Source organism: Butyrivibrio sp. FC2001 (assembly GCF_000424125.1).
In the GTDB taxonomy this organism is placed as follows: domain Bacteria; phylum Bacillota; class Clostridia; order Lachnospirales; family Lachnospiraceae; genus Butyrivibrio.
In genome coordinates, this window is record NZ_KE384132.1 from 528662 (window position 1) to 644004 (window position 115343).

95 protein-coding genes, 1 tRNA gene, 1 other RNA gene and 1 pseudogene (2 of these 98 running past the window's edge) are annotated in these 115343 nt (G+C 41.7%); 4 read left to right on the top strand and 94 right to left on the bottom strand.

The annotated features are described in order from the left end of the window. The 4 genes in view from G601_RS0115965 to G601_RS0115980 are tightly spaced (at most 54 nt apart) and all read right to left on the bottom strand, a layout consistent with a single transcriptional unit that may run on beyond the window. On the bottom strand, positions 1-610 hold the beginning of the coding sequence (locus G601_RS0115965; RefSeq protein ID WP_026665948.1) for a chitobiase/beta-hexosaminidase C-terminal domain-containing protein. 845 nt of this gene lie to the left of the window's left edge; only the first 610 of its 1455 coding nucleotides appear in the window; its start codon is at positions 608-610; the stop codon falls past the left edge of the window. Between the two features lie 5 nt (positions 611-615). Beyond that, positions 616-1473, bottom strand: coding sequence for a bifunctional methylenetetrahydrofolate dehydrogenase/methenyltetrahydrofolate cyclohydrolase FolD (gene folD / locus G601_RS0115970; RefSeq protein WP_026665949.1), 858 nt, complete (start codon positions 1471-1473; stop codon positions 616-618). 25 nt (positions 1474-1498) lie between these two features. Then, entirely contained in the window at positions 1499-3175 is a 1677-nt protein-coding gene (locus G601_RS0115975; RefSeq protein WP_026490753.1) for a formate--tetrahydrofolate ligase, read from the bottom strand. Positions 3176-3229: 54 nt separating this feature from the next. Beyond that, on the bottom strand, positions 3230-6070 hold the full coding sequence (locus tag G601_RS0115980) for an FtsK/SpoIIIE family DNA translocase (RefSeq protein WP_026665950.1): 2841 nt from the start codon (positions 6068-6070) through the stop codon (positions 3230-3232). A 151-nt stretch (positions 6071-6221) separates the two neighbouring features. On the opposite strand from G601_RS0115980, the gene G601_RS0115985 reads away from it, so the two are divergent. Further along, a complete protein-coding gene (locus tag G601_RS0115985) occupies positions 6222-6800 on the top strand; it encodes a hypothetical protein (protein WP_026490755.1) in 579 nt (192 codons plus the stop codon). A gap of 47 nt (positions 6801-6847) precedes the next feature. On the opposite strand, the gene G601_RS0115990 is transcribed toward G601_RS0115985, so the two are convergent. The 17 genes and pseudogenes from G601_RS0115990 to G601_RS23740 form a co-directional block, all read right to left on the bottom strand. Continuing rightward, positions 6848-7420, bottom strand: a complete 573-nt coding sequence (locus tag G601_RS0115990) for a GNAT family N-acetyltransferase (protein WP_051205940.1) — start codon at positions 7418-7420, stop codon at positions 6848-6850. 2 nt (positions 7421-7422) lie between these two features. After that, complete coding sequence (gene proB, locus G601_RS0115995) at positions 7423-8235, bottom strand: glutamate 5-kinase (RefSeq protein WP_026490757.1); 813 nt, start codon at positions 8233-8235, stop codon at positions 7423-7425. 15 nt (positions 8236-8250) lie between these two features. Next, positions 8251-9078 carry a hypothetical protein gene (locus G601_RS0116000; RefSeq protein WP_026490758.1) on the bottom strand — a complete coding sequence of 276 codons (828 nt, stop codon included), beginning with the start codon at positions 9076-9078 and terminating at the stop codon, positions 8251-8253. A gap of 185 nt (positions 9079-9263) precedes the next feature. Next, positions 9264-9612, bottom strand: a transfer-messenger RNA (tmRNA) gene (ssrA, locus tag G601_RS25830). 244 nt (positions 9613-9856) lie between these two features. Then, positions 9857-10321, bottom strand: a complete 465-nt coding sequence (gene smpB, locus G601_RS0116005) for an SsrA-binding protein SmpB (protein WP_026490759.1) — start codon at positions 10319-10321, stop codon at positions 9857-9859. 552 nt (positions 10322-10873) lie between these two features. After that, a pseudogene (gene rnr, locus G601_RS23730) lies at positions 10874-12841 on the bottom strand (ribonuclease R); the annotation flags it as partial. Between the two features lie 91 nt (positions 12842-12932). After that, positions 12933-13175 (bottom strand): preprotein translocase subunit SecG, encoded by a 243-nt coding sequence (gene secG / locus G601_RS0116015; protein WP_026490760.1) that lies wholly within the window; start codon positions 13173-13175, stop codon positions 12933-12935. An 82-nt stretch (positions 13176-13257) separates the two neighbouring features. Next, positions 13258-14805: a 2,3-bisphosphoglycerate-independent phosphoglycerate mutase gene (gene gpmI / locus G601_RS0116020; protein WP_026490761.1), complete on the bottom strand. Its 1548-nt coding sequence runs from the start codon at positions 14803-14805 to the stop codon at positions 13258-13260. A gap of 130 nt (positions 14806-14935) precedes the next feature. Further along, on the bottom strand, positions 14936-15859 hold the full coding sequence (locus tag G601_RS0116025; RefSeq protein ID WP_026665952.1) for a hypothetical protein: 924 nt from the start codon (positions 15857-15859) through the stop codon (positions 14936-14938). A gap of 109 nt (positions 15860-15968) precedes the next feature. Beyond that, positions 15969-17687, bottom strand: coding sequence for a DEAD/DEAH box helicase (locus tag G601_RS23735; protein ID WP_081673567.1), 1719 nt, complete (start codon positions 17685-17687; stop codon positions 15969-15971). Between the two features lie 168 nt (positions 17688-17855). Then, entirely contained in the window at positions 17856-18392 is a 537-nt protein-coding gene (gene pgsA / locus G601_RS0116035; protein ID WP_026490763.1) for a CDP-diacylglycerol--glycerol-3-phosphate 3-phosphatidyltransferase, read from the bottom strand. After that, positions 18376-19761, bottom strand: a complete 1386-nt coding sequence (rimO, locus tag G601_RS0116040) for a 30S ribosomal protein S12 methylthiotransferase RimO (protein ID WP_026665953.1) — start codon at positions 19759-19761, stop codon at positions 18376-18378. Before rimO ends, pgsA begins: the two co-directional genes overlap by 17 nt. Before the next feature lie 16 nt (positions 19762-19777). After that, positions 19778-20062 (bottom strand): DNA-directed RNA polymerase subunit omega, encoded by a 285-nt coding sequence (gene rpoZ / locus G601_RS0116045; protein WP_026490765.1) that lies wholly within the window; start codon positions 20060-20062, stop codon positions 19778-19780. A gap of 25 nt (positions 20063-20087) precedes the next feature. Then, the gene (gene gmk, locus G601_RS0116050; protein WP_026490766.1) at positions 20088-20711 is read right to left on the bottom strand and encodes a guanylate kinase; all 624 of its coding nucleotides are present in this window, start codon (positions 20709-20711) and stop codon (positions 20088-20090) included. Positions 20712-20726: 15 nt separating this feature from the next. Beyond that, complete coding sequence (locus G601_RS0116055) at positions 20727-21614, bottom strand: YicC/YloC family endoribonuclease (RefSeq protein WP_026490767.1); 888 nt, start codon at positions 21612-21614, stop codon at positions 20727-20729. Positions 21615-21787: 173 nt separating this feature from the next. Further along, a complete protein-coding gene (locus G601_RS0116060) occupies positions 21788-23581 on the bottom strand; it encodes an Rqc2 family fibronectin-binding protein (protein ID WP_026665954.1) in 1794 nt (597 codons plus the stop codon). 12 nt (positions 23582-23593) lie between these two features. Further along, positions 23594-25825, bottom strand: a complete 2232-nt coding sequence (locus tag G601_RS23740) for an LTA synthase family protein (protein ID WP_051205944.1) — start codon at positions 25823-25825, stop codon at positions 23594-23596. Positions 25826-25933: 108 nt separating this feature from the next. On the opposite strand from G601_RS23740, the gene G601_RS0116070 reads away from it, so the two are divergent. Beyond that, positions 25934-26785: a glycerophosphodiester phosphodiesterase family protein gene (locus G601_RS0116070; RefSeq protein WP_026665955.1), complete on the top strand. Its 852-nt coding sequence runs from the start codon at positions 25934-25936 to the stop codon at positions 26783-26785. Positions 26786-26841: 56 nt separating this feature from the next. Here G601_RS0116070 and G601_RS0116075 read toward each other — a convergent pair whose 3' ends face one another. From G601_RS0116075 to G601_RS0116235, 32 genes are all read right to left on the bottom strand, one after another. Further along, entirely contained in the window at positions 26842-27441 is a 600-nt protein-coding gene (locus tag G601_RS0116075; protein ID WP_026665956.1) for an Hpt domain-containing protein, read from the bottom strand. 178 nt (positions 27442-27619) lie between these two features. Next, positions 27620-28339 (bottom strand): hypothetical protein, encoded by a 720-nt coding sequence (locus tag G601_RS0116080; RefSeq protein ID WP_026665957.1) that lies wholly within the window; start codon positions 28337-28339, stop codon positions 27620-27622. Between the two features lie 148 nt (positions 28340-28487). Next, positions 28488-29282 (bottom strand): response regulator, encoded by a 795-nt coding sequence (locus G601_RS0116085; protein ID WP_026665958.1) that lies wholly within the window; start codon positions 29280-29282, stop codon positions 28488-28490. Then, a complete protein-coding gene (locus tag G601_RS25300; protein ID WP_051205946.1) occupies positions 29263-30525 on the bottom strand; it encodes a sensor histidine kinase in 1263 nt (420 codons plus the stop codon). The genes G601_RS0116085 and G601_RS25300 overlap by 20 nt, the downstream gene beginning before the upstream one ends. 231 nt (positions 30526-30756) lie before the next feature. After that, positions 30757-32541 (bottom strand): SpoIIE family protein phosphatase, encoded by a 1785-nt coding sequence (locus G601_RS25305; protein ID WP_051205948.1) that lies wholly within the window; start codon positions 32539-32541, stop codon positions 30757-30759. A gap of 68 nt (positions 32542-32609) precedes the next feature. Next, on the bottom strand, positions 32610-34265 hold the full coding sequence (locus G601_RS0116100) for a putative polysaccharide biosynthesis protein (RefSeq protein WP_026665959.1): 1656 nt from the start codon (positions 34263-34265) through the stop codon (positions 32610-32612). Between the two features lie 5 nt (positions 34266-34270). Next, positions 34271-35716: a glycogen synthase GlgA gene (gene glgA / locus G601_RS0116105; RefSeq protein WP_026490774.1), complete on the bottom strand. Its 1446-nt coding sequence runs from the start codon at positions 35714-35716 to the stop codon at positions 34271-34273. A gap of 48 nt (positions 35717-35764) precedes the next feature. Beyond that, positions 35765-36859, bottom strand: coding sequence for a tryptophan--tRNA ligase (gene trpS, locus G601_RS0116110; protein WP_026490775.1), 1095 nt, complete (start codon positions 36857-36859; stop codon positions 35765-35767). A gap of 68 nt (positions 36860-36927) precedes the next feature. Further along, positions 36928-38097, bottom strand: coding sequence for a cobalt-precorrin-5B (C(1))-methyltransferase (locus G601_RS0116115; RefSeq protein WP_026665960.1), 1170 nt, complete (start codon positions 38095-38097; stop codon positions 36928-36930). 355 nt (positions 38098-38452) lie between these two features. Further along, entirely contained in the window at positions 38453-40009 is a 1557-nt protein-coding gene (gene rho / locus G601_RS0116125) for a transcription termination factor Rho (RefSeq protein ID WP_026665961.1), read from the bottom strand. 226 nt (positions 40010-40235) lie between these two features. Then, complete coding sequence (locus G601_RS0116130; RefSeq protein WP_026490778.1) at positions 40236-40535, bottom strand: hypothetical protein; 300 nt, start codon at positions 40533-40535, stop codon at positions 40236-40238. Between the two features lie 89 nt (positions 40536-40624). Beyond that, the gene (locus tag G601_RS0116135; RefSeq protein ID WP_026665962.1) at positions 40625-41536 is read right to left on the bottom strand and encodes an SPFH domain-containing protein; all 912 of its coding nucleotides are present in this window, start codon (positions 41534-41536) and stop codon (positions 40625-40627) included. Positions 41537-41553: 17 nt separating this feature from the next. Beyond that, complete coding sequence (locus G601_RS0116140) at positions 41554-42006, bottom strand: NfeD family protein (RefSeq protein ID WP_051205951.1); 453 nt, start codon at positions 42004-42006, stop codon at positions 41554-41556. A gap of 47 nt (positions 42007-42053) precedes the next feature. Next, a complete protein-coding gene (locus G601_RS0116145) occupies positions 42054-44672 on the bottom strand; it encodes an extracellular solute-binding protein (protein ID WP_026665964.1) in 2619 nt (872 codons plus the stop codon). A 42-nt stretch (positions 44673-44714) separates the two neighbouring features. Further along, positions 44715-45950, bottom strand: a complete 1236-nt coding sequence (locus tag G601_RS0116150; RefSeq protein WP_026665965.1) for an ABC transporter permease — start codon at positions 45948-45950, stop codon at positions 44715-44717. Further along, complete coding sequence (locus tag G601_RS0116155; protein ID WP_026665966.1) at positions 45947-47785, bottom strand: HlyD family efflux transporter periplasmic adaptor subunit; 1839 nt, start codon at positions 47783-47785, stop codon at positions 45947-45949. Before G601_RS0116155 ends, G601_RS0116150 begins: the two co-directional genes overlap by 4 nt. An 82-nt stretch (positions 47786-47867) precedes the next feature. Next, the gene (locus G601_RS0116160; protein WP_242834437.1) at positions 47868-48821 is read right to left on the bottom strand and encodes a carbohydrate ABC transporter permease; all 954 of its coding nucleotides are present in this window, start codon (positions 48819-48821) and stop codon (positions 47868-47870) included. A gap of 1 nt (position 48822) precedes the next feature. Next, positions 48823-49863, bottom strand: coding sequence for a carbohydrate ABC transporter permease (locus G601_RS0116165; RefSeq protein ID WP_081673569.1), 1041 nt, complete (start codon positions 49861-49863; stop codon positions 48823-48825). A gap of 58 nt (positions 49864-49921) precedes the next feature. Next, the gene (locus G601_RS0116170; RefSeq protein ID WP_026665969.1) at positions 49922-51286 is read right to left on the bottom strand and encodes a PFL family protein; all 1365 of its coding nucleotides are present in this window, start codon (positions 51284-51286) and stop codon (positions 49922-49924) included. 33 nt (positions 51287-51319) lie between these two features. Continuing rightward, complete coding sequence (locus G601_RS0116175) at positions 51320-51592, bottom strand: ACT domain-containing protein (RefSeq protein WP_026490787.1); 273 nt, start codon at positions 51590-51592, stop codon at positions 51320-51322. Positions 51593-51614: 22 nt separating this feature from the next. Next, positions 51615-52412 carry an MBL fold metallo-hydrolase gene (locus tag G601_RS0116180; RefSeq protein ID WP_026665970.1) on the bottom strand — a complete coding sequence of 266 codons (798 nt, stop codon included), beginning with the start codon at positions 52410-52412 and terminating at the stop codon, positions 51615-51617. Positions 52413-52486: 74 nt separating this feature from the next. Then, on the bottom strand, positions 52487-54658 hold the full coding sequence (locus G601_RS0116185; RefSeq protein WP_026665971.1) for a cell division protein FtsA: 2172 nt from the start codon (positions 54656-54658) through the stop codon (positions 52487-52489). Further along, a complete protein-coding gene (coaE, locus tag G601_RS0116190) occupies positions 54658-55254 on the bottom strand; it encodes a dephospho-CoA kinase (protein WP_026665972.1) in 597 nt (198 codons plus the stop codon). The genes G601_RS0116185 and coaE overlap by 1 nt, the downstream gene beginning before the upstream one ends. Beyond that, positions 55255-58005, bottom strand: a complete 2751-nt coding sequence (polA, locus tag G601_RS0116195; RefSeq protein WP_026665973.1) for a DNA polymerase I — start codon at positions 58003-58005, stop codon at positions 55255-55257. 63 nt (positions 58006-58068) lie between these two features. Next, positions 58069-58395 carry a zf-HC2 domain-containing protein gene (locus G601_RS23755; protein WP_051200522.1) on the bottom strand — a complete coding sequence of 109 codons (327 nt, stop codon included), beginning with the start codon at positions 58393-58395 and terminating at the stop codon, positions 58069-58071. Positions 58396-58582: 187 nt separating this feature from the next. After that, entirely contained in the window at positions 58583-60022 is a 1440-nt protein-coding gene (locus tag G601_RS0116205) for a glycoside-pentoside-hexuronide (GPH):cation symporter (RefSeq protein ID WP_026665974.1), read from the bottom strand. A gap of 17 nt (positions 60023-60039) precedes the next feature. Next, complete coding sequence (locus G601_RS0116210; protein WP_026665975.1) at positions 60040-61521, bottom strand: DUF6937 domain-containing protein; 1482 nt, start codon at positions 61519-61521, stop codon at positions 60040-60042. Beyond that, the gene (locus G601_RS0116215) at positions 61514-64006 is read right to left on the bottom strand and encodes a glycoside hydrolase family 2 protein (protein ID WP_026665976.1); all 2493 of its coding nucleotides are present in this window, start codon (positions 64004-64006) and stop codon (positions 61514-61516) included. Before G601_RS0116215 ends, G601_RS0116210 begins: the two co-directional genes overlap by 8 nt. A 179-nt stretch (positions 64007-64185) precedes the next feature. After that, complete coding sequence (locus tag G601_RS0116220) at positions 64186-65262, bottom strand: HD-GYP domain-containing protein (RefSeq protein WP_026665977.1); 1077 nt, start codon at positions 65260-65262, stop codon at positions 64186-64188. A gap of 89 nt (positions 65263-65351) precedes the next feature. Beyond that, a tRNA-Leu gene (locus G601_RS0116225) sits at positions 65352-65434 on the bottom strand. Positions 65435-65543: 109 nt separating this feature from the next. Further along, positions 65544-65822 carry a hypothetical protein gene (locus G601_RS0116230; protein ID WP_026490796.1) on the bottom strand — a complete coding sequence of 93 codons (279 nt, stop codon included), beginning with the start codon at positions 65820-65822 and terminating at the stop codon, positions 65544-65546. 21 nt (positions 65823-65843) lie between these two features. Continuing rightward, positions 65844-66593, bottom strand: coding sequence for an alpha/beta hydrolase (locus G601_RS0116235; protein WP_051200524.1), 750 nt, complete (start codon positions 66591-66593; stop codon positions 65844-65846). Positions 66594-66834: 241 nt separating this feature from the next. Here G601_RS0116235 and G601_RS0116240 point away from each other — a divergent pair, with 241 nt between their 5' ends. Further along, positions 66835-67035, top strand: coding sequence for a hypothetical protein (locus G601_RS0116240; protein ID WP_026490798.1), 201 nt, complete (start codon positions 66835-66837; stop codon positions 67033-67035). An 82-nt stretch (positions 67036-67117) separates the two neighbouring features. Here the strand turns inward: G601_RS0116240 and G601_RS25310 are convergent, their stop codons facing one another. The 15 genes from G601_RS25310 to G601_RS0116315 form a co-directional block, all read right to left on the bottom strand. Continuing rightward, positions 67118-68641, bottom strand: a complete 1524-nt coding sequence (locus tag G601_RS25310) for an Ig-like domain-containing protein (protein WP_051205953.1) — start codon at positions 68639-68641, stop codon at positions 67118-67120. 109 nt (positions 68642-68750) lie between these two features. Continuing rightward, positions 68751-70406, bottom strand: a complete 1656-nt coding sequence (locus G601_RS0116250) for a putative manganese-dependent inorganic diphosphatase (protein ID WP_026665978.1) — start codon at positions 70404-70406, stop codon at positions 68751-68753. Positions 70407-70519: 113 nt separating this feature from the next. Next, positions 70520-71329, bottom strand: a complete 810-nt coding sequence (locus G601_RS0116255) for a hypothetical protein (RefSeq protein WP_026665979.1) — start codon at positions 71327-71329, stop codon at positions 70520-70522. A 68-nt stretch (positions 71330-71397) separates the two neighbouring features. Further along, entirely contained in the window at positions 71398-72225 is an 828-nt protein-coding gene (locus G601_RS0116260; RefSeq protein ID WP_026665980.1) for a hypothetical protein, read from the bottom strand. 253 nt (positions 72226-72478) lie between these two features. Beyond that, a complete protein-coding gene (locus G601_RS0116265; protein ID WP_026665981.1) occupies positions 72479-72676 on the bottom strand; it encodes a hypothetical protein in 198 nt (65 codons plus the stop codon). Between the two features lie 84 nt (positions 72677-72760). Further along, positions 72761-74488, bottom strand: a complete 1728-nt coding sequence (locus G601_RS0116270) for an ABC transporter ATP-binding protein (protein WP_026665982.1) — start codon at positions 74486-74488, stop codon at positions 72761-72763. Then, positions 74481-76220, bottom strand: a complete 1740-nt coding sequence (locus G601_RS0116275; protein WP_026665983.1) for an ABC transporter ATP-binding protein — start codon at positions 76218-76220, stop codon at positions 74481-74483. Before G601_RS0116275 ends, G601_RS0116270 begins: the two co-directional genes overlap by 8 nt. After that, a complete protein-coding gene (locus G601_RS26970) occupies positions 76217-77902 on the bottom strand; it encodes an RsmB/NOP family class I SAM-dependent RNA methyltransferase (RefSeq protein WP_026665984.1) in 1686 nt (561 codons plus the stop codon). The genes G601_RS0116275 and G601_RS26970 overlap by 4 nt, the downstream gene beginning before the upstream one ends. Further along, the gene (locus G601_RS0116285; RefSeq protein ID WP_026490805.1) at positions 77892-78266 is read right to left on the bottom strand and encodes a metal-dependent transcriptional regulator; all 375 of its coding nucleotides are present in this window, start codon (positions 78264-78266) and stop codon (positions 77892-77894) included. Before G601_RS0116285 ends, G601_RS26970 begins: the two co-directional genes overlap by 11 nt. Positions 78267-78407: 141 nt before the next feature. Beyond that, positions 78408-79964, bottom strand: a complete 1557-nt coding sequence (gene rny / locus G601_RS0116290) for a ribonuclease Y (protein WP_026490806.1) — start codon at positions 79962-79964, stop codon at positions 78408-78410. 102 nt (positions 79965-80066) lie between these two features. Then, complete coding sequence (locus G601_RS0116295) at positions 80067-80690, bottom strand: regulatory protein RecX (RefSeq protein WP_026665985.1); 624 nt, start codon at positions 80688-80690, stop codon at positions 80067-80069. Between the two features lie 5 nt (positions 80691-80695). Then, on the bottom strand, positions 80696-81766 hold the full coding sequence (recA, locus tag G601_RS0116300; protein WP_026490808.1) for a recombinase RecA: 1071 nt from the start codon (positions 81764-81766) through the stop codon (positions 80696-80698). A gap of 203 nt (positions 81767-81969) precedes the next feature. Next, positions 81970-82380 carry a hypothetical protein gene (locus G601_RS0116305; protein ID WP_026665986.1) on the bottom strand — a complete coding sequence of 137 codons (411 nt, stop codon included), beginning with the start codon at positions 82378-82380 and terminating at the stop codon, positions 81970-81972. A gap of 95 nt (positions 82381-82475) precedes the next feature. Further along, positions 82476-83237 (bottom strand): RNA polymerase sigma factor region1.1 domain-containing protein, encoded by a 762-nt coding sequence (locus G601_RS0116310; protein WP_035790842.1) that lies wholly within the window; start codon positions 83235-83237, stop codon positions 82476-82478. A gap of 21 nt (positions 83238-83258) precedes the next feature. Beyond that, complete coding sequence (locus G601_RS0116315) at positions 83259-84137, bottom strand: membrane protein (RefSeq protein WP_026490811.1); 879 nt, start codon at positions 84135-84137, stop codon at positions 83259-83261. A gap of 228 nt (positions 84138-84365) precedes the next feature. Here G601_RS0116315 and G601_RS0116320 point away from each other — a divergent pair, with 228 nt between their 5' ends. Further along, a complete protein-coding gene (locus G601_RS0116320; RefSeq protein ID WP_026665988.1) occupies positions 84366-88637 on the top strand; it encodes a 2-hydroxyacyl-CoA dehydratase in 4272 nt (1423 codons plus the stop codon). Between the two features lie 37 nt (positions 88638-88674). Here G601_RS0116320 and G601_RS0116325 read toward each other — a convergent pair whose 3' ends face one another. The 26 genes from G601_RS0116325 to rpsB form a co-directional block, all read right to left on the bottom strand. After that, the gene (locus G601_RS0116325; RefSeq protein ID WP_026665989.1) at positions 88675-89208 is read right to left on the bottom strand and encodes a DUF308 domain-containing protein; all 534 of its coding nucleotides are present in this window, start codon (positions 89206-89208) and stop codon (positions 88675-88677) included. After that, a complete protein-coding gene (locus G601_RS0116330) occupies positions 89186-90343 on the bottom strand; it encodes a DUF6765 family protein (RefSeq protein WP_026665990.1) in 1158 nt (385 codons plus the stop codon). The genes G601_RS0116325 and G601_RS0116330 overlap by 23 nt, the downstream gene beginning before the upstream one ends. A 4-nt stretch (positions 90344-90347) precedes the next feature. After that, positions 90348-90833 carry a hypothetical protein gene (locus tag G601_RS0116335; RefSeq protein ID WP_026665991.1) on the bottom strand — a complete coding sequence of 162 codons (486 nt, stop codon included), beginning with the start codon at positions 90831-90833 and terminating at the stop codon, positions 90348-90350. Positions 90834-90914: 81 nt separating this feature from the next. Continuing rightward, the gene (locus tag G601_RS0116340; RefSeq protein WP_026490816.1) at positions 90915-91385 is read right to left on the bottom strand and encodes a hypothetical protein; all 471 of its coding nucleotides are present in this window, start codon (positions 91383-91385) and stop codon (positions 90915-90917) included. A 139-nt stretch (positions 91386-91524) separates the two neighbouring features. After that, positions 91525-94947, bottom strand: a complete 3423-nt coding sequence (locus tag G601_RS0116345) for an ABC transporter permease (protein ID WP_207638064.1) — start codon at positions 94945-94947, stop codon at positions 91525-91527. A gap of 160 nt (positions 94948-95107) precedes the next feature. Beyond that, positions 95108-96325: an ATP-binding cassette domain-containing protein gene (locus G601_RS25835; RefSeq protein ID WP_081673570.1), complete on the bottom strand. Its 1218-nt coding sequence runs from the start codon at positions 96323-96325 to the stop codon at positions 95108-95110. Positions 96326-96473: 148 nt separating this feature from the next. Further along, a complete protein-coding gene (metA, locus tag G601_RS0116355; RefSeq protein ID WP_026665994.1) occupies positions 96474-97442 on the bottom strand; it encodes a homoserine O-acetyltransferase MetA in 969 nt (322 codons plus the stop codon). Positions 97443-97490: 48 nt separating this feature from the next. Beyond that, complete coding sequence (ligA, locus tag G601_RS0116360) at positions 97491-99515, bottom strand: NAD-dependent DNA ligase LigA (RefSeq protein WP_026665995.1); 2025 nt, start codon at positions 99513-99515, stop codon at positions 97491-97493. A 57-nt stretch (positions 99516-99572) separates the two neighbouring features. After that, the gene (locus G601_RS0116365) at positions 99573-100292 is read right to left on the bottom strand and encodes a pseudouridine synthase (RefSeq protein WP_255346222.1); all 720 of its coding nucleotides are present in this window, start codon (positions 100290-100292) and stop codon (positions 99573-99575) included. A gap of 140 nt (positions 100293-100432) precedes the next feature. Beyond that, positions 100433-101275, bottom strand: a complete 843-nt coding sequence (locus G601_RS0116370) for an adaptor protein MecA (protein WP_026665997.1) — start codon at positions 101273-101275, stop codon at positions 100433-100435. 100 nt (positions 101276-101375) lie between these two features. Beyond that, positions 101376-102371, bottom strand: coding sequence for a hydrogenase expression/formation protein HypE (gene hypE, locus G601_RS0116375; RefSeq protein WP_026665998.1), 996 nt, complete (start codon positions 102369-102371; stop codon positions 101376-101378). Positions 102372-102405: 34 nt separating this feature from the next. Next, positions 102406-103452 (bottom strand): hydrogenase formation protein HypD, encoded by a 1047-nt coding sequence (gene hypD / locus G601_RS0116380; RefSeq protein WP_026665999.1) that lies wholly within the window; start codon positions 103450-103452, stop codon positions 102406-102408. Between the two features lie 8 nt (positions 103453-103460). Next, a complete protein-coding gene (locus tag G601_RS0116385) occupies positions 103461-103673 on the bottom strand; it encodes a HypC/HybG/HupF family hydrogenase formation chaperone (protein ID WP_026490826.1) in 213 nt (70 codons plus the stop codon). Positions 103674-103676: 3 nt separating this feature from the next. Continuing rightward, complete coding sequence (hypF, locus tag G601_RS0116390) at positions 103677-106055, bottom strand: carbamoyltransferase HypF (protein ID WP_026666000.1); 2379 nt, start codon at positions 106053-106055, stop codon at positions 103677-103679. Positions 106056-106058: 3 nt separating this feature from the next. Then, positions 106059-106607, bottom strand: a complete 549-nt coding sequence (locus G601_RS25840; RefSeq protein ID WP_081673571.1) for a 4Fe-4S dicluster domain-containing protein — start codon at positions 106605-106607, stop codon at positions 106059-106061. A gap of 26 nt (positions 106608-106633) precedes the next feature. Further along, entirely contained in the window at positions 106634-107719 is a 1086-nt protein-coding gene (locus G601_RS0116400) for a hydrogenase large subunit (RefSeq protein ID WP_026666001.1), read from the bottom strand. Positions 107720-107759: 40 nt separating this feature from the next. Next, on the bottom strand, positions 107760-108092 hold the full coding sequence (locus tag G601_RS0116405) for an NADH-quinone oxidoreductase subunit C (RefSeq protein WP_026490829.1): 333 nt from the start codon (positions 108090-108092) through the stop codon (positions 107760-107762). Further along, positions 108092-108766 carry an NADH-quinone oxidoreductase subunit B family protein gene (locus tag G601_RS27250; protein ID WP_026490830.1) on the bottom strand — a complete coding sequence of 225 codons (675 nt, stop codon included), beginning with the start codon at positions 108764-108766 and terminating at the stop codon, positions 108092-108094. Before G601_RS27250 ends, G601_RS0116405 begins: the two co-directional genes overlap by 1 nt. An 11-nt stretch (positions 108767-108777) precedes the next feature. Then, positions 108778-109647, bottom strand: a complete 870-nt coding sequence (locus G601_RS0116415; RefSeq protein WP_026666002.1) for a respiratory chain complex I subunit 1 family protein — start codon at positions 109645-109647, stop codon at positions 108778-108780. Continuing rightward, positions 109647-111584 carry an NADH-quinone oxidoreductase subunit 5 family protein gene (locus tag G601_RS0116420; protein ID WP_242834438.1) on the bottom strand — a complete coding sequence of 646 codons (1938 nt, stop codon included), beginning with the start codon at positions 111582-111584 and terminating at the stop codon, positions 109647-109649. Before G601_RS0116420 ends, G601_RS0116415 begins: the two co-directional genes overlap by 1 nt. A 143-nt stretch (positions 111585-111727) precedes the next feature. Next, positions 111728-112165: a MarR family winged helix-turn-helix transcriptional regulator gene (locus tag G601_RS0116425; RefSeq protein WP_026490833.1), complete on the bottom strand. Its 438-nt coding sequence runs from the start codon at positions 112163-112165 to the stop codon at positions 111728-111730. Between the two features lie 173 nt (positions 112166-112338). Then, the gene (gene minE, locus G601_RS0116430; RefSeq protein ID WP_026490834.1) at positions 112339-112626 is read right to left on the bottom strand and encodes a cell division topological specificity factor MinE; all 288 of its coding nucleotides are present in this window, start codon (positions 112624-112626) and stop codon (positions 112339-112341) included. Positions 112627-112641: 15 nt separating this feature from the next. Beyond that, the gene (gene minD / locus G601_RS0116435) at positions 112642-113430 is read right to left on the bottom strand and encodes a septum site-determining protein MinD (protein ID WP_026490835.1); all 789 of its coding nucleotides are present in this window, start codon (positions 113428-113430) and stop codon (positions 112642-112644) included. A 44-nt stretch (positions 113431-113474) separates the two neighbouring features. Next, positions 113475-114239 carry a septum site-determining protein MinC gene (locus tag G601_RS23770; RefSeq protein ID WP_051205955.1) on the bottom strand — a complete coding sequence of 255 codons (765 nt, stop codon included), beginning with the start codon at positions 114237-114239 and terminating at the stop codon, positions 113475-113477. 113 nt (positions 114240-114352) lie between these two features. Beyond that, on the bottom strand, positions 114353-115303 hold the full coding sequence (gene tsf, locus G601_RS0116445; RefSeq protein ID WP_026666004.1) for a translation elongation factor Ts: 951 nt from the start codon (positions 115301-115303) through the stop codon (positions 114353-114355). Between the two features lie 39 nt (positions 115304-115342). Further along, on the bottom strand, position 115343 holds a 1-nt sliver of the coding sequence (gene rpsB, locus G601_RS0116450) for a 30S ribosomal protein S2 (protein ID WP_026490837.1). 743 nt of this gene lie beyond the right edge of the window; just 1 of its 744 coding nucleotides falls inside the window; its start codon lies beyond the right edge, outside the window; its stop codon straddles the right edge of the window (only 1 of its three bases is visible, at position 115343).

Genomic DNA, 115343 nt, shown 5'->3' on the forward strand with positions numbered 1-115343 from the left:
AATTTATCAGAAGCTCATGTATATCCGCATAAGCTCCGGCCTGCTCATAAGAAGCAATTATCTGATCCATTGCAGCTAGAGCTGTATCATCACCGTAAATAGAGGAATCGGACAGCTCATGAATGGTATTTATGGCTGCATCCTTTTCTCCGGCTTCCATCTGATATTCATACTTCATAAATACCAGTTCCGCTCTCTTTTCTGTCTCTTCAGCAGGAAGAGTTGAAAGCGCACTGTCTATGGCAGTTATAGCCTGATCAAGCTTTCCTTCTACGTAATATTTTTCAGCCTGCTCTTCATAGTTTCCAGGGCTCTTTTGTCCATCAAACATGAACATGAGCACAATAATGAAAGCAATGATTATTCCAACTGCAGTAATAGCAGGAACAACAAAGGGCTTAAGCTCATTCTTGTTGGCCTTTGATCCGGGAAGTCGTTTTGTATAAAAAACACTTTCGTCCTTCAGATCATCTGCAACACCGGAAAGAGATTCATTTATTCTGTTTTCAATTAAAGGATCAAATTCCGGAACAAAGTTTATTTCTTTGCCACAGACCTCACAGTAAAGATGCCCTTCCGGAATTTCTGCTCCACAATTAGGACATTTCATAAATATTATTCTCCGGCTTTACGAAGTGCTGATTCAAGGCAATTGCTCATAAGCATTGCAATTGTCATGGGACCTACGCCACCAGGAACAGGAGTAATAGCCGTACACTTTGGAGCGACGTTGTCATAATCCACATCACCGCAAAGCTTACCTGTCTCGGCATTTCTGTTAATACCTACATCTATGATAACAGCGCCGTCCTTTACATAGTCCTCTGTTATCATCTTAGGCTTACCTATAGCTGCTATAAGTATATCAGCTCTCTTGCAGACTGCCTTAAGATCAGCAGTTCTTGAATGAGCAATTGTAACTGTGGCATTTTCTCTAAGCATGAGAAGTGCCATAGGCTTACCTACAATATTACTTCTTCCGACAATAACACATTCCTTACCGGAAATATCGATGTCAGACCTCTTAAGAAGCTGAATTATTCCGGCAGGTGTACAGGAAACGAATCCCTTTTCGCCGATGCAAAGTGCACCAACATTCATAGGATGGAAGCCATCCACATCCTTTTCAGGAGAAATAGCATCTATTACAGTTTTCTCGTCAATCTGCTTGGGAACAGGCATCTGAACGAGAATTCCATGAACGCTGTCATCCTTGTTGAGTTTGTCTATGAGCTCAAGCAGCTCTTCCTGAGTTGTCTCCTCCGGAAGCTCATAGGATAAGGATTTAAAGCCAACGTACTCGCAAGCCTTCTTCTTGTTTCTTACATATACCTGTGATGCAGGGTCAGCACCTACAAGAATAACTGCAAGGCATACCTCTATTCCGGTCTTCGCCTTGAGCTCGGCGGTCTTTGCCTTAACCTCGTCCTTAACCTGCTGTGAAATAGTCTTGCCGTCGATAATTTTCATAATATTTTAACTCCCGTCTTAAAATAAATCAGAACAATCCTACAATATTTCCGTTGTCATCTACATCAATGTCGAAGGCAGCAGGCTTCTTAGGAAGTCCCGGCATTGTCATTATATTGCCTGTAAGGGCAACAATAAATCCGGCACCTGCTGAAACATATACATCTCTTACATTAATATTAAATCCTGACGGTCTTCCAAGAAGCGTAGGATCATCTGAAAGTGAATACTGTGTTTTAGCCATGCAGACAGGGAGCTTACCATATCCCATATCCTCTATCTTCTTAAGCTGCTTCTTTGCTGCAGGTGCATAGGTAACACCATTAGCGCCGTAAATCTTCTTAGCAACAGCTTCGATCTTCTCCTCGGGAGAAATGTCATCTGCATAGATAGGTGCATAGTTTGAAGGCTTAGTCTCAAGAGTATTGATAACAGCCTTTGCAAGAGCTTCGCCGCCTTTTCCGCCGTGCTCCCATACTTCTGATATTGCAAAATCGCAGCCTCTCTTCTCGCAGAAATCCTTTACAAAAGCGATCTCTGCCTCTGTATCTGTAAGGAAGCTGTTAAGTGTAACAACAACCGGTACGCCGTACTGCTGGAGGTTTTCAATGTGCTTCTCAAGATTAGTGATTCCCTTCTTCAGCGCATCAAGGTTCTCCTCTGAAAGCTGATCCTTGGGAACAAGTCCGTTATACTTAAGTGCTCTGATAGTTGCAACAAGTACAACTGCATCAGGCTTAAGACCATGCATTCTGCACTTGATATCAAGGAATTTCTCAGCACCAAGGTCAGCACCGAAGCCTGCCTCTGTGATAGTGATATCTGCCATATGAAGAGCTGCATTCGTAGCTCTTATGGAGTTACAGCCATGAGCGATATTAGCAAAAGGACCACCATGCACAAGTACAGGTGTGTGCTCAAGAGTCTGTACAAGGTTAGGCTTCATTGCATCCTTAAGAAGTGCCGCCATAGCACCTACTGCCTTAAGATCACCTGCCGTAACAGGCTCACCCTGGTAGTTATATGCAACAACTATTCTTGAAAGCCTTTCCTTTAAGTCCTTCATGTCCTTAGCAAGACAGAGAATAGCCATAACCTCTGTTGCAACGGTTATTACGAAATGATCCTCTCTTACTACACCGTCCATCTTGTTCCCAAGACCTACAACGATGTTCCTAAGAACTCTGTCGTTCATATCCTCGCAGCGCTTAAAGATTATCTGTCTTGTATCGATTCCAAGCTCGTTACCCTGCTGAATATGGTTATCCAGAAGCGCAGCAAGAAGGTTATTAGCTGAAGTTATGGCATGAAAATCACCTGTAAAGTGAAGGTTCATATCGTCCATAGGTACAACCTGTGCGTATCCGCCGCCGGCTGCGCCACCCTTAATTCCAAAGCAGGGTCCAAGTGAAGGCTCACGAAGTGCGATCACTGTCTTCTTACCAAGAAGCGAAAGTGCATCACCAAGTCCTACACTTGTAGTTGTTTTGCCTTCTCCGGCAGGAGTAGGATTAATAGCAGTAACCAGAACAAGCTTGCCTATCTTGTTACCGGCTATTTTCTGCAGGTATTCCTCTGACAATTTTGCCTTATGCTTACCGTAGAGCTCTAAGTCATCCTCGGTTATGCCGATGCTCTCAGCAACCTTCTTGATCGGCCAGAGCTCGGCCTCTCTTGCGATTTCAATATCTGATTTTACTGCCATAATAAACTCCTCCTAAATTATTAAAAAAATACAACCTCGCTAGGTGTCTACTTTTCACGAAGCATTATCTATCATATTTTCAAATTCTTCTTTTGTCATAAGAATTTTTCTTGGCTTTGTTCCTTCCTCAGGGCCGACAACGCCGGCATCACTGAGCTGATCCATGATTCTCGCTGCTCTGTTAAAGCCAATCTTATAAAGTCTCTGCAGCATTCCTATGGATGCCTTTTCCTTTTCTATAATAGCAGCTCCGGCCTGTGCAAACAGAGGATCCACATCAGATCCGCCATCGGACACATCTCCTGCAGCTACATTAGCTGCTGATTTTGAAGATACTTCCATGTTGGAAATCTCTTCTGATACATTGTCGCCGTAGTTAGTCTCAACGCCCTGATTCTTAACAAAATCAGTAACTGCCTGAACCTCATCATCAGATACAAAGCAGCCCTGAACTCTGGCTGGTTTGTTGTAGCCTCTCGGGAAGAAAAGCATATCTCCCTTTCCGATAAGCTTCTCAGCGCCGTAGCTGTCAAGGATTGTTCTTGAATCAACACCACTTGAAACTGCAAACGCTATACGGCTGGGAATATTGGCCTTAATAAGACCTGTAATAACATCAACCGAAGGTCTCTGAGTTGCAATAATAAGGTAGATACCGGCAGCTCTTGCAAGCTGTGTAAGTCTTACTATTGAATCCTCAACCTCATTCTTAAACTGCATCATAAGATCTGCAAGCTCGTCTACGATAACAACTATCTCAGGCATCTTCTGCATGGACTCATCATCAGAGTGCTCACACATAGTATTATAGCCCTTAAGATCTCTAACCTTTGCATTTGCAAACTTCTTATATCTTGTTGTCATCTCTGCAACAGCCCAGTTAAGCGCTGCGGCAGCCTTCTTAGGATCTGTTACAACTGGAATAAGAAGGTGAGGTATTCCGTTGTATACAGAAAGCTCAACTATCTTAGGGTCGATCATGATAAGGCGTACATCCTCAGGGGAAGCCTTATAAATGATACTCATAATAATCGTATTGATACATACCGATTTACCAGAACCGGTAGCACCTGCAATAAGAAGGTGAGGCATCTTTGCGATATCAGTCACAACGAGCTTACCTGCTATATCCTTACCGATAGCAACCGAAAGCTTTGATTTTGACTTCTGGAACTCCTCACTCTCAATAAGATCCCTTAAAGCAACCATGGAGTTTTCTTTGTTGGGAACCTCGATTCCTACAGCGGATTTTCCGGGAATAGGAGCTTCTATTCTTATATCAGTAGCTGCAAGGTGCATCTTGATATCATCAGCAAGATCAACTATCTTCCTAACCTTGACACCGGCTTCAGGCTGAAGCTCGTATCTTGTTACGGAAGGCCCCTGGCTGATATCTGTAACAGTAGCATTTACATGGAACATGGAAAGAGTATCCTGCAGAGTCATGGCAGTCTCTTTTAAGTGTTTTGCTGAATCCCCCTTGCCCTTTGTTCCTTTTTTAAGAAGCTTAAATGGTGGGAATTCATATTCCATAACAGGTCGCTTCATGATCTCCTTTTGCTGTTCCTGTCTCTTTACAGCCTCCTCTTTATTCCTGGTGCTTGTAATATAGTCTGTGCTGTGAACAGCATATTCTCCGTTATAATCAGGAGCGAGAGTCTCTGAATGGATCGGTATGTTGTCCATTTCATCCTTCTTCTCCTCACGAAGCTTTGCAACAGGTCTGTAATTCTTAACCGCTGTCAGAGCTTCCAGAGCTGCACTCTCATCATAATCGTCCTCAGCCTCTTTAGGTTCAGCTGCCACATCGGCGATATCTATAGTGTGATGGTCGTCTGTAGCAACCTCCTTCGGCGGAGTCTTCATAACGAACTGTCCGTCAGGCTGCTCCCTTGTAGACAGGCTCGGATTGAATCTGATCTCATGAATGTCATCATGAATCTCCTCTTCGGGAATGAAAACATTCTGAACTACAGGCTCTTCGTCTTCTTCAGCATCATCAAGACCGTGAATGTTAAACTCCTGAACCTTAGTCTCCTTAGCCTCTTTGGCTATTTCATCCTCGTAGTCTTCATCCTCCTCGGAATCAAGAAGAGTATTCATACTTACGCCTGATACCTTCTTATCCATACGAAGAATCTTGGCATCCTCTTTCTGTTCAAGAAGTAGCTGCTCTTCCTCTTCCATCTGTAGACGTCTCTCCTCGCGGAGTCTCGCACGCTCATCCCAACGGTCTCTGTAATCAAGAGCCTCCTGTCTGGTTCTCTCTATGACATGCTTTCCGCCCTTTTTAACGCTGTTCAGCATGGTCTTTTGTGTAAACAGGGAAACTCCGATAAAGCCTGCAACCAACATGACAATTATCGTTCCTGCAAGTGATAGATTGTGATAAACAAGATAAGCAATGCTTCCGCCTATAAATCCGCCGCCATTTTGTTCCTTAAGGGCAGACTCATAGATATTTGCTGCGCTGTAGGCTGTCATAGTCTGAATCCTGCCGCAGATAAGCTCGAAAAACATGCCAAATACCAATATGATAAGCAGTCCTGAGAATATCTTCCTCAGAGCTGCCGGACTAGGTCCGTTAGACAATAAAAGAGCGCCTATTCCAAAACCAACAATAGGCATAATATAAGCAGTAAGGCCGAAAATCCCGAACATAATACCGCTGATAGCATTTCCGAAACTACCGCATATTCCAAAATTGCACAAAAATAAAAAGACCGTTAAAGCTGCGAATACAATTAGCATTATCTCGCTCTTTACTGCGTAATCCAGTGGCTCATCATCGTATCTCGCCCTGGTTCTTGCATGCGCCTCTGTTGATCTTTTACTTTTAGCTTTACCTGTCTGTCTGCTCGCTGTGGAGCGTTTTCTTGAATTACTTGTAGCCATATTCACCCATTACTTTTTTCAAAACTTTTCCCCTGCATGCGCATAATAAAGGAATGCACATACACAAAACAGTATACCATTTTTACACTCTTTGTGCTATACTTAACACGCTCAGTGATAACGTATTTCTAATTTTGGAGGAAATTTACATATGGAATTCAGACAGGAACTTGAGACAGGATTACTCAAGCAGATCGGTAACGTTGAGAACACTCTTAAGATTAAGGAAGTAGCTTCAAAGTGCAGATTACTTAAAACCGAGAACGGTATTAAAGTAGAACTTTCTTATACAGGCCCTAATGCCAGCAAATATCTTCAGTATGTTGAGAAACATCGTGAGGAGCTTACTAATTATCTTCTTCACCCCGATGATGCTGATCTCTACGAGTGGATGGAGACAAGTCACCAGACTACCATCACTCTTAAGAAGCATGAGAAGGAAAAGCTCATCCTTTACGTTAACTTCGATCCCGATACCTTCAATCTCATTACAGGTATCGCAGATGAGAACGTAACAATGAAGCTTGGTACTCCTCTTATGAATATCTGCATTAAGGATATGTCAAGAAGTGCTTTCAAGCTTGCTATTTTCGAGATGCTTCTTCTTGCAGATGAGATTGCTCTTGCAATGGGTAATGAAGAGCTCAAGAAGATGGCTAATATCGAGATGGTTAAGACATACCTCTCAGAGATTTATGATAAGTTCCATGAAGGTTCTATCATCGAATAATCCGATAATCTATTTAGCAATTATTTAAATATAAAGACAGTTAAGACTTATGATCTTAACTGTCTTTTATTTTCTAAAAAAAATTCCTGTGCCGTTACGCACATCATGGTCTCATTGTAATATTCCTTAAGCATCGCATTAAATAAATGCTCATTTCTGTGATGGAATTTAAGGCCGCTTCTTTCTATAACATTTCTTGATCTTTCATTGCCATCAAAAAAGCCGCACCAGATTCTGCTAAGGCCGACCTCTACAAAGCTGTATCTTACAAGCTCTGTTAAAGCCTCCGTGGCGTACCCCTTTCCCCAGTAGTTTTTACCGAGCCAGTAGCCTATCTCAGCTTCATCTTCACGGTCTATTCCTCTTTTGGGTGAGCTCCCGATGCGAACTCCGATACTTCCAATGGGAGATTCCGGATCCTCCTTAAGGGTAATGGCATATTCTCCGTCATCCATTAAAAGTGTCCTTATTATCGCTCTCGAATAATCAGTATCCTTGTGAGGAAGCCAGCCTGCTCCTTTTCCTATATCAGGATCACAGGCAAGTCCATATAAAATTTCAGCGTCTTTCTCCTTCCATTTACGAAGGATAAGACGCTCAGTTTTTATAGTACCAACCAAAATCAGTTGTTCTCCTTTGCAACAAACAAAGTTCCTACATGCTTTTTATTGATAATGTCATATAGATAATCAGTGTTCTTACCATTGGTAATAAGGACATCGACGCCCTTGGAGGTAGCATACTCGGCTGCCTGAAGTTTTGTAATCATACCACCTGTTCCACGGTTAGAACCACTGCCCTCAGCAAGTGCATATATATCCTCATTGATTTCCTCGACGCGGCTTATAAGCTTAGCGTCAGGATTGGTTGAAGGATTTTTATCATAAAATCCCTCGATATCAGAGAGAATAATAAGCTTGCATGCGCCGCAGAATGCAGCAACAATAGCTGAAAGCATATCATTATCAGAGAAAAGCTTCTGATCAGATTCAATCTCCACATGGCTGACTGAGTCATTCTCATTGACAATGGGAATGATGTGGTTCTCAAGAAGAGCATCAAAAGTGTTCTGAAGATTCTCTTTTCTTGCGGGATTCTCAACATCATCATTATCAAGAAGAATCTGACCTACAAGTCTTCCATATTCGCCGAAAAGCTTATCATACAGATGCATAAGCTCGCACTGTCCTACTGAAGCAGCTGCCTGCTTAAGTCTTAAGCTCTTTGGCTTTTGCTGTAATCTCATCTTGTTAGCCCCGACGGCAATCGCGCCGGAACTAACAAGAACAACGTCATAACCTAAATTTTCAATTCCTGCAAGAGCTCTGCAAAGAAGGTCGATCTGGTGAATATTGATTCCACCGTTTTCATTTGTAATTGTAGATGTTCCTACCTTTACAACAATACGCTCTTTTCTGATTTCCTTTGGACTCATAAAATACCTTTGAAATTAGTTGTCTGCATCTACGATCTTGTTGAGGTAGTAATCAACAGAACCGGTGTTACCGTTCTTGTTGTACTTGTAGTTAACACGAATGATTGTTGTAGCATACATGCTGTTCTCAACAATATCGTGGCTGTCCTCATCAATAACCTGCTTCTGGGTGCTGAGAATAACCTTCTTGTTATTCTTAATCTGTGTCCAGTATAATACAGGCTCTGTCTTACCATTTGTTGTTACGTTCTTGTACTTGCCAACCTGGATAGACTCAAGTGAATAGTTGTTACCCATCTTAACCTTGATCTTACCCTTGCTAAGATCTGTAACGTAATTAGCAGTACCTAAGCCAGTCCTTGTAGATAATTCCTGGTTACCGAATGTAGCCTTCTCGATAGGTGATGTTGCATTGATGAATACTGAGTAAGGCTCACCGTTAACTGTGAATTTGAAGTTGAAGAGTCTCTTAGGTGTTTTGCTTGTGTAGAAAGAGAATCTGTAGATGATCTTATCTGTGTTATCATCGTACTCGATTCTTGAAAGCTTATACTTAAGTTTCTTAGCACACTTAATGTTCTTTACCTTAGCGTTCTGGTCGTTGATAGCAATTGAAAGAACATTCTTTGCATAAGTACCGGGTGTGATTGTTACCATCTTGTTGCCGGTTTCTTTGTAAACAAGCTTTCCTCTTTTGTTCAGCGCCTGTGTTGTCTCACTTATGTCTACCTTTACAGCTGCTCTGGCTGTAATGGAGCTTGTAGGTACAGCACATAAGATGAATGCAGCAGCGAGTGCTGAAGCGACTACCTTCTTCAAAATCTTAGTCCCCTTAGTTTTCATACTTTCCTCCTTTGTGTGCACATATTTTGTGTCTCTGTCCATTCTAACCACAAGAACATGTAAATGCAAGAAAAATCAGACATTTTTATAAATTCAGATTAAATTAAAGCAATATTTTATATATACATAGCAAATAATGCTATTGGAAATAAAAAAACACTATGCAATTAAGCATAGCGTCTTTGGAGTGGATTAGGCGGGAGTCGAACCCGCGTCCAAAAATCCGTCCCCTGTCCTTCTACTGTCATAGCTGGCTATTGTGGCAAAGCCGATTCCCTTCCATAACCGGAAGCAAGCGCCCTAATATGGAAAGTAGCCCCTGATACGACCATGAATGCAGAGCGGTCATCATGTCGTTTCCTGCAAAGTCGACGCAGGTTACTGAATGTGCAGGTGCACTCAGGCCTACGCGCTGCGCTTAGGCAGCGAGTGCTAAATTATCTTCAGCGTTTATATTTAGGTTTGAGGTCTAACGCGCCATCCCGCGGACAGCTTCTCCAGCTTCAGAATCCCTGTCGAAACCTTTACTAACCCTTAAAGGTTGTATGTACAAGCCCGTCGGACTTGTATATACAGTATATAGACTTTTTCATAAATAATCAACTAAACTTGTAGTTTATTCGTAAGTGATTATATCAAAATTAATCTAAAATTGCACGAAAAATTCGAAAATAAAATTAAAAAACATCAATGTTATTATTTTTCTATTATGAATTAGTACAAGTTTTTCTAAATATCAAAAAAATAAGACCGCTGTCAAAAAACAGCGATCCCATTATCACCTAAGACTTACCTTATAATCTCTCATTGCTTCTCTTTGCTGATCTCGTTTGGCAGTTGACTCTCTCTTGTCATAGAGCTTCTTACCTTTTGCCAGACCTATCTGAACCTTCACCTTGCCGTGTTTGAAATATACTTCAAGCGGAACAAGTGTATAGCCCTGTGCCTGAGATGCCTGATCAAGCTTTCTGATCTCAGTCTTATGAAGAAGGAGCTTACGGACACGAAGCGGATCCTTATTGAAAATATTACCCTTTTCATAAGGACTTATATTCATACCGCAGATGAAAGCCTCGCCCTTATCTATGCTCACCCATGCTTCCTTTATACTGCATTTTCCCTGTCTTAAGGATTTCACCTCTGTACCGGCAAGTGAAATTCCGGCTTCATACTTTTCTTCTATGAAATAGTCATGAAATGCTTTCTTGTTATTCGCTATAAGCTTAATGCTGTCGTCAGCCATGACGTATTACCTCTGTTTCTTTAGTCTTAGTCTATTATGCCACATTATGATTAAAAATCCATAACCTAATGCTATAACTTACTTTTTCTTTTTTCTGCCCTTACCCTGGATGCTTCTTGCAGCTTTAGAGGTGGCAGACTTCTTGTGCTTATGCACCTTGTAGACCTTACGGCCGCTTTCCTTCTTTTCCTTTTCGGCTTTATCGCCCTTTTTCTTACTAAGCTTTTTTAGCTTTGCAGCCTCCTTAAGAATCTCCTTTTCGGCCTTTTTCTTTTTACCTTCTTTTTTCTTGGTCTTAGGAGCTTCTTCTAACCCGGAATCAAGCGAAAGCTTTGATATCTTTGCAGCTCTTATCTGTGCAGGAGTCTTCCTTGCAGGCTTAGCTGCTTTGCCCTTTGTTTTCTTTGAATCCTTCTTACCCTTCTTGGATTTCTTTTCAGAAACACTTACAAAATGAAGCTTACCATCCTCATCCTCTTCGTAATAGTCCTCTTCGAAATCATCAATGTCTTCATAATCACCAAAGTAAATATCGCGTCTTTTGGAATATTCATCGTCAACAATTCTGAAATCAATGGTCTTGGCGAGTCTGTCAGTATCATGAACCCTAACGGTTACAGTCTGACCCAGAGTATACTTCTTGCCTGTTCTCTCACCAACAAGGCAGTAATTCTCTTCATCAAAAATATAGAAGTCATCCTCCATGGTGACAGCAGGAACCATACCCTCACAGGTATTTGGAAGCTCAACGAACATACCCCATCCGGTAACACCGGAAACAACGCCCTCAAAGGTCTCTCCGATGTGGGATTCCATAAACTGAGCCTTCTTTAATTTCTCAGTTTCGCGCTCAGCCTCTTCAGCCCTTCTCTCGGTATCGGATGAATGTGAAGCAACAGTCTCAAGGATATCCCTGTAGTGCTTTATCTTTTCGTCATCCATTCTTCCTCGAAGATAATCCTTTATGATTCTGTGAATCTGCAGATCAGGATATCTTCTAATAGGAGAAGTAAAGTGGCAGTAATATTTGCATGCAAGGCCGTAGTGTCCAAGACACTCAGTGCTGTACTTAGCCTGCATCATACTCCTGAGAGCAATTCTGCTTATAACAGCTTCCTCTTCAGTGCCTTCTATTTTCTCAAGGAGCTTCTGGATTTCGGCAGGCTTAATCTCCTCAGCCCTTACATTTAAATGAAGTCCAAGTCTTGAGATGAATGCATTTAGATTAGAAATCTTTTCAAGGTCAGGCTGCTCATGTACGCGGTATACAAATGGCGCCTGCATCCAGAAAAATTGCTCAGCCACAGTCTCGTTTGCAGCAAGCATAAAGCTCTCAATAAGTGAGGTTGCTGTATTCGCAGTCCTTATATTGATTTCAAGAGGATTACCATCTCTATCAAGAGTTATCTTTGCCTCAGGAAAATCGAAGTCGATAGCTCCTCTTTTCTTTCTCTTATTCTTTAATATCTCAGAGAGCTCTGCCATCCTTTTAAACATGGGCACAAGCTCTTTATAACGGGATATCTCGTCAGGATCATCGTCCTCAAGAATTGCAGCAACGGAAGTATAGGTCATTCTCTCGTTTACATTGATAACAGTCTCTGCAATCTCGTGTGATATAACTGCGCCGTTACAGTCAATGTCCATAAGGCAGCTAAGCGCAAGTCTGTCCTCGCCGTGATTAAGCGAGCAGATACCATTACTTAATCTGTGCGGAAGCATAGGAATTACTCTGTCCACAAGGTATACGCTGGTACCACGCTTAAGCGCTTCTCTGTCCAGAGCTGAACCCTCCTGAACATAATTGGTTACATCAGCAATATGTACGCCAAGATGGTATATTCCGTCCTCATAAGTGAGGGATACCGCATCATCAAGGTCCTTTGCATCCTCACCGTCAATTGTAACCATTGTCACATCACGAAGATCCTTTCTTCCCTGATAATCTCCCTCAATAAGATGATCCTTGCATTTTTCAGCCTGGTTCATCACCTTCTCCGGGAAAACACTGGGAATATCATATCCCTCTACAATAGAAAGAATATCAACTCCGGGATCATTAATATTTCCGATAATCGCAGACACCTTTCCCTCAGGCTTTCTGCCCTTTTTAGGATCGCCATAATCAGTAATTGTTACTGCGACCTTATCACCTGTAACTGCACCCTTTGTGTGTTCCTTTAACACAAAGATATCCTGTGTAAATTTCAAATTATCCGGAATTACAAATCCGTAGGTATGTCCGTCCTGAAAGGTTCCCACAATCTTATCAATTGCTCTTACAAGCACCTTAACCACACGGCCTTCATCACGCATACCACCGTTAGTGTTCTTGTCGGAGGTTATCGTAACCTCAACAGTATCTCCCTGAAATGCGCCACCGGTGTAGTCCTCAGGAATAAAAATATCCTCATCCCTTCCTTCTACCTCCACAAAGCCAAAGCCTCTCTGGTTGGAAATAAAGGTTCCGGTCATATTCTCTTTTTTAGCCATTACTTTCTTTTTACTCATATTTATTTTCCTAATCTCCCGTGGAGCGCCTTTTCATAGGATTTATAACGAAATGAAAAAGGGCACTCAAAATGAGTGCCCTTCAAGGTACGATTGTAATTTAGAATACAGTCATATTAAGTACTACGCTAAGAATGATAAAGAGTACTGATAATACGATTGTAACCTTCTTAAGAACTCCCTCTCTGGAACGGCCCTTAATCTTGCCCCAGTAAGTAGTCTCTGCAAAACCCTGAATAGCACCAAGTCCCTGTGTCTTACCTTCCTGAGCAAGAACAAGTGTAACAAGTGCAACACAATCAATAATAAAAATAATTGCCAAAACAATTTTCAACGTTGCCACGAAAAAATCCCTCCTAAAAATTTTCACAAATACTTGTTAAAGATAACACAAATATTTACAAAAATCAACAAGCACAAAATTCTTATTTCTTAATAAGCAGTGACTTACCTGTCATCTCTGCAGGCTGCTCATATCCCATGCACTCGATAAGTGTAGGAATGATGTCTGCAAGGCATCCGCCCTCACGAAGTGTGTAAGCAGGATCATAGTTTACAAGGATGAACGGAACAGGGTTTGTTGTGTGAGCTGTGAAAGGCTCGCCTGTCTCGTAATCGATCATCATATCTGCATTACCGTGATCTGCGCAGATGAACATTGTGCCGTTCTTAGCCTTAACAGCTTCAACGATCTTACCAACGCACTCATCTACAGTCTCAACAGCCTTAACAGCAGCATCGATAACACCTGTATGACCTACCATGTCAGGGTTAGCAAAGTTAGTAACTACAACATCATACTTATCTGAGTTAATAGCCTCAAGTACTCTGTCACAAACCTCGGGAGCGCTCATCTGAGGCTTAAGGTCGTATGTAGGAACATCCTTGGGTGAGTTAACAAGGATTCTGTCCTCACCTTCGTTAGGCTCCTCAACACCACCGTTGAAGAAGAATGTAACGTGAGCATACTTCTCTGTCTCAGCGATACGAGCCTGCTTCATTCCCTTAGCTGCAAGCCACTCACCGAAGGTATTGTTAAGAAGAACCTTCTTGAATGCGATCTCCTTGTTAGGGATGAGCGGATCATAATCTGTGAAGCATACGTATGTTGTGTTGATACGAGCTCCTCTGTCAAACTTATCAAAATCATCATCGCAGAAGCAATGTGTGATCTCTCTTGCTCTGTCAGGACGGAAGTTGAAGAAAATGATTGAATCATTGTCCTTGATTGTAGCTGTAGGTGCGCCATCCTTCATGATAACTGTAGGAATAACGAACTCATCTGTCTTGCCATCCTTATATGTCTGAACCATGCACTCGTGTGCGCTGTCAGCCTTGTTGCCTTCGCCCTTAGTCATAGCATCGTAAGCAACCTTAACACGATCATAGTTGTTATCTCTGTCCATAGCGTAGTATCTGCCGGAAATAGTAGCAATTGCACCTACGCCGATCTCCTTCATCTTGTCCTCGAGCTGCTGAACAAAGTCGATTCCAGATTCCGGAGGTGTATCACGACCATCAAGGAAGCAGTGAACATAAACCTTTGAAAGCCCGTTCTTCTTTGCGAGCTCAAGAAGTCCGTAGATATGAGTAATGTGGCTGTGTACACCACCATCACTTACAAGACCGTACATGTGAAGAGCTGAATCATTCTTCTTGCAGTTATCGATAGCAGCCATAAGACCTTCGTTTGTGAAGAAGTCGCCATCCTCGATAGACTTTGTGATTCTTGTAAGCTCCTGGTAAACGATACGGCCTGCGCCCATATTCATATGACCTACTTCGGAGTTACCCATCTGACCGTCAGGAAGACCTACAGCAAGTCCGCTTGCGTTACCGCGTACATAAGGATAGTCCTTCATAAGACCGTCAAGTACGGGAGTGTTAGCCATTGCTATAGCATTTCCCTTCGGATTATCATTAATTCCGAATCCGTCCATAATAAGTAAAACTGTTGGTTTAGAACCCTGCATTTTATATGCCTCCATTTTTATAAATTAATGCTTATTCGAAAAGATAAGCTTTTTATCGGTTTCCACAAAGTAGTATACCCATAAATTGTGTGTTTTTCAAATAAACTTTTTATGTACTTATCATAATTCCTTATATTTCCAATGATTTCGTGTATTTAACTATTCTTTCTTCAAGCTCTGCCTTATCTTCAGGGCTAAGCTTCTTCTTTTTCTGGTTGATTACGTTATACTCAATAACCTTTATAAGCTGGGCATCTGAGCTGTTTTCAATTTCACTGTCTCTTTCTAAGATATACTCTGCAGCGAGTATTGCAAAAAGCTTGGCAGGCTCTGTCTTATCTGCTTCGTTTGAATCCGCAATGTCAAAAAGGCATTTTCTTGAAAGACTGATTATCTCCTCAGAAAAGATCTCATCACTTCCCACAGGAATTATCATATAGGAAAACATCAAAAGATCTAAGCCTGTGATATCCTCTGAATCAGCACATTCATTAAAGGTTTCGGAATTAAAAAGCTCTCTTCCAAGCTCATTTACGAGCATCTTATACTTTTTCTGTCTGCTCATCTTCTGAGGCATACCGGCCATCATGGAATGATCGTAGGCATTCTTTATTTCAACATCAGTCCTTGAAAGCTCTGAAAATGCCCACAGCATTGCAAGCCTTTCATTATGACTTAAAGCTTTTACATCAAGCTTACTTACCATAAGAAAATGCGCAGCATCTAATCCTGCATGTATGCAATCTCTTGCAAATATAGAATCAAGATCATCGTATACCCTTGAGGTAACACACATAAGGCCTGCAAAAAGTGATGTCCTAAAAACATCTCCTCCAAGACTTCCGTCCTCGTCCTGTTCCTCATAGCTCTTCTCGATAACGGGGCTTGTACCTTCCACAAGCTCCTTAAAATAAGCTTCATCAAAGGTGCGCTCTTCATCATTTATCAGAAATTCGTGCATATACAGCTTGTAGGCACAGCTGACTAATTCATTACCATTACCACTGTTTTTAACTCTGTCACCAAGCACCTTTACTATAAGTCTATAATCCATCTCAAACCTCTTGTATATTATTAGATTTTTTTAATTCATAAGTATTTACTATGGAATAAAAAAGAAACCACATTGATTATACAATGTAGTTTCCATTTTTACACATATATTATTTCTCTTTTCTTACGCCAAGCTTTTCGGTTCTGGGTCTTGCATTTCTTCTGAACTTATCAGCAGACGCCTTCTTATGCATACCGTTTGCATCTCTCATACCGCGTCCATCCTTGGAATACTTGCCATCACTGCGACCATAGCCGGAGCCCTTGCCGTCACGTCTACCCTTACCATCTCTTGAGCCGTGACCCTCACCGTATCTTCCGCCTCTACCATCGCGGCGCTCTCTGCCTCTCTGGCTTCTGTACATGTCGCGCTTTCTGGGCTTAAGATAAAGGTCCTCGGGAGCCTTACCCATCTTAAGTCTCATAAGTCCGGCTGCAAGCTGCTCAATCGAGTACTCATCTTCAGCAACCTTGTCGTTGAGGAACTCAAGGCAGTCTGTGATGTCACCGCTCTCAATAAGGTCTATCACCTCGCCAAAAAGCTTTCTTGCCTTAGCTCTTGTGATCTCCTTTGCAGAGGGAACCTCTCCCTCTTCGATCTTGGTATGACAGATTTTCTCAATCTCTCTCAGCTTGTACATCTCTCTGGGAGATACAAGTGAAAATGACTGACCGCTCTTACCGGCTCTACCTGTACGTCCGATTCTGTGAACATAGTACTCGATATCCTCAGGAATATCGTAATTGAAAACAGCTGTAACACCGCTTACATCAATACCTCTTGCAGCCACGTCAGTTGCAATAAGGAAATCAGCCTGTCCGAATCTGAAAAGATTCATAACAGTATCTCTCTGGTACTGAGAGAGGTCTCCGTGAAGTCCCTCTGCTCTGTAGCCCTTGTTCTTAAGGATACCTGTAAGCTCATCAACCTTCTTCTTTGTATTACAGAAAACAAGACTTCTTACGGGCTGGTGGTACTCAATAAGTCTTGTGAGCACTTCCTCCTTGAAGGTCTGAGGAATAACATAGTAGTACTGCTCGATAGACTTAACAGTGATCTCCTTGGGAGTCATCTTTATGTACTCAGCATCCTTCTGATACTTTCTTGTGATCTGAAGAATAGGCTCAGGCATTGTTGCTGAGAAAAGTGCTGTCTGCTTCTCTTCGGGCATTCCATCAAGGATAGTCTCGATATCCTCTCTGAATCCCATATCAAGCATCTCATCAGCCTCATCAAGAACAAGAACTCTTACATCGTTCATCTTCATGGTGTGGCGTCTCATGTGATCCATTACTCGTCCGGGTGTCCCAACAACTATCTGCACACCTGAGGACAGAGCTCTTATCTGCCTGGAGATATCCTGACCACCGTAAACGGGAAGGACCTTTATACCGTGCATATATTTACCGAAGCTTCTTATATCATCAGCTGCCTGCATTGCAAGCTCTCTTGTAGGGCAAAGTACAACTGCCTGAAGATGCTTGTTATCAGGATCAACCTTCTGAAGAAGCGGTATACCAAAGGCTGCAGTCTTTCCTGTTCCTGTCTGAGCCTGTCCGATGATATCCACGCCCTTCATCATTACAGGAATAGCTGCCTTCTGGATGGGAGACATATATTCAAATCCCATCTCAGTAATGGCACGAAGAACTCTCTCATCAATACCTTCTGCTTCATCATAGCGAACCTTCACTTCTTCCTTAGCTTCAGCTCTTTTACCATCAGAATCCTTGTGGGAATGCTTCTTCTGATCTCTGTCCTTTGAACCTGTGACAGCCTCTGATATCCCTTCAATGTTTTTCTTGATCTCGTCTAAAATATTTGACATATTACCTCTTTCTTTTATATAGAATTTTCATTCTATTACATAAAATGGGGACGAACATCACTCAAATGTCGTCCCCATTAAAAACATTCAAATTAACACAATGCAAAACTATAACATCAATTTCGGTTTTACACAAGTAAATAATTTAAATACTTTAAAATATGAAAATTACATATCACCGCTCATTACATCTTTATTCTTAATGATGTAATCGCAAAGTGAAATGATCGTAAGCGCAAGTGCTATATACATAATGATCGTAGTAACCAGCTGAAGCTGAGGAATATTAACGATCATAAGTATAACCATGATCATCTGGAAGGTTGTCTTGAACTTGCCCCAATAGCTTGCTGCGATGACACGTCCGTTCTCAACAGCGATAAGTCTGAAGCCGCTAATGATAAATTCTCTTGCGATGATGATAACAACGATCCATGAAGGAATTCTACCAAGCTCAACAAGACAGATCATAGCACTGCATACAAGAAGCTTATCTGCCAGCGGATCCATAAATTTTCCGAAATCCGTGACAAGATTATATTTTCTTGCAATCTTACCGTCTGCTAAATCTGTAAGAGATGCAACGATGAAAATTCCAACAGCGATCCACTTATCAGCTTCGCCAAATATGTGTGCAAGTAAAAAAACTACAAAAAACGGAATCAGGATAACCCTAAAAATAGTAAGCTTATTCGGTAAATTCATCTTCATCGTCTTCCCCCTCCATCAATTCGCCAATCAGGTCGTAGTCATTAGAGCCGGTGATAAGTACCTCAACAAACTGCCCACTCATAAGGTCATAGGGCACATTCATTATAAAAAGATACCCATCAACATCAGGAGCATCCATATATGTTCTTGCCACATAAGTGCTGCCATCGTAATCATCATCGTCATCATCTGTTATTCTTCCTTCGATAACAGCGCTGACAATCTGTCCGATTCTGTTTCTGGCAGCCTCAAAGGCGATCTCCTGCTGCAGTTCCATTATATCATCACGGCGCTTTTCTTTCACCTCTTCAGGAATCTGATCAGGCATTTCTCCTGCAACAGTTTCCTCCTCCTGAGAATATGAAAAGCATCCGAGTCTGTCAAACTTCATTTCCTTTACAAAGGACATTGTCTCTTCGTGATCTTCCTCTGTTTCCCCGGGGAAACCTGCTATAAGAGTTGTCCTTATGCAAATGTCCGGAATAGCTTCCCTTATCTGCTTAATTCTTTCAGTTATCTCTTTCCTTGAAGTTGCTCTTCCCATCTGCTTAAGGATATGATCTGAACCGCTCTGAATAGGAATATCCAGGTAGTTACATACCTTAGGAAGCTCCTTGATGGTAGCGATCAGTTCATCCGTGATTTCCTCGGGATAGCAATACATGATTCTTATCCATTTGAGTTCCTCGATATCTGAAAGTCTTCTTAAAAGCTCAGGTAATTTCTTTTCCTTATAGAGATCAACACCGTAAAGGGTTGTCTCCTGGGCTACAAGAATGATCTCTGTAGTGCCCATTTCCACAAGTGCCTTGGCGGATTCGATGATCTCCTCCATGGGAACACTTCTGTATCTTCCTCTTACCTTAGGAATTACACAGTAGGTACAGTTCTTATTACAGCCCTCTGCAATTTTAAGGTAATTGTACTGACCGCCCGTGGTCTGAACACGCTTCAGATTACCATAGGGCTTCTTCTCAAGAGAATCCAGATACATCTTAGTATCATTATTCTCTTCAAGCACAGAATCCAGAGCTTCTACAATGTGCTCTACAGATGCCGTTCCAAGAATCCTGTCAACTTCCGGAATCTCCTTAAGAACCTCATCCCTGTAACGTTCTGCAAGACAGCCCGTTACAATAAGAGCCTTATATTTTCCACTCTTTCTGTACTCGCCAAGCTCGATGATGGTATTGATACTTTCTTCCTTCGCATCACCAATAAAGCAGCATGTGTTTACCACTGCTGCTTCGGCTATTTCTTCATCATCTGTAAATTCATGTCCCCGCTGTGACAGCATTCCAAGCATAACTTCAGAGTCAACGCGGTTCTTGTCACAGCCGAGAGATACAAATAATATTTTCATAGATTATGTCAGGGAATTAAGCTTCCTCTGTAGCTCCTTCGTCCTTAGATTCAAGAAGTGCTTCCTTCTCCTCATCTGAAAGAATTCTAAGCTTGTCAGCATTGAGCTCGTCTACAGCGATTGAAAGGAATTTCTCCTTATCCTTAACTCTTACCATAGGCTCGTCACCAGCGATGAGCTGTCTTGCTCTCTTAGCTGTTGCCATAACGATGGAATATCTTGAGCTGATGATAGGCTCATTTCCTTCCTCTACGTCCTTATTAACTACCTTCATAAGATCAACATATGACGGATGTATCATGTTAGTCCTCCATTAAAAAAATAAATTATTTAAGCTCTGACAGCTGTCTCTGGATATCCTCAATAAATTCCTTATTGCGTCCGGGAGTAAAATGTGCTGCCTGAATTATCTCATGCATCTCTCTAACACAAGTATCGAGATTGTCATTGATTACTATATTATCATACTCGTCAATACCCTGTCCCTCTTCTTTTGCACGAAGAAGTCTTCCGTGTATGACATCGTCTGTTTCTGTACCTCTTCCGCGAAGTCTCTTCTCCAGTTCTTCAACTGTGGGAGGCATTACAAAAAGAAGAAGTGCATTAGGGAATTTCTTCTTGATCTGAAGAGCACCCTGGATTTCAATCTCAAGAATTACGTCTTTTCCGGCTTCAAGCTTTTCCTCAACAAACTTCTTGGGAGTACCGTAGTAATTACCCACATAGCAGGCATGCTCCACAAGGCCGTCCTCAGCAATAAGCTTCTCGAACTCTTCCTTTGTCATGAAAAAGTATTCTCTGCCGTGTTCTTCTCCGGGCCTGGGATTTCTCGTCGTTGCAGATATTGATAATTCATAATTATCATATCTCTTGATGAGCTCCTTCATGATAGTGCCCTTGCCGGCGCCGGAAAAGCCTGATACTACAACTATAATTCCTTTTTTGTTCATAAATATCTTCCTATCTTATTCAATATTCTGTATCTGCTCACGAACCTTCTCAACATCAGTTTTTAGACTGATTCCCTTATCTGATATCTCAAGATCCGTAGACTTTGACAAGATAGTATTTGATTCTCTGTTCATCTCCTGGGCAAGGAAGTCGAGCTTACGGCCGATTCCCTCCTTGTCGTCGCCCTTATTAAGGGCATCCCTCATTGCTTTTATATGACTGCGAAGCCTTACAAGCTCCTCATCAACGCAAACCTTATCAGCGTAAAGTGTAACCTCCATGATAAGTCTGTTCTCATCAACAGCCTTATCCTCAAGAAGCTCCTTAACCTTATCGCGAAGCTTATTCCTGTACTCCTCGATGATTACAGGTGATCTCTTAGTGATAAACTCAACGCTCTCAAGCATTCCTGCAAGCTTCTCATCGAGATCCTTGTGAAGGAATTCACCTTCCTTTTTCCTTGCTGCGGCAAACTCTTCACCGGCACCGTCTATGGCCTTTTTAAGGCTGCCCCAAAGCTCTTCCTCATCAAGCTCCATGTCTTCCATACTGAAAACATCAGGATACTTTGACAATGAAGAAACTCTGATATCATTATCAATACCGAAATCCTCAGACATCTGCTTGAGATACTGAAGATACTCAGCAGCGATTTCCTTATTATATCTAACTCTGGTGTCTGCCTCTGAAAAATCCTCATAGGTAATGAAAACATCGACCTTACCACGCTTAACGAAGGTCTTAAGCTCATTCCTTATCTTGGATTCAAGAGCATTGAACTTTTTTGGCATCTTGATATTGATGTCAAGATAACGGTTATTTACGGACTTCATCTCAACCGTAAACTTATGCTTCTCATCGGCTACTTCGCTACGTCCATAGCCAGTCATACTGAAAACCATACGAAACCTCACAATCCGGCATTGTACTGCCATTAAAAATTTGAAATAAACCGGATTATCTATTCTCCTCTAATACCCTAATAGATACATCCTATACTATAATAAAATGTTCCATATATTAAAGTCAACATAATAAAAGACTCAGAGCATAGTATCACTCTGAGTCCGTTTTCTTATTCGATTTCCTTAAGTGCAGAAATATCTGTCCCGATGACCATGGAATAGTTTGTGTAATATACCACAAATCCTGGTTTAGCACCGCCCGGCTTTTTAACGTCCTTGCGTTTCAGATAGTCAATCTCGACCTTATCCTGGTCTTTTCCTTTGGAGTAATAAGCCGCAAGAGAAGCAGCCTCCTCGAAGGTTCTGTCCGGAACCTCCTTACCCTCTGTTATAAGAACAACATGCGATCCGGGAATTCCCTTAGCATGGAACCACCAGTCACCACCGTTTGCCATCTTAAATGTAAGCTCATCATTCTGATAGTTATTCTTGCCTACATAAATATGGAAGCCATCGCTGCTTACATAGTGGAAGGGCTTACTCTTGGATTTCTGGTTTTTATTATTCTTGCCATTCCTGCCCTTACCGTTGATCCTGTCTGCAGCGCTTCCCTTAATATATCCGCCTTCAATGAGCTCTCTTCTGATATCTGTGAGGTCATCCTCCTGCCTTGCAATATCAAGTGAAGCCGCAATGGACTCAAGATGTGATACAGTCTGTGAAACCTCCTGCATCTGAGTTTCCAGAGCCTCTGCAGTTCTCTTAAGCTTGGTATAGCGGTCAAAATACTTCTTGGCATTCTGAGCAATAGTGAGTGTAGGATCAAGAGGTATTGTCACGTCATTACCTGTATTGTAGTCATTAACAGTTATAGACTTTGCCTCAGGCTCAGCGCTATATCCGTAAACCGTTAAAAGCTCGCCGTAAATACGATACTTATCCTTTTTCTCCGTATCCCTGAGCTGATTAGTCTGAAGATCAAGGGTACGTACATTTCTCTCCAAAGCAGTTGCAACAAGCTTTCTTAGATCAGATGACTTCTGTCTTATTCTTGTTACCGTATTCTTCTCGGCATAGAAATCAAGAAGAAGAGATGAAATCTCATCATACTCCCTGTAATCTGAATCATCACCGCCGTGATACATTGTTAAAGGAACTGCCGCATATTCCTTAGGCTTTTCATTTATATAAATAAGCTCAGGTGCAAAATTACCCTCTTTTATGTCATTCACAACACCTTCAAAGGAAGTCCAGATTTTAGACAGTTCCTCCGAATCAAGAGCTATTGCAGATTTATCGCTGTCCAGGCCAGCTCTGTAGCATATCTCCTGAGCGATAACCGGAGACAAGCCTGTAAATGAACCATACAAAGCCTTGAAAAGAGCCTGTCCCTTAGAAGGAATAATGCTCATAAAATCATCCTTTGTAGCTGACAAGGGATCAAGCTTATCCTGAGTTACGGGAACAAAGTAATCACGTCCCGGAAGCACCTCTCTTACTGAGCTCACAGATGAAGGGATATGCTTAATAGAGTCGATGATCTTATTATCCTCATCGACAAAAATGATATTGCTGTACTTTCCCATAAGCTCCATAAGAAGTGTCTTATGGCGAAGGTCACCCATTTCATCAAGGTGCTCAATCTCAATTCTGATAATTCGCTCAAGTCCCGGCTGGTGCACATCTATTATCTTTCCATTCTGCAGATGCTTTCTCAAAAGCATGCAAAAATTAGGTGCCACCATGGGACTCTGTTTATTTTCATCAGTCATGTACACAAGCGGAAGTGATGCGTCAGAGGACATGAAAAGTCTCCTCTGGCCTCCGCCATTTTCAACAGACTTACGGACAGTAATAAGAAGCTCATCCTTTTCAGTCTGAGCTATCTTATATATTCTTCCGCCTGTTAATTCTTTCTTTATGTCGCGCACTATGTTTGCGACTGTAATACCATCAAATGCCATTTTATTTATCCTTTAGTATCGTCTGCATTCCTTATCAAGCAGGTCAAAGTTCACATAGTCCACAACTCTTCCTGTGGAATTATTAACTACTGCAAAGTGCAGACCTTTACGTTCAATCATTACGTTAGTGTCGTTTATCTCAAGAACGAAATCACTGTCCTTAAAGCTATCCCAGCTTCCCTTGATGTTATAGGAGACAGTATCATTCACCTTTCCCTTGAGTTTCTCATTATCCTTTGAAACATGACTTTCGGACTGCTCTGCATTTATGGCAGCAACTATGGTTACGTCCTGCCCCTTAGGGATATCATCGGTTATACCAAGAGCCTTAAGAGCTGCAATATTGTCATCCGAAAGACGCATAGCTCCGCTCTTTCTGGTAGTTATGAAAACAGTATAATCACCGCTCTCGGCATAGGGCTTTATAGCTTCAAGATATTCCTGGAAGTCTGTCTGCTTAAGGTTCATATCTCCTCTCTGTGAGAAAAGGCTTATATCTGAGCCCAGAGCACCCTTACAGATAATATTGAAATCAGTATCCTTAGGATTGATCTCAGAAACAGGAATCTCAACCTCATAGCTTCCGTCAGGCTGCTGCTTCATGATATAGATCATAGAGCTGCTATAGTCTCCGTCCTTTCTGACGTCAACCTGCATCTCCTCAATCTTCTCAACAACTCCCTTTATTTCGCTGACAACAACCTTAACATTGTCGCCCTCGATATTTATGCTGGCATTGGCTGAAGCTCCTTCATAATTCTGCTCCATTGCCATCTCGTCTGTAATTCCTGCAAGCCCGTTCATAAAGTGAGACTTTCTGTCCAGCTCAGCCTTTTCATATTCCATTCCATACTTCTCAAGAAGTGTCTCTGTATCTGAGAAAAGGTTTGTTCCAAGACCAAGTCTGTCACCCTCAATTGAAGCGCCAAGAGCTGCAACGGTTGTAGGGAACATATCAAAGGTTGTGTAATCTCTTTCAGAGCTATTAACCTTTGTAGCATCAGCATTTATAAAGCAGGTGTACACCTTCCTTGTGTAGTCAGAAGGAATCATCGCACAAAAATCAGCATCCATTGTGGGATGATCACCAACAAGAACTATGGTTGTATTTTCATAAAAATCCTGCTCCTTGATCCATTCAACGAATTCAGTGGCCTGTCTGCTTGCGCAGGCAAATACATTCGAATACTGATCGTCGAATTCATCCTGGCAGAGTCTGCATACATAGCCATCCTCAAAATGAGTATCAACTGTAAGAAGTGTCATGTTGAAGGGCTCATCATTTTTAGAAATCTCGAGAAGGCGCTGCTTTGCAAAGTCAAAGAGCTTCTCATCCTCAAAGCCCCACCATACGCCGTAATCCTGAGGAATCCAGCCTGCATCCTTTGCATAGGGATAGTCAATAATGTCAAAATCTCCGTGGGTCTTAAAGAAAAGCTCACGTCCGCCAAATGTAGCATTAGAGCCGCAAAGATACTCCTGATGATAGCCCTCATCCTTCAAGATATCACCAAGTCCCTTGACTGTAGGGAAGAATGACTCCTGATCGGACATACTGTTAGCATCAATACTTATCTGAAGCGGAAGTCCCGTTGACTGGGCAAAAATAGCTCCCATGGTCCAGTCTGTTCCGGGCATGGAAAAGCCACCTGTCAGCTGATCAGAGCCGTCTCCGAAAAACTCATTCTGAAGCGCAAGCTCTGTAAGCTCAGGTATTCTGTTCTTATCAAAGCCGCCGCCATGCTCCTTATCTGTATCCGTAACCTCTGTTGACTCAAGATAGATATAGATAAGATTCCTCTTCTTTTCAGGAAAAGCTACGCTAACAGAATTGGGATCCGCATAGTTATCCTTGATAAATGTGGAGGCATGAAGCTGTTGATCTATATAGGATGTCATATCAAGCTGACCCCAGGTAAATGCCAATGCAGCAACCAGAGCAATAACACCGGTAAGACCTGCAATAAGATTTCTCTTACCTCCAAAGGCTTCCTTCTTTACAAAGGTCAGGAATAAGAACACAAGCAAGGCTGCTACGCAGGCAGGGAAAAGTGCCTTCATAATAAACAGCTTTATCATCGCATGTGATGCTCCTGAAAGTGACATCTTCACGTTAAAAACAAGCTCATTTACAGTCATGGTGTTCCAGGTATGGAAAAACCACCAGGCAGTAAAGAAAAGTAAAAACGGTATTCCTATTATTATTGTTGCAATTATATTCTTTAATATATTTCTCTTTTTCACGAAAGCTCCCCAAAAATGTTATAATCATATAGGTTTTTCAAACCAAACTATTTTAGCATATCAAGGTACTAAATATCAAAAGTAGCTTGTAGTTAAGGAAATCTTTTCATGAAAACAAAAAAATTATCACTTACATTTTTTGCACTTATTCTAATATTCACCTGCACCTTATGCGGATGCTCATTTTCCGGGAAAACTCCGGATGAAATAGTAAAAATGCGTCTCTTTTTTATGGACAACAAATATATAATCCATGCCTGCGGAATGATCAGCGATGAGGACGGCAATGAATACGATTACACAAACTCAAAGGAAGCTCTTACAAACTCCCTTAATAACGGCAACAAGATAATCGAGATAGATTTTCACTATACAAGTGATCATGAGCTTGTCTGCGGACACGCATGGGGTGACCTTTACTTAGACGGCAAGCAGCTTACACCCGGCGAAGCACCTACCCTGTCAGACTTCCTACGATGCAAGGTTCAAAACAAATTCACTCCTCTCACCTTTGAGGATGTCACTAAATTCATGGAAGAAAATAAAGATTTCTATGTTGTTACGGATACCAAGGGAACAGATATTGAAACCTATAAAATGATTGCTGAAAAATATCCTGACCTTGCCAAGAGATTTATAGTGCAGATATATCACGCCTCTGAATACGATGATGTAAAAAAAGCAGGCTTCCCCTATATCATATATACGTTATATGAAGCAACCGAGGATGAGCTTACTGAAAAAGCACTTTTAAAGGCTGCTAAAAAGCCCCTGATCGGATTTACCTTTCACAGCGATCTTGCCTCAGATTCTGATTTCGTGTATACGATGCTAAAAACAAAAACTCCAATGTTTGTACATACTGTAAATGATGATTTTCTCATTGATGAATTTTTAAATATGGGAATCTCCGGAATCTATACAGACAGAACCAATCTTGTAACAAAAGCTACTGAATAAATCAAATTAATTTAGAAAAGGCTTGAGGAATTTCAAAAAACCTCAAGCCTTTATTTTCACTTTGTTTCAAGAATTCTGCCCATCTCATCCCAGTCAAAATTCCTAAGAGCCTTTTCAATATTCATGATGCATTCGCTGTCCTTAATGGAAAGCTTGCATTTTTTAAGCTCCTCCAAAATAATCTCAGCCGCATCATAGTCCATCGATTCAATAGCTTCAGTCAAGGCCCTGCAGGCTTCCTTAAGCTCCTCTTCATCTATCGGTCTCTTGTCACAGTTAAGGTCCTCATTTATCTTCTCAAGAATCGCCAGCTTGGATGAATAGCTTCTAAACATTTTAAGAAGCTTATCCGTATTGGCATCGATGCATTCCACATCTTCGCTCCTGCCGGCCTCCTCGAGCTTAAGAGCAAGGTTAGATAATTCATTAGCTCCTATAACCCTCGAGGTACTTTTAAGAGAATGTACCTTTGTCGTATAGTAACCGACATCACCGCTTTTATAGGCATTCTCTATCTCGGTAGCCTTATTCTCGATGCTGGAATAAAACCCGTTAAGATATTTAAGAAGAACCTTTTCAGTGCCGCAAAAAGCAAGGCCTTCCTTAACGGAAATCCCATCTATATTATTTAATGACTCAATAATCCTTTTTCCCATAATACAAATATACAATCCCCCGCTTGTATACTCATATTATACACAGAGTTTCCAAAAATAAAAGACTTGATTATTGCCAGCCAATCTTAAACAATTGCTAAAAAATATGACAGCCCGCATGGGGAGCGGGCTGCCAAAAAAATGAAGAAAAAAGGAATGAAATGAAAAAATAGCGGGCTTATTTTATGGTATCGAATATAATTACTTCGCCTTTGTCAATGAAATCATACATTTCTACTACGTCCTCGTCTGACTCAGCAATAACAACATCCTTGCCATCCTCTGACTTGTAGTAGGTTGCATTTCCGTCTGTATCGAAGTTCACATAAACTTCGTCCTCTGCCTCAAGGCCCTTATCCTCGACCTCGTAAGCCTTTACATAATGATTACCGGCTGTGTAGATCTTATTGTCATAGATCATAAGCGGATAAGCTGTTCCGCCGGAATAAACATAACCGAGATACTCGATTTTATCACCGTTATATCTGTAGAGATCAGCCTCTGTTGTTCCGATGCTGCCTTCCATATCACATTCATAGGTATAGTCGGTAACTGCAAACAGATCAGCGCCATCTACTGATATATTAGCGTACCCCTGGCCAGGCTGAAGCTTGTTTACGATGTCTGTAAAGGTCGCACAATCTGAAATATCCACAGGCTCGTGCTCGGGTGTAACAACCTCAGCTGCTGTTGCTGTAGCTTCATCCGCGATCTCTTCGGTTTCAGCTGCCACCTCTTTAGCGACATCTTCTACAGCTTCAGAGGCCTCCTCTGCCTGATCAGCTGCTTCCTCTACAATCTCAGAGGCTGTGTCGGTAACCTCAGCAGTATCTTTGCTCCCACAACCAGCAAGTACTATCATAGCCCCGATAAGTAACATAGATACTTTCTTTTTCATATTTTTATATCTCCTCATCATAAGAAAATCTGTAACATTTATGTTACATGCTTATTGTAATATCACCTGTCCAACAGATGTCCAACAAGACAAATAATTATTTTTTGAAAAAACTTCCCACTCCATAGCATGGAGCAGGAAGTAATTATCAATAATCGTCACCAAGGAGAGCACCCTCTGTGGTGCTTGCCCAGTAATAGGAGTTCATGTATACGCCTCTGAAGTTCTTGACTGCCTCTTCGTCTCCATCAAGGAATTTATACATATCGCAGTCAATGAGCTCAGGACAGATTCTCATGGCACCGCTCTTGATCTCAAGAATGTCACTGATCTCATATTCTTTCAGTGTATCCTTAAGACTGCGGATTATAACGTCCATCTGCTTCTGCATGGCTCTGTCGTACATTCCGTCCTCCCAGAGTGCAGCAAAGGCCTCTGCTCTTGTCACGGTGCCGCCCTTATTATCTATAAGATATGCAAGAAGCTCCTTTGACTTGGATCTCTTGAATACAACGGTCTCTCCCTTTACAAAAAGATCAAAGTTACCGAATGTCACAGCCTTGGCAAGGGTGCCTGATTCGTCATCCTTATTGTCTATTACGTACTGAACCTCCTGAAGAAGCTTATCTCTGGCAATAGGCTTAAGAAGGTAACCATCAGCATGGATTGAAAATGCATCAACAGCATATTCAGAGTAGCCTGTAAGGAATATAATTGATGTCTGGGGACTCTTTTCCTTAATGATCTTGGCAAGAGTAAGTCCGTTCATCTCAGGCATATCCACATCAAGCAGCGCAAGGCTGATATTATTTTCATCCATGTATTTAAGTGCAGCCTCTCCAGAGGAAAAGCCCCTTACCTCATCAAAGAAGCCAAAGTCCTCAAGAAGTGCTACAGTAAGATCTAAAATCAGATTTTCATCATCAACGCAAATCGCTTTCATTATTATGCGCCCCACATGGTACCTTAACAGTTACCGTTGTTCCTACATCAATCGTACTTTCGACTGACAAATCTCCTCCGCAGAGATTCTCAAGCCTTGTCTTTATGGTCTTTAATCCAAAGTGCTCCTCACCCGATGCTTTAAGTTTCTCTACATCGAAGCCCTTTCCGTTATCACGGACAGTAATCACATGAAAACCGTCTTCTGTTTTTACGGTTATCCAGATGCTTCCGGTTTTCCTGATTCTTACTCCATGTCTTATGGCATTTTCTACGATTGGCTGAAGGGTAAGTGCCGGAAGTTCAAAATCATCATCCTCAATGTCATAATCAATCCTGATATTGGGGAATCTTATCATCTCAATTTCGGAATAAACCCTTGTATGCTCAAACTCCTGATCAAAAGGAATAAGGCTGTTTTTATTGAGTGATCCTATGTTATTTCTAAGATAGGTTCCGAATTTCTCCGCTGTAGTAAATGCCTTTTTAGGATCCGTAAGGCAAAGAGCCTGAATCGTAGAAAGGGTGTTGTACATAAAATGCGGCTGAATCTGAGACATCATTATCTCAATCTTGGTCTCATCCTCAAGTGCCTTATCGTGCTCTCTTACAAACTGCAGGTGAAGCCAGATGTAGAAAAAGAGGCATCCGGTAATAAGCGCAACAGTTTGAAATGAGACACTCGCATTAAACATTCCGCTTATATCTACCAATACACAGATAGTAATGATCAGCGCTATCATAACCGGAATAAAGTTTATCAGTTTTCTCTCATCCTTGAATTTTTTTAGTGCGACCCAGACCAGCCATACTATTAATATACCACTAATTATATGGCAACTGTATCCAAGAGGTCCTCTTACGAAAAAATTATCCTTTGAAATCGTAAAAGCTATACCCGAGTACAATGCAGTGGAATATATCATCAGGTTGATGATCGCCAGAATCCACGGCTTCTTATCATCGCTTAACAGTCTGATGAAAAGAACAATTATTATAGGTCTTCCAATGTAGCAATACATACTGGTGAGTATTCTTGCAAATACGCTTATGCCTGTTAACTGCAGGTAGGTTTCTATTTGCGAAACAAAAACAACCGAAAAGATAAGACCGACATTTTTAAACAGTATCATTCTCTTATCTTTTTTTATGTATTTATCTACACATATAACCGCCGCTAAGCATATCAGCTGTAGCAGCAGCGAAAAATTAAGAGCTATCGAGCTCTGAGCTGCCAAATCCATAGTTGCTAATCCCCTAATTTGTAATTTTGTAGACAAAGCCACCAAATCCTGCTTCCTTGGAAGCCTTGTCATATACATAGATTGAATCTTTAGTAGAATATGCCAGATAAGTACCATCCGCACCAACCGGGTTTCATAACTTTGTTGACTATATCTTAAATTGTCATGTCCAACAAATGTCCAACATGTTTTTTGCTTAACAAATCTAATCATCAAACGCAATAAAATACGCTATTTATCGCCCTTGTAAAAATATGACAGCATGGTAATATCGTCAAACTGATCAGCCTCACCGACAAATTCATCGATATCTTTTCTTACGGTTTTTATAAGAGTCTCAGGATCATTACTTGTGCATTTATTTAGCGCAGTAACACACCTGTCCATTCCAAACAGTTCATGTTCAGTATTCTCAGCCTCAGTAACTCCATCAGTATAAACAAACACACTATCCCCGGGCATGAGCGTAAATTCATGCTCCCTGAACTTAGCATTCTCCAGCATACCAAGAGGATGTGAATGCTTATACATCACAGGTTCAAATTGTCCGTCCTTATGCCTTAAGATAGGATGCTCATGGCCGGCATTAGCCGCAATACCCTCACCGGTCTTTAAGTTAATAACTGCAAGCCATACAGTTACAAACATCTCAACCTTATTACCGCTACACAGGGTATTATTAACATCATAGAGAATATCAGCAGGAGTTCCTCTATTTGACTGTGTTCTTATCTTAAGAAGTGTCTTTGCAATCACCATGAACAGAGCTGCAGGAACACCTTTTCCGGATACGTCAGCAATGACAATAGCTAGATGGTCATCATCAACAAAGAAGAAGTCGTAAAAATCGCCGCCAACCTCCTTTGCCGGATCCATTTTTGCATAAATATCGAACTCTTTTCTGTCAGGGAAAGGCGGGAAATCGCAGGGAAGCATATTTTCCTGTATCCTGGTTGCTACGTTGAGCTCAGTATCAATCCTCTCCTTATCAGCAGTTACCTTCTGAACCTCATCAATATAACTGTCTATGGTAAGCGCCATATTGGAAAAGCTATGGGCGAGCATACCTATCTCATCGCGTTGCTTTATTTTGGTCAGCCGCTTTACTACCTCTTCGCTATCCTTATTTATCATATAATTTTCAACGCTGCTCTGTACTTCCTTTAAAGGTACAAGAACATAATTCCTGATAAGAGACAGACTTATCGCCGCAAAAATCAGCATAAACAAAACAGTAAACAGTGCACCATGTCTGGTCTGATCTGCTATTTCATGCTGAACGACAGAAGTACTGTAGGTAAGGCCAAGGAATATATGATAGCCGTTAATATCTGTAAGAGTCTCATAGCGGTCAACAAAGCCTACACTTTCTGCCATGTGATAGGAATTGCTAAGAGTATCCATTAAGGTATTTTTCTGCTTTTCATCAAGCTTAATTGTAGTTCCAAGGGTATAAAAATCTCCGAACTTAGAGCTTCTTGGTCTGGATCCATCAGAACCGCTAAGAAGATATATGGCATTTTCAAATTTTTCATCAGCAGCAAGACAATAAATATACTCTATGTCAAAGGCCTTTCTTATCATATTGAGCCTCATGACACAGCGATTGTAAATTACTTCCGCATAGAACTTTCTGTCCTCTTCGGAAAGTGCCTCTATATCATCTGTAGATGCTGAATTAAAAATAAAACCGGGATTTCTTAAATTGAATTCATGATTTTTAGCAGCAGAAATTTCATTCGTATCATATTCGACTTCCATGGAATCCATGTTTTTAATCCAATATTCAAAGACATAATCCATGGATCTGTACTGGGCAAAATATCCGTCCAGATCGTCAAATATGTTTTCTGCCTGCATATTTTTCTGATTCAGAACAGTCTGGGTTGATGCTGTGGCAAGTATAACCCACGAAACAAAACCAATTACGACTGTTCCGATCAGGAAGTAGATTAGAATCTCTACGAAAACGCTTATTTTGATGTTGCCTTTATATTCTGTATTGCTATTTTTCATTAAATCCACCTCACAGACTTAACAAGCCAATACTAACAGAATAAGTCCAACAAATGTCCAACACTAAATTATGTTGTTTTCATAATATGTGTCTTCTTTAAAATATTTACAAGCTTTGATCCCTTGGGGAATCCCATAAGCTCTTCCTCTGTAACGCCTTTGGTTCTAACCATTCCAACCGCGTATGTAAGGATACCTGTAGAAATTGCAATTGCGACAGAAATAAGATTTATGAAATAATCTCCTGTCATAAAGGTTCCAAATAGCATGGAAACGAGCTTATATACTCCAAATGCCACAAGTCCCATACATGCAGAAGCGCCTGCAGGTATTATGTACATTTTCATAATGTCATATTTAACATCAAGTGTCTTGGATACAGCTCTCTCATTCAGAATACACATAACCAGTGAATAGATTATGGTCACTATCGCAAGTGATTTATTTCCAAGATCTGTAAATAACAATAATGGTGCAAGTACTGCAGACTGAAGCACAAGCGCTATCGCCGCATTCAGAACAGGAATGTTAACTCGTCCGATACCCTGCAAGATCGCATTACTTACTGTAGATACAGAATAAAATACGACTGTAATAGCAAGCAGCTGCATAAGAACACCTGCTTCATGAAGTGTATCCTTCTGCGGGAACATCAGCATAATGATAGGATCAGCAAGGGCAAAAAGACCTACTGCTGAAGGAATCGCTATCATATAGATCATCCTGTATACCTTTTCAACAAGCTGCTCTGTTCTCTCGAAATTTTTCTGAGCATAATATGTTGAAATACTGGGCATGATCGTTGAAGCTGTAGCAGTTGCTATCGCAATAGGGAAATTAGCGATTGTAGCCGCTTTTCTACCATATACACCAAGTCTCTTGGTAACCTCAGTATGAGCAAAGCCCCTCTGGTAGGTCATGATCTTGGTAAACATGGTCGAATTAAGAGTATTTGAAAAGTTATAAATCGCCGTACTTAAAATGATAGGTGTGACAATCATGATGATAAGAAGGAAAATCTCTCTGTATCCAAGATCCTCATGCCTATCATGTATCACCTTACGCTTAATAGCATCTCTGTTTATGTTGTAAACAAAAAGCATAAACACAAGGGCAATCAGAACACCCGAACCGGTACCAAGAGCACTACCTATAGCACCATACATGGCCTGAATAGAATCATCCCCGCCCTTTGATGCAGCAAACTTAACAAGGAAGTAAGCTCCGCCTACGGATACTATGGCATTAAGTATCTGCTCTATAAGCTGCGATACGCTGGTAGGAACCATTGTTCTATGAGCCTGGAAGTAGCCTCTTAGTACTCCCAGTGGACCGAATATAAATACAATCGGTGCAAATACTCTTAGAACCGGAATCGCATATCCATCGACAACATAGGGTGCGCCAAAGAATATGAACAAAGTTCCGAGACCGCCAACTATAAAAACATAAATAAGCGCACAGTGAAAAATTCGCTGTGCGTTGCGATACTCATGTACCGCCAACCTCTGCGATATGATCTTACTCATCGCAGAGGGTATGCTGTAGGCTGAAATCAATAATACAATTTGGTAAATGTAATATGATGCAGTGTAATATCCATTACCCTCATCACCAATAATGCCGGTGAGAGGCGCCGTATATAAAAGGCCGATTATTCTGGATATAAAGCCTGCCATTGCAAGGATAGAACCCTGCACAATAATACTTTTCTTCTTACTCATCTTAATTAGGGTCTAAGCCAATCGTACATCTCCTGATATTTGGATGCAGAAACCTCCCATGAGAAGTTTGCAGCCATTGCACGATCTATCATCTTATTCCATTCGCGCTTGTTGTCATAGTAAACTCTCTCAGCTTCGCGAACGGTACGCATCATCTCATGCGCATTGTAATTGAGGAATCCGAATCCGGTTCCTGTGCTCTCATACTGATTGTAAGGCTCAACAGTGTCCTTAAGTCCGCCTGTCTGCCTTACGATCGGGATTGAACCATATCTGAGGGCCATCAGCTGAGACAGTCCGCAGGGCTCAAATAATGAAGGCATAAGGAATGCATCTGAAGCCGCATAAATCTTATGTGAAAGCGGATTAGAATAGAATATGTTAGCTGATACCTTATCAGCGTACTTCCAGGCAAAATGTCTGAACATATTCTCATACTGCTCCTCACCTGTTCCGAGAACAACTATCTGGAGAGCATCCTGACAGAGCTCATCAAGAACATAAGCAATAAGATCAAAGCCCTTCTGATCAGTAAGTCGTGAAATGATACCGATCATCATGATCTTGTCATCCTCAGGAAGACCCAGCTCTCTCTGAAGCGCTCTCTTATTCTTAACCTTCTCTTTGCGGAAGTTGATTGCATTGAAGGGATAATCCAGGAACTTATCGGACTCCGGATTAAACTCAGTATAATCAATACCGTTAACAATTCCTCTGAGGTCATTGGTTCTGGCTCTCAAAAGTCCATCAAGACCCTCACCATAGAACTCAGTCTTAATCTCATCTGCATAGGTGCTGCTGACCGTAGTGATCGCGTCAGCATAAACAATGCCGCCTTTCAACAGGTTAGCATCCTTGTAATATCCAAGCTTATCCGGTGTGAAGTAATAATCCGGAAGACCTGTAATATCCTGAACATCCTTTGCATCCCATTTTCCCTGGAACTTAAGGTTGTGGATAGTCATTATGGACTTGATTCCACGGAAGAATTCATTACCCTGGAATCTCTCCTTCAGATATACAGGAATAAGGCCTGTCTGCCAGTCATGGCAGTGGATGATGTCAGGTCTGAAGCCAATTACAGGAAGGATTGAAAGAGCTGCCTTACTAAAGAAGGTAAACTTCTCAATCTCCCATATAACATCTCCGCCATATGGTGCCATTCCACCAAAAAAGTACTCATTATCTATAAAATAGTAATTAACGCCGTCAACCTCAGCATGGAAAATACCTACGTATTCACTCTTCCAGTGAAAATCCATGTAGAAATTGGAAACGTATTCGAGCTTATCCTTCATCTCCTGAGCCATGCAGGTATATTTGGGAAGGATTACTCTTACGTCAAAATATCTCTTATCAATGTCCTTCGGAAGTGATCCGACAACATCTGCCAAACCGCCTGTCTTAATAAATGGTACGCCTTCTGATGCTACAAATAGAATGTTCTTCATGTAGTGCCTCCATTATTGGAAGATTTTTTATTATATTTTTTTATTTTATCAGTCCTCAGTAACCTTGTACTTAGCGGACTGCATAGCTATAAGCTCCTCGTCTGAGAAATAATCGATTCTCATAGCCTTCTTGACATCACTTAAGGTCTGTGCAGCAACTGCCTCTGCTACCTCAGAGCCCTTCTTGATAACGTCATATACATAAGGAATATCCTTCTGGAATTCCTCTCTGCGCTTTCTTATAGGCTCAAGTTCAGCCTGAAGTACATTGTTAAGGAACTTCTTAACCTTAACATCACCAAGTCCGCCTCTCTTATAATGAGCCTTCATCTCATCAAGATTAGCGTAGTCAGGTGCAAACTCTGCAAAGTGCTCATCCTTTGCAAATGCATCAAGATAAATAAATACCGGATTGTTCTCAACTTCACCGGGATCCTCAACCCTGAGGTGATTAGGATCTGTGAACATACCCATTACCTTTTTCTTGATCATCTCCGGTGACTCTGAAAGGTAGATGCAGTTACCAAGTGACTTACTCATCTTGGCTGTGCCGTCTGTACCGGGAAGTCTTAAGCATGCCTTATTGTCAGGGAGAAGAATGTTAGGCTCAACAAGGGCCTCTCCGTAAACGGAGTTAAACTTACGAACGATCTCTCTGCACTGCTCGATCATAGGCTCCTGGTCCTCACCAACGGGAACTGTAGTAGCCTTAAATGCAGTAATATCAGCAGCCTGGCTTATAGGATATGTAAAAAATCCAACAGGTATACTTGTCTCAAAATTACGCATCTGTATCTCAGACTTAACTGTGGGATTTCTCTGAAGTCTTGATACTGTAACAAGATTCATGTAATAGAATGAAAGCTCTGTGAGCTCAGGTATCTGTGACTGAACAAAGAGTGTGCTCTTGGCAGGATCAAGACCTACAGCAAGATAATCAAGTGCAACCTCGATAACATTCTCTCTTACTTTGTCAGGGTTCTCAGCATTGTCAGTCAAAGCCTGAGCATCTGCGATCATTATAAAAATATCATCAAACTCGCCTGAATTCTGGAGTTCAACCCTTCTTCTGAGTGAACCGACATAGTGTCCAACATGAAGCTTACCGGTCGGACGATCGCCGGTCAAAATTACTTTACGCATAACCTTTTTCCATCTCCTCATTTAGATTCATATAAATTCATTTAATGTATAGTATAACATATAAAACTCTATTTTTTTATAGATAGAGCAAATTGTTCTCTGCTAACGGATGCAATTACATCACTTATCTCAGGAGTCTGTCCCAGAATGCCGTAATCGGGATGAACAGGGATAACTCCAAATTTCATGGTCTTACCACCGAGTCTGTTCTGAACATAGTCACCTATCTTCATACAAACGCTCTGCAAAACAGCCTCCCTGAGTCCCCACTCAGTGAGCTTGGCCAGCATCTGATCTGTGGTGGCGATATCCTGAAGTATTCTCGCCTGGGAAATCGTGCCGCCCGCAAGTACCGTGTGAAGTGATAGAACTTCACGCCTGCCATCGGCATTCCAGGTGTGTGTATCCATGATTCCGGCTGCAAGTCTAAGGAGCTTTGATGCACTGCCCACCAAAAGGAAATTCTCCATACCGACCATAGCCGCCATATCAAGGGTATCACCTATGTAATTACGGCATCTAATGCTATATGCCATTGAAATGTGAACAAAGTCCTGAATATATTTATGTCCTGCATTACCAGGAACCGCAATGACGTTCCTGATGCCCTGCTCATACTGCTCCTGAATGGTACCTGCAATCTCTGCCAGAATATCATCCTGAGAGGTTCTGGCAACTGAGCCGTTACCTCCAAGTATTCTGCAGGTCATGCCCGGTCTGTCGTAGGACACTGACGTAACCGTAATTTTAATAAGAGGCATGATATCAGCAAAATGAATGGCATCTGCCACCGCCTCAAAAATTATATTCCTGGCATCCTTATCAATGTAAGCAAAACCAGCCTTTCCATTGGGATCTCCCGCAGGAATCCTGTCTATTCCATCAGTTCCATCCAAATACAAATTGATATACTCCGGCTTAATGAAAATTGAATCCGAAATATCAGCAAGTCGCCTTACGCGCTCAACAATAACATGGATCTCGGAGATACCCGATAAACCGTTAATGTTGCTTCCCGAGGTGAGAACACAGTACTCACGCATAGCGTGGTTCTCCGGGTGAGGCACGAAGCGAACAGGTACATTTATTATTTTTCCATCATCTGTATGGAATTCTATTGACTCATAACTAATGCGAAGGAGCAAAGACGAAGCGGCTGCTTTGGCGGCAACTGCGGCGATTGCACCTCCGGTAAGTGAAGAAATATTTGAAAAAACGTTATCAACTTTATGGATCATTGATTTCCCCCTAAAAGTGTTTTTTCATACATTCACATTTATTAATATAGTATAACATGTTTTACTGTAAGTCGCTCTAATAAAGGGATATCTTTTATATTAATTCTTAATTAAAATCGAGAAATATTCTAAATCTCGTTAGTGATTATATTTAATTTCGAGTTATTTTATATTTAGTTTATGATTTGTCCATATTCTGTACAAATTTACTCTTTACTATAGTCTTAACAGGAGTTAGAACTTCTGACTCCCCCAACAAAACTTTTTTCATACCGGGTTGTCAGGTTCCCCACCTGACAACCCCTCCTCCCAAATAAAATCGCCCACGCATCAGCGTGGGCGTTAATTTTATGTGTTAATATCTGGCGATTTGTTTTTCGACCATGCGGACAAACTCAGTGTTTGTGCGGGTTTTGGAGAACATGTTGATGCACTGGTCAACGGCCTCGTCTGCTTTCATGCCGTTGAAGCCCTTACGGAGTGCATTAACAGCTGCAAGCTCATCGGGTTTAAGAAGAAGATCTTCTCTTCTGGTGCTGGACTTAGGAATGTTGATTGCAGGGAAGATTCTCTTTTCCTGCATCTTTCTGTCGAGTACCATTTCCATGTTACCTGTTCCCTTGAATTCCTCGTATATAACGTCGTCCATCTTGGAGCCTGTTTCAACAAGGGCTGTTGCAAGGATTGTAAGGCTTCCGCCCTGTCTCATCTTTCTTGCTGCACCAAAGAAGCGCTTGGGCATATGAAGGGCAGCGGGATCAAGACCACCGGAAAGTGTTCTTCCTGACGGAGGAACTACGATATTGTAAGCTCTTGTAAGTCTTGTAATCGAATCAAGAAGAATCATAACGTCCTTGTTGTGCTCAACAAGACGCTTAGCTCTTTCGATAACCATCTCTGATACTCTCTTGTGGTGTTCAGGAAGCTCATCAAAGGTCGAGTAGATGACCTCTGCGTTAGGTCCCTCAATACTCTCCTTGATGTCCGTTACTTCCTCAGGACGCTCATCAATAAGAAGAACGATGAGGTGAATATCAGGATTGTTTCTCTTAACGGAAAGTGCCACATCCTTAAGAAGTGTGGTCTTACCTGCCTTCGGAGGAGATACGATCATACCACGCTGTCCCTTACCTATAGGTGAGATAAGATCCATGATTCTCATAGCGATCGTGCAGCCGGGGTGCTCAAGAACAATCTGCTCCTTGGGGAAAATGGGAGTCATCTTCTCGAAATCCCAACGGCCCATAGCAACCTCAGGCTTATAGGTGTTTATGGTATTAAGCTGGAGAAGTGCTCCAAACTTATCATTTTCTTTTTTCTGTCTTGCAATACCTGTAAGGATATCACCGGTCTTAAGATTATATTTTCTGATCATTCCGGGAGCAACATATACGTCGTTCTCTCCGGGAAGATAATTCTCACAGCGGATAAATCCAAAGCCGTCCTGCATAACCTCGAGGATTCCGTGTGCATCGATACCGTTTGCGATCTCAGCATCCTCTGCAGGAGCTTCCTTTTTAGGTGCGCTCTGCTCGTGAGCTGCTTCAGCAGGCTTATTCTCAGGTCTTCTGTTTTCTCCCTGCTTATTCTCAGGCTTTCTGCCTTCCTCAGATTTATTGTCATGAGCCTTCTTCTCAGCGTTATTACCCTGAGTATCAGCCATAATTATCTTTTTGCGGCCGGGCTTTTTAGCAGGAGCCTTCTTTACGCCATCATCAGCCTTAGGAGCTTTGTTCTCAGGCTCTGCCTTCTGTGCAGCCTGGGCTCTCTGCTCAGCCTTCTGCTTCTCATCAAGCTCTAAAAGAGCATCAATAAGCTCTGACTTTTTCATCGTTGTAACGCTCTTAATGCCATTCTGCTTTGCGAGGTCACGCAGTGAAGCCAGTGTAAGTGTTTCTAATTTTTCTCTCAACGTTTGTTCCTTTCTTATAAATATCTAAAAATCTTTATTTACCTAAATATTAATATGCTAGTGGAAAAAATAATCGATAACTTATAACTTAAGTCTGATTGTCGACAAGCTAATGCTCCAAGATTAAACTACCTTCGACTATTGTTCACGATACATCATTAAAGAAAAAATATCAATAGAAATTTTTTTAAGATTTTATTAACTATACATTTAGTAAAAAGGGGAACTAGTCGTTCCCCTTACCACTATCAAGCATGATTCCTATGGCTTCCTTAGCAACCTCATAGAGCGTAGCCATCTGCTTTGCGCCCTCATCATCCATCTCGGCAAGCTTATTATATTGGGAAGTAAAATAGTTCTTTGCCTGAAGAACGGTGGCGCTGGATATAACTCTTCCGTTACTCATAATGGTACCTGTCTCAGAGTTATATCGGCCTGTTGTTGTCTTGAATTTCTGAGCATCGCCCATTCCCATTGACTGAGCAAGGGAGTGGATAAGAGCTTCTCTTCCTTTATTATCCGGCATATGTCCCCCTCATCCGTCACCTTAGGTGACGCCATCTCCAGCTGGAGATGGCCTAAAAACAATGTTTTTTTTCTAAGGAAAAACTTATATTACTTTGCAACAACTTCCTTGATTGACTCAGCAAGTCCTGCAACACCTGCAATATTGCTGGGAACAATGATCTTTGTAGCCTGGCCGTTTGCAGCCTTTTCAAATGCCTCAAGGCTCTTGATTGTAAGAACAGACTCATCTGCGCCAGCTTCCTTAAGCATTGCGATACCGTCTGCATTAGCCTTCTGGACGCTTCTGATAGCCTCAGCCTTACCTTCAGCCTCTCTGATCTGCTTCTCCTTCTCAGCTTCAGCCTTAAGGATTGTAGCCTGCTTATCAGCCTCTGCCTGAAGAATCTTACTCTGCTTCTCACCTTCTGCAACTGTGATTGCTGACTGCTTCTCACCTTCTGCGAAGAGGATCTTCTCTCTCTTTTCACGCTCAGCCTTCATCTGCTTCTCCATTGCATCACGTATCTGCTCCGGAGGATTGATGTTCTTAAGCTCTACTCTTGTAATCTTGATTCCCCAGGGATCAGTTGCAATATCAAGTGCATCCTGCATCTGAGCATTGATCTGGTCACGGCTTGTAAGAGTCTCATCAAGAGTAAGTGAACCGATTACATTACGAAGTGTTGTAGCTGTAAGGTTCTCAATAGCACCGATAGGATTTCTTACTCCGTAAGCATAAGCCTTGGGATCAGAAATTCTGAAGAATACGATTGAGTCGATCTGCATTGTAACGTTATCCTGTGTGATAACGGGCTGAGGCGGGAAGTCGCAGTACTGCTCCTTCAGGTCAACCTTTCTTGCAATCCTGTCGATAAAAGGAACCATGAAGTGAAGACCTACATCCCATGTCTCTTTGTATGCACCAAGGCGCTCAACAATGAATGAATGTGCCTGAGGTACAATTTTGATGTTAAGTGCGATAAGAACAAGTATTAAAACAATAACAATGAAAAACGGCATATCTCTCCTCCTTTATTTTAAGCTCTTTTCACAATGAGCTTATTCCCATCAACCTTTTCTATTACCACAGTCTCGCCGCTTGTTATAACATCCCCATCTTCAAGACTTCTGGCATTCCAGGTTGTTCCATCAAGTACAACATTACCCGTTTCCTTAATGTTGTCTATCTCCTTACTAACATTGACCTTTCGGCCTATCAGCGCATCGATATTGGTCTTAACTATCTTTCCGCCAAGAAGCTTAAGTGACACAGGTCTCACAAGGAGCAGTGCTATTACGGAAACAATAATAAATACTACTATCTGCAAAGGGAGTGATGCTCCCATAATGCATGCAAGGAATGCTGCTAAAGCACCCAGGGCAAACCATATGGTGGTAAGCCCAAGGGTAAGTATTTCACTAACAGCTAAAATAACAGTCAGTATCAGCCAAAATATCATAGGCGACACCCCAAACAAATTGTTGTACATGTCTTCGCCCTCCCATTTTGAACTATAAATTAGTAAGTAATTTTTTATTAGCTAATCTCGTTTACATAGATCTGTACACGGCTCTGGATAATATCCGCAACCTCTTCTGCAGTCTTCTGTCCGCTGAAGTATGCTGAAGCCTCTTCATAGATAATGTTTGTAACCTCTTCGTTTGCATTACCAACCTGATCGATGCTGTTAAGGAAGTTGATAACCTCATTGATCTCATCATCTGTCATGGGATCGATAATGATCTCTGTCTCTCCGATGTACCATGTGTCATCGTATTCTACTTCCTTGCCGTTCTCATCAACGTAAGTAGGCTTTTTCTTAGCATCAGCTGAAAGCTTATCCATCATGTTCATGCTTACAGGCCATGAATCATCGATAGTCTTCTGGAAGTCATCTGTCAGGAAGTATCTCATGAACTCCCAACAGCCATCCTTAACCTTTGAAGAAGCATTCATTGTCAACTGTAAATTAGGATAAAGCGCTGATCCGCTTCCGTTATCTGAAGGGAAACCTACAGTAGTGATGTCCTCACCGAATGTACCCTTCTTCTCATAGTTGTAATCACTAAAGCCATTGAGATAGAATCTGTCTCCAAGTGAAAGTCCCTGTCTCCAATATGCAGAAGTATCGTTGTAGTAATCATCCTCTTCAAGCTCTTCAGGGAACTCATTTACAAACTCAAGAAGGTGAATGAATGCCTCTGAATTATAGCTACATGTAAGTGTAGTCCAGTCAATATACTGTGAACCTGCAAGACTGAGAGCCATCTCGAATACTTCGTCTCTTGCAAGAGGTCCGAAGATATTCTTATGCTCGATGTTCTTTTCCTTTACGATCTTCTCAAGCTCATCGATAGTCCATGTGTAATCATCACCTACATCCTTCTTGGGAGCAACTACTGTCTCAACATAGAAGCTGGGGATAATCTTGTACATCTTACCGTCTGTCTTGAAAGCTTCCATTACATGATCCATGAACTTGATCTTGCTGAGTTCTTCATCATTGTTGAAGTAATCAGTCATATCCTCAAAAAGTCCCTTGGAAATATAACTGTCTACAGGCATATCAGCATCAAGAACAAGAATGTCAGGTGCGTTACCTGAAACGATATCTGTGTTAAGTCTGTTAGCACCGCCTGAGTAATCATCATCGGAGTCATACTTTGAATAGTCATTGATTACGATACGATACTTGTCGTTTTTCTTATTAAAGCTGATGATCTGTGCTCTAACCTTATAATCGATATAGTTACAGCCAAGTGTGATCTGCTGCTTTTCGCCTACAGCCTTAGGATCAACCTTTGTAAGGTAAGAAAGTGTGTAGCCAGAATCATCTGAAGGAATAAGTGCAACCATCTCCTCGTCTGAAATAGCAGCAAGGTTGGATAATCCATAAGTGTTGATATCAGAGTCTACGAAGTTAAGTATCATTGATACGTTAGCATCGCCCATGTTGTATGTGTAAACACCCTCTGAACCTACTGCAAAGAAATCATGGGAGCCTGCACCTGAGTAGAATGTATAATCATAGAACGGATTCTCTGATCCCTCTACAGCTGTAAGTGTTCCGGCATTTACATCTACCTTGTAGAATTCTGCAGTTGCAGCATTCATGGCACCGAAATTACCATCGCCAAGCTTATAAAGCATTACAGATCCGCCATATTCACTATCTAAAACTTCACTGGCTTCAAAGTCTCCGGCAAGGCTTCCATCCTCGGTATTATACTTGTGCATACCGTTTGCATCTGCTGTAAGAAGTGTGCTGTCATCAGCTAAAAGGAATGAGTTGATATAGAAATATGAATCAGCACTTGTATCAAGCTTATTTCTCCAAACCTCAGCACCTGTGCTGTCATGCTTAACCATGTAGTAAACATCAGACTCAGCGGTATCACCACCAAGAACCTCTTCATTAGAGATATCGATGTAGTTATCAGCTGACTCTTCAGTAGTAGTGCCGTCACCCTCTGTTGCAGCATCACCTGTACCATCTGCAGACTCTGTGGTAGCTGCATCAGCATCTGTGCTTTCGCTATCAGATGTAGCATCTGTGGCGTCAGAAGTATCCTCTGCATCAGTAACTTCAACGTCTCCGTCCTCGCCGGAATACTGGTCAATATCATCAACAACACTATCAGAATCAGAGCTATCTGTATCGATTTCGATATCGCCGCCTTCTATGATGCCGCCCATATCACCGCTCATTCCGCCATCGTCAGAACTGAAATCAAAGCCGCCGCCCATTCCGGCAAACTGAGTCTCAACAGTATAAATTGAACCATCGCTGGCAACAGCAACATTAGCAACACTAAGGTTGTCCTTCATAGGAAGGGAAATAGGTGTAACATTACTTCCATCCTTGTCAAAGGTATATAAGGTGCTCTGGTTACTGCCGTCATCGCCAACAGAATTGTAAAGTGCATATACCTTATCGCCATAGCTTCCAAGAGCTGAAATGCTTGCAAGGTCTACGCCTTCTCCAAGGTTAATTGCGGTCTCCTTAAACACGAAAGCAGTAGCATCATGTCCTGCTTCCTCATCTGCTGTAGATGATGTGTTACTCTTTTTGCCACAGCCACAGGCAGCCATATTAAGCGTCATAACTGTAGCAAGTGAAATACTAAGAATTCTCTTTAGATAAATTCTCTTCATTAAATATCCTCCTTGTTAGTGGGTGAAGCAAACTAAATACCATTAGAAATATTTCCATTTTTCGTTATGGTATTTAAGATTTGACTCAACATCATATTTCCAGTCGACAAACTTTTGAACAAGCATGCCAACTGTCCACTTTCTGTGCCTGTAAGCCTGAACGACTATAATAGCTACCATAATGAAAGCTATTACGGCACATATGATTTGAATTAAAAATACAACAGCCAAAATATTCTCATAGGCTCTGGCATTGTTCTCCCAATAGGGATAAATTACAGGTTTCGTCTGCATTCCTCTGGTATTGAACTTGGTAAGAAGATTAAATAAGTTACCATTTTCAAATCTTGCAGTATTATCAACAACCTCAACCTGCGTTGTATTAAGCTGGAGCTTATCTATGACAAAGTTTTTGGCATAATTGTCTACTGTGTTGGGCATAACAATTTCCATGCATACTATGCCCTTGGCCTGTACCTCGACATCAGAAGTACCACTCTCTGCTTCATCATCATTCTTAGAAGCAACATCGACCTTTCCAAGTGTTCCATTGGTAGCAAGTACAGACGCATCAATTTTTCCATAAGTAGCCAGGGACTCAAAGGACATGTAAACCGTAGGGAATATCATGCCAGAAGCCTTAACATACTTACCGCTGTCCTTCTTAACGACACCGTCAATATAATGAGGAACTCCTCCAATAAGGATGCTCTGTCCAACAATATTGTTGGAACCAAACAGCTGCCACGCAAGCTCTTCATCAAGCATTATATGATCCTTCATGAGAGTATCACCGGCAAAGTAGTTACCACTCATTACACGCATAGGATGAAACTGGAAATAATCTCCGCCTATACCTATGGCAACTGCTGTGACAGACTTTAAATCCCTGGTAAGTTCAACACTACCTACTGCGCTATAACAATAATTCCAGACTGCACCGGAACCCTGTGTGCTTGCATCAGCTTCCTGAAGTCCGTCAGCTATAAGTCCCTTATTAATGTTGTATACATACTCATTTATCTTGTCTGTACCAATACCCTGGTTCTCTGAAAAGAACATGCTGACCTGACCACAGCGGGTCTCATTAGACCATCTCTGACCCATCTGCTGATCGTACTGCCTGTGTACAACATGGGATCTGTAAAGATCAAGCCCAAATATTGTGAGAACAAGCAACACTATTACTGCCATATATATGATCTGTTTTAATTTCAGATTTTTGAAAAAATTAGTTATTCCGGCCTTCATCTTGGCCAATATATCTACTCTGTTCATGAATTGTTAGCCAGTCTTACCTGATCACCTGAATTAATAGGAGCTGTTGAAGTGGTGATCACATATTCATCTCCCTCAAGACTTCCGCTTATAGCTGCGGTTGTATCATCAGTTCCCAAAACCTCAACATCCACTCTGGACGCAATATATCTGTTTCCAAGAGGGCTTGATTTTGATCTGACTATCAATATGAACTTTCCGTTTGTATCCTCTCTTATAGCTCCTGCGGGAACTGTAAGGTCGTAGTTATCAGATTTCTGTCCAATCTGAAGACTTACAGACTGTCCGCTCTGAACCTCTGTACTCTCGATAAGGAATGTAAGTACCTTCTTTGTGTTGGGGTTCTGCTGGTCTGCTGTAATAGATTTAAGTGTTGCCTTGAAATCTGTGTAATACCATGAGTTCTGAGGCTCAGCGATATCACCAACCTTAAGTCTCTTAGCCTGATCCATTGTAACTGAGAAGCTTGTCTGCATTCCCTTGCTGTCCATCTGGATAACAGCAACTGCATTCTCAGCATTTGTAGACTCACCGGCCTTAAGAGCAAGCTCAGTAATCTTACCATCAACAGGTGCATCGATTGTTGCGCCAACGGCTTCCTTCTCAAGCTTCTCTATTGTTTCCTTCTGCTCTGCGATTGTATCTCTCTGACCGTCAAGCTCGATTTCCTTGGCAATCTCTGTAAGAAGCTCAGTTCTGTCGTTTGTAGCTTTATCAAGCTCCTGAGCTGTCTTGTTCTTTATATCCTGAAGTTCTGCAGCCTTTCTCTGGTAGTCGTTATCTACCTGGCCTGCCTGCGTTGTAATCTGTGATGTATCCTTTGTACCGTTAGCCTGCTCAAGAAGAAGCTGGTTCTTCTCTGCTTCGAGAGCTTCTATATAAGCTTCATTTACAGTTTTCTTTGCAGCTGTAGTCTGCTGAGACTTCTCATAAGCTTTCTTTTTCTTTTTATATTTTTCGTTAGCAGCATCGGTAGCATTTTTGGTTGAATCCCAATATTCCTTAGCAGCTTTTTCTTCTTTGCTGCCTTCACCATATTTTCCTTTTGTTTCGTAATATGACTTTTCCGCTGAAGATTGTGCAGACTTAGCTGAATCCAATGCAGACTTAGCTGAATCATACTCATCCTTTGCTACAGTATCACTTGAATCGGAACTGGAATCAGAACTATCAGCTTTTGCAGCTTCAAGTAACTGATCAATCTCTGTAATTCTGTATGTGATATCAGCATCTCTGTACTGAGGAGTTGCCTCATCATAATTGTACTGAGCTGCTGTGTATGCCTGATCCTGTGACTGCTCGTCAATTGCAGCCTGAGCATTCTCATCGGCTGTCTTTGCATTATCATATCTGTCAGTAGCAGCCTTGAGCTTTGCCTGAATCTGATCCATTGTTAAGGTCTGGCCGTTTCTTACACGGTTAATGGCCTCATTTGAAAGATCACCTGAGAAAAGTGAAGTCTCATAGGTCTGCATAAGCTCCTCAAGCTTCTGTCTTGCCTCTGTTAATTCAGTTGATTCTTTATCCTCAAGGTAATAAAGAACATCTCCCTTCTTAACCTCTGCACCTTCAGAAACAGCAACGCTCTTGATTACGCGCTCCTGAGAAACCTTTACGTTGTAAGGATCCTTTGCCTCAACAGTACCTGTTCCTCTGATAATCGGTGAAATTGTTCCCTCCTGAATCTGCTGAATAGCAACCTCCGGTAGTGAATAATTCATGATTGTGTTTGAAAAGAATGTAAGTAACAAAAGGACTGTCAAAAATGCGATAGCAATATCCTTGATAATGTCCTTACGACTTTTCTTTGGTCTTTGATTCTTTACTTCAGACATACCTAAATTCCTCTTCCCTTAAATACTATTGCTTGCCCCCTCATATATGGGCAAATTGCCATTTACCATTTGGCAATAAAATCTATCCTTTTAAACCACCCTGGTATGAAATACCTTCGATAAGGTACTCTTCCCCGTAGAGGAAGATCAGAAGCGGAGGCACCAGATAAATAACTGCGACCGCGAATGCAAGGCTTATCTCTCCTGCATTGATCTTCGACAAAAATACCGAGAGCGGATGAAGCTCATCATTAGTTAAAAGTATCAGTGGCTGCTCAACCATGTTCCAATAATCAATAAACACAAGGATCGCTATTGATATAAGTCCGCTCTTACAAAGCGGGAAACATATCTGTGAGAATATCTGCCACTCGCTGGCACCATCGATCGATGCAGCTTCCATAACCTCTGTGGGTATTCTTCGTATAAACTTCGTAAGCAGATAAACCGCAAACGGTGAAAAGAATCCCGGAAGCCATATCGCCCATCTGGTATCAAGTATCTTAAGCCAGGATGAAACCAGATAGTTGGGAACCAGTGTAACCTGGTAAGGCATAAGCATCATTATGATGTATATAAAGAAGATTATTTCTCTTACCCTGCCCTTATATCTTGCAAATCCGTAGGATGCAAGCATCGCAACCATGAGCTGTACTACAAGAATCGGAACAACATAGAACATACTGTTCCAAAACTTAACCAGGTACTCAGGTGATTTAAACAGCACCGTGAAGTACTGACTGAAGGACACCATATCAGGTATAAACTTCAGGTTTACCGTTTTTGAAATAAATACCTTACCGCCCGTTTCAGTGGTCTGAAATACCGCGCCGTAGTTGGCATTGATCTCAGACGAACTCATGAATGAATTTGTTATTGTAAGTATTGTCGGCAGCAGGAACAATGCTGCAAAAATTGTACATATAATTGTTCCGGCTATAATGCCGTATTTGTATATTTTCTTTTTTCGTCTTGCCTTCCGAATAGCTCTCTCGTAGAACTGTTGCTCACCGGTAGGCAATTTCATTCCCGCCATATCAGCCTTCTATATCCTTTCCATACCGGTTTTCCGTAAGAAACATTATGAGCATAAGTACAACGATTACCAGAGCCATCATTATGGCCGAAGCGGAAAGCTTCTGATAATCGACAGACGCAAATGTATTATTCATAAAGTGCTGCATCATATACAGCGTTTTATATGGATAATCTCCGGTTAATAGATAAATCTCTCTAAATACCTTAAAGGAGTTGATAAGAGACATTATCGTAACAAAGAGTACTGTTGATGAAAGATATCTCATCTTGATAGTCCAGAAAATCTGGCTATCTGTCGCACTCTCAAGTCTCGCAACCTCAATAAGGTCTTTGGGTACGCTGGACAGCGCAGCCATAAACAGGATCATGTTGTATCCCAGGTTCTTCCACAGGAACAACACGACGATAACTATCTGAGCCTTATCTGACTTAAGCCAGTCAATCTTAGGCCCGCCAAAGTACATTCCTATTACATTGACAATTCCGTTAAAGTGGAAAAGCACCTGCCATATAAGGACGATAGATGCTATCGGAACCATCATGGGACTCAGGAAAAAGCTTCTAAACTGACTCTTGAAGGGAATTCCCGATTCCATTACCACCGCCAGAAATAGCGAAAGCGCAACAGCCAGAGGCACTGCAATAATAGAAAACATGAAGGTATTGGATGCAGCCTGCCTGAAGGCATTGTTGGTAAATACTCTTTCGAAGTTAAACATTCCTACAAATTCCTTCTGAATCGGGTTATTAACCACGGCGTAGAATACAACTACGCAGAAAGGAATTACGAAGAATGTAAGAACTCCCATAAGACTGGGCAGCAGGAAAGCCCAGGAAACAGCTGTCTCTCTTATGGCCTTCTTGGTGCTTCTTCCTCTCTTCCAGTTTTTCTTTATTTTGTCGAGAGTGGAATTATTTTTAATGCGGTTTACTACAGAGCCCTTTTCTGAGGTCTGCCCTGCAGCATTCCTTCTCAAAAATCTATTTAGTTTCCCAGATTTTTCCGAAACCTTTTCGGAAATTTTCTTGAACTTTTCCATCTTTTAAAGTTGTCAGTTCCTATCCGCCGGAAGTGCCGGCTTTTTATATTTATTCAGCTTAGTTCTTAAAGCTGTGTATAGGCGCAGGTATTCTTCCGCCTCTGTTTACGAACTCATCACAGGAGAACTTGTTAACGCTCATGATGGGACCAAATCCCAGAAGTCCGCCAAAGTCTACTGTATCCCCTGCCTTCTTACCGATAACAGGGATAAGTCTTACTGCTGTTGTCTTCTGATTGATCATACCGATAGCCATCTCATCAGCGATGATTCCCGCAATGGTGGTGCTCTTTGTGTCACCGGGAATAGCGATCATATCAAGACCAACTGAGCATACGCAGGTCATAGCCTCGAGCTTCTCTAGTGTCAGAGCGCCGGCATTAACCGCATTTATCATTCCCTGATCCTCACTTACAGGAATAAACGCACCTGAAAGACCTCCTACATAGGAAGAAGCCATAGCGCCGCCCTTCTTTACCTGATCGTTAAGAAGTGCAAGTGCTGCTGTTGTTCCGGGAGCACCGGCATGCTCAACACCGATCTCATGGAGAATATCAGCAACACTGTCGCCGATAGCAGGTGTAGGTGCAAGGGACAGATCAACGATTCCAAAGGGAACGCCAAGTCTTTCGGAGGCTTCCTTTGCAACAAGCTGTCCAACACGTGTTACCTTGAAAGCAGTCTTCTTAATGGTCTCGCAGAGAATCTCGAAGTTCTCACCGCGAACCTTCTCAAGAGCAGTCTTAACAACTCCGGGACCACTGACACCGACATTGATAATTCTGTCAGCCTCAGTTACGCCGTGGAAAGCACCTGCCATGAAGGGATTATCATCAGGAGCATTACAGAAAACTACAAGCTTTGTGCAGCCTGCGCTGTCGTTGTCCTTTGTAGCTTCTGCAGTTTTTACGATCACATCTCCAAGAAGACGAACTGCATCCATGTTGATACCTGTCTTGGTGGAGCCTACATTTACTGAAGAGCATACGACATCTGTCTCAGCGAGTGCCTTTGGAATAGACTCAATGAGAAGTCTGTCTGCATTAGTCATGCCCTTACTTACAAGCGCACTATAGCCACCAAGGAAGTTTATACCTACAGCCTTGGCAACCTTATCAAGTGTCTTGGCAATTGTCACATAATCATCTGAGGTCTTACAGGCAGCAGCACCTATAAGCGCAATAGGTGTTACGGAGATTCTCTTATTTACGATCGGAATTCCGAACTCCTTAGCGATATCCTCACCTGTCTGAACAAGATCCTTGGCAGAGCCATATATCTTTTCGTATATGTTTTTGTTAAGTGTATCAAGATCTGAGCTTATGCAATCAAAAAGGCTGATACCCATTGTAATTGTTCTTACATCAAGGTTTTCCTTTTCAATCATTTCATTTGTTTCTGAAACTTCATTTATGTTGATCATTTATCCGTTCCCCTTCGGTATTAAAGCAGTGTATTAGAGTCTGTGCATTGAATCAAAAATCTCTTCTCTCTGACACTTAATAACTACTCCAATGTCTTCGCCGAGGCTTTCAAGAGAATCAGACATGTCCATGAAGTCGACCTGGCTCTTAGCCACGTCAACTATCATCATCATATTGAAATATCCGGAAACTATAGTTTGGGAAATGTCAAGAATGTTGATACCATTCTCAGCAAGGTATGTGCATACCTTAGCGATGATACCAACTGTGTCCTTACCAACAACAGTAATAATAATCTTATTCATAATATTTTACTCCTCACTTTTTTCACACTTCGATAACAGGAGAAAGCTCGTTTCTCGCAGCTACCATTATAGGAAAGTCATTTCCGTGATATGGGTTGTCGCCCATTTCTATCTCAACCCGAACTGTTTCATAGGCCAGCTCAGGAAGATTATTTTCTTTACTTAGGTGTCCCAAGAGAATTCCTTTTAGATTATCATGCAGGATTCTGCAAAGAAGCTCCCCACTTTTTTCGTTGGACAAATGTCCTTTTTCACCAAGTATTCGTCTTTTCAGCTGATACGGATATGGTCCCGTCTGAAGCATTCTCACATCGTGATTGGCTTCAAGAAGTAATGCATCCATTCCCCTTAAATTATCAACTGTGTACTCATTATAGCATCCAAGATCAGTTGCGATTCCGATTCTCTTATCACCACAGGCAATTCTGTATGCCACAGGCTCAAGTGCATCGTGCATTATTGTGATCGGATTAATAACGAGATCCTTGACCGATACCTTTTCATCGGCCCTTATTTCATGAAATTCGGAAGCAACCATCTCGCCCTTCTTATCACTTGCACGAATGCCCTGCAACGTTCCCCTGGTAGCAAACACAGGAATATCATGCTTCTTAAGGATTGTGTGTAATCCGGCTATGTGATCCGAATGTTCATGGGTGACAAAGATTGCATCAATGTCATCTAGTGAAAGTTCTAATTTAGACAAACCTTCAACTATTCTTTTTTTACTACATCCCGTATCTACAAGGATGTGAGTGGTATCGGAACCTACGTAAATACTGTTCCCACTACTGCCACTCGAGAGGCTTGCCAGTCTCATATAATGCAGTCTCCGTTTCAATACTAAATTTAATCTGTGAAAAATATGTGTTTATAATATTAAAAATTTATTTACTATTTCCAATATACTTCGATCTTGTCGCCCTCATGAATAGCCTGCATGTAGTCGGGAGTACCGCCATTTAGCGTAGTTACTATCGATCTGCCGTTCGGCTTGCTGAGATCAAAATCTATTACATCGAATATATCTACAAAAATATAATCCGATTTGCCGTGAAGTACAATAGGCTCATTGTTAACTATTACATGAAGATCATGTGTAATCACACGTCTGGTGGGCGCTGCGGTTCTTTCAACAGTTGCCTGAGTTGTTGTTCCGCCTGAGAAGCTAAGACTTCCGTCCTCATTCTCCTCAAGGTCAAGATCAGCATCCGCATCATAGGAGGATTCCTCATTCTCCTGCTCTATTGCCACCTCGTCTGCATCAGGGAAGTTAGCATAGTAATCCATGATAGCATCAGTGCCGCTCTTAAATTCAACCTTGAAGTTCTCGTAAACAGGTGTGTCCCCGTTTGCAACCTCATTATTAACAGTTATAACTGTAAACTCTGTGAGGTCAATGTCAAGGAGCTGTGCTATCTGAGCTGCTGTCTCGTAATCAAGAACCTTGATGTCATCGCCTGACTTAATGTCGTAGAAACCTGTCTGAGGTACACCGTTAACCTCTGCGGTTCTCGGAACATCTATATTTTTGCCATCAACTGTGATGTTGATCGTTCCCTTAAATTCAGGAATGTCCGAAAGCTCGCTCTTACCTGCTTTTCCTACAGTAGAGCTTGTTACCTCGATTATGTCGTTGGCATGAATCTTGGTATGGATGTCTGCAGGTGCACCGTTAAGTGTGATAACAGCTGCTTCACCGGGCTCACCGCGAACCATTCTCTCCTGTCCGTTGACAGTGAATCTAAGCTCCTCACCGCGCTTGGGGAAGAGATCCTCGTTGGGGAAATCTGCCTGCATAGCTGCGTCGACAATCGCAAGCTTACCATTGTCATAAATCTTGGTCTGCTGTCCGTTGAATGAAACAAATACAAAGTTATTGGACTGCTCATAAAAGCTTACGCAGATACCAAGAGGAGTAACCATAAGAGAATCATGCTCGATGGTCTCATCCTCGTTAAGGAAGCGAATGTTCTTCATAACTTCCTCACCGCGAAGTGCAACACGCTCCTCCGGAATCTTCATCTCCTTGGCAAGAGCCTTGGTATATCCGGGAACGCATCCGCCACCACCTACTACAAATACAGCGCTAACAGGCTTATTGCCGTTAAGCTGCTTGATCTGCTGGGTTACCATCTTGGACATCTTCTCAACAAGGGGCTTTATCATCTTTGCAATCTCTTTAGCGGAGATTGTCTTTTCAAGGCCCATGATGTCCACATACTTAACCTGATCCATGTGGCTTGCATCAATTTTTATCTGATCTGCTGTGTTGAAATCAACAAGGCAGTGCTGGGCAATTATTTCTGTAATTGAGTCACCGGCGATGGGAAGCATACCATAGGATGTGATCGTTCCATCATCAGTGATACAAATATCGGATGTACCTGCACCTACGTCAACAAGTGCAAGGTTCAGCATTCTGTACTGAGGCGGGATTGCAACCATCATAGCGGCTATAGGCTCGAGAGTCATATTAGCTACTTTAAGGTCTGCTCTCTCGCAGGCTTTATAAAGTCCGTCAACACAGTCATCAGGAAGGAATGTTGCGATAAGGTCAATTGCAACTCTTCCTGCATTATGTCCCTCAAGGTTAGCTATCTGGTAATCATCAAGATAATAATGCATTACAGAATATCCAACCAGATAGAACTTCATATCTGACTGATTCTGTGCCAGGAACTCCTGATATGCCTTCTCAACAGCCTTGGACTCTAAGTTATAGATTTCCTCCTCTGTGAGCTCTCTGTTGTCAGTGTACTCCTCCTCGAAGTTGGTCTTCATGGTTCTGAGCACACGACCAGCGGCTGCGATGCATACATCTGTTAAATGTATCTGTGTCTGCTGCTCCAGGTTTTCCTTAACCTTTCTGATTGTCGCGCCGACCTTACCAATGTCGTGGATCTGTCCATCAAGCATTGCTCTGGTCTCATGCTTTTCTACGCACTGGGCGATAACATTGAAGATCTCATCCTCCATGTATCCAACTGAACCCACCACGCTTCTTGTTCCGATATCAAGACCGAATACTACATTTTTTTCTGATTGTTCTGCCATCGTTGCCATCAGTTTTCCCCCAGCTTTGAATCAATTTGACTTTCCGTGTCCTTTTCATCACCGCTATTGTCTATTACAAAATCGGCATACCTTCTAAATTCTTCGTCACTTAGCTGCCCGCTTAAAATGTCGTTTATCTTCTCATCAGAGTAGCCTCTGGAAGCCTTAAGTCTCTGCCTCCTCACATCCTCCGATGCATATATGTACCACAGTTCATCTACTATTTTGTCATACCCATTCTCGATAAGTAGCGCCGCCTCTATGAAAAGATAATCAAGCTCACCTGATTTCCTCTCCTTATCAATCTCCCCGAATATAAAGTTGTTAACCGCAGGATGAAGGATTTCATTAACCTGCTTTAAAAGCTTTTCATCAGAAAAGATCTTTGCGGCCATTTTGCTCTTATCGATTTCAAGGTCACTTCCAAGAATATCCTCAGATAACAGTTTGACTATAGGCTCGTAACAAGGCTGCCCCTTAAGCTTTATGTCGTTAGCAACATTATCCGAAAAGATGATCCTGCATTTGCATTTCTTCTGTATGTAGTTTAAAACTGTGCTCTTACCGGCTCCAACACCGCCGGTAATTCCTATAATCTTTGTCACTTACTTCGCCTCAAACCAGTCAGTACCTGTGTGGCATTCAGCCTCCATGGGAACAAGGAGGTCAGCTGCATTTGTCATTTCTTCCTCAAGGAGCTTACTAATAATTTCCACCTCGTCCTTTGCTGTCTCTATCAAAAGTTCATCATGAATCTGAAGAATCATTCTGGATTTAAGCTCTTCTTTTCTGATGCGTCTCCATACCCTTATCATGGCGATCTTGATGATGTCAGCTGCTGTTCCCTGAATGGGAGCGTTCATGGCAACTCTCTCACCAAACTGTCTCTGCATGAAGTTACCGGATTTAAGCTCCGGCATGGGACGTCTTCTCTTGTAAAGAGTTATGGCGTAGCCCTTCTCCTTCGCATCATTAACAGCCTTATCCTGATATTCCTTAACTCCCGGATATGTCGCAAGGTAGTCCTCCATGTACTTCTTTGCGTCAGATCTGGAGATATTAAGATCCTCACTTAATCCGAAGGCGCTTATACCATAGACAATTCCGAAGTTTACAGCCTTTGCATTTCTTCTCTGGATATCCGTCACTTCCTCGAAGGGAATTCCAAATACCTTGGAGGCTGTGGTTCTGTGAATGTCTTTTCCCTCATGATAAGCATCGATAAGTCCCTTATCCCCGGACATATGTGCAAGGATTCTCAGTTCGATCTGAGAGTAATCCGCATCTGCAAATACATAGCCTTCCTTTGGAACAAATACTTTTCTGATAGCTCTTCCAAGCTCTGTTCTCATGGGGATATTCTGAAGATTAGGCTCTGTTGAGCTTATTCTTCCTGTAGCTGTAATCGTCTGGTTAAAGCTTGTATGTATCCTCTCATCATCGCCGATAAAGGCTGCAAGGCCATCTGCGTAGGTACTCTTAAGCTTTGTAAGACCTCTGTACTCTAAGATATCCTTAACTATTGGATTCTCTGCAGCGAGCTTCTCAAGTACGTCCGCTGCTGTGGAATAACCGGTCTTGGTCTTTTTACCGCCCTGGAGTCCTAATTTCTCAAAGAGAATTTCTCCAAGCTGCTTGGGTGAATTGATATTAAAATCAGTTACTTCACCGTTTGTCGTACTCTTAACTTCCTCATGTATGCTTGAATCAAGCTCATCTATTCTGCCTGTAAGCTTATCTCCGTAAATCTTAAGCTCGTCTCTCTTAACAAGAATGCCTTCCTTCTCCATATCGTATAGAATGTAGGTAAGAGGCATCTCTATGTCTGTCATAAGAGTAAGCATATCCTCTTTCTCGAGGCGCTCCTCAATTTTGGGAGCTGCCATAAAGTTCACATAGGCAAGATATCCAGCGTACTCTTTTCTTAAGTCCTTATCAGCATCAGCGGGATTCTCTTTTCCGAAAATCTCGGTTTTAGACCTTATGGAAAGCTGCAGATACTCAGTTGCTATATCCTCAGGCAGATAGTCATTCTTAAGAGGATTTATAAGATATGCTCCGATAAGTGTATCAAAGGATGCCTTTTTCTTATCCTCGTAATTATCTATCTCGAAGGGCTTAAAGTATCTGTAAGCATGCTTTATATCAAAAAATGAAAGTCTGCAGTCCTTTGATAGTTCTTCAAGCTTTTGTCCAAGATATCCTTCTGTAACTGTATCATCTGTCTCAAAATAAGTTACCTTGTTATCTGAGGTGCAGATGGCAAATCCGATAAGTGTCTTAGGCTCTTCGAAGGTCTCAAATAGTGAAAGCTGCTGATTTTCCTTGCCCTTTCCGACTCCGCCTGTAAGGTCTGAGAGGATTCCGATTCCAATGAATCTGTCATCATGATCGCCAGCGTATACAGAAGCTTCCTTAAAAGCTGCCTCCACCTTAGCCATTCCGGATATCTCGTCAATTTCCAGCTTTACCTCGGTCTTGGTAACATTGTCATCGAATCTTGATAACAGGTTCCTGAAGTTCAGCCTCTTAAACATCTCATAGGCATCTCTGCCAAGAATGTCGTTTATAACTGCATTCTCGAATTCATAGTCGAACTCTGCATTAACATCGATTGTTGCAAGCACCTTGCTTAAATCACAGAGCTCTCTGTTGGCTGCCAGGGACTCTCTTATTGATTTCTTGCTGATGTTATCAAGGTTCTCATAGATTTTCTCAATGGATCCGTAGGTGGTCATAAGCTCTATCGCAGTCTTCTCACCTACCTTGGGAACACCCGGAATGTTATCGGATGAATCTCCCATGAGTGCCTTAAGCTCTATAAACTGTATAGGGTTAACCTTGTAGAGCTCCTCCACATCCTTTGCGAAGTAGTTCTCGATTTCGGTCTTTCCCGCTTTTGTCTTAGGGATTCTGACACAGATATGATCTGTTGCAACCTGAAGAAGATCTCGGTCTCCGGAGACAAGTCTTACCTCCATACCCTCCTTCTCACCACGCTTGGCGATGGTTCCAAGGATATCGTCAGCTTCAAGCCCCGGCTTTTCCATGCGGCATATCTTCATGCTGTCCAGAACCTCCTTCATAAGAGGTACCTGCTGACGAAGCTCTTCAGGCATGGGCTTTCTGGTGCCCTTGTACTCTGCATATATCTTGTGTCTGAAAGTCGGCTCATGAACGTCAAAGGCAACAGTCACGTAGTCCGGCTGCTCCTCGTCAATGAGTCTGAAAAGAATATTCAGAAATCCATAGACGGCACCTGTATGAAGGCCTTCGGAATTAGTAAGATCCGGAAGCCCGTAAAATGCTCTGTTCAATATGCTGTGTCCGTCTATAAGTAGTAATTTCTTCCCCATTTTAAAAAATGTCCCCAACTGGCTTTATATTTTTTATGTTTAATATCTAAGTAGTATTTTGTATTATCCAAGTCCTATAGCAAGTGCAATCGCTGCTATGATCTCAGCCACAACTATAACCTGCAGAAAAAAGGCCGCATTAAGTAACCTCTTCCTGACACGCAGTCTCTGCCAGGCGTCGTTAGTGGTAGTCTGCAGTTCATTGGCAAGGTTAAACGTACTTCCATCCTCAAGCCTCTGAATACCTGTTTCAATAAGGAACTGTATGGTAAGCTCTTCCTTACAGTTCTTGCATTTATCCATATGATTCAAAAAAGCTTCAAGAGAATAATTATCCAGTTCATCTGCTAAAAAGCCCGGAATCATCCTCTGAAATTCTTTACAATCCATAGTATCCTCTGTCAATTTTTGTAGGTTTTAGACCCCTATATCTTGTATGGACATAATCGTTCTAAGCATACTACTAAACAATATATAGCATACACCAAAATGGAAAATCTAACAATACTATTTACCCTATCGGAAACTGCATAAAAATAAAACGTGGCGCAAATAATTTACGCCACGTTTGTCATAATTATGCGATTTTTCGTTTTTCCTCTGCAATCTCTGCAGCAATTTCTTCAATCTTCTCATCAGTGAGAATGTACTTTTTGCTGAACCAGAATATTGCAAAAACAAGTCCTGCAATAGGAATTATTGTCATTGTCATACGAAGGCCCATCTTCTGCATAGCGCCTACGCCAAGTGAATAGTCAACTGCTTCTGCAGCCTCTGCTGTATCATTGCTGAGTGCAAGCATCTGAAGTGACAGCGCAGCGATAAAGGCTGATACTCCTGAAGCAAGCTTTACTACGAAGGTCTGCATTGAGAAGATAACTGACTCATCTCTTCTTCCGTTCTTAAGTTCGCCGTAGTCAACTGTATTTGCAAGGAATACTGTTGTGATTACTGAGAGCATTCCGTTTGCTGCAAAAATGAAGAAGCCGGGTATGAACAGAAGGTACACATTGTTCATTGATGTGGAAGCCAGAACAAGGAGTGAAATATATCCTGCAATAGCCATTCCCATGCTTATGTAATAAATCTTTATTGATGTAAAGAACCTTCTAAGGAAGGGATACAGAAGCATCATAGCAAGGATCTGCATTCCGCCGCCAAAGGTAGAGAACAGTGTATATGCGCCTCTCCAGTCGGTTCCGCCAAAATCATATTTAAAGAAATAGATTACAAGGTTTGATGTAATATAAATTGAGCAGTTTACGATAACGATAGCAACAACTACTGCCATAGCCTGATCGTTCTGAATGAGCGCCTTGAACATCTCGCCTATTGAAGGAGAATCCATATCTACTGTTGATTTTTCCTTAACACTGAGGCAGCAGATAACAGTAAATGCTATAAACAGTACTGCGACGCCCAGGGTGAAATATGAAAATCCCACTCTCTCAACCTCTCTGTCTGTGATGCCCTCACCGCCAAACATACGGCCAAGTGCTGATACAGACATAACGGTAACGATAGTGATTATCGCTGATCCCACACCTGCACAGGAACGGGCGAGTGTTGTAAGACCTTCTCTTTCTTTTCCTCCCTCAGTAAAAGCAGGAATCATTGACCAGTAAGGGATGTCCATCATTGTGTAGGTTACGCCCCAGAGGATATAGGTAACTGCAGCGTATACCACAAGTCCTGAGCCTTTTAATGTAGGCGGAGCTGTAAACATCATGTATAAAATTATTGCATTTGTAATGGTTCCGATAAGAAGCCAGGGTCTGAATTTACCAAAGCGTGTCTTGGTCTTTGCCACGATCATTCCCATGATCGGATCGTTAAAAGCATCAAATACGCGGGCTGCCATAAGTATCGCACCCATAGCCACTGCGCTGACTCCCAGGATATCCTGGAAATAATAAAGAACGTAGGATGCTGAAAGCATATATACCATGTCCTTACCAACTGCACCCAATCCATAGGATGCCTTTGCCCCTGCTGAAAGTTTACTCTGTTTGTTCATTTTCTTCCTTCTCCCTATCAGATTTCATTTTTCATACCCATAGCAAGCTCTACTACCTTGTAGGCTCCGTCATAAAGGCCTGACTTTTTATTTTCCAAAATGCACTCACACATCTCATCAAGAAGTGGTGTCTCAAGGAACTGATCAAGCATCTGTACTGTGTGAGGAATATCTCTGCACTCAAGGGTTCCGTCGCCCACCTCTGCTGAGTGGATCGCGCCCCACATCTCATGCTTTCCGACTCTCTTGATAAAGAGCTTCGGCACAGGATAAAATGCAAGCTCGCTGGGCTTTGTCACAAGAACGTCGCAGCTTCTCATAAGAAGATTTGTGCAATACACAGCTTCAAAGATATTTTCGTGCCAGAAGCCGTGGATTCCTGTAACCTCTGTGTCCGGATTAAGTGCATCCTCTGCAAATTTCTCAGTGTCCTTGAAATCTCCCAAATGCTCATGTATATGTGAGTTCATCTCAGGAATTTCTTTTTTAAGGTCCTCCCAGACCTGTCTGTAATCACCTACGTTAACGTAAAGTGCTGCCTTTTTCTCAGCTATCTTGGGAAGAAGGTATTTGATAATTGCTGCAAATATCTCCTTCTGAGCTCCTGCTCCTCCGATTGTAAGAAGGAATCTCATGGGCTTTCCATTTTTCCTTCTTGAAATTCTTGCCTCGCAGTCGCTCTCAATGTTGGATACAAGCTCATGATCGATGTAGTGACCTGTATATACAAGATCCTTCTGCGGCATAGGCTTGCAGATTTCCTTCTTGTTCATTCCGTTAAGGATTCTGTATCCCATGTAGGCATTTCTGCACTGTATTGTGTGAACTGAGCCTTCTGAAAAATGAAGTGCCATAGGCCAGTTATCGGGAATAGCATTTACAACATATTTCATTCCAGCGTGGATAGCTGCCTGAGCAGGCCACACGTGGGTTCCGATAACAGGAATCTCCTTAGGAACGTTTTTATAAACAGGAGCCATAAGCTCTGCATTCATCTGATCTGCTGCATTATAGGACAGTGCTCTGAAGCCCTCGTAGTTAACAGGCTCCCAGACAAGCTTATTAAAAATCGGATTCTTTGAAAGTCTTGAACCCAGAGAATAAAGCTCGTTCTGTGCACTTATTACCTTGGTGCAGGTGGTGTGCGGATATGAATTTAAATCCATCCAATAGGGTGTATAGCCAAGATGCTTAGCACATGAAGCCATGGCCATACTTATTCTGTAATGTCCAAATCCCATTCTGATATTTCCAACGATAATGCCGTTCTTTGTATCGAAAGGAAGGCTGCCTGCATTTGATGTATTTTCAGGCAAAACCTCGATGTTCTGAACTCCAAGGCTCTCACCTATATAGTCATTTTTTACGATATTTATAGGATAATTGGCCTTAGAATCGTCACCGAATTTCTTAATATTTTTTTCCTTTGTCTTTACTGCCTTTCTATAAACACTGTCAGGCATTACGTTTCCGAAAATAACTTTGGATTTATCAGACATTAATTCCTACCTCTTTATGTATATTAAAACTTATTTCTTTTCTTAATCTGTCCACTCCGGCGTCAAGCTTGATGGTCAGCTTACCGGTTGTACCCTGTCGGCTATTGGACCTGATATATGTACCTGCCATTCCGCCTCTTACAGGAATGGTCTTGGGTCCTATGATCCTGATGGCACCCTCAGCCTTAAGCTTTATGGGCTCAGCAAAGAACGGAAGCACATTGCCGTTCTGGTCAACTACTCTGAATCTTATTGAAGCCACGTCATAGGATTTACCTTCTACGAGATCCGTATGGCTTATCAGGGTTTCGAGATTGATATCTCTTACTGTTTCCTTTATAAGAGTCTTTACAACCTCGCCATTTTTAATGGCTTCGAATTTAAAGGATGTGGCCTTTCCTCCCCAGTCGCCTATGTATTTCTGATAAAGATCCACGATGTCCTTAACAGACATGCGATGGAAGGTCATCATCTTGGCGCCTGTTATCTTATCTCCAAGAGAAAGCTTATCCATTCCGTATCTTGCTGCTGTATTCAAAGCATGCTTTACATCCTCAGCAAAGCTCTTTGAGAACTTCTCATTTTCAGCAAGAAGATCTCCTATAAAATCATCCACAAGGATGGGGCCTCTCTTGATATTTTTGTAAGGCGTATCCTTAGGAAAAAACTCCTTGATGAATACGTCATTCTTGTACATCTTCACTGAGTCAGCATTGGAAAAGATCCATATATCTCCTCTGATACACTCAGGATGCTCGCCGATATCCATTGAAGATGACAGCTCAAGGACTGTATTATCATCTCCCTGCATCTCGTATGCCTTTGATGCAAGCTTGGGATTCCTGAACATGTCCATAACACCGTGATAGCATATTCTGTCACCGGAACCAAAGTCCTTGTGAGTGTTATAGTCGAACATGCACCAGCCAAAGCCTCCGGAGATATTGCCTTCACCTGCGATGGCATCCATTACGCGAACATGTCTCATGGCATGCTCAACCCTGTTATCCTCAGGATCAAAGCTCTTTGTAGGATACATATGCCCATTGTATTCGGTAACAAGATAAGGCTTACTCATATCAGGAGTTGCCTGCTTTTTCTTGATGCATCCTGGAGTCTTGCCATTGTGTGAAAAATCGTTAAGTGTATAAACATCCTCAAGGAGATGCATCTTGGTAGCTGCTCTTACTCCGCCTGTAGGCCTTGAAGGATCAAGCTCATGAGCGACCTCGTTGGTCTCTGCATAAAATGAGTCATCATCAGCAGATTCGTTAATTCTGACTCCCCACATGATAATTGACGGATGATTTCTATATTGCAGGATCATTTCCTTTTCATTTAAAACTGCCTGCTTTTTCCATGCTTTATCACCAATGTGCTGCCAGCCCGGCATCTCGGTAAACACCAAAAGTCCGATTCTGTCACAGGTATCAATGAAGTCCTGGGACTGCGGATAATGTGAGGTTCTTACCGCATTTAGGCAAAGCTCCTCTTTTAATATCCTTGCATCCTCTATCTGCATTGATGCGGGCATCGCATAGCCCACATAGGGATATGACTGATGTCTGTTTAAGCCTCTTAAAATGAACTTTCTTCCGTTTAGGTAAAAGCCTTCGGCCTTGAAGGTGGCATTCCTGAATCCGAACACTTCCTTCTTCTCATCAACAAGCTCCTCGCCTCTGTAAATCCTTACTATAAATTCATAAAGTGCAGGATTCACAACATCCCAGAGCACAACGGGAAGTGTGTGATAATCAAGGATGTTATCTCTGTTGGCAGGAACCTTGGCAAGCTCTATCTCATCAGCATATTCGTCCCTGGCATCAAGCGGAACCTTACCGGTTATGCGCTTTAGTGATTCAGTCACAACGCAGCCAGTAATATCTCCGCCGAGCTTTACTCTTGCGTGAAGGAAAGTACCTACTGTCCTTGCCTCTACTTCATTTTCAGCTGTGTCAGCGCTAAATACCTCAGGAACCTCAGTGTAGACAAATGTATCCTCAACATAGGTTCTCTCAGATATCTCAAGATATACGTCTCTGTAAATGCCGCCGTAGGTCATGTAATCAACCACAAAGCCAAAGGGCGGAACATTCAGATTCTCTCTGCTGTCCAGCTTAACCGCGATTATGTTATCACCCGTAAAATTAAGAAGATCTGAAATATCGAACTTAAATCCTGTATAGCCACAGGAATGAACTCCGAGTTTGGTGCCGTTAAAATAAACAGTAGCCTCGTGAGCCGCTCCCTCAAAGTGTAGGAATACTTTTTTACCGCTCCAGTGCTGGTCTGCCCTAAAGATCTTGCGATAGCCGCTAACCATCTGATATATAGCATCATCAAAATAGTTGAACGGTGTCTCCTTAACCGTGTGCGGTATTCTGACCTGCTCCAGTGCAGAATCGTTATAGCCAGCACGGATCATCCCCTCATCAAAAGCCGTACTGAATTTCCAATCATTGTTTAGATACAGTTTTCTTCTCATACTCTCTTTCCCCGGCAAGTCTAAAGCAAATAATTCTCTTTGATTTCTTGCCCAAAAAAGTGGAAACGCAAAATACTTTTCTACGTTTCCGCTTAACCATAGTAACACTTTTTGATTTATCCTACAAGAAACGAAACATCTAAACTTCGTTTCCTATATTTGTGCAAAAATACCATGCCTCAGATTATTTCAGTGATATACACATCCTTCATTCTACTGAGATCGATAAAAGAATCACCACATTTTACAGTGGGCCGTGACAAATTATCGGGATTTATATAAATAACCTCACCCTCAAGATTATTGCTAAGTCGCACCTTATTGGCAAGAAACGTATTGGCAATGTGATTAAGGAAGGTAAGTATTACATCAGCATCATATTTAATAAGACCATCAGTCTCAAAGGCACCTATAACCTTGAAGGGACTGACAGGGTCGTGATTTGCTCTCTTTGACGTAAGATCATCATAGATATCAGCTACAGCGATGATCCTTGCAACCTCATCTATCTGTTCGCCCTTTATCCCAAAGGGATAACCTGAACCGTCATGTCTTTCGTGATGCATGAGAACGGCATTTTTAATATGCTGGTCGATGTCCTTATCCTTTAAAAGCTGATAGCCAAGCTGCGCGTGGGTCTTTAGCGTCTCATTTTCACGAGCCGTAAGAGGCGTTGTCTTTGTAAGGATATCCTGAGGAATGACGAGCTTTCCTATATCATGGACGAGTCCTGCGGTGGTTACTATTCGTATCTCATCATCGCTTTTTCTCATCCAGCGGGCAATCATGTTGGATATCAATGCAACGTTGATGGAATGCATATAAATAGCATCATCATAGCCACGCATATTATGGATGATGTCCATGATTCCGGCACCTGTATCATTCTGATCAAAGAGCATCATTACAGGAGCCACAAGGCTCTGGGACTTTATGGCTTCATCAGAGGTAAATGACTGCTTAAGAGCAGTTTCGAGATGCATGGCATCATTTTCAAGAGCCTTCTTAAAGTTCTTGAACTCCTCAGATTCCTTCAGTCTTTTGCCAAAGGATTCCTCAGAAGAGCTCTTGATGCTCTCCGGCTTTTCATCGTCTTCATTTATAAATACATTGAAAATGTTGTAATTGTGGAGTCTGCGAATAGCCTTGGGATCAATGGCAGTTCCCTTGGGAAGAACAAGCTGATCGTCCAGAGTATATACATTTTGCGCAAGTACCATTCCTTGCTGAATGTCATCAACGGATATAAGCTTCATAGGCTGCCTCGCAAAAAAAGAATCAAAACACAGGAATAAAAAATCCCGGCAGTCAAACAATCGTTGCTTGAATGTCAGGATCTATATAGTGCCGGCGGTGGGACTTGAACCCACACGCCCGTGAGGACAACAGATTTTGAGTCTGCATCGTCTGCCATTCCGACACGCCGGCGTATCTGCAAAAATCTGCGACTCACATATGTTAACATATCAAAAATTTATATTCAAGCATGAATTTAAACAGAATACCGTATTCGGTATCCCGATGCTAAGTGCGGCTCTTAGCTGTCCCATTCCTCGTACTCAAAGGACACTTCTTTTCTTCCTGCCTTTTTACCAACAAGATAGAAAATACCTGCAACCACAACAACGATTGCAAACACTGAAAGGCCGATAATGATCATGTTTTTCTTATCATTATCGAGCTTCTCAAAACGATCGGAAGCAAAGCAATATGCACTCTTAGCCTTATCTCCGGTGAATGAAAGAACCTTCTCAGCACTCTCTTTTAACTCGTCTACATCAAATTCCTGTAATTTATTTCCGAATAAGCTAAACATAATATGCCCCCTTTGTGTGGTTCAATCCACATTTTCTTGTATAAATGATATCATTTCTTTACCTGCTTTAACAACCTCTTTACCATAAAAAACATGGCCGGCATCTGTAATTTGTATTATTTTAGCAGCAGGGAATTTTTTCCTGGCATCAATGCTATAGGACATGGGAACAACCTGATCTATATTTCCATGTAGAATAAGAACATTCCCGTGATATTTTTCCATACAGTCGTGAATATCCAATGAAAATACGTCTTCGTAGAACTTCCTTCCGACAGGAAGCCCGAAAACTGTAGATGAATCCTCGATCATTTCCTTTTTGGGATACTTTCTCTTTGCTTCATCAAAAAGAACATACGCAGGATATAGAAGCACCATGGCCCTTATTTCCTTGGGAGTCTGTGCAGCAGCTATTGTTGAAGCAACACCGCCCTGGCTCTCACCCATAAGGAATATGTTTTTCCTGTCAGCAAAGGGAGCCTTCCTGATATTCTCAACAACAGCCTCTATGTCTTCACTTTCAGTAAGCACAGACATCTCAGTCATTTTACCGTCACTTTTAGAGGAAAGACCTCCGCCGCAAAAATCAAAGATATAGCAGCCAATTCCTTCCTTCACAAGCATCTCAGCATATGGTCTTGTTCCCTCACGGCTTCCCCCGAAGCCATGTGCCATGATAACTATAGGATATCTACCCTTAGAATCGTCCGGTAAATATATTTCCCCAGAAATGTGATACCCGTCTCGCTCCACTATATATGTCTTTTGCATATCAGCCTCACATATATTACAGAACCACTTTTCCGATAATAATTTTATCAAAATTTCATTAAATTAACAAGTTTTGGGGCATGTATAAACGGTTAAAAAAACATAAAAATAATATTCATTTTTTAGAAAGAAATCTGTTGCATTAATTCAAATATGTAATACAATATATAGTAGTTGATGGGGAATTTTATCAACTATATGTATAAAATACCGTAAACTAGTCTATTTTTGGGGGTTTTTTATGTCAACATTATTGGCTCAGGAATATAACAATGAAGTAGAAAATGACAACGTTATTGATTACACATTGATCAGACACATGCTTCGTTCTATAGGCAATAATCATTGGTCAGTATCCAAGGCAATGGATGAATATGATGTACCTACTGACCAGCGCGATATCTATATGGAAACCATCGCTGACAAATTTTTCGTCAGTTAAACACTATCCCATTTCATGAGAAACAAAAATGGGCATATGCATAGCATATGTCCATTTTTGTTGAACCGATTTATAGTCTCCCTCATCTAACAGTGACCTTACAGGTCGCTTTCTTTTTGCCGTCCTTTGTAGTGACGGTTATCTTACATTTTCCTTTACCCTTAGCCTTAATGGTTCCACTCTTGGAAATCTTTGCAACCTTACTGTTGCTGCTCTTCCATACAAGTGATGTATTAGCATTCTCAGGCTTTATTGTAACTACAAGCTTAAACTTCTTGCCCTTGGCAAGCTTAACCTTCTTCTTGTTGAGCTTTAGGGATTTAACCCCAGCGCCCTTACCGGTAACTGTTACATAGCAGGTATCTGATTTGCTTCCGTCCTCGGAAGTAACCTTAATCTTACAGGTTCCTGCAGCTACGCCCTTAACCTTACCTGATGAAGAAACCGTTGCAACATCCTCATCGCTGCTACTCCACTTAAGGTCAGCATTTGAAGGATTAACGCTTACTGAAAGGCTACTGCTGCTACCTGCCTTAACACTTAGGCTGTCCTTATTGAGCTTAAGCGTATATACTACGCTGCCACCGATGCTGCCTGTATTGTAGCTGGAGGAAGCCATCGGAAACTGCCTGTAGAAATCGCTTCCAGTATATTGAGACCATCTGTTGTGGTTTACGAAATCAGCATCACTCTTCATAAAATATGTATACTGATTGCTGGATTTTCCTGCGTCCCAGGTTGTATCAAGGTTGTAATAAAGGCCGTTAACACGGGCAATATTCCAGCCATGCTGACCATTACTTGTGTTACCTGCGAGCATTCTGCAGCCTACGCCCGCGTCATTTAGGAGTCTGTATACCAAAAGTGCATACCCCTGACATACTGCGCTGTTATCAACAGCAGCTGCATAACAGGTGTACTTCATGTTAGAGCTTCCGTAATTATATCTGACGTTATTGCAGACATACTGATATACGGAAACGATCTTGTCATATTCGCCCTTTCTTGCCAGTCCCAGATTAGAGGATATCTGATTAACCTTGGCTGTTACTGATTGTTCCTGGGCAGCGGTTGTGTAGTAGGTGATGGTAAACGCAAAGGTTCCTACGGTATTACCATCCTGATAGCTGTATCCAACCTGCATTCCTCTGCCACTGTAGCCCCACTTAAGGTAATCACCTTCATTACCTTTTCCTGTATGGTTCATAGCCTTATTAAATGCATTGTCAGCGGCACTTACAAGTGAAGAACCATTATAGTTGGTTCCGGGAAATGAAAAAGCTACATTGATATTTTTACTGTGGCTTTTAAGGCCTTCCTTAATCTGAACTGCAGCTTCATCCACTGTTGTAGCTTTATTAGCCGTCTTTAAAACCTCTCCTAAGGTAACCTTAAGCTCAGCGCCCTTATCGATTTCATCAAGCGATACCATACCCGCATATACGGGATTTACCTGGTATATAGCCTGGGTTACAGGTATATACTGATCGCTTTTATCTTCCGCATTGGAAATAATCGTTCCGGAACCGGAGAAACTAAGCAAAACTGCAGCTGCCGTGATGGCAGCAATTGACCGTATCTTTTCCCTCACAAAAAAATGTTTCATAAAATCACCCTCAATAACGAAAATTTGTTACTGAGGGTATTATAACATAGAATCATCCACGAAATATCTTACGAACAATAATGATTGTATTAAAAATTGGTTAACTTTTTTACTGCTGAAGTGCTTCAACTATTGTAGGAAGAAGCTGCTTCTTTCTTGAAACCACGCCCTTTAGAAGCGCAATATTATCACTTCCTGCAGTGATATGGAAGCCTGCATCGATGATGCTCTCTGCCTTATTACCTTCAAAGGCAACTATCGATGATTCGGTGACGATATTGGTCATCATAAAGAAGATCATATCAAGGCCATCGCTCACCATGATATCCTTTAATTCGGGCAATACTTTTTCCTTTATCTCTGCAAGCTCCTCGGCGCTCATGGAGTTAACCTGGCCTATGCCGATGGTCTTATCCTCAACAGTGAACTTCTTGAAGTCCTGATGCACGATCTGCTTGGGAGTCTTACTTCCCATGTTAGAGCCTGCGCGGAACATCTCCCTTGCAAAATCATCTACATTTATTCCTGCAATCTCAGCAAGCTCCTGTCCCGCCCTTTTATCTACCTCTGTACATGTAGGTGATCTGTACATAAGAGTATCTGATATTATAGCTGAAAGCATAAGTGATGCTGTGGTCTTATCAACCTCAACTCCTGCTTCCTTATACATTGAGTAAATAATTGTACATGAAGATCCAAGGGGCTGATTTCTGAAAAATACAGGATTAGCAGTCTCAATGGAGGTCCCAAGTCTGTGGTGATCGATTATCTCAAGGATCTCTGCGTTTTCAGCGCCGTCTACCGTCTGGCTCTTTTCATTGTGATCAACCAGTATCAGCTGCTTCTTCATGGCACCCAGTAAGTTACGACGGGAGATCATGCCAACGTAATTGTCATCCTCGTCAAGCACAGGGAAATATCTGTGTCTTACCTGAGCCATGGTCTGCTGGATATCTTCAATAAAGTCGTTTGTATGGAAGGTTATCAGCTTATCCTTCTTCATAATGGAGCCAACAGGTGCACTCTCATTTATAAGTCTTGCGACAGTGAAGGTATCATAAGGAGTTGTGATTATTCTGCAGCCTCTCTCCTCAGCAAGCTTCTTGATCGTATTGGTGACTTTGGAGTCAATGCAGACAACAATACAAGCTGCCTGATTTTCAATGGCAACAAGCTGTGTCTCGTATCTGTTACCACAGATTACGATATCTCCCGGTACAATGACTTCTTCCATTATCTCAGGTGAAGCTGTAGCGATAAGTACCTTACCGGAGGTGATCTGCTCTGACATGTCACCAACAAGCATCTTACCATCAAGTGTATCTACAATATTGCCATAATAAGTCTTGGTCTCAGATAAGATTGTCGCATCATGAACATCCATACAGGTCTCCATGATGTCGTTAGTTGTGATAAGTCCTGTAAGCTTGCCATTATCAGTAACGCAAAGAGTAACTACATTCTCTTCCTTCATTCTCTCCCAGGCACGCTTAAGTGAGATGTGGTCATCATCTGCGCGAAGATCTCTTATCTCCATATCGCAGACCTGAGTACGAACATCCTTAGTGTAGCCCGGAGCCGGTATTCCAAATCTGTTTAATACAAACTGTGTCTCCTCGTTAATATGTCCGCAGCGTCTGGGCTCGCACACCTCTTCGCCCGCTATTTTGTTCTTAAGATTCGCATAGCAGATAGCAGCACATATTGAATCAGTATCTGGGTTCTTGTGTCCAATTACATAAATTGGTCTCTTTTTCATATACATCTCCTGGATTTTTATTTTGAATACCCTTTATGTTTAAGTTCTCATCTATATATTCCTAATATAGAGATAAGGACAGTAAACTCACTGCCCTTATTGTAACTCATTTTATGAATTTATTTCACCTTTTTTATTTTAAGGTCGTAAGAAGCGTTGCAGGGATGAGCCTTTTCAATCTTTATATAATACTTCTTACCCTTCTTGAGAGATATCTTTTTGGATTTAAAGTTTCCACAGCCCTCTATAAGTGTAGCTGAGTTTTTGGCATCAAGCTTTTTCTTACTCTTGTAGCCATATACCTGAAAAGAAGCGCTCCTGCCAGTATTGGAAGTATTGTTCACATAGAATCTGTATTTACCTGTCTTGGGAGCCTTGAATACATACCAGTCAGCATCTTCATCCTCAGCGTTAAGGATTCCTTTATAGACTTTCTTTGCTTTGATCTTGTTAGCACGAGAGGCTGTGTTGTTATCCTCTGTCTCAAAATTCTGCGGATTGTCTGTTACAACCTTGAACTTAAGATCATATTTTTTCTTGGGGCTGTAGGCATAGATGACACAGTCAAACTTAAGTGTAAGCTCCTGGCCTGGTTTAAATGAATACTCTGAGCTAGCTGATTTCCCATCTACTTTAATGTATTCATTCCAGTATTCGTTTTCATCCTTAGTGAACTTAGCCCTTACGCTGCAGTAGTTTGCGTTCTCTTTATCGCTTACAGTAAACTCTGTCTCAATATGAAAGCTTCCACTGTCAGGAGCCTTGAATTTATATTCATAATCAAGACCTGCACCAAGGTCTGCACTGTATTCCTTATTAAGTTCAATCTGCTGCGCTGCCTTAGCTGATGTTTTTGCTGAAAGTATAATTGCTGCCGCCATAGCTGCAGAGATGATTCCTGTGCTTAATTTTCCAAATGCATTTTTCATATTCAAGTCCATCTCCTTTCAAGTATAAAAAGGGCTTGCATAAAACAAGCCCTTTGCATTTATATGTTTTATTTTACTTTCTTAACCTTAATCTGGTAATGGATGCCCTCTCTTGAACCACTGCTTATCTTAATATAATACTTTTTACCCTTCTTAAGCTTGAGAGTGTTGATCTTGTACCAGCCATGGCCCTGCCAGATATAAGCTCCCTTACCATAGTCTACCTTGTTTTTGTTCTTATAGCCTTCGCAGTGGAAATATCCTCCATCTTCTATATTTGAATTTACAACAGAGAACTTATATTTTCCTGTTTTAGGAGCCTTAAAAACATACCAGTCAGTATCGCCATCATTAAGGATACCGTTTGCTGTCTTTTTATTCTTAAGAGTAGTTGCTGCTGTAGGGAAGTTATTATTCTCTTTTTCGAAGTTTAAATAAGCTACCTTATCAACAGTAATCTGATATGTGTATTTGTACCAGTCGTCAACGTCATCAATTCTAATTGTGCAGTCCTTACCAGGAGCATATGCAAATTCAGGTGATGTATAAGTTCCATCATTATGCCATGTATACTTACTCCAGATATCCTTGTAATCAATAGTTGCTTTTACATGCGTATAGCCACCATCAGCTATTTCGTTAGTTTTTTTGTTCCTTCTTTCGATAAGAGCAACACTTATTTTAAATGAAGCATTCTTGGGTGTAGCAAAATGGAAGTAGAAATTATCTCTTCCTGTACTTGACTGTAATGTTACTGTTTTGGTCTGACCTATCTCAAGATTACCCATCTGAATATCCTGAGCCTTTACATCACTTTTCCCCAAAGTGATAACTGCACAAAATGCAGCAGCTGCAAGTGCAATACGCTTGCATACTTTTTTGATTTCTTTTCTCATACGTTTTCCCCTTTTTCTTTTTTAATAACTTATATGAAACTCATTATTTTAATGAGATCATTTCACTTTTTTCACACGAATCTGTACTTACCTGTCTTGGGAGCCTTGAAAACATACCAGTCTGCGTCATTATCAGGTGCGCTTACAACACCGAAGTAGGTTTTCTTTGTCTTTGTCTGAGTTGCAGTACTTGCAGTATTATTGTACTCCTTCTCAAGATTATCTATATGTGTTGTGTTGATTTTTAAAACAACTATAGACTATTATCATCGTTGAAATTTAGGCGATACTCCTGATTGACATTAAGTGCTGCTGCAGCCTTAGCATCAACCTTGCCTGTGATAAGAATACTCATAGCCATGGCAGCAGCCATAACTACCCCTGTGATTTTATTAAAACCTTTTTCATACAATTCCCCTTTATATTTTTTTCTGCTTGCATATAGACGCAAACAGGTTCCCCCGAAGTTCTGTTTTACAAACAGAACTTTGACATTATAACACATATTTTAAACATGGTAAAACTTTTTTATCGTTTATTGCTCAAACTGGCTCTTATACAGCTGTGAATAGAAACCGCCTGCAGAAATAAGTGATTTATGGTCACCCTGCTCAATAATATGTCCATCCTTCATTACAAGGATTCTATCTGCCTCCTTAATGGTTGAAAGTCTGTGCGCAACAATAAAGCTGGTCCTTCCTGTCATCATCTTCTGGAAGGCTCTCTGAATCCTCATTTCAGTTCTGGTATCAATTGAACTTGTAGCCTCATCAAGTATCAGCATCGGAGGTACATGAAGCATTATTCTTGTTATGCAGAGGAGCTGTTTTTGTCCCTGTGAAAGCATGCCACCATCCTCGCTGATAACGGTATCATAGCCTTCAGGGAGCTTTTTAATAAAGCTATGGGCATGGGACTTTTTGGCTGCTTCGATTATCTCTTCATCAGTAAACCCGCTTCTTCCAAGGGTTATATTTTCTTTAATAGTACCCTGTCTGAGCCATGTTTCCTGGAGCACCATACCAAAGTTCTCTCGGAGGTCAGCACGCTTAAGCTTTCTTATATCATTTCCTTCAACGCTTATGCTGCCCTTATCCACGTCATAAAATCTCATAAGAAGATTTATGATCGTGGTCTTACCGCTTCCTGTAGGTCCTACTATAGCAACTCTCTGTCCTTCCTTAACTGAAAGTGTAAGGTTCTTTATAAGCTCTCGTTCTTTATCATAAGAGAACTCTACGTCCTTAAGCTCGATATTTCCCTTTACGTTTTCAAGGGAGGGCGCCTTGTCATAATCCGGAATCTGAGGCTCTTCATCGATAAATTCAAACACTCTTTTTGCACATGCAAGAGCGTTCTGAAGCTCAGTTACAACGCCTGATATCTCGTTGAATGGCTTGGTGTACTGCGTTGCATAGCTAAGGAAAATAGTAAGCTCACCGACACTCATGTTGCCGCTTACACATACAAACGCACCAAATAGAGCAACAAAGGCATAAACAGTATTGTTTACCACTCTGGTGCTGGGGTTTGTAAGTGATGAGAAAAATGTTGCACGAAGACTTGTATTAGCAAGCTTTTCATTAATCTCATCAAAAGTAACCTGATTTTCATCCTCATGGCCGAAGGCCTTAACCACCTTAAGATTACCTATCATCTCGTCTATAAGCGCAGTCTGATCTGCTCTTGCAACTGACTGCTCCCTGAAAAGTGAGTAAGATCTTGATGCAATAAATCTTGCTACAAAAAGTGATACCGGTGTGAGAAGCACAACGATAAGCGCAATCTTCCACTGCAGATAAAACATAAATACAAGTGTTCCAAATATCGTTACAATACCTGTAAAGAGCTGTGTAAAGCCCATAAGAAGTCCATCTGCAAATTGATCAACATCAGTAATTATCTTACTTACAACTCCGCCCTGTGGATGTGAATCAAGATATTCAAAGGGCAGAATCTGCATCTTATCAAAGGCATCATTCCTTACATCTCTAACGACGCCAAAGGTAATCCTGTTATTTACGCCGTACATAAACCACTGGCAAAGAGCTGATACCAGAACAACTATAACCATTCTAATAAGAAGTGCTTTAACCTTAACAAAATCAACGTCTCCAATACCGATTATGCAGTCAACTACATTACCTGCAATTATAGGAGCGTAAAGAGCAAGGATTGCTGAAATCACAGCAAAGGTAATTGAAAAGAAAATCAGAACTCTATATGCGGAGGCATATTTTAATACACGCTTAAGTTCACTCATTTACTGCCTCCTTTCCAAACTGTGACTCGTAGATTTCTCTATAGGTCTCGCTATTTGCAAGAAGCTCCTCGTGAGTTCCTATTCCATCTACTCTGCCATCATCAAGTACTATTATCCTGTCACAGAATCTTACAGAAGCTGCTCTCTGTGAAACTATAAAGGTTACAGGCTTATAGGAAAGCTCGGTAATTGCCTTTCTAAGCTTTTTATCTGTCATATTATCAAGGGCTGAGGAGCTATCGTCTAAGATCAGCACTTCAGGCTTTCTAACAAGAGCTCTGGCGATAGTAAGTCTCTGCTTTTGTCCTCCGGAAAAATTCTTTCCTGCCTGGGTTATCTCAGCAGAAAGCTCGCCCTTTTTCTCCTTTACAACCTCTGTGGCCTGGGCTGTATTTACTGCATCCCATATCTCATCATCCGTCGCTTTATCGTTACCCCATTTAAGGTTGGCTCTGATTGTCCCCTTAAAAAGCATAGCCTTCTGAGGAACTACGCCTATTACTTCCCTAAGGGATTTGGAATCATATTCACGGACATCCTTCCCCTTATACTTAACAACGCCTTCATAGGCATCATAGAATCTGGGGATAAGGTTAATAAGTGTGGTCTTTCCTGAACCAGTTCCTCCGATGATTCCGATTGATTCACCCTTTTTAGCCGTAAATGTAACTCCCGAAAGGGAATTGTCACTGTCGCCCTTATATCTCATGGATACGTTTTCAAAGCTGACTACAGGCTCATCATCACTTATTGTTACAGCCTTTGCATCTACTGTACCATCAACCATTGAACCCTTTTCCTCGAGCATAAGCTGTATTCTGTTACCGCAGGCAAAGGATCTTGTAACAGTGATAATAAGGCTCGCAAGTTTAACAAGCTCAACAAGTATCTGAGACATGTAGTTATAGAGCGCAACAACCGCACCTGTAGTAAGAATTCCTGCGTAAACCTTATCTGCACTTGTCTTAAGAAGAATGATTATCGCAAGGTTAAGAATCACGTATGTTATAGGATTCATAAGTGCAGAGATTCTGCCCACATACTCCTGAAGCTTTGTGAGAACCTCGTTTTTCTTTTTGAAATTCTCGTTCTCTGATTTTTCAAGGTCAAAGGCTCTTATAACTCTTACTCCTGAAAGATTTTCTCTTGTAAGACCAAGTACACCATCCACCAGCTCCTGGATTTTCTTATATCTGGGAATTCCCCAAAGCATGATTCCAAATATAACAGCTGATAAAACAGCGATTGTTACAAGGAATATCAGTGCCTGATGAAAATCTATGGTGAACGCCATTACCATCGCACCAAATACAACAAAGGGTGATCTTAGAAGGAGCCTCAGTGTAAGGTTTACACCCTGCTGCACCTGATTGATATCGCTGGTCATTCTTGTAATAAGCGTTGTGGTTCCAAGATTATCAATCTGCTCATAGGACAGACTCTGAATATTCTTGAAAAGATCCTTTTTGACAGCAGCCGCAAAGCTGGTAGCTGCCTTTGCAGCAAAAAACTGCGCCGTAACTGAGCACGCGTAACCAACTGCAGCAAGAAGGATCAGAACAAGACTCATCCTGATTATGTATGGCTTGTCACTGTTTCTTATTCCGTTATCGATAATCGCTGCTACAACCAGAGGCACAATAAGCTCAAAGGTTGCTTCAAGCAATTTGAAAAGCGGTCCAAGGACCGCCTCAAAAGAATATTTTTTCAGATATTTAAGTAGCTTTCTCATGTGTAAATCCTAAGTCCTTTCGGATAGTGATTTTTTAAGGTTCCACCTGCATATTTTGCCCATCCAAGGCCATAACCATAGGAAGTAATAAGATACCAGCCATTTTGAAGATCACCCTGTCTAAAGCACATACCGCCAATAAACTGCATGGACTTTGAGGCGGCAGACGGAGTCTGTGCAGGACTTGTGTCTGTCGTATCATCTGTTTTTAAAGTCTCTTCAAGTTCATAGCTAAGTACTGCCATATCAGTATCTATCGCAAGCGCCAGCGAATGTGAAGGTTCAAATCTTCCATTCTTTATTGTTCCAAGATGAAGTCCCGGACGCATGACAGTGAGCCCAGCAATTCCAGGCATTCCTTCCGGAGCAAGATATAGCTGCTCTCCGAACATGAAGGGCGTACCTTTTAGGCAGCCATCCAGTTTGCATATTGCCTTTGAACCCTTACCGGACTTTTTGTTTTTAGCTGATTTTTTATCAGCCTTCTTATCTTTATTTAAATCCGCAGCCTTGCCCTCAGTATCGAGAACAATTTCGATATTTTTCAAATACGCATCTGCAAATTCCTTAAAGGGTGAAAGGTCATCCTCTTTTATCCCGCGTACTTTACCGTTTACACCATAAAGTCCTGCATTTAGAGAAATATCTCCATCCTTCTCAAATACCGCAAAGAAATGACCTTCACCATCAATCCTGTGAGGCCAGAGTCTTCCTGTGCACCTTTTGATATCAATGGAAATATTCTCAGGGATGTCCTTTGCAAAGGATATGTCCTTGGGATCTCCCTTCATGAATTCAAGAATACTTTTAAGGTTATCGGTATCGCCGCTTACCATACCCTCATAGAGCTCTACTGATACAGGCTTAAGTCCCCATGCCAGGAGCTTAGCAGCCTGAAGCTCATCCTCCTCAGGTGCGAAGGTGCATGTTGAGTAAACAAGTCTTCCACCTGGAGCAAGCATTTTAACAGCGTCCTTTAAAATGTCAGACTGTCTCTTTGCGCAAAGCTCCACATTTTCAGGACTCCAATTGCTTATAGCCTCATCATTTTTCCTGAACATTCCCTCGCCTGAGCAGGGAGCATCAACGAGGATCTTATCAAAATAGCCTTCAAAAACATCAGACAGCTGCTCCGGCTTCATGTTAGTAACAAGAGCATTCTTAACACCGCATCTCTCAATATTAAGAGATAATATCTGTGCTCTCTTCCTGTCTATCTCGTTAGTGACAAGAATACCCTCACCCATCATCCTGCCTGCAATCTGAGTACTCTTACCACCGGGAGCTGCGCACAGATCCAGAATCTTCTCGCCCGGCTTGGGATCAAGATAATGAACAGGCGACATAGCACTTGGCTCCTGAATATAGTAAGCCCCTGCTTCATGAAGTGGGTGCTTTCCGGGAGCACCTTCTGAATACACTTTTCCTGCAGATTCCCAGGGAATATCTGAAGTAAATTCGCATCCCTCTGCAGATAAAATTCTCTTAACTCTGTCAGAAGGATCTTCTTCTCCATCATTCTTTTGCATCTTAGCATCAGTGTTCGAACAATCAACATTCTTCTTTAATGGATTTATTCTTAATGCTGAAATTTTAGCCCTTGTGAGAGCAGCCGAAAATGCATCGTATTCGTCGCCCAGAATTGCTCTTATTCTAATTTCAAATTCTTTATCAAAGCTCATCTTTATGCTCTTTTAAAAACTTTTTAATACCTTTGAAGGTTTCAGGACTGATAATGTGCTCAATTCTGCAAGCATCATTCTCAGCAACCTCTTCACTTACATTGGCAGTAAGCATAAGAAACTTCGTGAGATTCTTATGTCTGTCATATACACTTTTAGCCTTCTTTGCGCCTTCCTCAGTAAGCTCAAGCTCACCATCACCGGCAACAGTAAGAAAGCCGTTTTCTTTTAAAATACCAACCGCCCTTGATACACTGGGGCGTGAAAAGCCAAGCTCGTTAGCAACATCAATTGAACGAACATAGCCATTTTTCTTTTTTAAGAGATATATAGTTTCGATATAGTCTTCACCGGATTCCTGCATAGAAAATACCCTCCCTAATACATTTTAAGATGATTATTGCATATTATTTAGATTGTTTGCAAGTCATTCTGTTAGCATATATTTACATGAAAAGACCGATGTACTCTTAAGTACATCGGTCCAAAATTCATTGCAGTAAAATTACTTCGCGTAATCAGTTGCTCTGCTTTCACGAATGATATTAACCTTGATCTGTCCGGGATATTCCATCTCGTTCTCAATCTTCTTGGCAATATCTCTTGCCATCAATACCATATCAGAATCGCTTACCTGTTCAGGAACAACCATTACTCTGACTTCTCTTCCGGCCTGAATAGCAAAGGAATGATCAACACCCTTAAAGCTGTTTGTGATCTCCTCGAGTTCCTTTAATCTGCTGGTATAGGTTTCAAGTGTTTCTCTTCTAGCACCGGGTCTAGCTGCGGAAATAGTATCAGCAGCCTGAACTATAACAGCTATAAGTGACTGAGGCTCTACATCGCCGTGATGTGCCTCAACTGCGTTGATGACGGTAGCTGACTCTTTGTACTTCTTACAAATATCAACACCAAGTGAGATATGTGATCCCTCCATCTCATGATCAACGGCTTTACCAATATCATGTAAGAGACCTGCTCTCTTGGCAATACGAACATCAAGCTCAAGTTCTGAAGCCATAAGTCCGCAGAGCTGTGAAACTTCTACGGAGTGCTTAAGTGCATTCTGTCCATAACTTGTACGGAAACGCATGCGACCAAGTAATTTAATGATTTCAGGGTGAAGTCCGTGAACACCTGCTTCAAGTGCGGCATTCTCACCCTCTTCCTTAATCTTGTTGGCAACTTCCTTCTGTGCCTTTTCAACCATCTCTTCAATTCTTGCAGGATGGATACGTCCGTCCACGATAAGCTTCTCAAGAGCTATACGGGCAACTTCTCTTCTGATAGGATCAAATCCTGAAATAACAACTGCCTCAGGTGTATCATCAATGATGAGATCTACACCGGTCATTGTCTCAAGAGTTCTAATGTTACGACCCTCTCGTCCAATAATACGTCCCTTCATTTCGTCATTGGGAAGCTGTACAACCGAAATGGTTGTCTCGGAAACATGATCTGCAGCACATCTCTGGATAGCATTTACAACTATCTCCTTAGCACGTTTGTCTGCTTCTTCCTTAGCCTCCGCTTCCATGTTCTTGATCATGACAGCGGATTCATGTTTAACGTCATCTTCAACAATCTTTAAAAGATACTCTTTTGCCTGCTCGGAGGTTAAGCCTGAGATTTTCTCAAGTTCCTGTCTCCTCTGCTCATCAAGCCTCGCAACCTCTTGCGTTTTCTTGTTTAATGCATCTTCACGAGCATTTAAACTGGCCTCTTTCTTCTCAATTGCTTCTGATCTCTTTTCGACGTTCTCTTCTTTCTGCTGAACTCTGCGTTCTGAACGCTGAACCTCTGCTCTCCTATCCCTCACTTCTTTTTCAAGTTCATTTCTTGCCTTCAGTGATTCTTCTTTTACTTCCAGGAGTTTTTCGCGCTTCGATTCATCGGCAGCTCTTACAGCATCGTCGATGATTTTTCTTGCCCTTTCCTCTGCGCTTCCGATCTTACTCTCATTCTCAGCGTCAATTTTCTTTTGACGGGAACTCATAACTAATACGGTTGCTGCTATCGAAACGACAAGAGTTGCTGCTATTGCTATTATAACTGGTAGCATACAGGAGCACCTCCTTATTTAATTTTCATTGTACGATATTTTGTATAAAATGATAAAAAAATGCTTTATTTCATACAATATAACAACATATTCAGTTTACGCTCAGATGCTGTCTATGTCAAGAGACATCGCACTTGAGATGACACTATTACCAAAGCCTTTTCGATATAATAAAGCCATTATTTTACGCTTTTCTTCGTAGGTAGTGTTGTCCTTATCGTAATGTTTTTTCTTAAGGAGTTTTATGCATAATTCGAGCTCAGGATCAGAAGTGTTTTCCTCATACGCTTCATCCATAAGCCGCTCAATTATGTCTGAGCTTATGCCCTTCTGTAATAAATCCTGTTTTATCCTGTTCCTGCTTCTAAGCTCCATGTGATAGCGAATGTATTCGTCAGCATATCTCTCATCATCCAGGTATCTGTAGGACTTTAAGTATTCCACTGCTTCATCGATAACCTCAGGAGGATAACAGCCCTCCTTTAGCTTCTCCCGGAGCTTGTGCTCGGTATAATCCCTCTTTTGAAGAAGATTCATAGCACGGAGCTTAGCTCTTTTCGGGATAACTACGCCGGTTATCTCATCAAAAACAGGCGAAGAAATCTCTTCGCCTGTCTTAATCTTGTAGTCTCTGATCTCACCTCTGTATAGGATAAAAGCGAATTCACCGTCTATATAAATTTTTGATCTTTTATTGTCAAACGGTACTATATCCGTAACAGTCATGAATCTTACGCCTCTTCAGTTTTTGATGCTTTTGATTTCTTACCTGTAGCAGGAGCTTCCTCTGCAGCAGGCTCCTCACCGCCCTCAAGTCCGTAATGAGCACGAACCTTAGCAGCGATCTCAGCAAGGGTCTCGGGATGCTCTTCAAGATATGTCTTGGCATTCTCACGTCCCTGTCCAATCTTGTTATTTTCGTACTGATACCATGCACCACTCTTGTTGACAATATCAACAGCAGCTGCAAGATCAAGAACATCCCCTGTATAGGAGATTCCCTTGCCGTACATGATGTCAAACTCTGCTTCCTTAAACGGGGGCGCAATCTTATTCTTTACGATCTTAACCCTTGTTCTGTTACCGATAGACTCTCCACTCTGCTTAAGTGTCTCAATTCTTCTGACATCCATACGTACTGAAGAATAGAACTTAAGAGCACGTCCACCTGTAGTAGTCTCAGGGTTACCAAACATAACACCAACCTTCTCACGGAGCTGGTTGATAAATATAACTGTACAATTAGACTTGCTGATAACTGCTGTGAGCTTTCTAAGAGCCTGAGACATAAGTCTGGCCTGGAGACCTACATGAGAATCACCCATGTCACCATCAATCTCTGCCTTAGGAACAAGAGCTGCAACAGAGTCAACAACAACAATATCTATAGCGCCGGAGCGAACCATTGTCTCACAGATCTCAAGTGCCTGCTCACCTGAATCAGGCTGTGAAATGTAAAGATTATCAACGTCTACTCCGATGTTCTTAGCATAAACCGGATCAAGAGCATGCTCAGCATCGATGAAGCCTGCAATTCCGCCTCTCTTCTGAACTTCAGCTATCATATGAAGTGTAACTGTAGTCTTACCACTGGACTCAGGTCCGTAAATCTCAACGATACGTCCCTTGGGAATTCCACCAAGTCCAAGTGCTATATCAAGGCTAAGGGATCCTGTAGGTGTAGTCTCAACACTCATCTGTGCTGCGGGATCACCCAGCTTCATAACCGCACCCTTACCAAACTGTTTCTCAATCTGACCGAGTGCTGCTTCTAATGCTTTCTGCTTATCTTCTCTTTCCATACTGTTCTCTTCTCCTTTTCTATACAGAACAAGCGTTCTGTGATAATAATAAAACAAATGTTCGTTTGTGTCAACAAAAAATCACCCAAAAAGTAATTTGAAAAAAAAATAGGAAAACATCTGGCGACACGCCGGAATTAAGACTTTCGTATATTACACATACCGAAAAGAAAAGTCAAGCCCCAAGATCATCAAAAGACATATCAAATAGAAAATGCAAGAAGTGCCAGCTTTGATATAACCAGCTCCCTGATGATCATACCTGCCTCCTCTTTCTCCTTAGCAGAAAATGCAGCCAGCTGATTCATTGTATAGACCTTCTCCTGATAATGATCCGCAGAGCCCTTCTTAAGCTGACTGACTCTAACCTTAGCCTTGAGCTGCTTGTAAACACGCCACTCAAAGTCCTCCTCGGTCAGGTGATAAAGGTGACTTTCCAGGGTCGTGGAGCTATCTATATCCTTAAGGATATATCTCTCCACAATAGTCTTGAATTTAAACGGCGCCATCTCCTCAGAGAGAATCTCTGCATAGCTGAGTCTGCATCCAAGGTAATACCTTGAAACATCCTGCATTGTGTATTTAAAATCGTCCTCATTAACTATGTTATACAAGCGCCATTCCCCTTACGTTCGCTCTGATAAGAGCATATCAAATCAGCTGTCCAATAACTTCCACAGCATAAAACTTTTTTCTACCTTCAAAAACTTTATTTTTTCTCAGGTTTGTAGTCTATATCTTCGATCTGATTACCACAGGCCTTAATTGCTTCAAGAATTTTCTCCCTCTCCCAGCCTGTTTCCTCTGCTAGCTCATCAACCGTGCAGCTTCTTCTGAGCTCATCAGCAAGCTCCTTTGCCTTATCAGCCACTTCCTGTACAAGCTGAACAGCCTTCTGAACTCTTGCAGTTTCAGCGGCATCATCCTCAATAAGGTTCTCCATTGCATCCATAACACGCTGTGCAAGATAAGAATCACATTCCTTGTGATCATCAAGCGATGAGAGCTCAGAAACAGCCTTCATAAGTGCTATATTGCCCTCACCGATGAGATCCTCGATGAGGACACCCTGCTCCGCGTAAAGCTTTGCAACATCGGTAACCATGGACAGACTGATCTCTGCAAGTCTCTTCTGAGCGTCAGTTTCACCTGCCATAGCAGATATGATAATTGCTTCCTTTTCACCATCTGTTACAGACTCAAGAAGACTTATTTCCTCAAGATAATTCTCAAGGTAACCCGCCTCTTCCTTGGACAGATATTCAGAAGAATCAATAGCTTCTCCGATTCCGATGTTATGCTTTTTAATGTAATCATAGATGAGCTCATACTGAGAATCACTAAGCTCAAGCTCATCAAAGGTATCTCTTATCTCAGCCTCGGAAACCGTTCCGCCCTGCCTTCTGGCATGCTTTGTGAGGTCACCAAGTCTTTTCGCAAATTCCTGTTCTTTATTTTCAAGATTAGCCATTATTTCTATATACTCCTAGCGTTATTTTACATGTGTATGTGTGAAAAGATGCTCCTGACAGTACTCGTAGTTGCCGTTACATTTTGAACAGAATCTGAACTCTAATGTAGGATCATCGTTCTCTGATCTTCCACAGACAGCACACTTGTGCCTTGTTATTCCGGGAGGTGTGATCTTTACAGATCTCTTGAAGTCATTCCTCCTCTTAACCTCCTTGGGCCTAAGATGCATCAGCTTTCCACCTGAGAACCAGAAGGTCGCAAAGGTAAGGAAAGATGCTGCAATAGCGAAAAACTCATCAAACTGCTTGTAAATAATAGCCTGAACCGCCTGGAAAGCAAGAAGACATCCATAAGCAATTCCAAGCCACTTCATCTTAAGCGGAATGATAAACATAAACAGAACCATATTATCCGGAAATGTTGCCGCAAAAGCAAGTAGTATGGACATATTTATAAGTGATGTGTTGAAGGTAAGCGATGCATCCTGCATGAAGTCATATAATACCTGTGAAGAAGCTGTAGAACCGCCTCTGAAAATCATGACATAGGCAAAATATAAAAATGATGCAGCTATCATCAGAAGAAGTCCTGTGAATATGTATACATTATATCTGTATTCACCCCAGACCTTTTCCATCGTAGTTCCTATTGAATAATAGAAATACAGCATGACAAGCACAAAAAACAGATTCGAATAGTTCGGCGGAACAATGACCCATGTCACAAGTCTCCAAACCTGTCCGTGAAGTATCGCATAGGGATTCAGAGTCATATATTCAAGGATTCCGTATCCCGAAGGTGCGAACATTAATATGTAACCAACTATATAGCAGATGATAAGAACTATTGTTAAATTTTTAATTGCGTATTTGCCAAATTTTCTCTCAAAATTGCTCATATTTCTCCTTATTAGAAAACTGAATTTATTTTTTCAGTTTCTCCCAACAAAGTTTTTCTAATGCATTTTTCAAGCATTCTTATTGAGTCTATCACATTTTATGCCCTTTTGCATCGTTATTTGAATAATTGATTTTTAAGGTTGCTTCGATTATAATGTAGCGTAATGCGCGTAAAATTTTGCACGCATTTAATAGGTAATTAAAGTTTCTTTTTCGAGGTTTTATTTATGATTTCAAAGGATTATACACTGGGTATTGATATCGGATCAACAACTGTCAAGATCGCACTTATGGATTCTGACAGAAATATCGTGTTTTCAGATTATAGAAGACATTTTGCCAATATTCAGGAGACTTTGCTTTCTCTTCTTCAGGATGCAGCCAAGGTTAGCGGCAACGTAACTCTGCACCCTGTTATCACCGGTTCAGGCGGACTTACACTTGCAAGTCATCTCGAGGTTCCCTTCGTACAGGAGGTTATCGCAGTATCTACTGCCCTTAAGGCACTTGCTCCCAAAACTGATGTAGCTATCGAGCTCGGTGGTGAGGATGCGAAGATCATCTATTTTGAAGGCGGTAACGTCGAGCAGAGAATGAACGGTATCTGCGCAGGTGGTACAGGATCCTTTATCGACCAGATGGCATCTCTTCTTCAGACAGATGCATCGGGTCTTAATGAATATGCGAAAAATTATCAGTCTCTTTACACCATCGCTGCACGTTGTGGTGTATTTGCCAAGTCTGATATTCAGCCTCTTATAAATGAAGGTGCTACCAAGGAAGACCTTGCAGCATCTATTTTCCAGGCAGTTGTTAACCAGACTATCAGTGGTCTTGCCTGCGGTAAGCCTATCAGAGGTCACATCGCTTTTCTTGGTGGTCCTCTTCATTTCTTATCAGAGCTTAAACAGGCATTTATCCGCACTCTTAAGCTTGATGACGAGCATATCATTGACGCTGACAACTCTCATCTTTTTGCAGCCATGGGTTCAGCCATGAACGCAAATGAGGACTGCCACTACTCAATGGTAGATATGATCGGCAAGCTCACTCACAAGATCACAATGGCCGCTGAGGTTTCCCGTCTTGAGCCTCTCTTCGATTCAGAGGATGAGTACCAGGAATTCCTTGATCGTCAGAACAACTATCGTGTTAAGACTGCTAAGCTTGATAATTATAAGGGTAATGCCTTCCTTGGTATCGATGCAGGTTCCACTACTACCAAGTGCGCTCTTGTGTCAGAGGACGGTGACCTTCTTTATTCCTTCTATTCAAGTAATAACGGAAGCCCTCTTAAGACAGCTATCAGTTCTATCCAGGAGATTTACAAGCTGATGCCCGAGGGCGTTACTATTGCGCGTTCATGCTCCACAGGTTACGGTGAAGCTCTTCTTAAGTCAGCTCTTATGCTTGATGACGGCGAGGTTGAGACTATCGCGCACTATAATGCTGCTGCATTCTTCGATCCCGAGGTTGACTGTATTCTCGACATCGGTGGTCAGGATATGAAATGCATTCATATTAAAAATGACACAGTAGACAGCGTTCAGCTCAACGAGGCATGCTCTTCAGGTTGTGGAAGCTTTATTGAGACCTTTGCTAAATCCCTTAATTACAGTGTTCAGGATTTTGCCAAGATCGCTCTTTTCGCAGATGCTCCCATAGACCTTGGTACACGCTGTACTGTTTTCATGAATTCACGAGTTAAGCAGGCTCAGAAGGAAGGCGCTTCTGTTGCTGATATTTCTGCAGGTCTTGCTTATTCAGTTATCAAAAATGCTCTCTTTAAGGTTATTAAGGTATCAGATGCCAAGGAGCTTGGTGATCACATCGTTGTTCAGGGTGGTACCTTCTATAATGATGCTGTCCTTAAGGCCTTTGAGAAAATCTCAGGCGCTCAGGTTACAAGGCCTGACATCGCCGGAATAATGGGTGCTTTCGGTGCTGCTCTCATCGCAAGGAATCGTTTCCATGAGAAGACCAGCTCCAAGACAACCATGCTTACCATTGATCAGATCAATAAGCTTGAGTATTCAACAAGCATGACAACCTGTCAGGGATGTACAAACCATTGTCGTCTTACCATCAATAAATTCACTGGTGGACGTCAGCACATCTCCGGTAACAGGTGTGAACGTGGTATCGGTAAGGTTAAAAACGCTGCCGGTATTCCCAATCTATTTGATTATAAATATAAGAGAATCTTCGATTATAAGCCTTTAAATGAAGTCGAAGCTAAACGTGGAACAGTTGGTATTCCCAGAGTTCTTAATTTCTACGAGAACTATCCTTTCTGGTTTACTTTCTTTACAAAGCTTGGATACCGCGTTGTGCTTTCACCCAGATCAACTCATCAGATTTATGAGCTTGGTATTGAATCCATTCCCAGTGAGTCTGAGTGTTATCCTGCAAAGCTCTCACACGGTCATATTGAATGGCTTATCAAGAATAATGTAGATTTCATCTTCTATCCCGGACTCTTCTATGAGAGAGACGAGGTTGAAGGTGCTACTAACCATTACAACTGCCCTATCGTTACTTCTTATTCCGAGAACATCAAGAATAACGTAGAGGCTATTACTGAAGGAAAGGTTACACTTCGTAATCCCTTCATGTCCTTCTCAAGCTTAAAGACAGCTACCGATGCTCTTGTTAAGGAGTTCTCAGAGATTTCCGCAAAAGAAATAGTCGAAGCTGCCAAGAGCGGATGGGCTGAAATGGAAAAAGCCCGTGACGACATCAGAAAGAAGGGTGAAGAAACTCTTCGCTGGATGAAGGAGAACAACAAGCACGGTATCGTTGTTGCAGGTCGTCCTTACCATGTTGATCCAGAGATCAACCACGGTATTCCCGATATGATCTGCTCTTACGGCGTTGCAGTTCTTACAGAGGATTCAATTTCACACCTGGGATCTCCTGAGAGACCGCTTATTGTATCAGACCAGTGGATGTATCACTCACGTCTCTATGCTGCAGCAAGCTTTGTTCGCACAAGAGATGACCTTGATCTTATCCAGCTCAACTCCTTCGGATGCGGTCTTGATGCTGTAACAACTGACCAGGTTAATGACATTCTTTCAGGCTCTGATAAGATTTATACCTGTCTTAAGATCGATGAGGTCAATAACCTTGGAAGTGCCAGAATCCGTGTGCGCTCTCTTCTTGCCGCTATCCGCGTAAGAAAGCTTAAGGAGAACAAAGAACGTACTATTGGTTCTACTGCAATCAACAGAAGACTTTTCACTGAGGATATGCGTAAGAATTACACTATTCTTGTTCCTCAGATGTCACCTATACACTTTGATATCTTAGAGCCCGCTCTTTGCGCATGCGGTTACAATATCGTAGTTATGCAGAACGATAACAAGCATGCTATCGACATGGGTCTTAAGTATGTTAATAACGATGCCTGCTACCCTTCACTCTGGGTTGTTGGCCAGATCATGGATGAGCTTCATTCAGGAAAGTACGACCTCGACAGAACTGCTGTCCTTATGAGCCAGACCGGTGGCGGATGCCGTGCTACAAACTATATCGGCTTCATCAGAAGAGCTCTCAGAAAAGCCGGAATGGAGCAGGTGCCTGTTGTATCAATCAACTTAAGTAAGCTTGAGCACAACCCCGGCTTCCATATCAACTTTGCGATGCTTGAGAGAGCTGCTTACGCTGCTGTATTTGGAGACATTTTCATGAGATGCGTATACCGTATGCGTCCTTATGAAAAGGAAAAGGGCTCAGTAAACGCTGTCCATGAGAAGTGGAAGAAAAAGTGTATTGAGTTTGTATCTGCAGACCATCTGAGCTTTATCAAGTTCCAGCGTATGTGCAAGGAGATCGTTGAAGATTTCGATAAGATTGAGATCACTGATGAGATCAAGCCTCGTGTAGGTGTTGTAGGTGAGATTCTTGTTAAGTTCGCTCCTGCTGCTAATAACCACCTTGTAGAGCTTCTTGAAGCTGAAGGTGCTGAGGCTGTTGTTCCTGATCTTTTGGACTTCATGTTCTACTGCTTCTACAATCAGGTATATAAGGCAGACCACCTTGGAACCAGCAAGAAGACCAAAGCATTTTGTAAGGCCGGAATCTGGGCACTGGAAAAGCTTCGCGGCGGTGCTGCAAAGGCATTTGAAAAGAGCATTCATTTCGAAGCTCCCACAAGCATCTACAAGCTTGTTGAGTATGCTAAGCCCATCGTATCAATCGGTAACCAGACCGGTGAGGGATGGTTCCTTACAGGTGAGATGGTTGAGCTCATTAAGGAAGGTGCTTCCAATATCGTCTGCACACAGCCCTTCGGTTGTCTTCCTAACCACGTAGTTGGTAAGGGTGTAATAAAGCAGATGAGAAAGATTTATCCCGGATGTAACATCGTAGCCATTGACTATGATCCCGGTGCAAGTGAAGTCAACCAGCTTAACAGAATTAAGCTTATGCTCTCCACTGCTCATAAGAAGGCTCATGCTCAGGAAGAGCCTGTTGCGAATAAAGCTATATCATAAAAATTAAGCTGACAGATTTTGTTCTGTCAGCTTTTTATTATCTTATGAACATAAAGGTCGTCCGTCTGAATGCAGCTGTAATTCTAACAATTCCCGAATATACAAGTCCCAAAGAATAAATGTACACAGCCGTGTTCTCAGCCCTTGAAAACAGGATACAAAATAGGGCAATTACTATATTTATGAGGCCGCTAATAAACTTTAGTCTCCAGGTTGTTCCTCCGTATGCCCTTGTTTCCCTTGTCCTAAGTATCTCTACAAGTCCCGAAAAAGCATGAATACACGCCAGATATAAGAGAATATATATCTTGGGAACATAGGATAAGGAGCTCGAAAGTACACCAAAATTGAAAAGGATTATTCCTCTGTAAAGGACTATTTTTCCATTTACCATATGCCTGGCCATAGACATATAGTAAAGGATCTTTCCAAGACCTAAGCACGCAAAACTAAATGACAGTACCATAAGAATAATCTCATAAGCATGCCTTTTGTACTTTACGAGAAGTACTGCAGCAACTATTAAAAATATACCATCTATAACGGTTTTAATCCTTTGACCCTTGCTCATCTTCTCCTCTTTGGATTAGCTCCATTTGCTTATCTCTACGCATTAGCATTATGGCAAAACCTGCCAGCATATTCTTTGATTCAAATATTTCATGAGTTACCATACCCTTTTGGGCAATAGCTGCTATAAAAAACTTACCAAGATATGTTTTATTTTTTCTTGCCGTTGACGTTCTTGCATATTCGTATCTGTATTTATCAACGTCAAAGCTTTCTATCTTTTCACCGGACAGTTCCTCTCCAAAGGCCTTCCAGTCGTCGGAAGCTATCAGCTGTCTCTTTTTAATTATTCCTCTGATCCTCTCTTCATAAGGAGCGATCACATCATAGGCATAGGTATCCTTTTCGAAATTCTCTATATCTCCCCTTATGTACTTCATGGCATAAACCATTTGTGCAAAGGCCTTATAATAATCGCTTTGATTATCCTTATATATTTCCATGTATTCATTCCACGCTGGAAGATATTTATATTTTGCAAATGAATAATCCGGGAAATGACCTGCACGCCCATGCCCTAAATTCATTATGGAGTTCTCACTCCCCTGGAAAATGCTGTTGGTATAAATTCCATTAGCAATATCATCCGGGATTCCGTTTTTGTGTACAAACTTTACCCGTCTCTCCAGTTCTTTTTCCGCACCGGGAATTACTTCAATAAAATCTCTTGTTGTATTGTTAATGACAAGAGAAGGCGTTCCGGCAAAATACATATGCGCCCAGGTATCAGCCAGAACATGCATGGCTATGCCGACAGCCTGCAGGCTTTTACCCTTTGCAAGCTTGACAGTCTTCACCAGAAGATCTCCGTTTGGCTTGCATATAAGTCTGTACTTGTTCAAATATCGCCTTGAGCATCCTTTCTTATTGGCATACAGATCATAAGGAAGAAAATGGAAGGACGCCCATATCCTGGTTATGTCCTGAAGTCCAATGATATCAGTTCTTGTATCCATCATCTCAAGCTGAAGCTGCGTGGTCGCTGCTATTGAAGGCGCCTTTATCTTAGAAAGAAAGGTCCTCGAGCATTGATCTACAAACTGGGCACTATAACAGATATCCATGCTCTCTTTATGTGTATACCCTGCAAGATATGAAGCGCAATATGTAGCATAATAGTGGAAATCTTCCTGCATATTTCTATCCCTGTTCTCTCTTAACCGTTAACCGTGCCATTGACATTGAATACAACATATCTATCAGCATAAATAGTAAGGTACAGTCAGCTACAAACTCAGCAACCTGTACATATCCAGCCTTTGAGGCTGATGTAATATCCGATATGATAAAGCTTATAGTGATAAAAACCAATATTACAGCCCCTATCCTGAATTTCTTACTTTTTCTTCTACCTCTGCCATAACGAACTGCACTAATACCCACATAACCGTGAATAAGCAAAACAAGCAGGCAAATAACGAACATAGTGATATAAATCAGCTTGATAGTATTATCTATTTCCTCTTGCGGAATATCTCTAAGCTGATTCCTTATGTCAGTTATATTGAACATAACAGAAATAATAGTCTTTATAGCAGTCCACACGCCAAATGCAAACACTCCGCGTCCGCTTACAGCTATATTACTGTTATATCTTCTGATTTTTGCTTTAGTCTCTTCTGTCATTTTGTGCTCCGGATTTTGCCTACATTGTATTAAAAAGGCTGCCAAAAGGCAGCCTCTTCTAAGCATAAAGATTATGCCTATTTAGCTTTTTTCATTAAGCTTATCAATATCGTCCTGAAGACGTTCCATTGCAAATTCATTAGATCTCAGCGCAAGGTGTGCCTTAAGAGATCTGTTATGGATATCATTGGCCTTCTTGTAGTAATCAAGAAGATTCTCATCATCGATTTTAAGATATCCGTCAGCAATTGCACCCGGAAGCACGAACTTCTTTACAACATTAGCAAACTCGACTTCAATATATTTTCCGTCCTGCTTAACTATAGTTCCTGCTCCGAATTTCTCATGAGTTATTTTTAAATTGATCGCATCCTTGTTACCAAGGCTGTCAGCTTCCTTATCGAGAGCATCGATCTCATTTTTCTTGTTCTCATGCTCCTCTTTAAGCTCTTCCATACGCTTGGCATTTTCTTCAAGCAGTTCCTTTGTTCTTTTTGTTCTGGTTTTAGTAGTGGTCTTTACCGCGTTCTCCTCATCAAGTTCTAAGCCCATTGCATACCCCTTTTCTGCAGATTTTTAAATCTGCTCATTCCTCTATCTTCGATATATTATATTTTAGCTTATTTATTCCATTTTGCGGCAGTTAATAGCTATTTTTCATAAAACTTTTATTTAAATTACGAAATGTTTATCAGTATTTCGTGATATCAGTTAATGGAACCTTTCCTACCTTCCTAAAGGCTATAGAATTTATCACTGCTGCAAAAACAAAGCAGCTTATGGCCGCCACAATCCAGGCCACAGGATAAACCTTGAGCACGTACATAAAGCCATTGGTCTCCATCATCTTAACACTCAGCATGGAAATCGGTATTCCCACGCCTATACCCAATATGATTCCTATAAAGGTTGTAACTATCACCTCTCTGGCAAGATAGCCTATGACCTGTCCGTTTGAAAAACCATTTACCCTCATGGTAAGGAGTTCTCTCATCCTTCTTAGTACAAGAATATTACTGAGATTAAGAAGTATCATGAAGGACAGGATAAATGAAAATACCAGTACAAGATAAACCACGATGTCAAAGAGGTCTATCATCGTCTTATTATCCTCTTTTATGCTCTCTGCTTTTTCTACAGAGGTTACTCCGTGGGTATTTTCCAGCGTATTGTAAAGAGCATCTGTGTCTTCACCTGCTTTGATCAGGTAGCAGTTATCCTCAGTTTCTTCATCAAACAGCTTTTCAAAATACGCTCTGGACATAAGCGCACTCTTACCAAAATACTGAAGATAGTTGCCCTCTACCGTAATCTCTGCAATTCTAAGATCATCCGTCACCATGCTAAGCTTCATTCCAGGCGAAAGGCCATCCTTTTCCATCATTTCCTCTGTAACAAGAATGCCTTCCTTTGGTATTGCTATTTCTTTTCCATCCGACGACCTTATCTCAAGGTATTTCTTAATTTCATCCTCATCATCAATAAGATAAACTAAAGTTAATGCCTGTTTATCATCTGTCTGCAAAACAGATCCCAATAAAAATAACGGATAATAATCATAGCTTTCTATTTTCTTAAGTACATCTCTTCTCTCATCATCGGTTATATCACTGCTTAATGCGATTTTTAAGTCATAATGCCATAGCTCATCTATCTGCTTATTAAGAGAGTCATCAAAGGCATTTTTCAGGGTTATACCAAGTCCTATAAGCATGCAGCAGGCGAGAACAATAACTACAGATATGACAACACGGCCCATATCCGTATAGAAATTACTTATTATCATCTTGATATATATACTTCCGGCTTCCTTCTTAGACGCCTTTGTTCTGGCCTTGTTCTGAGGCTCATTACCACTTAAAAGACCTGTTGCAGAGCATGAAATATATTTTTCACAGGACCATGTGACAACGAAGGTTGTAAGAGCCACCGCAATGACGAAGGCGATTACTATCGGGATCGGATTAGACGCGTGGACGAATTCTTCAAATACGAACATCTCCTTCATGGTGTTCAGGATAAGCGCCTCAAGTCCAAGACCTCCAACAACTCCTATAAGAACTCCGAACAAAGCTGCGGATACTCCAAAAAGAATATACTTTTTACGTATTTCATTTTTATATGCACCGAAGGCCTTTACTACGCCAATCTGCTTCTTTTGCTCCTCAACAATTATAGCTATTGTAAAAAAGCATACAATAACTGTAATTCCTCCAAAGATTGGCATAAACACAAATGTAAATTTTGTAAGTACATCTACGTTTGATTTAAGCTCTATGAAATTACGATTGGCTTCTCTCATCTGAACAAGCCATTCGCCGTCATTTTTCTTGGCGTCTTCTATTTCCGCCTTAGCATCAGCAAGCTTATCATAGGCTTCCTGTTTTCCATCTTCATATTCATCCCAGGCCTTTTTTAGTTCCTCTTCACCCTTTTTCTTCTCCTCTTCAAACTCAGCCCGCCCATCAGCCAGCTCCTGCTCGGCATCGGATAGCTTCTTTAAGGCCTTTTCCTTTTCTTCCTTAAAGGTCTTCTTGGCATTGGCTATCTCTTCAGCGCCTTCCTTTTTCTTTTCCTCAAACTCAGCCTCTTTATCAGCAAGGAGCTTTCTTGCTTCAGTCTCCTCTTTATCAAGCTTTGCCTGTCCATCGGCCAGCTCTTTTTTGCCCTGTTCAAGAGAAAACCATCCCTGATCAAGAAGCGTTCTGCCCTCGGCCAGCTCCTGTGCACCGGCACTTATCTTATCCTCCGATTCATTAAGCTGATCCTTTGCACCTCTAAGCTGTTCATACTGCGTTTCAAGGTCTCCATCATCCTCTGACATTCCCATCTCGTCAAGGAGCTGCTTTTTCGTATCTTCAGGGACCTGCTTCATGATATCAACCAGTACCCCAAATTTATCGATTGTGTTAAAGCCCTTGATAACACGTAACTGATCAATAACATAGTCATCAATTTCAGCTTCAGGGTATTCTTCCTTTGTATACTGCAAAAGACTTATGGCTGAATCAATATTCGTATCGTTTAAATATACCTCTAAGGATTGCAGTCCGCTGTCGTATTCATCCCAGCCCTTATTTAGTTCCTCTCTTCCTGCTTCAAGCTGCTGCACGCCATCAGCATATTCCTTCTCCTTTTCGTTTAATGTTTTCTCTGCATTATCAAGCTCTAAGAATCCCGAGAAGAGCTTATACTTTGCATCATTAAGTTCATCCTCAAGCTGCTTTTTTGCATCAGCAAGCTGCTGTGCTCCATCAGCAATCTTTGTATTGTATTCCTCTTCGCCCTCTCTAATTTTCCGCTCTCCGTCAGCAAGCTCATCCTCTGCCTTCTTCTTTGCATCAGCAAATTCCTTCTCACCATCCTCAAGCTCTTTTTCTGCATCGCCTATTTTTTCGTCAAACTCCTTCTGAGCATCTTCAATTTTCTCCTTGCCCTCAGCTAGCTCATCCTCTGCCTTTTTTACTGCCTTCTCATACTCCTTATCAAGGTCCTTCTCAAAATCCTTCTTCCTTGCTTTGGCGAGTATATCCGCATCCCTATCCAGCTCACTTTTTACAAGCTCAGCTCTGTTCAGGTATGATTTATCCATGGTATTGAAGTCATCATTTATGTCTGCATCCACAAGTATATTTGTGTAATCAAAGGAGATGTCTTCTGTATTAAAGGCAGAATAAGGCACAATACAAAAGCCATCCCGATTAGCTCCAAAATAATCAGGATGTTCTGCAATACCTGTAACTACAAATTTTTTCCGGAAAAGTGCATCCTCGAATCTGGCGCCGGTCATTTCGATAGAAATGGTATCGCCAATGGATAGCTGAAGATCATCAATAATTTCTGTGCTAACTGCGCACTCGTTTTTCTTTTGCGGAAGTGTCCCCTCTTTTGTATACGGAACGCTTATCCTCTCTGTAGCAGATATCACTTTCAGGCTACAGCTTTTTCCGTTATGCTTTGCTGTAGCAGGAAGATTCAAAAGCCCCTCTGCATCCTTTACCATCACATTATCTTTTATGGCATTAACGTCCGCAGCTTTTATTCCGATGCTCGAGGCAATATCCGCATCCTTAAAATGGTGCTCTTTAAAGTAGGAGTCACTTAACTTTTTCAATGTATGAACAGGGAAAAAAATGCCCAGAATGATCCCGGCACTTATTACGACTATTGTGACAATTGAAAGCCACGAAATAATTCTTTTTTTGATATTTCGCAGTGCATCCTTCCGCCAGGATTCTTTCATACTCCCCGCATCCCCTTAGTGTAGCTTTTTCCTACCAAACCAAATCAGCCGCATGCATCGGCCATGAATTTAACCTTATGCTGGCTATTTTACCGTTTTTCATATGAACAACGCGGTTAGCCATCTTTGCTATTTCAACGTTATGAGTGACCATAACTACTGTTGTAAGGCCATCCTTAATAATGCTTTCTATCAGCTGCAAAACCTCCTGTCCAGTCGTAAAATCAAGAGCAGCAGTTGGTTCGTCAGCTAGTATTATTCTCGGATTTTTGACTATAGCTCTTGCAATTGATACGCGCTGCTGCTGGCCTCCGCTCATCATTGAGGGGTAGTTATTTGCCCTGTCAGATAAGCCCACCATGTCCAGAGCTTCCTTCGAATCCCTGGGATTGTTGCATATCTCTGCAATGAACTTTATATTTTCCAAGGCAGTTAAGTTCGGCATCAGATTATAGGCCTGAAAAATGAAGCCTATATCATCTCTCCTGAACTTTATTAGCTCTTTTTCCGTTGGATGAGAAAAGTCCCTGCCATCAATTTTTATATCGCCCTCTGTAGGCGAGTCCATCCCGCCTATTATGTTAAGAAGCGTTGACTTACCGCAGCCACTTTCGCCAAGGATTACTAAAAGCTCCTTCTCATAAATATCAAGATCAACGCCCTTTAAAATGTTGATAGTCTCCTGACCTGCCTTATAATCTTTTTTCACTCCACGAAGGGACATTACGGTCTTTTTCTTTGTCTCAGATGCAGTCTTAAATCCCCTCTCATCGATAACCATCGCAGAAAGTCCTGCGAAAGCATGCAAGAGCGACAGATCATTATTCAGGAAGTCATCCTTCCCAACTCTGTTTATAACCTCAGCACAGCCCACAACCTGATTTCCAAATATCATCGGCATGAAGAGCACATTTTTTATATTGAGACCTGTGACTTCATCCTTTCCGCCGGGAAATCTTTTATCTGAAGCTACATCCTTAACCTCAATCGGCGAAAAACTTTCGCAGGCTTCACCAATTATTCCCTGTCCAAATTCTATATTAAAGCCGCTGACATTTTCATCCCCAACGGATATGACACTATAAATCCTCTTGCTCTCATTATTCTTAAGCCACATGATGCCGGTTCTTACTTCAAGAAGGTTGATCAGATCCTCAAATGCATCAGACAGAGCATTTTCCAGCTGCTGATTCTCAAGCGTCTGCATTAAGTTCCATAATAGATGAACATAATCAACCTTTGGTGCCATATAATCTCCTCGAAAACACGATATAATTACCTATTATCAATTATAGCAAAACTGTTTTCCGTAGTGTTGCAATCACAATTTTGTTAATTGTTTTTTAATTTTTTTGGCATTAAAAGGAGCTGCCATATCTTGGCAGCTCCAAAAATGATTATATAGATTCAGTTGTTAATTCTGAAAGTGCTTTATTCTTTCTCTCTTCATCAAGAATCTGTCCCCACTTGTAAGGTGTAGCCTGATATACATAATAATCGAGCCAATTGGAATAGAGATTATTACAATGTGAACGCCAGGTAAGTCTTGGTGTGTTGTCGGGATCATCATCCGGATAGTAATTCTCAGGAATATGTATGGGCAGATTCTTACTTAAGTCTCTTACGTATTCGTTGTGCAGTGTAAGTCTGTCATACTCGGCATGTCCCATAACAAAAATATTTTTACCATCTCTGGACATGCACAGGAATACACCTGCAACTGCTGATTCAGCAAGAACTACAAGGTCCTTACATGCATGTATCTCTTGTGAAGGAGATTCTGTATGTCTTGAATGAGGCATTAAGAACACATCATCAAAGCCTCTTACAAGCGGTACCTTACGATTTTCCACTCTATGCTCAAATAAACCAAAGAGTTTCTCTGAAAGAGGTCTCTTCTGTATTCCATAGTGATAATAAAGTCCTGCCTGCGCTCCCCAGCAAATATGGAAGGTAGAGGTTACATTTGTTTTAGACCACTTGAATATCTCGCAGAGCTCACTCCAGTAATCGACCTCCTCAAACTCCATCTGCTCAACAGGAGCACCTGTAATTATAAGGCCATCGTATGTGTTATCCTTAAGCTCTTCAAATGTATGATAGAACCTGTTCAAATGGTTAGGTGATGTGTTTAATGACTTATGACTGCTTACTCTCATAAATGATACATCTATCTGAAGCGGTGTATTTGAAAGAGAGCGCAGCAGCTGTAATTCTGTATCTTCCTTAAGTGGCATAAGATTTAGAATACAGATATTCAAAGAACGGATATCCTGATGCATAGCGCGGTTCTCATCAACCACGAATATATTTTCCTTTTCAAGAATCTCTCTAACAGGTAGATCATTCAAGATTTTAATTGGCATTTCAATATCCTCCTAAACTAAGCGGGTTATATACCCACATAGTAATTTTTATTTTATCAATTCTAAAAACTCAGCCTCATTTATAACCTTAATACCCAGATCCTGAGCCTTTGTTAGTTTACTTCCGGCTGCTTCACCTGCAAGCACCATTGTCGTTTTCTTTGAAACACTTCCGGAAGCCTTGCCACCATTTAAGGCTATAAGCTCTTCCGCTTCCTTTCTTCCGAGAGTGGGAAGCGTTCCTGTTACAACAATTGTCATTCCGGCAAGTTTATCAGATGCACCCTCAGCTTCCTTCACAGCCATGTTAACACCGGCATCCTTCATGCGAAGAATGAGCTGTCTGTTCTCTTCACTATGGAAGAAATCATAGAGGTCATTGGCTGTTGTCTCACCTATATCAGGCATTGATAAAAAGCCATCTACAGTAACATTAAACAACTCTGTAAGATCAGATATATGCTTCATGATTTCTCTTGCCGTAGCCTTACCAACGTTTCTTATTGCAAGACCTGTAAGAAGCATAACAGGATCATTATCCTTCGATTTTTCAATTTCTCCAAGCAGCTTATCGGTATTTTTCTCCTTACCGATAATTCCCTTCTGAACCATCTCATCACGGTAGTTCTTAAGATCGTAAATGTCCGCATAGTTCTTAAGATAACCATCCTTCGTGAGGGCCTCAATAAGAGTATCACCAAGTCCCATTATATTCATGGCATCTCTTGATGTAAAATATGCTATGGTTCTTGTAACCTGTGCAGGGCATGTAGGATTGACACATCTGATATCAGCCGTATCCTCCTCTCTTACAAGCTTATGTCCGCACACAGGGCAGTTCTCGGGTGCTTCATATACTTGCTCCGGCTCCTCAACGCAGCCGTTAAGCTTAGGGATTATCTCTCCAGATTTAAAGAGCTTATAGGCACCGCCTATTCCAATCTTCATATCCCTTATATAATCCTGGTTATGAAGTGTTGCTCTTGATACAGAGGTTCCACAAAGTCTTGCAGGCTTTCCGGTTTCTTTGTCATGGAAGCTTCCTGTAAAGGTGAGCTTTCCGGTTCTTCCGACATCAACCAGAATTTCGTCCATGACTACAACCTTTTCTTCCGGTGGATACTTATACGCAATATGTCCGCTGGAATACTTACTTCCTGCAGGAAAATCATCTCTCCATGTTGTATGGTCAACCTTAACAACAGCTCCATCAAGATCAAAAGTCAGATCAAATCTGTCATCGCCAATTTTATCTATAGCATCAATGACCTCCGCCGCCGTTTTGCATCTGCTGTGCTTAACAACAGGAATTCCAAGCCCCTCAAGGACATCCAATGCTTCGCAGTGGCTCTGCATCAGCTCTTCAGGGCCGTCCTGAACATTAAATACAAACATTCGAAGTCCGCGTTCCTTTGTTACGCTGCTATCAAGCTGACGAAGTGTTCCCGCCGCAAGGTTTCTGGGATTGGCAGCAAGCTTTTTACCAAGCTTTTCCTGCTGTTCATTAAATCTGTCGAAGTCCTCATGGGACATGTAAACCTCGCCGCGAAGCTCTAAGTATCTGGCATTGTATTTTATTTCTCTTTTTACATCGGGAATTACAAGCGCATTTATTGTGACGTCCTCGCCGATTCTGCCATCGCCTCTTGTCTCTGCAAGCGCAAGCTTCATATAGCCTGGCTTCTCAGGGTTCTCTTCATAGCGAAGTGTCATGCTAAGTCCGTCAATCTTATACTCAACAGAAAATTCTGCATCGGGATGCTTTTCATGGACCTTGTTAACCCACGCGGTTACATCTGCCTTGTCAAAGACATCCTCTATTGAGAGCATCGGCACGTTGTGAGTTACCTTAACGCCTGCTTCTCTCTTGGCAGTTCCGCCAACAATCTGACTGGGAGAATCCTTGGTTATGAGCTCAGGATGCTCAGCTTCCATCTTCTTTAATTCCTGCATCATCTGATCATATTCATAGTCAGATATCTCAGGAGCATCCTGATTATAGTAGCGATCCATGTGATAGCGGATTTTCTCCGCAAGATCGTTGTATTTAGATATTATTTCGTTCGTTGCCATTTATTTCTCCCCTGAAAACTATTTTATATTATTACGACATTAAAGTCTGTAACCGTATTATAGACCGGCCTCTTTATAGAGCTCTCTTAGTTCGTCCCCTTTAAGCTCCCTGTATTCGGAGTGATTTAAGCCCTTAAGCTCGATGTTTAGAATACGAACTCTTTTAAGCTTAACCACTTTATATCCAAAGGCTTCGCACATTCGCCTTATCTGTCTGTTTAATCCCTGTGTGAGAATTATTTTAAAGCATTTCTCATCTAGCCTTGTAAGCTTACAGGGCCTGGTAGTCTGTTGAAGGTCCTCCAGGTAAACGCCCTTTTCCATGCCCTTGATAAAGCTGTCAGTAAAACGGTGGTCTACCTCAACAATGTATTCCTTTTCATGTCCGTTCCTTGACTTCATCATGGCCTGAATAAGGTCTCCATCATTGGTGAGGATCATAAGCCCCTCAGAGTCCTTATCGAGTCTTCCCGCATAGGTAACCCTTTCACTGTAGTTAAGGTCCTCGATGATTGTTCTCTCGGCGTGCTCATCCCTCTCGGTACAAACAACGCCAACCGGCTTATTATACGCCAGAACAACCTTTTTGGATGACGGGCTTATCCTGTTATCATCATATAAAACCTCGTCGCCCTCAGTGACCTTAGTCCCAGGAAGTGCAACAATGCCATTTACCTTGATCCGTCCATCCTCTATAAGCTTGTCCGCTTCTCGTCTGGAGCATACTCCGCACATGGCTATGTATTTATTTAATCTGATTTCTTCTGTATTAGCCACTAATCATCCTCAAAAATTAGAATTTTTATAGCATAAGCCATACTGCCTACACCATATAGAATAAATATGCTAAAACGGAACGCCCTTCTGATGAAGTCGTCCCGTTAATAAACCATACAAATTCGCAAATAAACGAACTATTATAAGCTGCAAAGAGTCTCGATAGCAGTATCTCTTATAACAGTATCAAAGCTCTCATCCATGTGGCAAATCAGGTTATCCTTGGTTGTAACAAATTTACCGAACTCATAGCATATTGAAAATACTGCCGCAAAGGTCTTCGCATTCTCATCCTTCCTGTCAAATACCATGTAGTAGGTATTGCTTGAAGGATTTCTATACAGAGTGCTTCCCATGCTGATCTTGCCGGGAATCTGCTGGCAGAGTGCAATAACTGTTCTAAGATTTCTTATCTCAAATACAAAGGTCTTAAATCCGATCTGCTCCAGCTCTTCTCTTGCGCTGCTCTTATTAGCTTCAGGCTCGATTCTTGTACGTCTGGAATCTTCCTTTTTCTTAACAGGAATAGTATCACCATCTACTTCATTCTTATCAGCGTTAGCCTTCTCAACCATGTTCTTCACAGAATTAGTGAAGTCCTTAAGGCTCTGTAAGTATTCGCTGAGCTTGGGAATTCTTTCTTCCTCGGGAACATCTCCAAGCTCCTCAAGGAAGTTCTTAGGGAATCTGAGTCCAGCCTTCTCTGTAAGATTTTTAAGCATATCGGCAAAAGCGCCGTCTGTGTTCTCTGAAAGTGTAAGTGATATTGAGTGATCAGGAAGAACCGTGATCTGCATTGGTGTAAACGCACCCTGAGGCTTGTAATCAACCTCCTCTACAGCCTTCTCCATTACGTCATGAAGAAAATCCATGGCTTCCTTACTTTTATCAAAAAGATCCTCGAGCTTAAGTCCCTGCTCGTCCATATCATCTTCTGTGATTATGCAATTAATTGTGTCCTTATTAACTCTTGTAAACTTCATAAAAACTAACTCCGCGTTACATAAAAACTTGTAACGTTCTAAAACCTGACAACAACATATAGTGCATTATATCATAGTCAATTGCATTTAACAAAGAATATCAGCATATTCTGGGAAGTCCTTCTCCATAGAGGGGACCGATGAGTCTTTCACCGCCGATTGCAGTATGAAGAATCACACCATTATTATCGGATTTTTTCACCTCTCCGATTATAGCTGCCTGCTCACCATATTTAGAAGCTCTTATTATAGAAAGAGCCTTATCTGCGTCTTTTCCGTTAACAACGCATATCATCTTGCCTTCATTGCCCATGTAAACAGGATCAAGACCAAGCATCTTGCAAAAATCCCTAACCTCACGACTTACAGGAAGCTTATCCTGATAAAGATGAATCTCGCAGTCTGATGCTCCGGCAAATTCATGAAGAACTGTTCCAAGGCCGCCTCTTGTTACATCACGCATGGCATGAACATCTATATGCTGCTCAATAAGTCCTGATACCATCTCTGTAAGAGGAGCATTATCTGACTGAATGTTGTTTTTGATATTCATTCTGCCTGACAAAATTGCAGCATGATGATCACCGAGATTACCGGATACAATAAGAGCATCTCCGTCCTTACAGCCAGCAGGTGACAACGCAATTCCCTCAGGCATAAAGCCAACACCGGAGGTATTAATCATGATGCCGCCAAAATCGCCTCTCTTTTCAACAACCTTGGTATCACCTGTAACTACAGTAACACCGGCTTCCTTTGCAGTAGCAGCCATAGATTCAATGATCTTATCAAGGTCATCAAGATCCATTCCTTCTTCAAGAATGCATCCGCAGGTAATATATTTTGGCTTTGCACCGCTCATAAGAAGGTCATTTACCGTTCCGCAAACTGACAGTCTTCCGATATCTCCTCCCGGGAAAAAGTAGGGAGTTACAACAAAGCTGTCTGTTGTTACGGCAAGTCTCTCACTTCCAGGGACTACTGCTGAATCCTCCATCCTGTCGAGGTACTCGTTCTTAAAATGCTTTGCAAATATATTTTCAATTAGCTCAGAAGTGGAAGCACCACCGCTTCCATGTGCCATTGTTACTTTCATTTTTGATTCTCCGTTAACTTAAGATAAATATTCTTTATCTCTTCTTTCGTCCTGAAACATAATAGTTATAGCAGCTTCCCTCTGTGGAAACCATGCATGCACCATGTGCATCCTCAGGAGTGCATTTTTTCCCGAAAAGAGGACACTCATCAGGAGATATCTCTCCTGTCAGAACTCTTGAGCAGCTGCATCCGGGTGGCATATGATCCTCATCAAGTCCGTAGCTTCCGGCATCATACTCAGCATATTCTGCCTTAAGTCTCATTCCTGATCCGGGGATCATTCCCATTCCTCTCCATGAGGCATCACAGGGCTCAAAGAATTTGTCTACTGCCTTTGCAGCTTCCTCATTGCCCTTTTCACTTACCGCGCTCTTATAGAGGTTCTTAATACCGCTGTGGCCCTTCATTTTAACAAGAGCATAAATAGCAGTAAGAAGTCCTGCTCCTTCAAAGCCGGCAACCGCAAAGGGAAGGCCTGTCTCCTCAGAGAGCTCCTTGAAAAGATCCGATCCGGTAATAACAGAAACATGTCCCGGAGCAATAAAACCATCTACGTTATTAGTATTTTTACATACCCACCTGATTACTTCGGGCATGGTCTTAAGTGATGTTAAAAGCTTGAGATTATGTACATCAGCCTCTATGGCATTTTCAAGCACCATGGCATATACAGGGGTCGTGGTCTCAAAACCGATGGCTGCAAAAACATAGTTTCTGTCGGGATTTTTCTTGGCCATCTTCACGGCATCCATGGGTGAATAAAGCATCTCCACACTTCCGCCTGCTGCTCTTGCATCCGCAAGGCTCATCTTTGAGCCCTTCACTCTTATGAGATCACCAAAGGTGAGTACTGTGGTATTCTCAGTAAGTGAAAGCTCCGTCAGCTTGTCTATTACAGCCGTCACGGTAACGCAAACAGGGCATCCGGGGCCTGATATGAGATGAATCTTTGGTGAGAGCAGGTTAGGTATTCCGTTTTCGGAAATGGCTGCTGTGTGAGTGCCGCAGACCTCCATGAACCTCAAGTCCTCACCATCATAGTTTTTAAGTTGTTCTTTTATCTCTTCTAATTTACTCATAGATGTCCTTACAGATCCTCGATTTCCATGAACAATTCCTCAAGCTCATCAGCCTCTGCATCACTCATGGTCTGTATGATACAGCCTGCATGAACGAGAACTCTGTCGCCGACCTTAACCTTAACAAGGCCTGCTTCAGCTTCAACGATGTTTCCTGAAAAATCCACCGTTGCCTTTGTTCCGTTTAATTCAGTTACGCGTCCGGGTAATGCTACGCACATAATCTATTTCCTCTCGTTTTGTACTAACATGTTTGAAAGATAAATCTGACCGGCGCTTATTCCGCCGTCATTTGTAGGTAAAATGCGGTTATAGTATACCACAAATCCTTCGTTTTTTAAGAGCCTGTCACATAGATATAAAAGCACCCTGTTGGCAAATACTCCGCCTGAAAAGCATATACTATTAAGTCCGCTCTTTTCTCTTAAGCTTATCGCCATAGTTTTTACTGCATCAGCTATAGCCTTGTGGAAAGCGTAGGCTTGCTTCCCTATGTCTTCCATTTCTCTTAAATCCATGAGAGCTTTTAGCATTCCGGAAGTATCTATCTGCTTAAGCTCATTACCATCTTTGTCTTTTGCGTCAATTATATTTAGAGGTAATACGGGCTCATTATTTTCAGATAATGCCCTTTCAATGTATTCAGAGTAAAGATGCTCTTTACAATCGTCAAAGGCATATCTACTCTCTAAATATTCTTCAGCTGAATTCTGAAGCTTAATTGCACATTCACCCTCATAGGAATTGTATGAACAGATTCCCAATATGCAGCTTACTGCATCAAAAAGTCTTCCCATTCCTGAATTAGGAAAAGCATTTATGTTATTGGCAAGTGCTGCTTTTATAAGGGTAAGCTCCGAATCTGCAAGATCCTTAAGAGAAACCTCCAGTCCTGAGTCGATAAGGTGACAGGTTGCTGAAATATTGGCATTTTTCATCCCCTCATCCTGGCCCACAAATCTTACAGGCTTAAGGGAGCCTTCTCTTGAAAATTCTCCGCCTCTGCATATCAAAAATTCGCTGCCCCAGATAGTTCCGTCTGTTCCATAGCCTGTTCCGTCAAAGGATATTCCTATGCATTCTGTTAAGCCATATTCAGCCATTACAGAGCCAATATGAGCATGATGATGCTGAATATTTACAAAGCTTGTATTATCCTTATCCGCGCTATTATAAGCCTCCATAGCCAGTGCTGTGGAGTGATATCCCGGATGCATATCCGAGATTATTATTTTCCTATCTATATCAAGATTATCTGTCCTGAAAATATCATTAAAGTCAACGTATTCTCTCTTCTGGAATTTCAGGGCGCCATAGTCCTCTAAATCTCCCAGGTACTGACTTGTTATGATCCTGTCTCCATATCCAATTGAAAAGGTATTTTTCAGGTCAGCTCCAAATGCCTCGAATAAAGTCTTTTGATCTAATGCCTTATCAAGGAATACAGGCAGCGGAACATATCCTCTGGACCTTCTGATAAATCTTGGTTCTTCTTTTCCTTCGGAATTTCTGATAATCTGAAGAACAGAATCATCAAGAGGTCTTAAGATATCCCTCTCATACCAGATGATGCCATCAATTTTATCCCCAAACTTATCCCTGAATACTTCATCAGAGATGATCATGGGCTCACCTGAAATATTGCCACTTGTAACTATAAGTGCGCCTGTCTTCTCGGTAAGGAGCTTATGAACACCGCTTGAAGGAAGAAACGCTCCTATCTGTCTTGAATCACCACATACATTCTCAGCAAAATCGCAGCTGATTTTATCAAGTAGAACTATCGGTCTTGCTGAAGATGTAAGATATTCTTCCTCCATTTTTGAAACCATGCAAAGCTTTTTGATCTCAGAAACCGAGCTGAACATGATAGCAAAGGGCTTTTGCTCTCTTCCCTTTATTTCTCTTAATCTTTGTACACTTTCATGGTTATAGGGATTGCAGGCGAGCTGGTATCCACCTATTCCCTTAATTCCGACTATTCCACCGTTTTTAATAATATCTGCAGCGCCATCTATATCCAGATCGATCAGCTGTGGTCCGCAGCTATGACATGATATGGTCTGCGCATGCCTTCTTCTTCCCTTTTTGTATTCCTCACTGCACTCAGGGCACATCGAAAAGACGTCCATTGTGGTCGTCTCTCTGTCATAGGGAAGTCTTCGCAAAATACTGAATCTCGGTCCGCAGGAGGCACAGCTTATAAGTGGATAACCATATCTTCTGTCATTTTCATTATCCATCTCACTTAGACATTCGTCACAAATGCCTATGTCCGGAGGAAATACAGCCAGATATGATTTATCGAAATTTTCACTGCTCTCTACAATACGAAAACCGGAATAGTCCTTTAGACCTTCCGGTTCGTTTCCTTTAAGATATTCCAAAGATACGTTTATAACCATGCTTCCGGAGGGCGAGGAGGTTTTAAGCTCATTAACAAACGCGCTTATCCTGTCCTCATCTCCATCTGCAATTATCTCTACAATACCACCAAGATTTTTCACTTCTCCTTTGAGCTCATATTTAGTTGCAAGCTCAGCTACGAACGGTCTGTAACCTATTCCCTGTACAGCCCCCGTAACACGGATTAGTGCATTCATTTATTATTCGTCCTTTTTCTCAGGCTCTGCTGCTTTTGCTGCTGCGGCTGCTACCTGCTGTGCACCTGTAGGAGCTGCATTAGCGGGCTTTGCAGCGGGTGCTGCTCCGGCTGCGGGTGCTGCATTTCCTGCTGCAGCTGCCTTTGCTGCCGCTGCGGCTGCTGCACGCTCTTTTGCTGCCTTCATAAGAGCTTCTTGTGCTGCGATAGCCTTCTCAGACTGCTTAAAGGTCTTTGTAATCTTCTCAGAACCGGGCTCAGTGTAGTGTGTATCCATTGAAAGACACTTCTTAGGACAGTTATCTACACAGCTTCTACACTGAATGCAGCTCATAGGTCTGATTGACCAGGTCTTTGCATTCTTATCTACAGTGATTGCATGTGTAGGACACTTTATTGAGCAAAGTCCGCAAAGTACACAAACGTCCATATCATTTTGTACATGACCGCGTGTGCGCTCGGGGTAATTCTTAGGTTCAAAAGGATACTTACGAGTCGCAGGCTTTGAGAAAAGGTTTTTAATTACCTGTGTATTAAAATTTATAAGACTCAAATCTTCCTACCTTCTTTCTTGATTACTTAGCGTTCAGTACAACTGATACAAGGATCAATAGTAAGTACGAGAATCGGTACGTCAGCAAGGTCACAACCTGCAAGAACATCAACAAGTGCAGGAATATTAGCAAATGTAGGAGTTCTTACTCTCATACGATCTATGAACTTACTTCCGTTAGCCTTTACATAGTAGAGAGCTTCACCTCTGGGCTGCTCAATTCTAGCCATGTATTCACCGTTAGGTAACTGGTTAGGCTTAACCGGTATATCAACAGGGCCTGCAGGCATCTTATCAATACACTGACGCATGATATCAATTGCCTGATAAAGCTCTTTAATACGCACTTCTGTACGAGCATAGGAATCGCAGTCTGTGCTGATGATGGGCTCGAACTCGATGTCGCCATAAGCACAGTAGCCTGTTGATCTGATATCTCTTGCAATACCACTTGCACGAAGGAAAGGACCTGCTGTTCCAAGAAGGTCCGCCTTCTCAGGTGTAAGAATACCAACACCTACAAGACGGTTCTTAACTGCTACGTCATCAAAGAAAGGCTTACTTACGATATCGAGACCTTCCTTGATGCTGTCGAGTCTCTGACGGAAATCCTTAAGCATATCATCGGGAATATCACGTCTGAGTCCACCGATCTTCATGATTGAAAAGATTACTCGACCGCCTGTTGCAATTTCAAACATATCAAGAATCTCTTCACGAATTCTCCAGCACTCCATGTAAAGTGACTCAAAGCCGAATGCATCAGCAAGAAGTCCAAGCCAGAGCATGTGTGAATGCATTCTGCTGAGCTCTGAAAGCATTGTTCTTAAGTACTTTGCTCTATCAGGAACTTCAAGATCCATGATATGCTCAACAGCATCACAATATCCAAGTCCATGTCCAAGTGAGCAGATACCGCAAATACGCTCTGCTACATATACCATTTCATGGAAATCTTTTTTATCTACAAGCTTCTCCAGACCACGATGGATAAATCCAATGGAAGGAATAGCCTGAACAACCTTCTCATCCTCAAGTACCAGATCAAGGTGAATGGGCTCCGGCAAAACAGGATGCTGAGGTCCAAAAGGAATTACACTTCTAGTTGACATATGTTCTCCTCTTTCTACAATTGTTATTTCAAGGAAATGATTACTTAAACGGTGTCTCTATAGCTGTTCTATAGAATGAACCCTTATAGTCAAGACTGATCATCTGAATATCTATTCCGAACAGATCATGCATCTCGTTTTCATAAAGAAAAGCACAAGGGAATACATGGCTGATACTGTTTATAGGCTGATCTTCAGTAAGAATAATCTTAACCTGGCAAACCTCAAGTGCCTTGCCAAAGCTGTAAACAAGTTCGTAGCCTTCAGCGGTTCTTGTAGCGCACTGCTGCATAAGATGATAGCCATCGAATTTGAGTCTCTGAGCCTCGTCGATGATTTCTTCCGCCTTAACAATCTTTAAATCCATATTCATCAGGCGTTTCCTCCTTCATCTTTTTTAGGCGCTGCAGTCGCTGTAGCTGCAGGTGCAGGATTAGCTGCTGCAGCAGGTGCTGCGGGCTTGGGAGCGGGCTTTGCAGTCTGAGCAATCTTAGCCTCAGCCTGCTCACGAAGTGCTTCCTCTGTAAGTACTGCATCGTACTGAGTTGCAGGATCATAATCCTCAGCCTTCATACGTACTGCAATCTTACTGTAATCAACTGTGCAGTAGCCCTGCTTCATTGATTCCTTAACCTTTACTCTCTTTTCCTCAAGAATAGCAAGTGCCTTAACAACACCATCAATAAGTGCCTCAGGTCTTACAGCACATCCGGGAACATATACATCAACCGGAACAACCTTGTCTGAACCACCAAGGATGTTGTAGCACTCCTTGAAGATACCACCATCGCATGAGCAGATACCGCAGGCAATAACTACCTTCGGATCAGGCATCTGATTATACAGCTGTCTGACAACCGGTGCGGTCTGTGCGTTGATACCACCTGTAAGAAGAAGGATATCAGCATGCTTGGGGTTACCTGTATTTATAATTCCGAATCTCTCTACATCATAAAGAGGAGTCATTGTTGCAAGAACCTCAATATCACATCCGTTGCAACTGGATCCATCATAATGTAATACCCAGGGTGATTTTGAAATTTTCATAGTTTCTCCTTTTATTTACCAATTACACTTAAGATAAGAAGATTGGTTCCTGCTGTTACAAGGATCACAACCCAGCTTGAAACAAGCATTGCCATGTATTTAACACGAGGAAATACATTATCAATCAGTGTCTCCATAAGATAGAAAATCACACAAGCGATAAGAGCCCAAACAATACTAATAGGATTCTTGTAGATGAAGAACATTGCTACGATACCCATCATAAGTACTTCGTCATACCACTCTGCTATCTCGTAAAGCGCAAGGTTTGTACCAGAGATATCAGATGTAAGACCCTTAACCATCTCCTGGTGTGCGTGATGTGATGTACTCATGTCAAAAGGAGATTTTCTGAATTTAATTGTAAGGATGAATAAAAATCCAATAAGCATACCGGGAATCTTGCAGATTGCAGGGTTAGCTGCCTGTACAAGGTCATTAACCATGAAGCTTCCGTTTGCCTCGTAGAAGCCGATAGCAACAAGAAGAATCATAGGCTCATAACACATCATCTGTAAGAGCTCACGGTTTGCACCAAGTGCACTGTAAGGTCCGTTGGTTGAATAAGCAGCAAGTACCATCATAACCTCTGACATAGACAGAGCGAAGAATACAAGCAGCATATCGCCACCGGCAAAGAAAAGTGCACCTGTGAAAATTGTAAATATTGTGTAAGCGATTACAAAGAGAACCTGGATACTGTTAACAACAGTCGTCTGCTTTGCAAGAAGCTTGTACACATCATAAAACGGCTGAAGAAGCGGCGGTCCCTGTCTTCTCTGCATACGAGCAGAAACAACACGGTCGATACCTTCCATCAGGCCTCCGATAATCGGAGCAAGTAAAATATAAAGAACTACTTTAATAATTATCGCTGTCATCAGAAAGCACCTCCGCATACAATAATCAGCATTACGATCACGATAATCGCAGAGATCACAATACTGGGTGCAAGAAGTTTATCCTCGCCGAAATAATCTGTCATGTACCAGTTGGACATGTAGAGAGGTCTCTCCTTACCAAATGAATCGATAAAGTGACGGTCATCTCCAGCATTAACACCGGCTACGTATGACATTGTCATCTTACTTTTCTTACCGATAGCAAGTATTCTGCTTCCGATCGGAATAGCAAATATCATAGCTACCATGATCATCATGATGATGACATCGGAACCACCAATTACATTCGGAATGTTCTTGTGGAATGCCTCGTTAAGGATAGGCTGTACCATGATGTCTGACATCTTAGGGAATGCAAAGCACATTACAATGATCATGCATGTAAGAGGTACAAGTGAAATCATCTCACTCTTGGGAGTGATGTCCTCAAGCTCATATGACTGATGGATTACAGTACAGATCTTTCCAAGCCATTTTGCCCAGTAGAAAAGTGTTGAACCTGAACCAAATACAAGGAAAAGAACAAGCCATACTGAATTTGAATCAACGAAGGACTTAAGTGCTGCCCACTTTGATACAAGCATTCCAAAAGGAGCCATGAACATACCGCAAATACCAATGATCATGATAAATGCAAGCTTGGGAAGCTTGATGATAAGACCATGCATATCCTCAACATCTCTGCTGTGCATGCAGTTCTCAATATCACCGACTGTCTGGAACAGAAGTGACTTGGAAACAGCGTGGAAAAGAATGAGCATTGTTGCTGCCCATACACCCTCTGTTGTACCTGTTCCTGCGCAGGCTGTGATAAGACCAAGGTTTGAAATTGTTGAATAAGCAAGCACCTTTTTACCATCACTAACAGTAATTGCAAGAAGTGATGCTGCGAAGAATGTAAATCCTCCGATAACGGTGATCATAATTCCTGTGAACTGTCCCTTGAACATAGGAGACAATCTTATAAGCATGTACACACCGATCTTAACCATGGTTGCTGAGTGAAGAAGTGCACTACTGGGAGTAGGCGCAACCATCGCTCCAAGAAGCCATCTTGAGAACGGGAACTGAGCGCTCTTGGTAAGAGCTGCAAAAGCAATCAGTGTAACAGGAATCATAATAAGCTTGTTCTGTCTGGGAACAATTGCTGTGAGCTGGCTAAGGTTAGAAATCTTGAAGAAAAGATTGCCATAAAGAAGCGCAGCTGCAAATCCGCATCCTCCGAGAAGGTTCATCCAAAGAGCTCTGAAGCTGTTGTTAATTGCCTCTTCTGTTCTTGTGTAACCTATAAGAAGGAATGAGCAGACACTGGTAATCTCCCAGAAGAAATAAATCCAGCCGAGATTATCAGAAACAATAAGACCAAACATAGCTCCAATGAACACAAAGAGAAGTGCCAGGAAATAGTTTGATCTGTCCTCAACATCAGTGTGATGATTGTGGTAGTCCTTCATGTAGCCGACTGCATAAATGCAGATAAGGATACCAACTATACCAACGATAAGGATCATTACCGCAGAAAGGAAATCCACTCTTAAATGAGCATTGCCTTCAACGGCATAGCCTGAGAGATCCATAGCAAGAACAGGAATTGTTCCTATCATGGACAAAAGTATCGCGTAATATTTTTTATACTTAATACTCAGGAAAATTACGACACACATAAGAAGGATCTCTCCTCCCATTATGATATGGTCGTGGGGAGCAGTCGCAGTCAGATAAGTATTGTGAGTAGTTCCCTTCATAGAAAGAACTCTGATACCAACCATGATAGCAGTAGCCATAACGCTGAAGCCACCTACGATTGCAACGAAATTACGCAGTAGTGATGAATTCCTTATGCAGAACATGAGAACTGCAATTACAAAAGGAAAAAGAATAAGGAAACTCACTGCTTTAAGAATTGAAATAGTCAAGGAATCTCCACCCCTTTCAGGATAAATTTATTAGGCAAACTAATTGTATAAAATACACAAAAGACGCCTTACATATACTACCACAAAATGTTTTAATTTTCATAAAAAATTGTTATAAAAAAAACAAATTATTTATAAAAATTTTATCGCACATTATCTATTACCATATACAGTAATCTGTAAAGCTCTTTTGCATCTTTTTCAGAGAGTTTTACACAGCTTCCAATCTTTGCCGGAATCTCTTTTGCCTTTTCCTTAAGAGCCTCTCCTTCCTTGGTTATGGAGACAAGAAGATTTCTCTCATCAGACTTAGATCTTGTACGCTTCAAATATCCCTTGCTCTCAAGTTTCTTAAGAACAGGAGTAAGCGTACCTGAATCAAGGTAAAGATACTCTCCAAGTGTCTTTACGTTCATCTCCTTCTTCTCCCATAAAACCATCATAGTGATGTACTGGGTGTATGTGAGATCCACTTTATCAAGAAAAGGCTTATACGCCCTTATGATCTCCTTTGAACACGCATAAAGCGGAAAGCACAGCTGATTCTCCAATTTTAATGAATCATAATTATCACAACCCATATTTCCCTCCTAGATCATATTAAAAATAAATATAACTTATAAATTGTACACAATAATACTACATTATGTATAATATCACAAAATAAGATTATTTCAATGATTTTAATAAATATATAATCAAAATTTAAATGTTTTATCCCAAATTAAAAGGATGCTCTCGCATCCTTTCATTATTACTCTTTAATTGTATGCTTCATATTGCGAATCGGAATATTCGCGTAAAGCGCAGGAACACTCTTATTGTCCGTGTCAGCGCCCTCTGTATCCATCTGTGTAAACTTGATATCAAGACCTGCCTGATCAACCTCAACATACTTTGAAAGCACCTCAAGTATGTCGTTTTTGATTCGTTCCATTATTTCAGGATTACAGCTCTGCCTGTCTGAAACAAGTACAAGCTTAAGACGGTCCTTGGCTGCCTGACTAGAGGACTTTTTCTTAAAAATATCAGTCAGTTTCATGGCATTTCCCCCTTATCACCTACGAAATACGTTTGCGATAGCTGCGAAAAAGCCCTTTTTGTCCTCGAGATTGAGGAAAGGAACTGATTCACCAAGTATTCTGCGGCAAATGTTCATGTACGCCTGTCCTGCAAGTGAGCTGTCTCCAGCGAGCGGCTCACCATTATTAGTTGCTATTACAATGCTCTCATCATCAGGTACTACACCTAAGAGCTCAACTGCAAGGATATCGATTACATCCTCAGCGCTCATCATATCTCCGCGCTTTACCATATCTGGACGAAGTCTGTTAACTATAAGCTGAGTCTTGCCAATCTCATTAGCTTCAAGAAGTCCGATAATTCTGTCAGCATCACGAACTGCAGAAACCTCAGGAGTTGTTACAACTATAGCTCTCTCAGCACCGGCAATAGCATTCTTAAATCCCTGTTCAATACCGGCAGGGCAATCCATGATTACATAGTCGAATTCCTGCTTGAGTTCATCTGCCAGCTTCTTCATCTGGTCAGGAGTTACACTGGTCTTATCCTTTGTCTGAGCAGCAGGTAAAAGGAAGAGTGAATCAAATCTCTTATCTCTTATCATAGCCTGCTTAACCTTGCAGCTCCCCTCAACTACATCTACAAGATTGTATACGATGCGGTTCTCAAGTCCCATAACCACATCAAGATTTCTAAGGCCTATATCGGTGTCGATCAAAACTACCTTTTTGTTAAGCTTAGCAAGGCCTGTTCCGATATTAGCCGTAGTTGTTGTTTTTCCGACTCCGCCTTTGCCGGAAGTTACTACTATTACTTCTCCCATTCTATCCTCCGTAATTTTTTTATAGAAAAACTCTTGCCTTTTTTCTATACAAATCGATTATCGCGCAAAAATGCTGCGCCGTAAACATCTTTTACAATATGACCGTTCAAAATATATGCGACTTCAGTGCTTTTTTCCTTCTGAGTTTTAATAAATTTCCTGGTCTTTATCCTTGGTCCCTCATCAGAATCAGGTGAGATGGCTATTGTATTTGCTATCCTAACCTGCAAGGGATTAAATTCAAGTGCCATTACAAAAGCTGTCTCATCACCGGTAGCTCCGGCATAAGCGCTTCCTCGTAATGATCCCATTACAAATATACTTCCATCTGATGTGATTGAAGCACCCGGTTTAATATCTCCAAGTACAATAACACTTTTATCATATGTGACAGATTGCCCTGATCTCAGATTACCTGTATAAATTGCAGCCTGATCTTTGGCAGCCTGGATATTATCTTCGTTTATTATTTCTTCTTCAGTTTCATCACTTACCTGCTTTTCTTCCTCAACCGGTGTCTCAGGCTGTTTTACATAGCTGGCAAAAATCCTGTCTGTTACAGGATCCTCTCTCAGCACACAGGTAACGTTAATATCACAATTGTCAGAAATAGCTTTGAGGATCTCATTTTCCTCTTTATCATAAAGAATTCTGCCTCTAATTATCATCCCCATAGAGGCTTTGCCCAGAAATGAGCGTGATTCCCGAAACTTTTCCGCAACCTCAGCAATAAGGAGGTCAAATGAAATCTTCGGATCCAATTCTAGAATAATTCCGGTACCGGTTCCCTTAAGATTAACCAATCCCATTCGTTACTATTCCTCCAAACAAAACTTTACGATGTATTAAGATAAAATACCCCTGCCGTAATGACTACGGCAAGGGCAATCTCATTATAATTATTCTCAAGAATTAAGCGAGATTACTGCATACCTGCCTGCTTAGCAACCTCTTCTGCAAAGTTCTCTTCTCTCTTCTCGATGCCTTCACCTGTCTCGAAACGAACAAAACGCTTGATAGAAAGGTTTGCACCATTCTCCTTAGCAACCTGTGCAACGTACTGAGCAACAGTCTGCTTACCATCTTCAGCCTTAACGAATACCTGCTGATTAAGGCAGATCTCCTTAAGCTCCTTCTGAAGACGACCCTCAAGCATCTTCTCGATGATCTGCTGAGGCTTTCTCTTTCCTTCAGGAAGCTCCTCGTTCTCCTTTGTAGCCTGAGCAAGAAGGATCTCCTTCTCATGGTTTCTGAACTCCTCAGAAACATCGTTCATATCAACATACTTAGGATAAAGAGCTGCAATCTGCATTGCAATGTTCTTGATAGCGTCCTTGATGTTATCGTTAACAACATCTGTTGCAGCCTCAACAAGAACCGAAATTCTTCCACCACCGTGAACGTAAGGAACTACGATACCGTCTGTAGCCTCAACCTTCTCGAAACGACGAATGCTGATCTTCTCAGAGATAACTGCTGTGATCTCTACAAGAGCTTCTGAAACTGTCTTAGAAGCATCAAGATTCCACTTCTCAGCCATGAAGCTATCCATATCCTTAGCATCAGACTCAACAGCCTGCTTAGCAACTGCCTCTACGAATTCCTGGAACTGCTCGTTCTTAGCAACGAAGTCAGTCTCTGAGTTAACCTCAACAACTGCTGCTGTCTTGTCATCCTTAACAGCGATTCTTGTAAGACCTTCAGCTGCGATTCTGCTAGCCTTCTTCTCAGCCTTAGCCTGTCCATTCTTTCTAAGAAACTCTACTGCTGCATCCATATCACCGTTGGTCTCTGTAAGTGCCTTCTTGCACTCCATCATACCAGCGCCTGTAGATTCACGTAACTCTTTAACCATTGCTGCTGTGATAGCCATGTGTATTAATCCTCCGATTTAATTATTTTTATATACGAAT

Coding starts and splice junctions, on each gene's coding strand:
- G601_RS0115975 (WP_026490753.1), bottom strand. CDS start 3,175: ATGGCAGTAAAATCAGATATTGAAATCGCAAGAGAGGCCGAGCTCTGG.
- G601_RS0115980 (WP_026665950.1), bottom strand. CDS start 6,070: ATGGCTACAAGTAATTCAAGAAAACGCTCCACAGCGAGCAGACAGACA.
- G601_RS0115985 (WP_026490755.1), top strand. CDS start 6,222: ATGGAATTCAGACAGGAACTTGAGACAGGATTACTCAAGCAGATCGGT.
- proB (WP_026490757.1), bottom strand. CDS start 8,235: ATGAGTCCAAAGGAAATCAGAAAAGAGCGTATTGTTGTAAAGGTAGGA.
- G601_RS0116000 (WP_026490758.1), bottom strand. CDS start 9,078: ATGAAAACTAAGGGGACTAAGATTTTGAAGAAGGTAGTCGCTTCAGCA.
- smpB (WP_026490759.1), bottom strand. CDS start 10,321: ATGGCTGACGACAGCATTAAGCTTATAGCGAATAACAAGAAAGCATTT.
- gpmI (WP_026490761.1), bottom strand. CDS start 14,805: ATGCAGGGTTCTAAACCAACAGTTTTACTTATTATGGACGGATTCGGA.
- G601_RS0116025 (WP_026665952.1), bottom strand. CDS start 15,859: ATGGATTATAGACTTATAGTAAAGGTGCTTGGTGACAGAGTTAAAAAC.
- G601_RS23735 (WP_081673567.1), bottom strand. CDS start 17,687: ATGTCAAATATTTTAGACGAGATCAAGAAAAACATTGAAGGGATATCA.
- pgsA (WP_026490763.1), bottom strand. CDS start 18,392: ATGAATTTACCGAATAAGCTTACTATTTTTAGGGTTATCCTGATTCCG.
- rimO (WP_026665953.1), bottom strand. CDS start 19,761: ATGAAAATATTATTTGTATCTCTCGGCTGTGACAAGAACCGCGTTGAC.
- rpoZ (WP_026490765.1), bottom strand. CDS start 20,062: ATGATACATCCGTCATATGTTGATCTTATGAAGGTAGTTAATAAGGAC.
- gmk (WP_026490766.1), bottom strand. CDS start 20,711: ATGAACAAAAAAGGAATTATAGTTGTAGTATCAGGCTTTTCCGGCGCC.
- G601_RS0116055 (WP_026490767.1), bottom strand. CDS start 21,614: ATGGTTTTCAGTATGACTGGCTATGGACGTAGCGAAGTAGCCGATGAG.
- G601_RS0116060 (WP_026665954.1), bottom strand. CDS start 23,581: ATGGCATTTGATGGTATTACAGTCGCAAACATAGTGCGCGACATAAAG.
- G601_RS0116070 (WP_026665955.1), top strand. CDS start 25,934: ATGAAAACAAAAAAATTATCACTTACATTTTTTGCACTTATTCTAATA.
- G601_RS0116075 (WP_026665956.1), bottom strand. CDS start 27,441: ATGGGAAAAAGGATTATTGAGTCATTAAATAATATAGATGGGATTTCC.
- G601_RS0116080 (WP_026665957.1), bottom strand. CDS start 28,339: ATGAAAAAGAAAGTATCTATGTTACTTATCGGGGCTATGATAGTACTT.
- G601_RS0116085 (WP_026665958.1), bottom strand. CDS start 29,282: ATGAAAGCGATTTGCGTTGATGATGAAAATCTGATTTTAGATCTTACT.
- G601_RS25300 (WP_051205946.1), bottom strand. CDS start 30,525: ATGGATTTGGCAGCTCAGAGCTCGATAGCTCTTAATTTTTCGCTGCTG.
- G601_RS25305 (WP_051205948.1), bottom strand. CDS start 32,541: ATGAAAAATAGCAATACAGAATATAAAGGCAACATCAAAATAAGCGTT.
- G601_RS0116100 (WP_026665959.1), bottom strand. CDS start 34,265: ATGAGTAAGAAGAAAAGTATTATTGTGCAGGGTTCTATCCTTGCAATG.
- glgA (WP_026490774.1), bottom strand. CDS start 35,716: ATGAAGAACATTCTATTTGTAGCATCAGAAGGCGTACCATTTATTAAG.
- trpS (WP_026490775.1), bottom strand. CDS start 36,859: ATGCGTAAAGTAATTTTGACCGGCGATCGTCCGACCGGTAAGCTTCAT.
- G601_RS0116115 (WP_026665960.1), bottom strand. CDS start 38,097: ATGATCCATAAAGTTGATAACGTTTTTTCAAATATTTCTTCACTTACC.
- G601_RS0116130 (WP_026490778.1), bottom strand. CDS start 40,535: ATGCCGGATAATAAAGGAAGAGAAGCTCTTATCCACTCCCTTGCTCAG.
- G601_RS0116135 (WP_026665962.1), bottom strand. CDS start 41,536: ATGCCGTTTTTCATTGTTATTGTTTTAATACTTGTTCTTATCGCACTT.
- G601_RS0116140 (WP_051205951.1), bottom strand. CDS start 42,006: ATGTACAACAATTTGTTTGGGGTGTCGCCTATGATATTTTGGCTGATA.
- G601_RS0116145 (WP_026665964.1), bottom strand. CDS start 44,672: ATGAAGAGAATTTATCTAAAGAGAATTCTTAGTATTTCACTTGCTACA.
- G601_RS0116150 (WP_026665965.1), bottom strand. CDS start 45,950: ATGAACAGAGTAGATATATTGGCCAAGATGAAGGCCGGAATAACTAAT.
- G601_RS0116155 (WP_026665966.1), bottom strand. CDS start 47,785: ATGTCTGAAGTAAAGAATCAAAGACCAAAGAAAAGTCGTAAGGACATT.
- G601_RS0116160 (WP_242834437.1), bottom strand. CDS start 48,821: ATGGCGGGAATGAAATTGCCTACCGGTGAGCAACAGTTCTACGAGAGA.
- G601_RS0116165 (WP_081673569.1), bottom strand. CDS start 49,863: ATGGAAAAGTTCAAGAAAATTTCCGAAAAGGTTTCGGAAAAATCTGGG.
- G601_RS0116170 (WP_026665969.1), bottom strand. CDS start 51,286: ATGATCAACATAAATGAAGTTTCAGAAACAAATGAAATGATTGAAAAG.
- G601_RS0116175 (WP_026490787.1), bottom strand. CDS start 51,592: ATGAATAAGATTATTATTACTGTTGTTGGTAAGGACACAGTTGGTATC.
- G601_RS0116180 (WP_026665970.1), bottom strand. CDS start 52,412: ATGAGACTGGCAAGCCTCTCGAGTGGCAGTAGTGGGAACAGTATTTAC.
- G601_RS0116185 (WP_026665971.1), bottom strand. CDS start 54,658: ATGGCAACGATGGCAGAACAATCAGAAAAAAATGTAGTATTCGGTCTT.
- polA (WP_026665973.1), bottom strand. CDS start 58,005: ATGGGGAAGAAATTACTACTTATAGACGGACACAGCATATTGAACAGA.
- G601_RS23755 (WP_051200522.1), bottom strand. CDS start 58,395: ATGGATTGTAAAGAATTTCAGAGGATGATTCCGGGCTTTTTAGCAGAT.
- G601_RS0116205 (WP_026665974.1), bottom strand. CDS start 60,022: ATGAACAAACAGAGTAAACTTTCAGCAGGGGCAAAGGCATCCTATGGA.
- G601_RS0116210 (WP_026665975.1), bottom strand. CDS start 61,521: ATGTCTGATAAATCCAAAGTTATTTTCGGAAACGTAATGCCTGACAGT.
- G601_RS0116215 (WP_026665976.1), bottom strand. CDS start 64,006: ATGAGAAGAAAACTGTATCTAAACAATGATTGGAAATTCAGTACGGCT.
- G601_RS0116220 (WP_026665977.1), bottom strand. CDS start 65,262: ATGAAGCTTATATCCGTTGATGACATTCAGCAAGGAATGGTACTTGCG.
- G601_RS0116230 (WP_026490796.1), bottom strand. CDS start 65,822: ATGTTTAGCTTATTCGGAAATAAATTACAGGAATTTGATGTAGACGAG.
- G601_RS0116235 (WP_051200524.1), bottom strand. CDS start 66,593: ATGCAAAAGACATATATAGTGGAGCGAGACGGGTATCACATTTCTGGG.
- G601_RS0116240 (WP_026490798.1), top strand. CDS start 66,835: ATGTCAACATTATTGGCTCAGGAATATAACAATGAAGTAGAAAATGAC.
- G601_RS25310 (WP_051205953.1), bottom strand. CDS start 68,641: ATGAAACATTTTTTTGTGAGGGAAAAGATACGGTCAATTGCTGCCATC.
- G601_RS0116250 (WP_026665978.1), bottom strand. CDS start 70,406: ATGTATATGAAAAAGAGACCAATTTATGTAATTGGACACAAGAACCCA.
- G601_RS0116255 (WP_026665979.1), bottom strand. CDS start 71,329: ATGAAAAATGCATTTGGAAAATTAAGCACAGGAATCATCTCTGCAGCT.
- G601_RS0116260 (WP_026665980.1), bottom strand. CDS start 72,225: ATGAGAAAAGAAATCAAAAAAGTATGCAAGCGTATTGCACTTGCAGCT.
- G601_RS0116270 (WP_026665982.1), bottom strand. CDS start 74,488: ATGAGTGAACTTAAGCGTGTATTAAAATATGCCTCCGCATATAGAGTT.
- G601_RS0116275 (WP_026665983.1), bottom strand. CDS start 76,220: ATGAGAAAGCTACTTAAATATCTGAAAAAATATTCTTTTGAGGCGGTC.
- G601_RS26970 (WP_026665984.1), bottom strand. CDS start 77,902: ATGAGCTTTGATAAAGAATTTGAAATTAGAATAAGAGCAATTCTGGGC.
- G601_RS0116285 (WP_026490805.1), bottom strand. CDS start 78,266: ATGCAGGAATCCGGTGAAGACTATATCGAAACTATATATCTCTTAAAA.
- rny (WP_026490806.1), bottom strand. CDS start 79,964: ATGCTACCAGTTATAATAGCAATAGCAGCAACTCTTGTCGTTTCGATA.
- G601_RS0116295 (WP_026665985.1), bottom strand. CDS start 80,690: ATGACTGTTACGGATATAGTACCGTTTGACAATAAAAGATCAAAAATT.
- recA (WP_026490808.1), bottom strand. CDS start 81,766: ATGGAAAGAGAAGATAAGCAGAAAGCATTAGAAGCAGCACTCGGTCAG.
- G601_RS0116310 (WP_035790842.1), bottom strand. CDS start 83,237: ATGGCTAATCTTGAAAATAAAGAACAGGAATTTGCGAAAAGACTTGGT.
- G601_RS0116315 (WP_026490811.1), bottom strand. CDS start 84,137: ATGAGCAATTTTGAGAGAAAATTTGGCAAATACGCAATTAAAAATTTA.
- G601_RS0116320 (WP_026665988.1), top strand. CDS start 84,366: ATGATTTCAAAGGATTATACACTGGGTATTGATATCGGATCAACAACT.
- G601_RS0116325 (WP_026665989.1), bottom strand. CDS start 89,208: ATGAGCAAGGGTCAAAGGATTAAAACCGTTATAGATGGTATATTTTTA.
- G601_RS0116330 (WP_026665990.1), bottom strand. CDS start 90,343: ATGCAGGAAGATTTCCACTATTATGCTACATATTGCGCTTCATATCTT.
- G601_RS0116335 (WP_026665991.1), bottom strand. CDS start 90,833: ATGACAGAAGAGACTAAAGCAAAAATCAGAAGATATAACAGTAATATA.
- G601_RS0116340 (WP_026490816.1), bottom strand. CDS start 91,385: ATGGGCTTAGAACTTGATGAGGAGAACGCGGTAAAGACCACTACTAAA.
- G601_RS25835 (WP_081673570.1), bottom strand. CDS start 96,325: ATGGCACCAAAGGTTGATTATGTTCATCTATTATGGAACTTAATGCAG.
- metA (WP_026665994.1), bottom strand. CDS start 97,442: ATGCCAATTAAAATCTTGAATGATCTACCTGTTAGAGAGATTCTTGAA.
- ligA (WP_026665995.1), bottom strand. CDS start 99,515: ATGGCAACGAACGAAATAATATCTAAATACAACGATCTTGCGGAGAAA.
- G601_RS0116370 (WP_026665997.1), bottom strand. CDS start 101,275: ATGAAGTTTACAAGAGTTAATAAGGACACAATTAATTGCATAATCACA.
- hypE (WP_026665998.1), bottom strand. CDS start 102,371: ATGAAAGTAACAATGGCACATGGAAGCGGTGGTGCTTCCACTTCTGAG.
- hypD (WP_026665999.1), bottom strand. CDS start 103,452: ATGAGTAAATTAGAAGAGATAAAAGAACAACTTAAAAACTATGATGGT.
- G601_RS0116385 (WP_026490826.1), bottom strand. CDS start 103,673: ATGTGCGTAGCATTACCCGGACGCGTAACTGAATTAAACGGAACAAAG.
- hypF (WP_026666000.1), bottom strand. CDS start 106,055: ATGAATGCACTAATCCGTGTTACGGGGGCTGTACAGGGAATAGGTTAC.
- G601_RS0116400 (WP_026666001.1), bottom strand. CDS start 107,719: ATGTCAACTAGAAGTGTAATTCCTTTTGGACCTCAGCATCCTGTTTTG.
- G601_RS0116405 (WP_026490829.1), bottom strand. CDS start 108,092: ATGAATATGGATTTAAAGATTGTTAAGGCGGAAGAAATCATCGACGAG.
- G601_RS27250 (WP_026490830.1), bottom strand. CDS start 108,766: ATGAAAATTTCAAAATCACCCTGGGTATTACATTATGATGGATCCAGT.
- G601_RS0116415 (WP_026666002.1), bottom strand. CDS start 109,647: ATGACAGCGATAATTATTAAAGTAGTTCTTTATATTTTACTTGCTCCG.
- G601_RS0116425 (WP_026490833.1), bottom strand. CDS start 112,165: ATGGGTTGTGATAATTATGATTCATTAAAATTGGAGAATCAGCTGTGC.
- minE (WP_026490834.1), bottom strand. CDS start 112,626: ATGAAACTGACTGATATTTTTAAGAAAAAGTCCTCTAGTCAGGCAGCC.
- minD (WP_026490835.1), bottom strand. CDS start 113,430: ATGGGAGAAGTAATAGTAGTAACTTCCGGCAAAGGCGGAGTCGGAAAA.
- G601_RS23770 (WP_051205955.1), bottom strand. CDS start 114,239: ATGGGATTGGTTAATCTTAAGGGAACCGGTACCGGAATTATTCTAGAA.
- tsf (WP_026666004.1), bottom strand. CDS start 115,303: ATGGCTATCACAGCAGCAATGGTTAAAGAGTTACGTGAATCTACAGGC.